This window comes from Amycolatopsis sp. NPDC043885 (assembly GCF_056435685.1).
This window is the reverse complement of record NZ_JBWKEA010000001.1, coordinates 1,026,722-1,139,095: the sequence shown is the minus strand read 5'-3', so window position 1 is coordinate 1,139,095 and position 112,374 is coordinate 1,026,722. Positions and strand designations below refer to the sequence as shown.

Annotated in this window: 114 protein-coding genes, 1 tRNA gene and 2 pseudogenes (1 of these 117 running past the window's edge); 72 read left to right on the top strand and 45 right to left on the bottom strand. The window is 69.1% G+C overall.

The features are described 5' to 3' along the window. Positions 1-961, bottom strand: partial view of a tetratricopeptide repeat protein gene (locus AC069I_RS05750; protein WP_478264918.1) — the 5' portion only. The gene continues 1,049 nt to the left of window position 1, outside the view; only the first 961 of its 2,010 coding nucleotides appear in the window; the start codon lies at positions 959-961; its stop codon lies beyond the left edge, outside the window. A gap of 293 nt (positions 962-1,254) precedes the next feature. After that, positions 1,255-1,392 (bottom strand): hypothetical protein, encoded by a 138-nt coding sequence (locus AC069I_RS05745; RefSeq protein ID WP_478264917.1) that lies wholly within the window; start codon positions 1,390-1,392, stop codon positions 1,255-1,257. 215 nt (positions 1,393-1,607) lie between these two features. On the opposite strand from AC069I_RS05745, the gene AC069I_RS05740 reads away from it, so the two are divergent. Further along, positions 1,608-1,772: a dihydrofolate reductase family protein gene (locus tag AC069I_RS05740; protein ID WP_478265160.1), complete on the top strand. Its 165-nt coding sequence runs from the start codon at positions 1,608-1,610 to the stop codon at positions 1,770-1,772. Between the two features lie 327 nt (positions 1,773-2,099). Here AC069I_RS05740 and AC069I_RS05735 read toward each other — a convergent pair whose 3' ends face one another. The 4 genes from AC069I_RS05735 to AC069I_RS05720 form a co-directional block, all read right to left on the bottom strand. Then, positions 2,100-3,131: a copper resistance D family protein gene (locus AC069I_RS05735; RefSeq protein ID WP_478264916.1), complete on the bottom strand. Its 1,032-nt coding sequence runs from the start codon at positions 3,129-3,131 to the stop codon at positions 2,100-2,102. Beyond that, complete coding sequence (locus AC069I_RS05730) at positions 3,128-3,688, bottom strand: copper resistance CopC family protein (protein ID WP_478231117.1); 561 nt, start codon at positions 3,686-3,688, stop codon at positions 3,128-3,130. The genes AC069I_RS05735 and AC069I_RS05730 overlap by 4 nt, the downstream gene beginning before the upstream one ends. Then, a complete protein-coding gene (locus AC069I_RS05725; RefSeq protein ID WP_478264915.1) occupies positions 3,689-4,465 on the bottom strand; it encodes a YcnI family copper-binding membrane protein in 777 nt (258 codons plus the stop codon). 69 nt (positions 4,466-4,534) lie between these two features. Beyond that, positions 4,535-5,023: a hypothetical protein gene (locus tag AC069I_RS05720; RefSeq protein WP_478265159.1), complete on the bottom strand. Its 489-nt coding sequence runs from the start codon at positions 5,021-5,023 to the stop codon at positions 4,535-4,537. A gap of 302 nt (positions 5,024-5,325) precedes the next feature. Here AC069I_RS05720 and AC069I_RS05715 point away from each other — a divergent pair, with 302 nt between their 5' ends. The 4 genes from AC069I_RS05715 to AC069I_RS05700 are packed head-to-tail and all read left to right on the top strand — an operon-like array spanning position 5,326 to position 8,881. Then, entirely contained in the window at positions 5,326-5,973 is a 648-nt protein-coding gene (locus AC069I_RS05715; protein WP_340686010.1) for an ABC transporter permease, read from the top strand. After that, on the top strand, positions 5,960-7,144 hold the full coding sequence (locus AC069I_RS05710) for an ABC transporter ATP-binding protein (protein ID WP_478223850.1): 1,185 nt from the start codon (positions 5,960-5,962) through the stop codon (positions 7,142-7,144). Before AC069I_RS05715 ends, AC069I_RS05710 begins: the two co-directional genes overlap by 14 nt. Next, entirely contained in the window at positions 7,141-7,920 is a 780-nt protein-coding gene (locus AC069I_RS05705) for an ABC transporter permease (protein ID WP_478264914.1), read from the top strand. The genes AC069I_RS05710 and AC069I_RS05705 overlap by 4 nt, the downstream gene beginning before the upstream one ends. Position 7,921: 1 nt before the next feature. Continuing rightward, on the top strand, positions 7,922-8,881 hold the full coding sequence (locus AC069I_RS05700; RefSeq protein WP_478223848.1) for a glycine betaine ABC transporter substrate-binding protein: 960 nt from the start codon (positions 7,922-7,924) through the stop codon (positions 8,879-8,881). A gap of 53 nt (positions 8,882-8,934) precedes the next feature. On the opposite strand, the gene AC069I_RS05695 is transcribed toward AC069I_RS05700, so the two are convergent. Beyond that, positions 8,935-9,399 carry a DUF6474 family protein gene (locus tag AC069I_RS05695; protein ID WP_125679227.1) on the bottom strand — a complete coding sequence of 155 codons (465 nt, stop codon included), beginning with the start codon at positions 9,397-9,399 and terminating at the stop codon, positions 8,935-8,937. A 90-nt stretch (positions 9,400-9,489) separates the two neighbouring features. Here AC069I_RS05695 and AC069I_RS05690 point away from each other — a divergent pair, with 90 nt between their 5' ends. The 3 genes from AC069I_RS05690 to AC069I_RS05680 all read left to right on the top strand — a co-directional run bounded on the left by AC069I_RS05690 (position 9,490) and on the right by AC069I_RS05680 (position 12,519). After that, positions 9,490-11,136 (top strand): TM0106 family RecB-like putative nuclease, encoded by a 1,647-nt coding sequence (locus AC069I_RS05690; protein WP_478264913.1) that lies wholly within the window; start codon positions 9,490-9,492, stop codon positions 11,134-11,136. Between the two features lie 81 nt (positions 11,137-11,217). Further along, positions 11,218-11,823, top strand: a complete 606-nt coding sequence (locus tag AC069I_RS05685; RefSeq protein ID WP_478223846.1) for a PadR family transcriptional regulator — start codon at positions 11,218-11,220, stop codon at positions 11,821-11,823. A gap of 120 nt (positions 11,824-11,943) precedes the next feature. Continuing rightward, on the top strand, positions 11,944-12,519 hold the full coding sequence (locus AC069I_RS05680; protein ID WP_478224437.1) for a class I SAM-dependent methyltransferase: 576 nt from the start codon (positions 11,944-11,946) through the stop codon (positions 12,517-12,519). 69 nt (positions 12,520-12,588) lie between these two features. On the opposite strand, the gene AC069I_RS05675 is transcribed toward AC069I_RS05680, so the two are convergent. After that, the gene (locus AC069I_RS05675) at positions 12,589-13,347 is read right to left on the bottom strand and encodes an SDR family NAD(P)-dependent oxidoreductase (protein WP_478264912.1); all 759 of its coding nucleotides are present in this window, start codon (positions 13,345-13,347) and stop codon (positions 12,589-12,591) included. Positions 13,348-13,506: 159 nt separating this feature from the next. Between AC069I_RS05675 and AC069I_RS05670 the strand changes: the two genes are divergently transcribed. Then, positions 13,507-14,817, top strand: coding sequence for a UDP-glucose dehydrogenase family protein (locus tag AC069I_RS05670; protein WP_478223844.1), 1,311 nt, complete (start codon positions 13,507-13,509; stop codon positions 14,815-14,817). A gap of 68 nt (positions 14,818-14,885) precedes the next feature. On the opposite strand, the gene AC069I_RS05665 is transcribed toward AC069I_RS05670, so the two are convergent. Further along, on the bottom strand, positions 14,886-15,464 hold the full coding sequence (locus AC069I_RS05665; protein WP_478264911.1) for a TetR/AcrR family transcriptional regulator: 579 nt from the start codon (positions 15,462-15,464) through the stop codon (positions 14,886-14,888). A 111-nt stretch (positions 15,465-15,575) separates the two neighbouring features. Between AC069I_RS05665 and AC069I_RS05660 the strand changes: the two genes are divergently transcribed. Genes AC069I_RS05660 through AC069I_RS05650 form a run of 3 tightly spaced genes read left to right on the top strand, consistent with a single transcriptional unit; the run spans position 15,576 to position 18,985 of the window. Then, a complete protein-coding gene (locus AC069I_RS05660) occupies positions 15,576-16,769 on the top strand; it encodes an FAD-dependent monooxygenase (protein ID WP_478264910.1) in 1,194 nt (397 codons plus the stop codon). A gap of 12 nt (positions 16,770-16,781) precedes the next feature. Next, positions 16,782-17,189: a hypothetical protein gene (locus AC069I_RS05655; RefSeq protein WP_478265158.1), complete on the top strand. Its 408-nt coding sequence runs from the start codon at positions 16,782-16,784 to the stop codon at positions 17,187-17,189. A gap of 32 nt (positions 17,190-17,221) precedes the next feature. After that, positions 17,222-18,985: a gamma-glutamyltransferase family protein gene (locus AC069I_RS05650; protein ID WP_478223840.1), complete on the top strand. Its 1,764-nt coding sequence runs from the start codon at positions 17,222-17,224 to the stop codon at positions 18,983-18,985. A gap of 58 nt (positions 18,986-19,043) precedes the next feature. On the opposite strand, the gene AC069I_RS05645 is transcribed toward AC069I_RS05650, so the two are convergent. The 3 genes and pseudogenes from AC069I_RS05645 to AC069I_RS05635 all read right to left on the bottom strand — a co-directional run. Continuing rightward, on the bottom strand, positions 19,044-19,928 hold the full coding sequence (locus AC069I_RS05645; protein ID WP_478223839.1) for a VOC family protein: 885 nt from the start codon (positions 19,926-19,928) through the stop codon (positions 19,044-19,046). Further along, on the bottom strand, positions 19,921-20,439 hold the full coding sequence (locus AC069I_RS05640) for an RNA polymerase sigma factor (RefSeq protein ID WP_478223838.1): 519 nt from the start codon (positions 20,437-20,439) through the stop codon (positions 19,921-19,923). Before AC069I_RS05640 ends, AC069I_RS05645 begins: the two co-directional genes overlap by 8 nt. A gap of 53 nt (positions 20,440-20,492) precedes the next feature. Further along, positions 20,493-20,807 (bottom strand): annotated as a pseudogene (locus AC069I_RS05635) (MFS transporter); the annotation flags it as partial. Positions 20,808-20,816: 9 nt separating this feature from the next. Between AC069I_RS05635 and AC069I_RS05630 the strand changes: the two are divergent. The 6 genes from AC069I_RS05630 (at position 20,817) to AC069I_RS05605 (ending at position 25,205) form a co-directional block, all read left to right on the top strand. Then, positions 20,817-21,077, top strand: a complete 261-nt coding sequence (locus AC069I_RS05630) for an MmyB family transcriptional regulator (protein ID WP_478223837.1) — start codon at positions 20,817-20,819, stop codon at positions 21,075-21,077. A gap of 64 nt (positions 21,078-21,141) precedes the next feature. After that, positions 21,142-21,990 carry a hypothetical protein gene (locus tag AC069I_RS05625; RefSeq protein WP_478223836.1) on the top strand — a complete coding sequence of 283 codons (849 nt, stop codon included), beginning with the start codon at positions 21,142-21,144 and terminating at the stop codon, positions 21,988-21,990. 58 nt (positions 21,991-22,048) lie between these two features. Next, the gene (locus AC069I_RS05620) at positions 22,049-23,173 is read left to right on the top strand and encodes a sensor histidine kinase (protein ID WP_478223835.1); all 1,125 of its coding nucleotides are present in this window, start codon (positions 22,049-22,051) and stop codon (positions 23,171-23,173) included. Beyond that, positions 23,170-23,838: a response regulator gene (locus tag AC069I_RS05615; RefSeq protein WP_478223834.1), complete on the top strand. Its 669-nt coding sequence runs from the start codon at positions 23,170-23,172 to the stop codon at positions 23,836-23,838. Before AC069I_RS05620 ends, AC069I_RS05615 begins: the two co-directional genes overlap by 4 nt. Positions 23,839-24,246: 408 nt before the next feature. Continuing rightward, complete coding sequence (locus AC069I_RS05610; RefSeq protein ID WP_478223833.1) at positions 24,247-24,474, top strand: hypothetical protein; 228 nt, start codon at positions 24,247-24,249, stop codon at positions 24,472-24,474. Continuing rightward, positions 24,474-25,205, top strand: a complete 732-nt coding sequence (locus tag AC069I_RS05605; RefSeq protein ID WP_478223832.1) for a Crp/Fnr family transcriptional regulator — start codon at positions 24,474-24,476, stop codon at positions 25,203-25,205. The genes AC069I_RS05610 and AC069I_RS05605 overlap by 1 nt, the downstream gene beginning before the upstream one ends. Positions 25,206-25,508: 303 nt before the next feature. On the opposite strand, the gene AC069I_RS05600 is transcribed toward AC069I_RS05605, so the two are convergent. The 6 genes from AC069I_RS05600 to AC069I_RS05575 all read right to left on the bottom strand — a co-directional run bounded on the left by AC069I_RS05600 (position 25,509) and on the right by AC069I_RS05575 (position 33,654). Then, complete coding sequence (locus tag AC069I_RS05600) at positions 25,509-27,290, bottom strand: glycosyltransferase family protein (RefSeq protein ID WP_478264909.1); 1,782 nt, start codon at positions 27,288-27,290, stop codon at positions 25,509-25,511. Further along, positions 27,287-27,874: a hypothetical protein gene (locus AC069I_RS05595; RefSeq protein ID WP_478223830.1), complete on the bottom strand. Its 588-nt coding sequence runs from the start codon at positions 27,872-27,874 to the stop codon at positions 27,287-27,289. Before AC069I_RS05595 ends, AC069I_RS05600 begins: the two co-directional genes overlap by 4 nt. Continuing rightward, complete coding sequence (locus AC069I_RS05590; RefSeq protein WP_478231132.1) at positions 27,867-29,789, bottom strand: glycosyltransferase family 4 protein; 1,923 nt, start codon at positions 29,787-29,789, stop codon at positions 27,867-27,869. Before AC069I_RS05590 ends, AC069I_RS05595 begins: the two co-directional genes overlap by 8 nt. Continuing rightward, positions 29,786-31,123, bottom strand: a complete 1,338-nt coding sequence (locus AC069I_RS05585) for an rRNA adenine N-6-methyltransferase family protein (RefSeq protein WP_478223828.1) — start codon at positions 31,121-31,123, stop codon at positions 29,786-29,788. Before AC069I_RS05585 ends, AC069I_RS05590 begins: the two co-directional genes overlap by 4 nt. A gap of 9 nt (positions 31,124-31,132) precedes the next feature. Beyond that, entirely contained in the window at positions 31,133-32,398 is a 1,266-nt protein-coding gene (locus tag AC069I_RS05580) for a flagellar basal body-associated FliL family protein (RefSeq protein ID WP_478223827.1), read from the bottom strand. A 146-nt stretch (positions 32,399-32,544) separates the two neighbouring features. Beyond that, complete coding sequence (locus AC069I_RS05575) at positions 32,545-33,654, bottom strand: flagellar basal body-associated FliL family protein (protein WP_478264908.1); 1,110 nt, start codon at positions 33,652-33,654, stop codon at positions 32,545-32,547. Positions 33,655-33,864: 210 nt separating this feature from the next. Here AC069I_RS05575 and AC069I_RS05570 point away from each other — a divergent pair, with 210 nt between their 5' ends. The 5 genes from AC069I_RS05570 (at position 33,865) to AC069I_RS05550 (ending at position 36,563) form a co-directional block, all read left to right on the top strand. Then, complete coding sequence (locus tag AC069I_RS05570; protein WP_478223825.1) at positions 33,865-34,371, top strand: hypothetical protein; 507 nt, start codon at positions 33,865-33,867, stop codon at positions 34,369-34,371. Between the two features lie 75 nt (positions 34,372-34,446). Beyond that, complete coding sequence (locus AC069I_RS05565) at positions 34,447-35,055, top strand: hypothetical protein (protein WP_478223824.1); 609 nt, start codon at positions 34,447-34,449, stop codon at positions 35,053-35,055. 187 nt (positions 35,056-35,242) lie between these two features. Beyond that, positions 35,243-35,791, top strand: coding sequence for a DUF2716 domain-containing protein (locus AC069I_RS05560; RefSeq protein WP_478223823.1), 549 nt, complete (start codon positions 35,243-35,245; stop codon positions 35,789-35,791). Between the two features lie 10 nt (positions 35,792-35,801). Then, on the top strand, positions 35,802-36,203 hold the full coding sequence (locus AC069I_RS05555) for an immunity 7 family protein (RefSeq protein WP_478264907.1): 402 nt from the start codon (positions 35,802-35,804) through the stop codon (positions 36,201-36,203). 66 nt (positions 36,204-36,269) lie between these two features. Then, a complete protein-coding gene (locus AC069I_RS05550) occupies positions 36,270-36,563 on the top strand; it encodes a YiaA/YiaB family inner membrane protein (RefSeq protein ID WP_478223821.1) in 294 nt (97 codons plus the stop codon). Here the strand turns inward: AC069I_RS05550 and AC069I_RS05545 are convergent. Together AC069I_RS05545 and AC069I_RS05540 are read right to left on the bottom strand one after the other, a co-directional pair. Further along, complete coding sequence (locus AC069I_RS05545) at positions 36,558-38,264, bottom strand: hypothetical protein (protein WP_478264906.1); 1,707 nt, start codon at positions 38,262-38,264, stop codon at positions 36,558-36,560. The two genes, AC069I_RS05550 and AC069I_RS05545, sit on opposite strands and share 6 nt — an antisense overlap. 292 nt (positions 38,265-38,556) lie before the next feature. Next, a tRNA-Gly gene (locus AC069I_RS05540) sits at positions 38,557-38,629 on the bottom strand. Positions 38,630-38,828: 199 nt separating this feature from the next. Between AC069I_RS05540 and AC069I_RS05535 the strand changes: the two genes are divergently transcribed. From AC069I_RS05535 to AC069I_RS05525, 3 genes are all read left to right on the top strand, one after another. After that, positions 38,829-40,391, top strand: a complete 1,563-nt coding sequence (locus tag AC069I_RS05535) for a sigma-70 family RNA polymerase sigma factor (protein ID WP_478264905.1) — start codon at positions 38,829-38,831, stop codon at positions 40,389-40,391. Positions 40,392-40,496: 105 nt separating this feature from the next. Continuing rightward, on the top strand, positions 40,497-40,937 hold the full coding sequence (locus tag AC069I_RS05530) for a DUF983 domain-containing protein (RefSeq protein WP_125679202.1): 441 nt from the start codon (positions 40,497-40,499) through the stop codon (positions 40,935-40,937). Positions 40,938-40,969: 32 nt separating this feature from the next. Continuing rightward, on the top strand, positions 40,970-41,833 hold the full coding sequence (locus AC069I_RS05525; protein ID WP_340685976.1) for an Fpg/Nei family DNA glycosylase: 864 nt from the start codon (positions 40,970-40,972) through the stop codon (positions 41,831-41,833). 76 nt (positions 41,834-41,909) lie between these two features. Here the strand turns inward: AC069I_RS05525 and AC069I_RS05520 are convergent, their stop codons facing one another. After that, positions 41,910-43,025, bottom strand: a complete 1,116-nt coding sequence (locus tag AC069I_RS05520) for a serine hydrolase domain-containing protein (RefSeq protein WP_478264904.1) — start codon at positions 43,023-43,025, stop codon at positions 41,910-41,912. A gap of 169 nt (positions 43,026-43,194) precedes the next feature. Here AC069I_RS05520 and AC069I_RS05515 point away from each other — a divergent pair, with 169 nt between their 5' ends. The 13 genes from AC069I_RS05515 to AC069I_RS05455 all read left to right on the top strand — a co-directional run bounded on the left by AC069I_RS05515 (position 43,195) and on the right by AC069I_RS05455 (position 54,978). After that, positions 43,195-44,490 carry a histidine kinase gene (locus tag AC069I_RS05515; protein ID WP_125679199.1) on the top strand — a complete coding sequence of 432 codons (1,296 nt, stop codon included), beginning with the start codon at positions 43,195-43,197 and terminating at the stop codon, positions 44,488-44,490. 19 nt (positions 44,491-44,509) lie between these two features. Further along, positions 44,510-45,355, top strand: coding sequence for a S49 family peptidase (locus tag AC069I_RS05510; protein ID WP_478223816.1), 846 nt, complete (start codon positions 44,510-44,512; stop codon positions 45,353-45,355). 186 nt (positions 45,356-45,541) lie between these two features. Then, complete coding sequence (locus tag AC069I_RS05505) at positions 45,542-46,939, top strand: glycoside hydrolase family 16 protein (protein WP_478231134.1); 1,398 nt, start codon at positions 45,542-45,544, stop codon at positions 46,937-46,939. A gap of 144 nt (positions 46,940-47,083) precedes the next feature. Continuing rightward, a complete protein-coding gene (locus AC069I_RS05500; RefSeq protein WP_478224436.1) occupies positions 47,084-47,920 on the top strand; it encodes a LytR/AlgR family response regulator transcription factor in 837 nt (278 codons plus the stop codon). Further along, entirely contained in the window at positions 47,917-48,435 is a 519-nt protein-coding gene (locus AC069I_RS05495; RefSeq protein WP_478264903.1) for a DUF485 domain-containing protein, read from the top strand. The genes AC069I_RS05500 and AC069I_RS05495 overlap by 4 nt, the downstream gene beginning before the upstream one ends. A gap of 31 nt (positions 48,436-48,466) precedes the next feature. Next, complete coding sequence (locus tag AC069I_RS05490) at positions 48,467-50,266, top strand: sodium/solute symporter (protein ID WP_478223814.1); 1,800 nt, start codon at positions 48,467-48,469, stop codon at positions 50,264-50,266. A 139-nt stretch (positions 50,267-50,405) separates the two neighbouring features. Beyond that, positions 50,406-50,750: a DUF485 domain-containing protein gene (locus AC069I_RS05485; protein WP_478264902.1), complete on the top strand. Its 345-nt coding sequence runs from the start codon at positions 50,406-50,408 to the stop codon at positions 50,748-50,750. Further along, the gene (locus AC069I_RS05480) at positions 50,747-52,378 is read left to right on the top strand and encodes a solute symporter family protein (RefSeq protein ID WP_478223813.1); all 1,632 of its coding nucleotides are present in this window, start codon (positions 50,747-50,749) and stop codon (positions 52,376-52,378) included. The genes AC069I_RS05485 and AC069I_RS05480 overlap by 4 nt, the downstream gene beginning before the upstream one ends. Before the next feature lie 47 nt (positions 52,379-52,425). Then, entirely contained in the window at positions 52,426-52,776 is a 351-nt protein-coding gene (locus AC069I_RS05475) for a rhodanese-like domain-containing protein (RefSeq protein ID WP_125679193.1), read from the top strand. Between the two features lie 35 nt (positions 52,777-52,811). Continuing rightward, the gene (locus tag AC069I_RS05470) at positions 52,812-53,738 is read left to right on the top strand and encodes a DUF4328 domain-containing protein (RefSeq protein WP_478223812.1); all 927 of its coding nucleotides are present in this window, start codon (positions 52,812-52,814) and stop codon (positions 53,736-53,738) included. A gap of 77 nt (positions 53,739-53,815) precedes the next feature. Continuing rightward, positions 53,816-54,115 carry a hypothetical protein gene (locus AC069I_RS05465; RefSeq protein WP_478223811.1) on the top strand — a complete coding sequence of 100 codons (300 nt, stop codon included), beginning with the start codon at positions 53,816-53,818 and terminating at the stop codon, positions 54,113-54,115. Between the two features lie 18 nt (positions 54,116-54,133). After that, positions 54,134-54,571: a type II toxin-antitoxin system VapC family toxin gene (locus AC069I_RS05460; protein ID WP_478223810.1), complete on the top strand. Its 438-nt coding sequence runs from the start codon at positions 54,134-54,136 to the stop codon at positions 54,569-54,571. A gap of 98 nt (positions 54,572-54,669) precedes the next feature. Next, the gene (locus AC069I_RS05455) at positions 54,670-54,978 is read left to right on the top strand and encodes an antibiotic biosynthesis monooxygenase family protein (protein WP_478223809.1); all 309 of its coding nucleotides are present in this window, start codon (positions 54,670-54,672) and stop codon (positions 54,976-54,978) included. 158 nt (positions 54,979-55,136) lie between these two features. On the opposite strand, the gene AC069I_RS05450 is transcribed toward AC069I_RS05455, so the two are convergent. Both AC069I_RS05450 and AC069I_RS05445 read right to left on the bottom strand, forming a co-directional pair. Beyond that, positions 55,137-56,306, bottom strand: coding sequence for a cytochrome P450 (locus tag AC069I_RS05450; protein WP_478223808.1), 1,170 nt, complete (start codon positions 56,304-56,306; stop codon positions 55,137-55,139). Between the two features lie 49 nt (positions 56,307-56,355). Continuing rightward, the gene (locus tag AC069I_RS05445; protein WP_340685965.1) at positions 56,356-56,568 is read right to left on the bottom strand and encodes a hypothetical protein; all 213 of its coding nucleotides are present in this window, start codon (positions 56,566-56,568) and stop codon (positions 56,356-56,358) included. Positions 56,569-56,858: 290 nt separating this feature from the next. On the opposite strand from AC069I_RS05445, the gene AC069I_RS05440 reads away from it, so the two are divergent. The 4 genes from AC069I_RS05440 to AC069I_RS05425 all read left to right on the top strand — a co-directional run bounded on the left by AC069I_RS05440 (position 56,859) and on the right by AC069I_RS05425 (position 59,702). After that, entirely contained in the window at positions 56,859-57,740 is an 882-nt protein-coding gene (locus AC069I_RS05440; protein WP_478223807.1) for a DUF5926 family protein, read from the top strand. Positions 57,741-57,812: 72 nt separating this feature from the next. Then, positions 57,813-58,166: a DUF952 domain-containing protein gene (locus tag AC069I_RS05435; RefSeq protein WP_340685963.1), complete on the top strand. Its 354-nt coding sequence runs from the start codon at positions 57,813-57,815 to the stop codon at positions 58,164-58,166. Positions 58,167-58,350: 184 nt separating this feature from the next. Then, a complete protein-coding gene (locus tag AC069I_RS05430) occupies positions 58,351-58,863 on the top strand; it encodes a SigE family RNA polymerase sigma factor (protein WP_478223806.1) in 513 nt (170 codons plus the stop codon). Next, complete coding sequence (locus tag AC069I_RS05425; RefSeq protein WP_478223805.1) at positions 58,860-59,702, top strand: hypothetical protein; 843 nt, start codon at positions 58,860-58,862, stop codon at positions 59,700-59,702. Before AC069I_RS05430 ends, AC069I_RS05425 begins: the two co-directional genes overlap by 4 nt. A 75-nt stretch (positions 59,703-59,777) precedes the next feature. Here AC069I_RS05425 and AC069I_RS05420 read toward each other — a convergent pair whose 3' ends face one another. The 3 genes from AC069I_RS05420 to AC069I_RS05410 form a co-directional block, all read right to left on the bottom strand. After that, positions 59,778-60,332, bottom strand: a complete 555-nt coding sequence (locus AC069I_RS05420; RefSeq protein WP_478223804.1) for a ferritin — start codon at positions 60,330-60,332, stop codon at positions 59,778-59,780. A gap of 157 nt (positions 60,333-60,489) precedes the next feature. Next, positions 60,490-61,701, bottom strand: a complete 1,212-nt coding sequence (locus tag AC069I_RS05415) for an arginine deiminase (RefSeq protein WP_478223803.1) — start codon at positions 61,699-61,701, stop codon at positions 60,490-60,492. Between the two features lie 13 nt (positions 61,702-61,714). Then, on the bottom strand, positions 61,715-62,512 hold the full coding sequence (locus tag AC069I_RS05410) for a CPBP family intramembrane glutamic endopeptidase (protein ID WP_478223802.1): 798 nt from the start codon (positions 62,510-62,512) through the stop codon (positions 61,715-61,717). Between the two features lie 23 nt (positions 62,513-62,535). Here AC069I_RS05410 and AC069I_RS05405 point away from each other — a divergent pair. Further along, a pseudogene (locus AC069I_RS05405) lies at positions 62,536-62,998 on the top strand (PPOX class F420-dependent oxidoreductase). Here the strand turns inward: AC069I_RS05405 and AC069I_RS05400 are convergent. Next, on the bottom strand, positions 62,995-63,786 hold the full coding sequence (locus AC069I_RS05400; RefSeq protein ID WP_478223801.1) for a DUF2470 domain-containing protein: 792 nt from the start codon (positions 63,784-63,786) through the stop codon (positions 62,995-62,997). The pseudogene AC069I_RS05405 and the gene AC069I_RS05400 sit on opposite strands and share 4 nt — an antisense overlap. Positions 63,787-63,880: 94 nt before the next feature. On the opposite strand from AC069I_RS05400, the gene AC069I_RS05395 reads away from it, so the two are divergent. After that, complete coding sequence (locus AC069I_RS05395) at positions 63,881-64,888, top strand: hypothetical protein (RefSeq protein ID WP_478264901.1); 1,008 nt, start codon at positions 63,881-63,883, stop codon at positions 64,886-64,888. A 2-nt stretch (positions 64,889-64,890) separates the two neighbouring features. On the opposite strand, the gene AC069I_RS05390 is transcribed toward AC069I_RS05395, so the two are convergent. From AC069I_RS05390 to AC069I_RS05380, 3 genes are all read right to left on the bottom strand, one after another. Further along, positions 64,891-65,631, bottom strand: a complete 741-nt coding sequence (locus AC069I_RS05390; protein WP_478264900.1) for a hypothetical protein — start codon at positions 65,629-65,631, stop codon at positions 64,891-64,893. 11 nt (positions 65,632-65,642) lie between these two features. Next, complete coding sequence (locus AC069I_RS05385; protein WP_478264899.1) at positions 65,643-67,460, bottom strand: substrate-binding and vWA domain-containing protein; 1,818 nt, start codon at positions 67,458-67,460, stop codon at positions 65,643-65,645. Positions 67,461-67,647: 187 nt separating this feature from the next. Then, positions 67,648-68,817 carry a homogentisate 1,2-dioxygenase domain-containing protein gene (locus AC069I_RS05380; protein ID WP_478264898.1) on the bottom strand — a complete coding sequence of 390 codons (1,170 nt, stop codon included), beginning with the start codon at positions 68,815-68,817 and terminating at the stop codon, positions 67,648-67,650. A gap of 85 nt (positions 68,818-68,902) precedes the next feature. Here AC069I_RS05380 and AC069I_RS05375 point away from each other — a divergent pair, with 85 nt between their 5' ends. Beyond that, the gene (locus tag AC069I_RS05375; RefSeq protein ID WP_478224435.1) at positions 68,903-69,757 is read left to right on the top strand and encodes a hypothetical protein; all 855 of its coding nucleotides are present in this window, start codon (positions 68,903-68,905) and stop codon (positions 69,755-69,757) included. Continuing rightward, the gene (locus tag AC069I_RS05370; RefSeq protein ID WP_340685952.1) at positions 69,754-70,395 is read left to right on the top strand and encodes an IclR family transcriptional regulator; all 642 of its coding nucleotides are present in this window, start codon (positions 69,754-69,756) and stop codon (positions 70,393-70,395) included. Before AC069I_RS05375 ends, AC069I_RS05370 begins: the two co-directional genes overlap by 4 nt. Before the next feature lie 157 nt (positions 70,396-70,552). Here the strand turns inward: AC069I_RS05370 and AC069I_RS05365 are convergent, their stop codons facing one another. Beyond that, positions 70,553-71,215 carry a DUF998 domain-containing protein gene (locus AC069I_RS05365; protein ID WP_478223796.1) on the bottom strand — a complete coding sequence of 221 codons (663 nt, stop codon included), beginning with the start codon at positions 71,213-71,215 and terminating at the stop codon, positions 70,553-70,555. A gap of 88 nt (positions 71,216-71,303) precedes the next feature. Continuing rightward, entirely contained in the window at positions 71,304-71,891 is a 588-nt protein-coding gene (locus AC069I_RS05360) for a TMEM165/GDT1 family protein (protein ID WP_478224434.1), read from the bottom strand. Between the two features lie 188 nt (positions 71,892-72,079). On the opposite strand from AC069I_RS05360, the gene AC069I_RS05355 reads away from it, so the two are divergent. From AC069I_RS05355 to AC069I_RS05315, 9 genes are all read left to right on the top strand, one after another. Beyond that, on the top strand, positions 72,080-73,033 hold the full coding sequence (locus AC069I_RS05355) for a S41 family peptidase (protein WP_478223795.1): 954 nt from the start codon (positions 72,080-72,082) through the stop codon (positions 73,031-73,033). Between the two features lie 81 nt (positions 73,034-73,114). Next, on the top strand, positions 73,115-74,626 hold the full coding sequence (locus AC069I_RS05350; RefSeq protein WP_478223794.1) for a cytochrome ubiquinol oxidase subunit I: 1,512 nt from the start codon (positions 73,115-73,117) through the stop codon (positions 74,624-74,626). Positions 74,627-74,926: 300 nt separating this feature from the next. Next, positions 74,927-75,934, top strand: a complete 1,008-nt coding sequence (gene cydB, locus AC069I_RS05345; RefSeq protein ID WP_478223793.1) for a cytochrome d ubiquinol oxidase subunit II — start codon at positions 74,927-74,929, stop codon at positions 75,932-75,934. Between the two features lie 44 nt (positions 75,935-75,978). Next, positions 75,979-79,182 (top strand): thiol reductant ABC exporter subunit CydD, encoded by a 3,204-nt coding sequence (cydD, locus tag AC069I_RS05340; RefSeq protein WP_478264897.1) that lies wholly within the window; start codon positions 75,979-75,981, stop codon positions 79,180-79,182. A gap of 14 nt (positions 79,183-79,196) precedes the next feature. Further along, entirely contained in the window at positions 79,197-80,342 is a 1,146-nt protein-coding gene (locus tag AC069I_RS05335) for a GAF domain-containing sensor histidine kinase (protein ID WP_340685946.1), read from the top strand. A gap of 134 nt (positions 80,343-80,476) precedes the next feature. After that, positions 80,477-81,091, top strand: a complete 615-nt coding sequence (locus AC069I_RS05330) for an excalibur calcium-binding domain-containing protein (protein ID WP_478223791.1) — start codon at positions 80,477-80,479, stop codon at positions 81,089-81,091. Next, positions 81,088-81,720 carry a class F sortase gene (locus AC069I_RS05325; protein ID WP_478264896.1) on the top strand — a complete coding sequence of 211 codons (633 nt, stop codon included), beginning with the start codon at positions 81,088-81,090 and terminating at the stop codon, positions 81,718-81,720. Before AC069I_RS05330 ends, AC069I_RS05325 begins: the two co-directional genes overlap by 4 nt. Before the next feature lie 9 nt (positions 81,721-81,729). Continuing rightward, positions 81,730-82,368 carry a histidine phosphatase family protein gene (locus tag AC069I_RS05320; protein WP_478264895.1) on the top strand — a complete coding sequence of 213 codons (639 nt, stop codon included), beginning with the start codon at positions 81,730-81,732 and terminating at the stop codon, positions 82,366-82,368. 36 nt (positions 82,369-82,404) lie between these two features. Next, positions 82,405-84,549 carry an AAA family ATPase gene (locus tag AC069I_RS05315; protein WP_478264894.1) on the top strand — a complete coding sequence of 715 codons (2,145 nt, stop codon included), beginning with the start codon at positions 82,405-82,407 and terminating at the stop codon, positions 84,547-84,549. On the opposite strand, the gene AC069I_RS05310 is transcribed toward AC069I_RS05315, so the two are convergent. The 4 genes from AC069I_RS05310 to AC069I_RS05295 form a co-directional block, all read right to left on the bottom strand. Beyond that, the gene (locus AC069I_RS05310; protein WP_478264893.1) at positions 84,530-86,062 is read right to left on the bottom strand and encodes a hypothetical protein; all 1,533 of its coding nucleotides are present in this window, start codon (positions 86,060-86,062) and stop codon (positions 84,530-84,532) included. The two genes, AC069I_RS05315 and AC069I_RS05310, sit on opposite strands and share 20 nt — an antisense overlap. A gap of 68 nt (positions 86,063-86,130) precedes the next feature. Beyond that, positions 86,131-86,757 carry a response regulator gene (locus AC069I_RS05305; protein WP_034309658.1) on the bottom strand — a complete coding sequence of 209 codons (627 nt, stop codon included), beginning with the start codon at positions 86,755-86,757 and terminating at the stop codon, positions 86,131-86,133. A 9-nt stretch (positions 86,758-86,766) separates the two neighbouring features. Beyond that, complete coding sequence (locus tag AC069I_RS05300; protein ID WP_478264892.1) at positions 86,767-89,289, bottom strand: M14 family zinc carboxypeptidase; 2,523 nt, start codon at positions 89,287-89,289, stop codon at positions 86,767-86,769. A gap of 69 nt (positions 89,290-89,358) precedes the next feature. Further along, on the bottom strand, positions 89,359-89,676 hold the full coding sequence (locus AC069I_RS05295) for a nucleotide pyrophosphohydrolase (RefSeq protein ID WP_478223785.1): 318 nt from the start codon (positions 89,674-89,676) through the stop codon (positions 89,359-89,361). Between the two features lie 151 nt (positions 89,677-89,827). Here AC069I_RS05295 and AC069I_RS05290 point away from each other — a divergent pair, with 151 nt between their 5' ends. The 5 genes from AC069I_RS05290 (at position 89,828) to AC069I_RS05270 (ending at position 94,535) form a co-directional block, all read left to right on the top strand. Beyond that, positions 89,828-90,721, top strand: a complete 894-nt coding sequence (locus AC069I_RS05290; protein ID WP_478264891.1) for a nitrate- and nitrite sensing domain-containing protein — start codon at positions 89,828-89,830, stop codon at positions 90,719-90,721. After that, on the top strand, positions 90,718-92,031 hold the full coding sequence (locus tag AC069I_RS05285; RefSeq protein WP_478264890.1) for a hypothetical protein: 1,314 nt from the start codon (positions 90,718-90,720) through the stop codon (positions 92,029-92,031). Before AC069I_RS05290 ends, AC069I_RS05285 begins: the two co-directional genes overlap by 4 nt. Before the next feature lie 166 nt (positions 92,032-92,197). Next, the gene (locus AC069I_RS05280) at positions 92,198-93,754 is read left to right on the top strand and encodes a DUF1841 family protein (protein WP_478264889.1); all 1,557 of its coding nucleotides are present in this window, start codon (positions 92,198-92,200) and stop codon (positions 93,752-93,754) included. 68 nt (positions 93,755-93,822) lie between these two features. Next, positions 93,823-94,122: a type II toxin-antitoxin system Phd/YefM family antitoxin gene (locus tag AC069I_RS05275; protein ID WP_478231156.1), complete on the top strand. Its 300-nt coding sequence runs from the start codon at positions 93,823-93,825 to the stop codon at positions 94,120-94,122. Next, positions 94,119-94,535: a PIN domain-containing protein gene (locus AC069I_RS05270; protein WP_478264888.1), complete on the top strand. Its 417-nt coding sequence runs from the start codon at positions 94,119-94,121 to the stop codon at positions 94,533-94,535. Before AC069I_RS05275 ends, AC069I_RS05270 begins: the two co-directional genes overlap by 4 nt. A 65-nt stretch (positions 94,536-94,600) precedes the next feature. Here the strand turns inward: AC069I_RS05270 and AC069I_RS05265 are convergent, their stop codons facing one another. From AC069I_RS05265 to AC069I_RS05255, 3 genes are all read right to left on the bottom strand, one after another. Further along, positions 94,601-94,771: a hypothetical protein gene (locus AC069I_RS05265; RefSeq protein ID WP_478223779.1), complete on the bottom strand. Its 171-nt coding sequence runs from the start codon at positions 94,769-94,771 to the stop codon at positions 94,601-94,603. 551 nt (positions 94,772-95,322) lie between these two features. After that, a complete protein-coding gene (coaA, locus tag AC069I_RS05260) occupies positions 95,323-96,255 on the bottom strand; it encodes a type I pantothenate kinase (protein ID WP_340685933.1) in 933 nt (310 codons plus the stop codon). A 157-nt stretch (positions 96,256-96,412) separates the two neighbouring features. Then, positions 96,413-97,054 (bottom strand): macro domain-containing protein, encoded by a 642-nt coding sequence (locus AC069I_RS05255; protein WP_478223778.1) that lies wholly within the window; start codon positions 97,052-97,054, stop codon positions 96,413-96,415. A 97-nt stretch (positions 97,055-97,151) separates the two neighbouring features. On the opposite strand from AC069I_RS05255, the gene pheA reads away from it, so the two are divergent. From pheA to AC069I_RS05240, 3 genes are all read left to right on the top strand, one after another. After that, on the top strand, positions 97,152-98,060 hold the full coding sequence (pheA, locus tag AC069I_RS05250; protein WP_478264887.1) for a prephenate dehydratase: 909 nt from the start codon (positions 97,152-97,154) through the stop codon (positions 98,058-98,060). After that, positions 98,057-98,677, top strand: coding sequence for a histidine phosphatase family protein (locus AC069I_RS05245; protein WP_478223776.1), 621 nt, complete (start codon positions 98,057-98,059; stop codon positions 98,675-98,677). Before pheA ends, AC069I_RS05245 begins: the two co-directional genes overlap by 4 nt. Before the next feature lie 155 nt (positions 98,678-98,832). Next, a complete protein-coding gene (locus tag AC069I_RS05240; RefSeq protein WP_478223775.1) occupies positions 98,833-99,483 on the top strand; it encodes a DUF4232 domain-containing protein in 651 nt (216 codons plus the stop codon). Here the strand turns inward: AC069I_RS05240 and AC069I_RS05235 are convergent. The 4 genes from AC069I_RS05235 to AC069I_RS05220 all read right to left on the bottom strand — a co-directional run bounded on the left by AC069I_RS05235 (position 99,480) and on the right by AC069I_RS05220 (position 102,799). Then, positions 99,480-99,917 (bottom strand): hypothetical protein, encoded by a 438-nt coding sequence (locus tag AC069I_RS05235; RefSeq protein ID WP_478223774.1) that lies wholly within the window; start codon positions 99,915-99,917, stop codon positions 99,480-99,482. The genes AC069I_RS05240 and AC069I_RS05235 overlap by 4 nt on opposite strands. Positions 99,918-99,978: 61 nt before the next feature. Further along, positions 99,979-101,238 carry an MFS transporter gene (locus AC069I_RS05230; protein WP_478223773.1) on the bottom strand — a complete coding sequence of 420 codons (1,260 nt, stop codon included), beginning with the start codon at positions 101,236-101,238 and terminating at the stop codon, positions 99,979-99,981. 225 nt (positions 101,239-101,463) lie between these two features. After that, positions 101,464-101,814: a metallopeptidase family protein gene (locus AC069I_RS05225; RefSeq protein WP_093936420.1), complete on the bottom strand. Its 351-nt coding sequence runs from the start codon at positions 101,812-101,814 to the stop codon at positions 101,464-101,466. Positions 101,815-101,818: 4 nt separating this feature from the next. Next, positions 101,819-102,799 carry a septum formation family protein gene (locus tag AC069I_RS05220; RefSeq protein WP_478264886.1) on the bottom strand — a complete coding sequence of 327 codons (981 nt, stop codon included), beginning with the start codon at positions 102,797-102,799 and terminating at the stop codon, positions 101,819-101,821. Positions 102,800-102,896: 97 nt separating this feature from the next. On the opposite strand from AC069I_RS05220, the gene AC069I_RS05215 reads away from it, so the two are divergent. The 4 genes from AC069I_RS05215 to AC069I_RS05200 are packed head-to-tail and all read left to right on the top strand — an operon-like array spanning position 102,897 to position 106,134. Then, positions 102,897-103,505, top strand: coding sequence for a hypothetical protein (locus AC069I_RS05215; protein ID WP_478223771.1), 609 nt, complete (start codon positions 102,897-102,899; stop codon positions 103,503-103,505). Then, positions 103,506-104,672 carry a glutathionylspermidine synthase family protein gene (locus AC069I_RS05210; RefSeq protein WP_465414631.1) on the top strand — a complete coding sequence of 389 codons (1,167 nt, stop codon included), beginning with the start codon at positions 103,506-103,508 and terminating at the stop codon, positions 104,670-104,672. Between the two features lie 48 nt (positions 104,673-104,720). Beyond that, on the top strand, positions 104,721-105,173 hold the full coding sequence (locus AC069I_RS05205) for a DUF350 domain-containing protein (protein WP_340685923.1): 453 nt from the start codon (positions 104,721-104,723) through the stop codon (positions 105,171-105,173). A 55-nt stretch (positions 105,174-105,228) separates the two neighbouring features. Then, the gene (locus tag AC069I_RS05200) at positions 105,229-106,134 is read left to right on the top strand and encodes a haloalkane dehalogenase (protein ID WP_478264885.1); all 906 of its coding nucleotides are present in this window, start codon (positions 105,229-105,231) and stop codon (positions 106,132-106,134) included. Between the two features lie 60 nt (positions 106,135-106,194). On the opposite strand, the gene AC069I_RS05195 is transcribed toward AC069I_RS05200, so the two are convergent. Beyond that, the gene (locus AC069I_RS05195; protein WP_478231165.1) at positions 106,195-107,478 is read right to left on the bottom strand and encodes an aspartate aminotransferase family protein; all 1,284 of its coding nucleotides are present in this window, start codon (positions 107,476-107,478) and stop codon (positions 106,195-106,197) included. A gap of 133 nt (positions 107,479-107,611) precedes the next feature. On the opposite strand from AC069I_RS05195, the gene serS reads away from it, so the two are divergent. Next, positions 107,612-108,880, top strand: coding sequence for a serine--tRNA ligase (gene serS, locus AC069I_RS05190; protein WP_478223768.1), 1,269 nt, complete (start codon positions 107,612-107,614; stop codon positions 108,878-108,880). A gap of 27 nt (positions 108,881-108,907) precedes the next feature. Beyond that, positions 108,908-109,900 carry a DUF3558 family protein gene (locus tag AC069I_RS05185; protein WP_478231166.1) on the top strand — a complete coding sequence of 331 codons (993 nt, stop codon included), beginning with the start codon at positions 108,908-108,910 and terminating at the stop codon, positions 109,898-109,900. Here AC069I_RS05185 and lhgO read toward each other — a convergent pair. Further along, positions 109,897-111,150 (bottom strand): L-2-hydroxyglutarate oxidase, encoded by a 1,254-nt coding sequence (lhgO, locus tag AC069I_RS05180; RefSeq protein ID WP_478265157.1) that lies wholly within the window; start codon positions 111,148-111,150, stop codon positions 109,897-109,899. The two genes, AC069I_RS05185 and lhgO, sit on opposite strands and share 4 nt — an antisense overlap. On the opposite strand from lhgO, the gene AC069I_RS05175 reads away from it, so the two are divergent. After that, positions 111,144-111,755 carry a TetR/AcrR family transcriptional regulator gene (locus AC069I_RS05175; protein WP_478264884.1) on the top strand — a complete coding sequence of 204 codons (612 nt, stop codon included), beginning with the start codon at positions 111,144-111,146 and terminating at the stop codon, positions 111,753-111,755. The genes lhgO and AC069I_RS05175 overlap by 7 nt on opposite strands. Beyond that, positions 111,752-112,240: a nuclear transport factor 2 family protein gene (locus AC069I_RS05170; RefSeq protein WP_478223765.1), complete on the top strand. Its 489-nt coding sequence runs from the start codon at positions 111,752-111,754 to the stop codon at positions 112,238-112,240. The genes AC069I_RS05175 and AC069I_RS05170 overlap by 4 nt, the downstream gene beginning before the upstream one ends. Positions 112,241-112,374: the final 134 nt, after the last annotated feature.

Sequence of the window (112,374 nt, the reverse complement as noted above, 5' to 3'; positions counted from 1 at the left end):
CGCGGTCGATCAGCAGGCCGACGTCGACGAGCTGGTCCAGCAGGTCTTCGGCGACCTCCTCGCGGACGGCGATCGACGCCGCGGCCACGCCGACGCCGAAGTCGGGTCCGGGATGCAGGCCGAGCGCCGCGTACAGCGCGGCCGCGTCCGAGGGGAGTTCGTCGTAGGAGAGGTTGAAGCTGGCTTCCACCGATTGCGCCTCTTTCGTCGAGAGCGTGGCCAGTCGACGATATTCCTTTCCCAGCTCGGTGGCGATCTTCTCCAGCGACATCTTCGGCCGCCCCGCGAGCTTGGCGCTGACCGTGGTGAGGGCGATCGGCAGGCCGCCGCACAGGTCGGCGATGGCCCGCGCCTGCGCGGCTTCGGCGCCGACCCGCTCCGCGCCGACCGCGCGGCCCAGCAGTTCGGCGCTGTGCGCGGAACCGAAGGGGGCCAGCTCGACCAGACGCGCGCGATGTTCGGTCTGGAGCCTGCCCAGACGGCGCCTCGACGTCACGATCACGAGGCTTTCGCCGCCGGCGGGCAGCAGCGGCAGCACCTGTTCGGTCGAACCCGCGTTGTCGAGCAGCACGAGCAACGGTCGTTCGGCGGTCGTCGTGCGGTAGAGGGCGGAGAGCTCCTCGACGTCCGCGGGCAGCCCTTCCGGCGGAACACCCAAAGCGCGGAGGAACCGGCCGAGCGCTTCGCTCGCGGAGAGCGGGCCGTTGGCGCTGAAGCCGCCGAGATCCGCCCAGAGGTGCCCGTCCGGGAACCGGTCGCCGAGGTGCCGGGCCCACGCGGTGGCCAGCGCCGTCTTCCCGATCCCGCCCTGGCCGCTGATCAGGTGCACCGCCGGCCCGTCGGTGTCGTCCTGGGACAGGAGTTCTTCGAGCAGCGCGAGCTCGGCCGTGCGGTTGGTGAAATGCGCGGGCGCGGGCGGGAGCTGACGCGGCCCCGAACTCACCTGCCTGGTGAGTTTCACCGCCGATCGCTGGCGCGGTACCTGTGGCGTGCTGACTTCACTTTCACCCGGCAACGGGCCGCCCATCTACATCCCCTCTTCGGGTTAACCCAGCGAACGCGTAGAGCATCCCGGCGTAGGTCCGACGAGAACAGCGAAATCGGTCAAATGCGGCCGGATGGAGCAAGGCGTGTAACAGCTCGCGAAAAGTCGCGCGGGTGATGTCGAGATCGGTCCGGCGGCTTCGTCCCCGGGGCGGACGCGGCCGGAGTGGCCGCGCGAACCGGAGGGACGGACATGCGCAAGCTCATCGTTCAGCAGTGGGTCACCGTCGACAACATCGCCGCGGAGGAGGACGGCGGCCTGAGCTTCGTGTCGGGCGAGCCCTTCTCCGAGAAGACCGAGCCGGCGTTCAAGGCGAGCGTGATGGGGCTCGTCGATTCGGTCGACACGATGATCCTGGGAGCGAACACCTACGCGATGTCCAAGGACTACTGGCCGCACGCCCAAGAGCAGGGCGAGTACGGCGAGAAGCTCAACAACCTCACCAAGTTCGTCGCGTCGTCCAAGCTGGACGACGCCCCCTTGGGGCGGTTTCCCCGCCGCGACCGTAACGCGCGACCCCGCCGCCACCGTCCGCGAGCTCAAGGAACAGCGCGGCAAGGACCTGTGGCTGTGGGGAAGCTCGACCCTCATGAGGTCGCTGCTGGACGCGGGACTCGTCGACGAGATCCGGCTGATGGTCTGCCCGGTGACTCGCGGCAAGGGGACGCGTGTCTTCCAGGACCGGCGGGAGCTGAAGCCGATCGAGGCCACCGCGTTCGAGAACTGAGGGGTGAGGCGAATACGGCGTGATCGGACCCCGGTCGTGCAGGCTGTGTCGGCCGGCTTCACTAGGGGATGAGGTGTCCTGGGTGGCGTGGTTTCGGACCGGCCGGTGGTCCGGCCTGCTCAGAGAGTCCACAAGGGACATCCCGCGCCGCTTGAATGCCCGATTTATTCTGATATGTACAGTTCGGCTTCGGGGTCGTGAGTGGCAAAGAGGGTTAGAACGATCATCGCCACTCACGACTCCTGGGCAAAGCACTCATATCGGGCGCGCGGGGCAGACTTGGTGTCCTTTGTGGACAGTTGAGGGTCGTGGCGAACCACAGGCGAACTAGGTGGTCGGCACGACAGGGGCTCGCGTGAGGACGACGGCGAAGCCGAACGCGAGCCCCATCACGGTCAGTTCGAGCGTCGCCCACGCGGCCAGCGCCGTCCGGTTGTGCCGGACGATCTGGGGCATCAGCTTCCAGCGCGTGTACGCGCCGAGGCCCGCGATCACGCCGGTGCACAACAGCTTCAGCAGCACCAGCTGCCCGTACGGCGTGGTGAAGACGCCTTCCCAGAAGCCGAGCGACGGGTTGAGCGAGATCTCGATCAACCCGTTGAACAGCCCGGTCGCCGCGCCGAGGATCAGGCACAGCGTCGCGAGTTTGGAGAACCGCGGCAGGGCGTGCGCCAGCAGGGTCCGGTTCCCGACGAGCAGCACCGCCATCGCGCCGAGCCCGCCGGTCCAGGCGACGGCGCTCATCACGTGCAGTTCCATCGAGATCATCGTGTAGTCGTGGTAGTTCCAGTTCGACGCGTGCCCGGTGACCGGCAGCGGCAGCAGCGCGAACAGGCCGAGCCCGACGCGGACCTCGGCGGGCACCTTCTCGCCGTGTTTCAGGGCGAGGACGCCGAGTCCCGCGTGCAGCAGGGCCAGCACCGCCACGATCAGCAGCGCCTTCCCGGCGCCGACGTCGGCGATGTAGCTGCCGACGTCCGACATCGACAGCGTGCTGGAACCCGGGCGGTACTCGGCGGTCTGCAGGATCAGCGCGACGAGCGCGGTGGTCGCCCAGACCAGCGCGGCCGCGACACTCGCGGGCCGCGCGATCCGCATGATCGGCTCGGAGAGCTTCGGCCGGTCGTAGCCGACCAGCACCGAAAGCAGCGCCAGCCCGATCGTGGCGACCGCCGAGATGTCCAGCAGCACCCGCACGATCGGGATCGAGACCGAGACCACCTCGCTGACCTGCGCGACCCCGGGGACCGGGGCGGTGGCCGTCAGCGCGACACCGATCAGGGCGCCGACGATACCCGCCGTCACCACGCAGAACAGGACGGCGACGCGGGCACGCGAGGTGGTCTCGGCCTGGGTCATGAGCCGCTCTTCTCCTTGTCCGCGCCGGTGCGCAGCGCGACGGTCAGTCCGACGGCGAGCAGCACGACGGCGCCCGCGATCCACACCCAGATCGGCACCCCGGACGAGCCTTCGCCGCCGGTCGCCGGGGCCGTCTCGGCCTGGCCCGCGTTGCTGCGCGCCGCGTCGGCGCTCGCCGGGGTCCCGGTGCCCGCGGCGGTGAGCGTGAACGGCACCTCGCCGGTCACGGCGTGCCCGTCCGCGGACAGGATCCGGTAGCCGATCTTGTACTCGCCCGCCGGGCCGAGCGGCCGCAGCGGCACGGTCACGACGCTGTCGCGGACCTCGACCTGGCCTTCGGCCCACTGGCCGCCGCCCGGTCCGATGACCGCGATCTGGTTGACGTTCGCGTTCTGGACGTACTGGTCGAACGTGAGCGTGATCTTCGCGGGCCCGGCGGCGATCGAAGCGCCCTTCGCCGGGTCCGAGGAGATCAGGACGTTGTGCGCCAGGGCCGGGGTGGCGGTGGCGAGCCACGCCACCCCGGTGATCGCCAGCGCGACGATCGCTTTACGCATTTACTTGGTTCCCTCGGTGTTGCTGGTGCCGGAAGCGGCGGTGGCGCGGCGGGCGCGCAGGGTGGCACCGGCGCCGACGCCGAGGCCGAGCGCGCCGACGACCAGTCCGGCGCCGCCGAGCCAGCGGGCGGTGTTGTCGGAAGAGGACGACGCGGCGTGCGACTCCTCGGACGTGGCCTTGGTGTCGGTGCCGTGGCCGCCACCGTGTCCGTCAGCGCTCTTCTCGGCGAGCTTCACCGTCGGCGCGGGGTGCTCGGGCTCCTCACCGGAGGCCGGGGTCGGCTGGTTCCACTTGACGACCTTGCCGTTCTCGTAGGTCTGGGTGGCGGGGAACTCGATCGCGTCGACGTTGGTCGGGAACTTACCCGCGCTGATCTGGAACTCCTGGAACTCGGTCGATCCGGCGGCGATCTTGGTGCCGGGCTCCGCGGTCCAGGAGACCTTGGTGACGGCCTCGGTGATCTGCGTGCCGGAGTCGGTGGTCACCGGGGCGGGCAGCTTGGACTTGACGACCTCGGCCTTCCAGCCGGGGAGCGGCTTGGCGCGCACGGAGCTGAGCGCGTACTCGGGCTTGAGGGTGATCTCGACCTTGACCGTCCCGGCGTCCTTCTCCTCGTTGGGGACGCGGAAGAAGATCGATCCGTAGCCGCCCTTCGACGGCTGGGGGCCGTAGACGTTGGCGGTGACGTGGGCCGAGGCGATCCCGGCCGAGAGCAGGCCGGTGATCCCGACGGTGGCGGCCAGGAAACCGGCGCGCTTGAAGACGTGCTTGGACACGAGAACTCCTGAACGTGAATGAGACGGCGGGTTCGGGGACCGCGCCGATTACGGGGGATGAGCTGGGGTTCAGGAGAACAGGGGTGGGCCGCGCCTGCCGTGGACGCGGCGGAGGTCCACGCGGACGAGGTGGCCGGGCCCGGCCGGACGGGCGAGCACCGGGGACGCCACCGCGGCGGGCACCGGGAGCGTGTTGAGGATGAAGGGGACCAGCGCGCGCAGGCAGGCGAGGACGCCGAGCAGCAGTCCGTCGGCCTTGGCCAGCAGCAACGCGGTGATCAGCGTGGCGACGACGTGCGCGACGGTCATCGCGAGGCCGCCCGAAAAGGGTGCGGGTTCGCCGTGCGGTTCGTGGCTGCTCAACGAGCTGAGCACGAGGTGCATCACGACCTGACCGGCGCCGAGGTCGACGATGGTGGCCAGCGGCCCGCGCGCCTTCTCGGCGAGCGCGGCGGCGTTCCAGCCGATCAGCACGGTGAGCAACAACGTCATCGCCGTATCGGGGAGATCGCCGTCCCCGATCATGTGCGCGGTCACGGCCAGCGCCGCGGAACTCACGCCGAGCAAGCCGCCACGCACAGCGCGTAACGCGCTTCGGTGATGGCTGCCTTTACTCACGGGTGAAGGGTATTCGACGTACGTCCGAGTGGTCGATCTCCTCCCGGCTGGTGAGCAGTGGGAAAGACACCGCCGGACCGGCGCGTGCGTTTGCCCATTTAGGCCGAATGGGGAAGGTTGACGGGATAAAAGGCGGTAAACAGGGGTTTGACCGCGCGGCTTTTGGGTAGTCAGGCTCCCGATACAGCTACTCCGAATGGGTGAGGAGTCTCACCCAGAGGCGGCGGGAGAACCAGCACGCGATGAACCTCTTCGAGTACATCTCGGATCGGTGGGACAGACTCGCCCTCCAAGGGCTCCTCCATGTCAGCGCGGTCGTGCAGTGCACGATCCTGGCCGCCGTCCTCGGCGTGGTGATCGGCGTCGCCGTCTACCGCAGCCCGATCGGGTCGGCCGTGGCCACGGCGCTGGCGAGCACGATCCTCACCGTCCCCTCCTTCGCCCTCCTGGGCCTGCTCATCCCCGTGTTCGGTCTCGGCGCGAACACCACAGTCATCGCCCTCGTGCTCTACGCGCTGCTGCCGATCGTGCGGAACACGATCGTCGGGCTGAGCGGCGTGGATCCGGCGGTCAGCGACGCGGCACGCGGGATCGGCATGAGCCGCTTCGGCGTGCTGACCAAGGTGGAGCTGCGGCTCGCCTGGCCCGCGATCCTCGCCGGTATGCGGGTCGCGACGCAGATGCTCATGGGCATCGCGGTCATCGCGGCCTACGCGAAGGGGCCGGGCCTCGGCTCGGAGGTCTTCTCCGGCCTCACCAACGCGGGGAGCACGAACTCCCTCAACCAGGCACTGACCGGGACGCTCGGGGTGGTCGTCCTCGCACTGGTCCTCGACGCCGTTTACGTCCTGATCAACCGTTTGACCGTCTCTAGGGGTGTCCGTGGCTGAGTCTCCTGAAACCGTATCCGGCGTCGAAATCGAGCTGGAGAACGTCACGAAGCGCTACCCCGGCACCCGTGAGCCCGCGGTCGACGACTTCTCGATGGTGGTGCCCGCCGGCAAGATCGTGGTCTTCGTCGGCCCGTCCGGCTGCGGCAAGACCACGACCATGCGGATGATCAACCGGCTGATCGAGCCGACGTCGGGCCGGATCACCATCGGCGGCGACGACGCGCTGAAGCTCGACGTCGACACCCTGCGCCGTCGCATCGGCTACGCGATCCAGCAGGCCGGGCTGTTCCCGCATTTCACCGTCGCGCAGAACATCGCCGTGGTGCCGGGGTTGCTCGGCTGGGACAAGAAGAAGGTCAACGACCGGGTCGAGGAGATGATGGACCTGGTCGGGCTGGACCCGGCCGATTTCCGTGACCGGTTCCCGCGTCAGCTGTCCGGTGGACAGCAGCAGCGCGTCGGCGTCGCGCGGGCGCTCGCGGCGGATCCGCCGGTGCTGCTGATGGACGAGCCGTTCGGCGCGGTCGACCCGATCACCCGCGGCAACCTGCAGGACGAACTGCTGCGGCTCCAGACCGACCTGAAGAAGACGATCGTCTTCGTCACCCACGACTTCGACGAGGCCGTGAAGCTCGGCGACAAGATCGCGGTGCTCGGCAACCAGTCGAAGATCCTCCAGTACGACACCCCGGACGCGATCCTCGCGAACCCGGCCGACGACACCGTCGCCGGCTTCGTCGGTGCCGGCGCCTCGCTGAAGCAGCTGACGCTGCTGCGGGTCCGTGACGTCGAGCTGAAGCAGGACGCGCTGACGGCGACGGTGAGCGAGTCGCCGTCCTCGGTCCGCGAGAAGCTGACTCAGCAGCGCAAGCATTTCGTGCTGGTGCTCGACCAGCGCCGCCGTCCGATGCGGTGGGTGCACGTCCGCGAGCTGACCAAGGCGACGTCGCTGTCGACCGCGGGCAAACCGCTGCGCGACTACGTCAGCCTCCAGTCGACCCTGCAGGACGCGCTCGAAGCCATGCTCGCCGAGGGTGGCAGCGTCCCGGTGACCGGCGCGCGCGGCGAGTACGCCGGGACGATCGAACTCGACACCGTCATCGCGACGATCCAGCAGCTGCGCGAGGAGCACTCCGACGACAGCCCGGCGGAAGGTGTGACCGCATGACGGCCACCGTCGATACCGGCTTCTCCACCGAGTCCTCGTCGAGAGGCGCCGAACGGGTCCGGCTGTTCGCCCAGCCCGCCGCGGTCCTGCTGATCGTCGCCGCGGTGCTGATCTGGGTCTTCGCCAGTGACCTCACCGCGACGGAGAAGGAAACGCTCAACGCCGCCGGGCTGCTGGCCGCGCTGCGCGACCACCTGGCGATGACCGTCGTGGTCACCGCGATCGTGGTCGCCGTGGCGGTGCCGCTCGGCGTGCTCGTCACGCGGCCGTGGGCGAAATGGGCGGCGCCGGTATTCCTGGCGGTCGCGAACATCGGCCAGGCCGCGCCCGCGCTCGGTGTGCTGGTGCTGTGGTTCATCGTCACCGGCGCCACCGGCGGGCTGTGGGTGGCGGCGCTGCCGCTGGCGTTCTATTCGCTGCTTCCGGTGCTGCGGAACACGATGGTCGGCCTGCAACAGGTGGAGCCGTCGCTGATCGACGCCGGCCGTGGCATCGGCATGTCGGCGTCCGGCGTGCTGTGGCGGGTGGAGTTCCCGCTGGCCATCCCGCTGATCCTGGCCGGTCTGCGGACCTCGCTGGTGCTGGCCGTCGGCACGGCGACCTTCGGCATGTTCGTGAACGCCGGTGGTTTCGGCCTGCTGATCGACACCGGTTACAAGCTCAACCTGACGAAGGTGCTGATCACCGGCTCGGTGCTCGCCGTCGCGCTGGCGCTGCTGGTCGACTGGCTCGGCGCGGTGGCGGAACAGTTCTTCGGACCGAAGGGACTGCGCTGACATGCGACTCAAGGCGATCTTCGGTGCGGTCCTGTTGTGCGGCACGCTTTCCGCGTGCGGGCTGGAGGTCAACACCGCGCTGCCGTACAAGATCGAACCCGGTTCGATCCAGCCCATCGAGTCGCTCAAGGGCGTCAAGGTGACGGTGGGCTCGAAGGACTTCACCGAGAACATCATCCTGGGCTACATGGCCGAGATGGCGCTTTCCGCGGCGGGCGCGGACGTCGTCGACCTGACCGACATCAAGGGCTCGAACTCGTCGCGGCAGGCGCTGCTCGCCGGCCAGACCGACGTCACGTGGGAGTACACCGGCACCGGCTGGATCAACTACCAGGGCAACGAACTCCCCGTCCCCGGCGGGGAACAAGCCCAGTACGAAGCCACGAAGGCGGCGGACGAGGCGAAGTTCGGCGTCACCTGGCTGAACTATTCGCCGCTCAACGACCAGTACGCCTTCGCGGTCACCGAGGCCTACGGAGCGGCGAACAATCTGAAGACGACGTCGGACCTGGCGGAGTTCCTGAAGCGGAAGCCCGATCAGAACGTGTTCTGCCTGGAGACCGAATTCACCAGCCGCCAGGACGGTTTCCCCGCCGCCGTGCGGGCGTACGGGTTCCAGAACCCGGTGATCAAGAACTTCGGCATCGGCACGATCTACTCGGCCGTGGCGAGCGGGACCTGCCCGATCGGCGAGATCTTCACGACCGACGGCCGGATCGCCGGGCTCAACCTTCGCGTCCTCGAAGACGACAAGAAGGCGTTCCCGCAGTACAACGCCGTGCCGACGCTGCGGACGGAATTCCTGAAGCAGCACCCGGAACTGCGGGGACCGCTCGAAGCCGTCGCCGCGGCCCTCGACAACGAGCAGATGATCGAGCTGTGCAAGCAGGTCGACGTCGACGGTCGTGACCAGGGCGAGGTCGCCTACGAGTGGATGAAGAAGAAGGGGTTCATCTCTTAGGCCTCGTGAGTGGCTAGGACGGTTCTAACCGTCCTAGCCACTCACGAGGCAGCTCAGATCCCCAGCCGGTGCAGCAGCTTTCCCTCCAGCTGGTCCAGCTCCCCGGCCACGGCCCGATGCGCCGCCTTCCGCCGCGCGGCGGGCATCCGCTCCGAAGCGCGAACGGTCGCCGAAAGCTGCTCCAGCGTCCCCTGGGTGTCCTTCGCGAAGGCCGCGTCGGCGTCGGTCGCCTTCGCCGACCTCTTCAGCTCCGCGAGCCCCTGCGTCAGCCCCGCGATCCGCGCGTGCAGCGCGGCACCGCGTCCGCTGTACTCGCCGAGCTGGTCGACGGCGACGCCGAGCTTCTTCGCTTGATAACGGTCGTATAGCTCTCGCGCGGCACCCGCCGCTCGAACGGCGTACGGCGCGATCACCGGCAGTACGGCCGGTCCGAGCACTTTGGCCACCGCGACGGCGTTCTTCGCCTTCTTCGGGGTAAACCTGCCTTCGCCCTCGACGGCTTTGGCCTTGCGCGCCATGGCACCTCCCACGCTGTGTCACAGACGAACTTACTGGTCCCCGATGTGGCGGGCATGTCGGCTTGCCGGACGCCTTCTAGAGTGTTGCCTGTGAGTAACGAGGTGCTACTGGACGCGGGAGCGGTGAGCCGCTGCCGGCGTCGCGTGCACCTGGAACACGATCCGGCGATGCGCGAGGTCCCGCTCGCCCCGCCCGACCCCGCCGCGCAGCAGCGGATCGCCGACGCGTCAGCGCATCGCGAGGCGATCGTGCGGCGCCTCATGGAGGCGACGGGACCCGACGCGACCTGGGTCAAGATCCCCCGGGACCTCCCGGCCGCCGAGCGCGTGCAGCTCACCGAAGAGGCCTTCGCCGCCGAAGCCCGCTACGTCTGGGGCGCGCTGCTCCCGGTGGATCGCGCCGGTCATCGGCGTGGTGGCTCCGAACTCCTGGTCCACACCGGTGACGGATACGTGCCGGTGCTGGTCGTGCGGCACCGCGTCACCGATCGCGGCGCGGGCGCGCCGACCACGGTGATGACCGACCTCGATCCGGCGAACCGGCTGCCCGATCCGGCGCGAAAGGTCCGCTCGCAGCCGCGGGACCAGATGCGGCTCGCGCACCTCTACCGGATGCTCGAAGCGCTCGGAAAGCACGAAGGGCACCGCGCCGTCGGCGGCGTCATCGGGCTCGACGCGGACGTCGTCGTCTGGCACGACCTGTCCGCGGCCACCTGGCCGGGCGGCCGAAGCGCGCTGACGGAGTACCAGAGCCGCTTCGTCGACAGGCTCGCCATCGCGAGCGCCGCCGCCGAGGGCGAGGAGCCGCTCGCCGAGCCGTCCCGCGTCCTCGAATGCCGGCGCTGCCCGTGGTGGCCGACGTGCGAGGTCGTGCTCACCGAAACCCGTGACGTCAGCCTGGTCGTCCGCGGCGAGGACGCGATGGAGCTCCGCCGCGCCGGGGTGTCCACAGTGGACAAGCTGGCCGCGCTCGATCCGGCCGACGAACCGCCGCCGATGAACTGGACCGGCGGCACGTTCGCCGACGCGATCATCCTCGCGCGCGCCTGGCTCGCCGATCTCACGATGGTGCGCAAGGTCGACCGCGTCGAGGTCCCGCGCGGTGACGTCGAGGTCGACGTCGACATGGAGAGCTTCGGCGATTCCGGCGCGTACCTGTGGGGTTCGCTGCTGACGGGCGCCGACATCGGGATGGAGCAGGGCTATCGCGCGTTCGCGACGTGGGAGCCGCTGCCGACCGCGGACGAGGCCCGGTCGTTCGCCGAGTTCTGGGCCTGGTTCACCGAAGTCCGCGAGCGCACGCTCGCCGCGGGCCTGACCTTCCGTGCCTACTGCTACAACGCGCTCGCCGAGAACCGCTGGCTTTTCGGCTCCGCCGACCGGTTCGGCGAGTACCCCGGCGTTCCGAAGAAGGCGGAGATCGCGTCCTTTGTGGACTCCGAGGAGTGGATCGATCTCTTTCGCAGCGTCACCGACCAGTTCCTCTGCTCGCAGGGCAAGGGGCTCAAGGTGATCGCGCCGGTCGCGGGATTCGCCTGGCGCGACCCGGAAGCGGGCGGCGAGGCGTCGATGAGGTGGTACCGCGACGCCGTCGGCATGGACGGCGGACTTTCGGACGCCGCCCAGCGGGAGCGCCTGCTGCGCTACAACGAGGACGACGTCCTGGCGACGCACGCGCTGCGGAACTGGATGACCGACCACGCGCAGACGTCCGTGCCGTACATGAACGACCTCTGAGCACCCGGTCGCCGGGAAACTTGCGAGCACGCGCGTCCCTGCGGATACTCGTAGACGAGTACTCGTCAACGAGGAGGCGTGTTGAAGCGGCGGAAGGTCGGGAATCTGCTGGCGCTGGCGATCCTGTCCACGCTGAACGAGCGGCCGATGCATCCGTACGAAATGGCCTCGATCCTGAAGAGCCGCGGCAAGGACCGCGACATGGGGATCAAATGGGGCTCGTTCTACACGGTCGTCGGCAACCTGCGGAAACACGGCTTCATCGAGGCCGCCGAGAGCGGTCGCGACGGTGCCCGCCCCGAGCGCACGGTGTACCGGATCACCGACGCCGGCCGTGACGAAATGCTCGACTGGCTGCGCGAACTGCTGGCCGGACTCGCGCCGGAGGAGCCCAAGTTCGTCGCCGGGCTGTCGGTGCTGGGCTGGCTCGGGCCGGACGAGGTGATCGCCCTGTTCCGCACCCGGCTGGCCGCACTGGACGAAGACATCGCCTCGACCCGGGCCGAACTGGCGCGGCTGCTGGAGGAGATCCCGCGGCTGGTGCTGCTCGAACTCGAATACCACCTGGCGATCCGAGTGGCGGAAGCCGAATGGGTCCGCTCGATCCTCGGGGAACTGACTTCCGGCTCGATGCCCGGTCTCGCCGAATGGCGGGCCCTGTCGGCCGAAAGGGGGAGCACCGGCTAGCCGAAAGAACCCCGGCGAGGTGTTGCAGCACCCCGCCGGGGCGACGATCCCGCAACCGGAACCCGGCCACGAGACGGCACTTCGCGGAACTACGCCCGGCAGCGCGGCACCGAACCGCAGATCGAACTCTGGCGGAAACAGGCCCGCGAACTCACGGCCGGCCTGCCGGAAGGCGCGAAGATCCTTGAGGTCGCCTTCGGCCCCGGCTACTTCGCCGTCGAGCTGGCGCGGCTCGGGTTTTCCGTCACCGGACTGGACGTCGCGCCGACGTTCGTGGAGATCGCGGGCGAGTACGCGCGGGCCGAAGGCGTCGAGGTTTCGTTCCGCGAGGGTGACGTCGCGGCGATGCCGTTCGACGACGAGACGTTCGACTTCGTCGTCTGCCAGGCCGCGTTCAAGAACTTCGTGTGGCCGGTGAAGTCGCTCGACGAGATGTACCGCGTGCTGCGCCCAGGCGGCACGGCGGTGGTGCAGGACATGAACCGGGACGCGACCGACGGCGACATCGTGCGTGAGGTCGCGAGCATGAAGCTCGGCAAACTGGCCGCTCTGGCGACCCGTCAGACACTCGGCCAACTGCGGCGGCGCGCTTACACGCCTGTCGATTTCAGCGGGCTGGTCGCCGAAACCGCGTTCCGGACGTGCGAGGTCACCACGGCCGGGATCGGCTTGGACGTCCGCCTCACCCGCCCCTGACGCGCTATGAAAGGTCCTTTCCTTGCAAATTTCGCAAGGAAAGGACCTTTCCTCTCACGCGGGGCAGGCTCAGCGAGGGGCCATGCGCAGCGAGCCGTCCATCCGGATGACCTCGCCGTTCAGGTAGTCGTGGTCGATCAGCGACAGCGCGAGCTGCGCGTACTCGTCCGGCCGCGCGAGCCGCTTCGGGAACGGAACGCCCTCGGCCAGCGAAGCGCGGAACTCCTCGCTCACCGTCGCCAGCATCGGGGTGTCGACGATGCCCGGCGCGATGGTCAGCACGCGGATGCCGTGCGACGCGAGGTCGCGCGCGGCGGGCAGGGTCATCCCGACGATGCCGCCCTTGGACGACGAGTACGCGACCTGCCCGATCTGGCCGTCGAAGGCGGCGACCGACGCGGTGTTGATGATGACGCCGCGCGCGTTGTCGGCCAGCGGCTCGGTCTTGGCGATGGCCTCGGCGGCCAGCGTCAGCACGTTGAAGGAGCCGACCAGGTTGATCTGGACGACCTTCGCGTACAGGGCGAGGTCGTGCGGGCCCTTCTTCGAAAGGATTCGCGCGGACGGCCCGATCCCGGCGCAGTTCACCACGGTCCGCAGCGGCACCCCGGACTCGGTGGCGGTCGCGACCGCCGCCCGCACCTGCTCCGGGTCGGTGACATCGGCCTCGACGTAGGTGACGTTCTCGACCTGCTCGGCGTTCGCGATGGCACCGGCGAGGTCCAGCGCGAAGACCCGCGCGCCCTTCGCGGCGAGCGCCTTCGCGGTCGCGCCGCCGAGCCCGGACGCGCCACCCGTGACGAGCGCCGCGGTATCGGTGATCTGCATGTTCTCCCTTTCGTCGACAACCGTTCATAGGTTAACGCTCGTTCGCATCGGGCCTGGGTGGGATGGCTCACTCCGGGTGCGCAGCATGTCGTGAGGAGTATTCGGACCTGAAGCATTCCGTTCGCTCGGAGGTCAACTCCGGCTGTCACCTTCAGCACCATGAGCGCTGCTCGGATCGTGGTGGTGGGGACGGGTTACGTCGGATTGACCACGGGAGCCTGCTTGGCCGGCCTGGGGCATCGAGTCACTTGCGTCGATGTCGACCAGGCGAAGGTCGCAAGGCTCTCCGCCGGACGGGTGGACATCCTGGAGCCGGGATTGTCCGAGCTGGTGTCGAGGGGGCTGACCAGCGGAAGACTCGAATTCGTGGTCGGCGCGCGCGACGCCGTTCGTGACGCGGAGGCCGTTTTCCTTTGTGTGCCGACGCCGATGGGCGCGGGCGGCTCGGCGGACCTGCGGGCCGTCGAGGCCGTGACCACCGAGATCGGCGACGTCATCCCGCCGGGGTGCGCGCTGGTCACCAAATCGACCGTTCCGGTGGGGACGTCGAAGCGCATCCAGGCGATGCTCGGTCGCACGGACGTGCCGGTCGTGTCGAACCCGGAGTTCCTGCGTGAGGGCACCGCGGTGGAGGACTTCCTCGGCCCCGACCGGATCGTCGTCGGTTCGGACGACGTCGCGGCCGCCCGCTGGGTCGGCGATCTCTACGCCGACCTCGCCGCCCCCGTCGTCGTCGCCGACGCGGCCAGCGCGGAACTGGTGAAGTACGCGGCGAACTGCTTCCTCGCGATGAAACTGTCCTATGTGAACTCGATCGCCGAACTGTGCGAACGCCTCGGCGCGGACATCGACCTGGTCACCGAGGGCATGGGCTACGACCGGCGCATCGGCCGCTCGTTCCTCAAGCCCGGCCCCGGCTGGGGCGGCTCGTGCCTGCCGAAGGACACCAGCGCGCTGGTCCGGGTCGCCGAGTCGGTGCAGTACGACTTCACGCTGCTCACCTCGGCGATCGAGGAGAACATCGCACAACGGGACCGGATCGTCGCGAAGATCGCCGGCGCCGTCGGCGGCACGCTGGCCGGTTCGCGGATCGGCGTCCTCGGGCTGGCGTTCAAAGCCGGGACGAACGACCTGCGCGACTCGCCCGCCCTCGCGGTCGCTTCGGTGCTGGGCGCGCTCGGCGCGGAACTGACCGCCTACGACCCCGCCGTCGGCGGCCACATCGACGGCATGACCGTCGTCGACGACCCGTACCAGGTCGCGAAGGCGGCCGACGCCGTCGTCGTGCTGACGGAATGGGACGAGTTCAAGCGGCTCGACTGGACGTACATGGCCGAGCAGATGGACGGCGACGCGGTCGTCGACACGCGCAATCTCCTGGACCCGCAACGGATCCTGGACGTCGGCCTGTCGTGGCAGGGCGTCGGGCGGCCGCGGGCGGCGCTGCGGCGGACGGTCGCCGTCTCCTGACCCACCTGCCCCGCCCGCTGGTGCAATGAAAGGTCCTTTCCTTGCAAATTTCGCAAGGAAAGGACCTTTCATTGCACCAGCGAGACGAGCTTGACCAGCCCGTCCACGACCTCCTCGGCCGTCGGACCGTTCTCCGGGTCGAGCATGTGCTGCAGCATCACGCCCGAGTTCAGGGCCGTGGCCACCGCGCCGATCCGCCGCTCGTCCGCCTCGGTGAGGGTGTCCTCGTCGATCCCGAGGATGCCCGCCGCCATTCCCCGGCGGCCTTCGCGTTGTGCGGCGGCGAGCTGCCTCCGCAGCTCAGGGTGATGCTCGGACTGCACGAACGCCTCGATCGAGGCGATCCACAGCTGCCGGTTGCGCCCGTAGGAGTCGATCATCGCGCGCCAGGACGCCGCGTACTGCTCCGAGGGCGACGCGTCGGGGTCGACGGCACTCCGCATCTCGATCTGGATCTCTCGGCCCCAGTCGTCCATCGCCTGGGAGAACGCCGTCAGCAGCAGGGCTTCGCGCGATCCGAAGTGGTAGCCGATCGCCGCGTGGCTGACCCCGGCCGCCGTCGCGATGTCCCGCACCGTCGTGCGTGACCAGCCCTTTTCCTTCAAGCACTGGATGGCGCCCGCCATCAGGTCCTCGCGATTACCCATGTCCGGATCCTAGACCACGCGGTTTATCCACTTGGTTTAACCAAATGGATTGACCAAGCGTGCAAATCTGCCGTACGGTCGCTCCCATCACCACGAACCCAGGGAGCAGCCATGACGACCACCGTTCTGATCTCCGGCGCCGGCATCGCGGGCCCGGCTCTCGCCTTCTGGCTGCGGAAGCGCGGTTTCGCGCCGACCGTCGTCGAACGCGCCCCGGCGCTGCGCGAAGGCGGCAGCGCGGTCGACTTCCGCGGCGAGCAGATGACCCTGCTCAAGCGCATGGGGATCCTTGAAGACATCCGCGCGAAGGAGACCGCGATGGGCGCGCAGGTCATCGTCGACACGCGAGGCAAGAAGGTCGCCGAGATGCCGTCCGTCTTCTTCAGCGGCGAAGTCGAGATCGAGCGCGGAGACCTGACGCGCATCCTCTACGACCACACGAAAGACGACGTCGAGTACGTCTTCGGCGACTGGATCACCGGGTTGGACGAGGTCGCGGACGGCGTCGACGTCGGCTTCGCCCACGGCGAGCCGCGCAGATTCGACCTGGTCGTCGGCGCGGACGGGCTGCACTCGGGCGTGCGGCGGCTGACGTTCGGCGACGAAGAGCGATTCCGCACCGACCTCGGCTTCCACACCGCGGGCTTCACCGTGCCGAACCACCTCGGCCTCGACCATCTCGGCCAGATCTGCAGCGTCCCCGGCCGGACGGTCATGGTCGCCGGCGGCCGCGATCGCTCGGCTCTCAATGTCAGCCTCGTCTTCGCGTCGGAGTCGCTGGAGGTGCGGCGACGCGACGTCGAGGCACAGAAGAAGGTCCTGACCGAGCGCTACGCCGACTTCGGCTGGGAAACCCCGACGTTGCTGGAAGGCCTTGGCGACGTCGACGCGCTGTATTTCGATTCACTCAGCCAGATCCATCTCGGCAAGTGGTCGCAGGGCCGGGTCGTGCTGCTCGGTGACGCGGCGTGGTGCGCGGGTCCCGGCGGTTCGGGCACCGGGCTCGCGATGATGGGCGCGTACATCCTGGCCGGGGAACTCGCCGCCGCGCAGGGTGATCACGAAGTCGCTTTCGCGCGCTACGAAGAGAAACTGCGCGGTCCGGTGAAGGTCTCGCAGAAGCAGGCCGCCGGGATCGGCACGTTCCTCGCGCCGAAGACCCGGTTCATGCTCGGCTACCGGAACTTCCTGTACCGGGTGCTGGGTTCGCGGCCGATGACCAAGGTGTTCACGTGGATCACGTCGCGGGCGGCGAACGCGGCGACGCTGGAAAACTATGACGCTCCGGTCGCCGCGCGGGGATAGTTTCGGTGGGTGATGGAGGAGAAGGAGTTCCGGAAGGCCTGTTACGAGGCGGCCCGGCTAACACGCGGCCAGGTCGTCCGGTTCGTGCCCTACGAAGCGTGCCGGAACTTCGTCACGGGCGAAATCGCTTATCCCCACCGGACTGCCGCCGTGTTGTGGACGCAGTCATGGCTCGACGGCGGCAGGCGGGAGATCCTCGGAATCGCCGAAGCACCCGTGTCTTACGGGCCCATGAGCTTCGTCGACGAGCCGGGGTTGCTGGCCGTTCTGGGAGGGCTTCTTCCCGCATTCCGGCTATACACCCGGGCCGAACTCGAGACGTCGATCGACCCCTCGGCGCCGCCCTGGGTGGAGTATCGCGAAGCCAAGTTCTGGCGGCCCGACAAGCTCGGTCTGGCCCTCTTCAATTTCTGGGACTGAAAAAGTAGTTAGCAAAGCGTAGTATCGGCTTCGTGTTCACGACCAGGCCGGAACTGGCCGGCACCCACGGCATGGTGGCATCGACGCACTGGCTGGCCTCGGCCACCGGTATGGCGGTGCTCGAAAACGGCGGCAACGCCTTCGACGCGGCGGTAGCGGCCGGGTTCGTCCTGCAGGTCGCCGAGCCGCATCTGTGCGGCCCGGCGGGTCAGGTCCCCGGCATCTTCGTCACCGCCGCGGATCGGACTCCACGTGCTCTCGCGGGTCAGGGGGTCTCGCCCGCGGCCGCGACACCCGAGTACTTCGCGGACCTCGGGCTCGACCTGATCCCCGGCAGCGGTTTGCTCCCCGCGACCGTCCCGGGCGCCTGGGACGGCTGGCTGCTGCTCCTGCGGGATCACGGCACGAAGTCGTTGCGTGACGTGCTCGGCTACGCGATCTCGTACGCGCGCAACGGGATTCCGCTGGTCAGCCGGGTCGGTGACACGATCCGCGCGGTGCAAGACCTCTTCACCGAGCATTGGCCGACGTCGGCGGCGCTCTGGTTGCCGGATGGCAAGCCCGCCGAAGGGCTGCACCGCAACCCGGCCCTCGCGGACACCTGGGAACGGCTGGTCGCCGAGGCCGAGTCGGTCAGTGGCCGGGAGGCACAGATCGACGCCGGACGCCGCGCGTGGTCGCGAGGTTTCGTCGCCGAGGCGATCGAAGCGTTCAGCCGCAAGGCTTTCCGCGACGATTCCGGGCGCGATCACGCCGGTCTGCTCACCGGCGAGGACATCGCGGGCTGGGAGGCGACGTACGAGGACGCGCTGCAGGTCGACTTCGGTGACTGGGGCCTGGTGAAGATGGGCGCCTGGACGCAGGGCCCGGCGTTGCTGCAGCAGGCGCGGTTGCTGGACGGGCTGCGCGACGAACTGTCCTATGTGGATGGTATTCCGACGGAACGCACGATCCACTTGGCCGTCGAGGCGACGAAGCTGGCGTTCGCGGATCGTGAGGCTTGGTACGGGGATTCGCCCGACGTGCCGATCGAGTTGCTGATCTCCCGCGAGTACGCGGACGCCCGCCGCGCGTTGATCACCGAAGAAGCGTCCGCCGAACTCCGGCCCGGTGGTCCCTCGCCGAGGCTGCCCGCGATCCTCGAAAAGCTGCGCGGACTGGAATCCGGCTCCGGTGCGACAGGGGAGCCGACGGTCGGGCCGCTGGGCGAGACTCGCGGCGACACCGTGCACATCGACGTCGTCGACGCGGCCGGGAACATGATCTCGGTGACGCCGTCGGGTGGCTGGTTGCAGTCGAGCCCGACGATCCCGGAACTCGGTTTCTGTCTCGACTCGCGTGGGCAGATGTTCTGGCTGGAACAGGGTTTGCCGAACTCGCTGGCACCTCGGAAGCGGCCGCGGATCACGCTTTCGCCGTCGATGGGCCTGCGTGACGGCGAGCCGGTGCTCGCGTTCGGGACCCCCGGCGGCGACCAGCAGGACCAGTGGCAGCTGTGTTTCTGGCTGGCGCACACGCTCGGCGGGCTGAACCTGCAGGAGTCGATCGACTCGCCCGCGTGGCATACGACCGCGTTCCCGAGTTCGTTCTATCCGCGCTCGTGGACGCCGCGGGAGCTGGTGGTCGAGTCGCGGCTCGGTCAGTCCACAATAGACGCTCTCGGCGCGCGCGGGCACGCCGTGGTCGACGCGGGACCTTGGGCGCTCGGGCGGCTTTCGGCCGTGTCGCGTTCCGGTGGTGTCTTGCGCGCCGCCGCGAACGCGCGCGGAATGCAGGGCTACGCCGCCGGCCGCTGACGCTCCCCAGCCTCGTGAGTGGTAAGGACGGTTAGAACCGTCCTTACCACTCACGAGGTCAGGAGCGCGGCTGTTCCCAGAGCCAGAATTCGATGCCCTGGTCGTCCACGCAGTCGGCGCTCAGGCCGTAGGGCTGCTGTTCGGTTTCGCCTGCCTGGCCGCCTTGGGCGCGGACACGGTCGAGGGCGGCGGCGAGATCGTCGACGGCGTACATGAGTTTCCAGCCCACCTGCCGTCCCGGGCCACCCCAGAGTCCGCCCTGCAGGCCGGAACCTTCGACGCCCCAGCCGCCTTCGACCCGCCCGGGCGAGAACTGCCAGCCCAGAACGGCTCCGTAGAACGCCTTCGCGCGTTCGTCGTCGGGCACCTGGAAAGTGAAGTAACCCGCTTCGCCGTGCCGGATCGGCGTAGTGCCCGAAGCGGGCCGAGGCGCAGCCTGCGCGACAAGCCACCGCTGGCCGTACGGGTCCTTGATCTCCCCGCTCAGCCCGTGGCCTTCGTCCGCGACGGGACGTCGCAGTTCCCCGCCCAGCTCCACGGCTCGGGCGGCCGAAGCATGCGCGTCCGCGACCTCGACCCGGATCAGCGGGCCACCGGCGGGCGCCACGACGATGCCCAGCTCGGGGAATTCCTCCGCGAACATCAGCACGCTGTCCCCGATGGCCAGTTCCGCGTGGCCGACCCGGCCGTCCTCCAGCACGATCGGATCGGACCGCCGCCGTGCCCCGAACACCTCGACATAGAAATCGAGCGCGGCGCGGGCGTCCGTCACCACGAGGTACGGCGTCAAAGAGCGGACTTCGGCATCGGTAGTGAGTGTTTCCGTCATATCGGCTCCGTTCAGGACGGCGCGACGAAGGTTGTCGCGCAGTTCGGCGGCGAAGAGCGGGTCAGGCTCGACAGGCTGCGAGGGCGCGCGAAGCGCGTCGAACGGATCAGGCATCGCGACCCTCCTTCTCCTGGTAAGCACGCCGGAACGCGGCACGGGCCCGCACGAGCAACGCCTCCGTGGCGTGCACCGTGCGCTCGAGATGCTCGGCGACCTCCGGGACCGGGAGGCCGTCGACGTAGCGAAGCGTCAACGCGGCTCGATGATGTGCCCCGAGCGACGCGAGCACCTCGCGCGCCAGAAGCGCGTCCAGCCGTTCGTCCCACGGATCGGTGTACTCCTCCTCGTGGACGAGCCGCAGCCCGCGTTCCTCACGTGCTTTGCGCCGCCAGTGATCGGCGAGCTTGTGCCGGGCGACGCCGATCAGCCACCCGGTGCTCACTGGAGGTGCGAACTCCTTGCGACAGGCCCTCACCGCGCCGAGGAACGTCTCGGACGTCAGCTCCTCGGCGAGGGTGCGATCACCGCACCGGGACAGCAGGTACCCGTAGACCTCCGGCAACGCCGTCTCGTACAGCGAAAGCAGCGCGAAGGCCGGGTCCCGATGCACCCGTGGTTCCGTCACATCCCCATCGTCGCTCGGGGAGCCACAACTCCGACGGGTGAACTCGAACTTTCTCAGCCCCGTGGATCCGGCAGCCGCCGGGCCACCGTGATCACCCCGACCGTCAGCACCGCCTGAATCCCGATGACCAGCACGAACGCGCCCTTCATCCCGAGCGGCCCGGCGCCGGCGGAAGCGAACAACGTTCCCAGCGTCGCCACGCCCAACGCCATCGCGGCCTGCTGTGACGTCGTCAGCATCCCGCTGCCGACCCCGGCGATCTCCGGCGGCACCTTCGACAGGACGATCCGGAACACCGTCGTCATCGCCAGTCCCTGACCGAGACCGCACAGCAGCATCCCCGGCACGAAATCGAGCACTCCCAGGTCCGCGCCGCGATGGCCGAACACATCGCCGAGCCGGCGTGGAAGAACCTGGTCAAACGCCTGCGACAGGAGTCCGAGCTCTTCGAACGGATGTGGAAGGAGCACGACGTCTCCACCGAACGGATCGTGCTCAAGCGCTACCTGCACCCGGACGTCGGCCTGCTGCGCTTCGAATTCTCGTACCCGTACCTCGGACGGCGTTCCGAGATCTCCCTGGCGACGTTGACCCCGGCGGACGAGGAAACCGCGGCGAAACTGCCCAGCTCCCTCTGAAGGGTGAGACGGACGAGGCTCGCGAGGGAGCCTTTCCGCGGCGCGCACGCCGACGCTGGTGAGCATGACCGTAGCGATGGCTCCCCCCAAGATCTCCAGTGCTCGCCTGATCGTCTGCTACGCCGCGATCCTGGGCACGCTCCCGTACCTGACCCTCAAGGCGTCCTGGGTCACCGGCGGCAGCCTCGGCCTGCGTGATCCGTCCTTTGTGGACTCCGACCTGATGATGTTCGCGAACCTGGTCACCGGCGGGATGGACGTCGTCGCGGTGATCCTCGCGCTGGCGTTCACCTACTCCTGGGGCCGCCGGATCCCCGCGCCGCTGGTCCTGTTCCCGATCTGGATCGGCACCGGGCTGCTCGCGCCGATCGTGCTGAACGTCCCGGTGATCGTCGCCGACCTGTCCACGGCGCACCTGACCGAAATGCCGCTGGAGAACTGGGTCTGGGCCGTCGTCTACGGCGGCTTCGCCTGGCAGGGCATCCTGCTGCTGACCGCGTTCGTGCTCTACGCCCGCGATCGCTGGTGGTTCGTCCTCACCGGCACCGTGAAGCCGGGCACGATCGGTGTGGCGGGCCTGCTCGGCATCGTCGCCGCGCTCGTCACGGCGATCGGCCACACGATCTGGGCGTTCGGGACCGGCGGTATCGCGGCCCGCGGCCAGGACGTCGTGATCGCGGTGCTCGGCGTCCTCGCCGCGATCGCGCTGGCGAACGTGTCGCGAGGACGGTTCTGGCCGCGGCTGGTGCTGGTGTGGACCGGCGCCGGGGCGATGGCCGGCACGGGGGCGTGGGCCTTGTTCAGCGCGTTCACCATGGGATCCACCGGGCGCGTGGCGGTGCTGGCCGTCCAGGTGATCGGCGGCGTGCTGATGATGATCTCGGTCCTGCGGCGTCTACCGCGGGCGGCGTAGCCGGGAAGCCGCTTTTCAACGGACGCGATCCGTCTCCGCCCCGGGTAGCTTTCGCTCTGTGCTGCTGAAAGAACGGTTTCCGTGGAGCCCCTGGGTGGGCCGCGTGCTGCGCGTGGTGCTTCCGCTGGGGTTCGTCCTCGGTGCCACGAGCGGCGCCTCACGCTGGCAGCCGGACTCGCCGCAGCTGACCACGTCCGGCGTGCTGTGGCTGGTCGCCATCGCGGTACCGCTGCTGATCGTCCACCGCTTCCCGATGACGATCTTCCTGCTCACCTCCGCGCTGACGCTCGGCTACTACGCGTCCGGCAACCCGGGCGGGCCGGCGATCTTGCTGCCGACCATCGCGCTGTTCCTGCTCACCAAGATTCGCGGGCCGGTCGTCGCCGGCGGCACCGGCGGAGCGCTCCTGGCGGCGTCGGGGATCGCGTTGTTCGTCCGGCACGGGTTCGCCGGCTTCGATCTGCGGACGGGGTTGGGCCTGGTCTGGGTGATCGCGGTCGTCGGGGTCGGGACGGCGGTGCGCAACGGGATGGCGGCCGCAAGGGCGCGCCGCGAGCAGGCCGACGAGCACCGGCACCGGATCGCCGAGCAGGAGCGGCTCACCATCGCCCGCGAGGTGCACGACGTCGTCGCGCACAGTCTCGCGATGATCAACGTCCAGGCCGGGGTCGCCGCGCACGTCGCCGACCGGCGGCCTGAACAGGCGAAAGAGGCGTTGCTGAACATCAAGGAGGCGAGCGCTTCGGCGCTGAAGGACCTTCGCGCCACGTTGGCCGTGCTGCGTTCCGGTGAGGACAAGGCGCCCGCGCCGAGCCTCGCCCAGGCCGACGAGCTGTTCGAGCACGCCCGCGCCGCCGGGCTGGAGGTCCGCGTCGATGGTGCGCCGGGAGAACTGCCCGCGCCCGTCGACGGCGCCGCGTACCGGATCCTGCAGGAATCGCTGACGAACGTGGTCCGTCACGCGCATCAGGCGCGGGGTGTCGACGTCAGATTCGAACGGAAGACCGGTGCGCTGACGCTGCTCGTCCGCGACGATGGCCGTGGCGCCGTCGATCCCGCGCCCGGTCACGGCCTGCGCGGGATGTCCGAACGGGCGGCCGCGCTGGGCGGCGCGCTCACGACGTCCGTGGTGGACGGCGGATTCCAGGTCCGCGCGGACCTGCCCATCGAGGGGGAACGATGACGATCCGGGTGGTTCTCGCCGACGACCAGGTGCTGGTCCGCGCCGGTTTCCGGGTTTTGCTGGAGACCGAGGACGGGTTCGAGGTCTGCGCCGAGGCGGGGGATGGCGAGCAGGCCGTCGCGGCCGCCGTCGACCACAACCCGGACATCGTCGTGATGGACGTCCGGATGCCCGGCGTCGACGGGCTCGAAGCGACGCGGCGGATCACCGCGAATCCCGAGCTGGCCGGGGTGAAGGTCCTGGTCCTGACCACGTTCGACGTCGACGAGTACGTCTACGAGGCGTTGCGCGCCGGCGCGAGCGGGTTCCTGCTGAAGGACACCGATCCGGTGGAGCTGCTGCGGGCGCTGAAGGTGGTCGCCGCGGGCGAGGCCCTGCTGGCGCCGACCGTGACCAGGCGGCTGATCGCGGAGTTCGTCGACCGGCCGGAGAACCGCCGCATCGACGTGAACGCCGTCCGCGAGATCACCGATCGCGAACGCGAGGTCCTCGGCCTGGTCGCCGGCGGTATGTCGAACGACGAGATCGCCGCGCATCTGGTGATCTCGACGGCGACCGCGCGCACGCACGTCAGCCGCATCATGACCAAGATCGGGGCGCGGGATCGGGCGCAGCTGGTGGTGCTGGCGTACGAGTCCGGCCTGGTCAGTCCTCGCCGGGGTTGAGGTTCCCCCAAAATGCTGACTTTGCCGGAAAAACTCCGCCGGTCACGTGGAGTCATCAAGAGTAACCCAACGCTGACGCTCCGTTAATTCCGCGTCTAGCTGGCTCGCCATCGAGCTTCGGACAGGACGTGCATCTGCACGTGCACTCTTGGTGACCCGGCCTCATCTCCGTCTCCACCAGGGGCGAGGGGAAGCGACGGGTCTACCCGAGACGACGACGCGAAAACAATACGCACGTACGGCAAACCCTGATTTCCTGACGAGTATAGAAGTATCGCGTGAGGCTGCTGCTCAAATCCGTGTACGGTGGGTGATTTTTTCTTCGGCCGTCGCGCGGAATGACGGTCACTTTCCGTCGCGAAATCGCTCCCTGGACGGGAGCGGCTCCCACTGTGTTGCTTTGTCGCAATGGCGCTGAGCATTAGTCTCCGGCTGAACGGCAAGGGGGATGTCACCTACCCGACACGATTCTCACTCGGCCGGGTCCAGAATTCGATTCACTTTTTCTCTCACGGGGAGTCACTATTGACGACAAAGACACCTGACCCGCTTCTGGTGGTCACCGCAGGCGTCGTCGTTCTCGCCTGCATCGTCTTCGCCGCGATCCTCTGTGCGTTCGCGGCGGTGGTCGGCTGATGGGCGGGGATTTCCTGGCCGCGGTCACCGAACGGCAGCGGCAGCGGCTGCTCGACCTCGGCAGGCACGTGGACCACACGGCTGGCTCGGCACTGCTCCATCAAGGCGATCCGGCGCCACCGGTGCTGATCCTGCGATCCGGCTTCGTCAAGGCGCTGCGTGCGGCCCAGAGCGACACGCCGCCGACGATCGTGGACCTGCTCGGTGCCGGTGACGTGCTCGGCGTCGAGGACTGCCTGGCCAGACGGCCGAGTCATCTCTCGTACGTGGCCACGAAACCGGTTCGTGCCCTGGAGATCCCGCGGAACGCCTTCCACGGCTTCCTCGACGACGATCGGGTGATGGCCCTGATCGCGGTGGACATGGCCGTCCGGTTGCGGCTGCGGAACGTCGCGCAGGGTTTCGCGACGGCCAAGGTCCGGAGCCGCCTGACCGCGTTCCTGACCAGATTGCAGGCGCTCTACGGGGTTCCCGGCGATGCGGGCGTCGTCATCGACGTGGGACTGAACCATACGGACATAGCCTCTGCGATCGGCGCTTCACCAGCGTCGGTCAATGCCGAGATGGCGAAACTGAAGAGCGAGGGCTACCTGAGTACCGGTTACAAGACGATCCACGTGAAAGAACGCCTGCGAGAGGACGGCCCTCCGCTTTTCCCTGCCGTCTCGTCCGCCCTCATCGGCCCACGGAAGATTCCGCAGCTACGGATGAGGCGGATAGCGATGGGGTGAACGGGACTTTCCTCGTGAGACCCTCGAGGAAAGTCCCGTTCCCCTCATTCACCGCGCCGCGGGGTGCGCGAAAACCGGGTCAACTGCGCTTCAGCTGAAGCGCGAGCCGTATGACGAACACGACGGCCAGCGCGGCGACCAGGGCGATCTCCCAGGCCATGGCGGCTCCTCTCGGCCGGCATCCGGACTCACCGATGCTCTGCCCATAAGGCGCATCAGCGGGGGAGGACGTTCATCGACACGGCCCAACTCACACTTTCGGGCTAACGCCGCGCCCACGACCGTTCATTGCACGGGAGGCACCTACAGAGCGCTTTCGACCGCCGCCCACACCCGATGCGGGTCGTGGTCCATCGGCCGCGAGTCCGGATCCGGCCGCTGCCGCCGCAACAGGACCTGCTGCACCAGCGCCGCCTGCCGGTCCGCCGCGGCCACTCGCCGCCAGAACAGGTGATCCTCCAGGCCTTCGAACAGCACCTCGGTGGTCCACCCGCCGAAGTCGTCGACGAGCGACCGCCGCACCAGATAGCCGCTGCCCAGGTACGGCAGCGTCCGCAGGCGCCGCTCCTCCGGCGGCAGCGCGCCGACCAGGCCTTCCACCGGATCCGCGATCGGGCAGTGCACGACGTCGGCGCTTTCCGAAGCGGCCAGCAGCCGCTCCAGGAGGAACTCCGAAGCACGCGTCCCGCCGTCGAGCACCAGCAGCCACGACGCCGTCGATCGCTCCAGCAGGGAGTTCCGGGTGAGCCCCCGGCCGAGCGGAGCGTCGTGCAGAAGGACGTCGTACGGGCGCGGGCGCGGCCACGGGTGCACGCCGTCCTCACCGACGAGCACCTGCTTCGGCGTCACGCTGGCGGTGAGCAGGTCGTTCACGAGTTCGTCCGGGTCGGCTTCGCCGGTCCGTCGCACGATCAGCACGTCCACGTCGGCGGTGGCAGGCAAGGAAGCCGCCGCGGGTTCCCAGCGTGGTGTGGCGACCCGTCGCGCGACCTCGACCTGCCGGATGATCTGCGCCGAAGCCACCAGGCCTTCGGGCGAGGCGGCGCCTTGCACCGAGCGGTCCCCGGCGAAGCGCGCATCGAACGGCGCGGTGTCGACCGCGAGCGCGTTCGCCGGGCTGCGCAGGGTCGACGCGAACCGCCGCATCGAGGCGAGGTCCGTCACCGGCGCCGCGGTGACCCCGCGGGCGAGCGACGAAGCCACGTCGATCAGCATCCGGGCCGACGGCCCCATGTCGAGGGAACGCACGAATTCGTACGCCGCGGCCCGGAGCCGTCGTTCACGTCCGGGTTCGGCGGCCAGCGCCGCCGCGACGGTGCCCAGCGACTCCGCTCGCGCGATCACCAGGTGTTCGCCGGGGACCAGGGGCTCGATGTCGGCCGAGGTCTCGCTGATCACGACACAGCCGTTGGTCATCGCTTCGAGCGTGCGGACCCACTCCAGCGTCTGCTTCTGCTCCCGGTGCAGGTTCAGCAGGAACCGCGACCGCGCGAGATGCTCGAACTTCGCCTTGCCGGGCAGGAAGTCGACGCGGGCGGCGGTCATCGGCTCGTGCGGCGGGGTCAGCAGCCGCGTCCGCAGGCCTTCGAGGTCCCGTGCGTACGAGCCGAGCAGTGCCGACCGGCGGCGTTCGGCCGTGCCCAGGTACGTCACGTCGAGGTCGCGAGGGCTGTCGAGGTCGCCGCCCCACAGATCCCACAGCGGGGTGTAGCCGAGCTGGAAATGCTCGACCTCCACCCCGCGCCGTCGCAGTTCCACGGTGGCGTCGACGTGGATGTCGACCGCGGCGCCCAGCGCGCGGACGAGCGACACGGTGCGTTCGAACGTCGAGGTGCCGGGATGCTCCACACAGAACCCGATGGTCCGCCGGACCTGTTCGGCGTCGGGGAAGTCGGTGTCCGGGCAGATGACGAAGTACTCGTGCGGGACGACCACGTAGACGGTGTCCGGCCCCGCCTCGGGGTACTTGCCGACGGCGGTCCGAGCCCGCCCGCCCGCCGTACGCACCGCGTCGGCGACCACTTCGAGCAGTTCCTCCATGAAGGACGAGCCACCCTCGGCGGACACGAAACAGAGATCGGTCACGGCCGGTTCATCCTCCTGCGCACCAGCCGCAGTGGCGCGGTGACCCGCCAGCTGAGCGTCCGTCGCGTCGCGTCGAGCTCGTTCGCCATCTCGGCGGCCACCCGTTCCGCGGTCAGCATGCGCTGCCGGTCGGCGGACGGTTCGCCACCGGGCAGGATGTCCGCCTCGACGACCCCCGCGGACAGCACGAGTTCGGCGTCCAGCAAGGCGAGCCGGAGCCTGTCGCGCTCTTCGCGGGCCGACAGGAGCTCGGCGCGCATCGAATCACGCTGCTGCCTGGCGAAAAGCACGTCGCCCTCCAACGCCGTCGTCCTGGCGTTCGCGACGTCGAGCTCTTCCCGCAGCGCGGCCGCTCGCTCCTGCACCGCGGCCGCTCGCTCCTCCATTTCGGCGAGCTCCGCGCGCAGCGAACTCATCGCCGTGACATCGACGCTCACCGCGCGCAGTTCCTCCTCCGTGCCGGTCAGCTTCGCCTTCAATCTGTCCTGTTCGGCGGTGAACATCTGCCGTTCGGCCCGCAGCCGGGTCAGTTCGGCCTGCACACGGCCGGGCAGACCGGTGAACTCGGAGTTTTCGTCAGGCACGGTCGCCCCCCGCACTGTGGCGCCCGCTGAGGGCGAGATCGGTCAGGATTTCGGAGTATTCGCGTGCGTAGCCCGCCGGATCGAGCCACGGCAGGAGCTTCTCGTACGCGGCTTCCGCCATTTCGCGTCGCCGGGCAGGAGGTGTGCCGAGCGCCCGGAGCAACGTCGCCGTCAAGGCGTCGACGTCGTTGGTTTCGAACAGCCAGCCGGATTCCCCGTCCACGAGCATTTCCCTGGCGCCGAACACGTCGGTCGCCGCGACCGGGACCCCGCAGCTGACGGCTTCGAGGATCGACCGCGGCAGCGATTCGACGTCCGAATTGTTGACGAAGAGGTCGGCCGCGTGGAGCCAGCGCATCGGATCCGGCTGGATCGGCACCAGATCGACGGCCTTCCCGAGCCCGGTCCGCTCGACCGTCCGCCGCATGGCCAGCCCGTACGGGGTCGGGTGCAGGCCGATGATGCTGAGCTTCACTTCGGGGTGGACGCGGCGGATCCGGCGCATCGCGGAGAGCAGCGGGGCCTGGCCCTTGCGCGATTCCGTGATCCCGACGTTCACCAGCACCACGTCGTCCGGCGAGTAACCGAGGTCCGAGCGTGCCCGGCGGCGGGTCTCGGCCGGAGTCCGCCCACCCAGTGTCCACATAGGAGTCCCGTAGCGGACCGTCCGGCACCGTTCCGGCTTGCTGTAGGGAAGGAACATCTCCCGCGTCGAGTCGGCCACGAACAGCAGCATGTCGGTCTCGGCGAGGGTGGACTCCCAGCGCCGCCGAACCGCGGACGGCGGTTTGTTCGGGCCCCAGTTGTGAAAAGCGAAGGTGGGCAAGGAGAAACTCTCGTGGATCACCCACGCGGTCGGGAGCCCGGCGCGTTTGGCCGCGTCCGCGGCGGGGAAACCGCCGAGGGTGTTGACCAGCGCGACGCCCGCTCCGGACAGCTTGGCGAACCGGGCCAGCTCGGCGACGTGCCCTTCGTACTCGGGGACCGAAGACGTGCGGTAGTGCGTCGTGACGTGCACCGGCACACCGAGTTCGCGGCATTCCGCCCGCAGCGGGCCGTCCACCGCGGTCACCAGGTCGACTCGCCAGCCATGGTCGCGGACGAGCCTGCCGAGCAGTTCCTGCAGCCACAGCTGCCCGCCGCCGACGGCGAGGCTGTGCGTGAAGATCAGTGCGTGCCGTGGATCCGACGGCACCGTGGTCCTGGCCAGTACGCGAGCGGTTTCCGCGGTCAGTTCGTCGGCGAGCGCTGCTTCGTCAGGATCCGCTTCGGCGTGCCGAAGCGTGAAGGTGTGGCGAGGGGAGACGTGTTCGCCGATCCCTTCGGTGCGGAACCGGACCCGGAGCGACAGCGTCCGCTCGGTGCCCTCGGGCAGGTCGACCGGGACCCACGCCTCGAACCCGCTCACCTCGGCGTCCACGAAACCGGGCAGCACCGGGTGCACGTCCTCGCGGGGAAGGCGGGTGCGGGCGCGCACGGTGCCGCCGCCTTCGACCTGTACTTCGATCAAGCTCGGCGCCCGCCCTTGCAGCAGCGCCCAGCCGGACACGTACACGACTTGGGCGTCGGTGACCTGACCCGACGGCGGCGTGGTGATCTCACCGATCCACAACGGTTCCTCACCGGGCAGCGTTCCGATGTGGACGGTCGCCGTGGACAGGACACGCTGGCCGGGGCCGTAGACGACCACATCGTGCCGCCCGACGGGAAGCCATCCGTGCGGCACCGCCCGCCAGCCGAACGCGCCTTCGGGGGCGTCCGGGCAGTCGTCCGGGACGACGGTCGTGGACACCCTGCCGAAGCTCACGGACATCTCGCCGGCGCCGCCGACGCCGGTGGTCCAGCCGCGGAGCTCGTATCGATGCCCGACCGGCCGGCCCGGGGTCACGATGCCGGCGGTGTAGAGGCTCGTCATGGCTTCGCTTCCTTGTTCTCGTCGCTGAGGCGACCGTACCCGGCGGCGTGGATCGTTCTCTCCAGCCGCGCGTGCCAGATGTCCGAGATCGCCGCGCGGATCTCGGCGGTGCCGTGCGCGGCGCCGCACGACCCGATCGTGGCGAAGTCGATCTCGCGCTCGACCGCACTGTCCACAAAGGAGGGATCGAGTCCCACGAGCACGCCGAGCCAGCCTGCCAGCTCACGCGTGGTCCCGCCGTCGGCCGCTCCGCGCCAGCCCGCCGAGGCGAGTTTGTCGGCCAGCACCAGCACTCCGCGTTCGGTCACCTCGGCGACGCCCGCGCCGGTGTGCCGCCATTCGAGGTCGATCGGGCGGAGGTCTTCGCCGTCGACGACGACGTTGTGCGGTACGAGATCCCACAGCGCCCGCACGCCCCGTTCCGCCTCGGTCCGCAGCAGTTCGCGCCAGGCGGGCAGGAGGTCACCCGCTCGTTCCGGGGCGGCCAGCAGAACTTCGAGGATCGTGGCGGCGTCGTACACCGGATCCGTCCACGGGCCGACGGAGATCCCGGCGACGGTCGTCGGCGGACGCAGCGGCACCCGCCGTACCTCGGCCCCGTCCGCCGTCCGGACGACGTCGGCCCGGGTGCAGGCGAACGCGGCGCGGTCGGTGGTGTTGAAGTAGGTCGCGAGCCGGTCCGGCGGCCACAGCGCGTCCGCGCCGGGACCGGCCAGGAGCAGCAGACCACTGGCGGGCTCGTCCACGATCGCCGCGGCCAGCCGTGGCGTTTCGGCGTCGAGCCGCGCCGACCGCACCGATCGGGCGATCTCGTGTCCTGGCGAGCAGAGGAGCTCCTGGACGACGTCCAGCCCGGCGGCCGCGAGCGTGCCCACGACCGCGCGCGAGCGCGTCGTCACCACCACGGCGCCGTGCGGCGGCAGCCGTCGGCGGACGGAATCGAGCAGGCCCCTGGTCGCATACGGCTGGGCGACGAGCACCACGTCGTACTCGACATCGCTCGAAAACCTCGCCGGATCGACGGTGAAGACCTCGACCGTGCCCAGTTCACCGGTCCGCGACCGGACCGCTTCCGCGCAGTCCTCGTCCGGTTCGATCGCGTGCACGACCTCGGCCCGCTCGCCGAGGTACCTCGTCAGCGCCCCGAGACCGGCGCCGATTTCGAGCACCCTGGCGTTCCCGGGCAGGGTGAGTGCCCGGAGCACGTTCGCCGCACCGTGGTCGAGCGGCGCGTGGCAGGCGAGGTCCTGGCCGGCGAAGTGCAGCTCGTCGCTGAGGGAATCCAGGTCCTCGGCGAGCGAAAGGACCGTCGAGAGCAGCCTGCCGACCCCCATCTGCCCCACTCAGTTCGTGGCGGGGAAGTTTTCCAGCAGGCCCTGCTTCACCGCACGCTGGTAGGTGCCGCTCAAGGCAGCCTCGCCAGGACCGCCGCCGAGCGGGTTCTGGACGACGTCCACCCGGATGATGTTGTTGCCGGAGACCCAGGTGCCGCGGTAGTCGCCGCTGTCGCCCTCGACCTTCTTGTGGAAGTTCACCTTGGTCGGGATGCCGGGCAGCACGGTGTCGGTGATGTGCACGAACCCGTGGCTGGTCTGGTACTGCCGGAGCTTGCTCACCAGGTCCTGCGCGCCACCGGGGTTGTTCATCGGGATGATCGTGATCGAGATCTTGGCCTTCTGCGGCCCGGTCTCGTCCGGCTGCTTCTCCGAGCCCCGGTAGATGACCTCCTTGACCCCTTCGGCCGTGACGAGGTCGATCTCGCCCTGCTCCATCCCGGTGATCGACGCGGCTTCGCCGACCTTGATCACGCCGCTCTTGGGGTCCGGGGTCCCCGACTGCTCGGGGATCCTCTCCAGCAGTTTCTCCTGGGGAGTGAGCACCTTCGTGGACGAAGGCGGCGGAGCCTGCGACTGGCTCTGGGGAGGCGTGTTCGGGTCGGTCGCCTGCGGGTCACCATCGCCGGAGAAGAGGAAGTATCCGCCGACGCCGAGACCGCCCAGCACGAGTACGGCGACGATCGCGATGACGGCGATCTTCCCGCCCTTGCCGCGGGGCTTGTCGTCGAAGAGTTCGGGGCCCTGCTTGACCCATTCCGTGCTGCCGACCGGCGAGATCGGCGGGAAGTCCGAGCCGCCCCAAGGCGGTGCGGCGTCCGCTTCGGGCGCGTTCCAGCCCTGCTGCGGCTGCTGCTGGTAGCCGTGTTGCTGGGGGAAGCCACCCGCGGGCGACGGCTGACCCTGCTGGGGGAAGCCACCGGGGGGTGAAGCCACCGGAGGGACCACCTGGGTGCGGTTCGGGTCGGCGGGCTGCTGGGCCTGCTGTTGCTGCCAGGCCGGGACGACCTGCGTGCGCTCGGCGCCGTCACCCTGCGGCTGGTTCACCGGCGCGATGATCTGTGTCGAATCGGCCGAGGGCTGGCCGGGCTGCTGCTGAGGCTGACCCTGCGGCCCGGCGGGCGGCTGCGGGGTGCCGGGCTGCTGTGGCGCGTCGCCATAGGCCACGGCCGAGGACAGCACCTGGTCGCGGCGGATGCGGTAGTCGTCCGCCGAGAGGCGGCCGGATGCGAGCTCCTCGTCCAGATTCCGCAGCTCTTCCTGCCAGGACACCACCAGCCCCCTTTTCGTTGATGGCCGGGCTCGCGGAGAGCGCCCGGTCGTCGCGTTGTCACCACAGCGGTGACCTCGCACATTCTGCACTGCCGGGCACCATGGTGTTCTCGCGGGTCGAATCGTGATCTGCCCGCGATCTGGGCGATTCAGCCCGCCGGGAGCACGTCCCCCAGCGCGGTGGCCGTCTTCGCCAGACGCTCGTCGAGCGCCTTCGAATCGCCGCCGAGCGGCTGGGACACCCACGCCGTCACGGCCATCGTCCCGGACGTGTACCCGAGACCGCTGAGCTGGCCGTTCTTGTTGGCGCCGACGAGCGCGAGCTGATCACCGACGCGCTGTTCGCGCATTCCGGCGTTGATCGAGTTCTGCCGGAAGTACTTGACGATCGCGTCCGCGTCCTTCGCGTCGTTCGCGGGGATCACCAGGACGAGATAGCCGTTCACGCCTTCGGAAGACCCCTTGTAGGTCACCGACGTGACCCCTTTGGTCCGCAGGAATTCGGCCGCCGCCTGGGAATAGAGCTTCAGCTCGGCGCCTTTGGCGACCGACATCGTGGAGTTGTCCTTGGACGGCGTTCCCGGCAACGCGGGGAGCCGGTCCTCCAGCGGCGTCTGCGCGCTGTCCGGTCGTTCACTCGGTGCGAGCCCGGACAGCCCGCCCGGCGGCTGGGCGGTTTCGGGCGGTGACGCGGCGGTGTTCGAAGGCGACGAGCCGAGCCACAGGGTCCCGCCGATGATCAGTGCCAGCACGAGGAGCACTCCGGCGCCGAGGAAGAGCCACGTCGGCTTCTTCTTGCCGACGACGGCGTAATCGTCGGTGGGAGCACTGTGGCGGGGGCCTGGCTCCGGCGTCAGCGGCGGGAGCGGCAGGCCCTGCTCGACGGTGGCGGGGCCGCGCCGGAGCCGCTGCGGCGGTTCCGCGCGGAGATAGACCGTCGGATTGATGTCGGCGGGCGAAGGCGCCGTGGTCTTGTGGTGCGCGATCCGGGGGATTTCCCGCTTCGGCGGAGACGGCGGCTCGGCCGCCGATTCTGGAAAAGGGGCTGGGACGGTCCGCGGTTCCGCCGGGCGGACGGCGGGGTTGGTGCTGTGCCACGGTCCGGCCGGATGACGCAACGGCGAGGCGACCGGCGACGGCATCGCACCCCCCGACGCCTCCGCGAGGAGCTCGTCGCGCCGCTTGCGGTGTTCGGTGTGCCCGATACGGCCTGAGGCCAGCTCGACATCCAGCTGCCGAAGCTCGTCCTGCCAGCTCATATAGCCCCCTGCCGCCGGGTGTGGGCAGCCAGTGTCGCATGACCCGGACGGGTGGTTGATATTGGTCTTTCCCATTCTTGCGTCCGTTTCGGCGCAGGTCCAGCAGGGTCCGGAGGCGACGGCGCGGGTCCATCGTGGTGATGCTCTTTCGGCTGGTCAGCGGCGATCGGGCGGTCCCGCCGGTACGGTGGCGGACGTGGGAAGTGCCGGGTGACGGAAATCGACGCGTGTCGCGGCGCGCTGCGCGAGCTGGCCATCGGCAGGCTCGCCGGACGTGACGTCCGCACCTCCCATCTGGTCGAGGCCGGTCTGGACGCGATCGTCGCCGGACTCGATACCCCGTCCCTCGCCTTGCTCGCCGGGCTCGAATCCTCCGCCGAAGCCGCCGTCGACAAGGCTTTCGGCCAGGTCGTCGACGAGCTCGGCCTCGAACTGCCCGCCGATCCGACGGCCGCCCGCTGGCTGCTGATCCACGGCTGGCTCACCGCGATGGTCGAAGGCCGCCTCTCGCCCGCGGCAGGCGGCGCGCTGGTCAGCGAGGTCGGCGAGCTGCTCGGGTCGCCGCCGTCGTTGCGCGGGATCGCGCGGTGGTCGGCGATGCTCGACGGCTGGATCCCGACCGACCTCACCCCGCGGGACGTCTGCGAGGTGCCGATCCTCGAGGAGTCGGCCGAGCTGCTCGAAGGGCCTTGGCCTCCTCCGCCGCGTCACCCGTAAAGCCCCGTTTTCTGTCGTACATGTGTTCTAAAATGGTCGTTGTCCAGCAGGAACAGCGGCGAAAGGCAGACACGGATGGCCTACATCACCCTGCCCACGTTCGTGGGGTACAGCACGAGCTCGGGTCCCTCGCGTTCCTCGTTCGTCCGGCGCTGGCGCCGTCAGTACGAGGACCCGGCCCGGGGCGGGTTCAATTTCTACCTCCGTGCCGCGAACGCGATCCGTGCCGGGCGGATCTCCGGTGGGGATCGCGAGGTACTGCGGGCACTGGTCGAGAACGCGGACGAGCGCACGCGGCCGCACTACACCGAGATCGCCGACGGCTGGCTGCGCTACGTCGGGCGGCGTGACCTGCGGCTGGCGGAGGTCGGCCGGTCGCGATGGCGGCTCGGCTCGCTCGAAGTGGGGATCAACCCTCATCTCGGCCTGCGCAAGGGAGACGGGCCGGTGTACGTGACCTGGCTCTATTTCAAGGAGGAGCCATTGAGCCGGGACGCCGCGCAAATGGTGCTGTGGTTGCTCGAGCAGACCATGGACGAGTTGCGGCCGGGCGGGCGGCCGCTGGTGATCGACGTCCGGCGCTCGAAGGAGTTCGCGTTGTCGCCGCGCGATCGCGACAAGGTGCGGCCATGGGTGCGGAGTGAGGCCTCGGCCTTCATGAGTCTTTGGGAGGCGGCCGCGTGAGCGAACGACGGCGAGCCCACGTTCGGTGGGCTCGCCGTTCACGCACCGTCATTCTCACGGTTCCGGCGACGGCGCAAGACACCTGATCAGGTGACAGTTTCGCGGAGAATGCCCACGAGCTGGACAACTTGGGCCCTGAACACGAAGCTTTCCCAGTCTTAACCGGCCGAACCACCGAGGGTCGCTCGTGAACAACGCTTGGGAAGCCATCTCCAGGGTCGTAGATGAGCCCGCCTGGTACTGGGTCTACGACAAGCTCGCGTTCTGGCCGAGCACCTACGCGCACGCCTGGCCCGGTTTCCGTGAACCCGCTCCGTCCGTCGCGTGGGATCTCGCGCCAGGAGGTCTCGACCGTTCGTCACCGGAATTCCGGCTCGGCCCGTACGCCGTCGAGCAGAACGACGTCGCCCGTGTCGCGCTCGCGGCGTTGAAGGACTGCGTCGCCGAGGACGAGTGGGTCTGGGTGCTGCATTGGCAGCACCAGTCGTACCGCTTCTATCCGCATCGGCACGCCGCGCTCGACCCGTGGCCGGTTTCGGTGTTCCCGCGCACGGACTACCACATGTTCCTGGCGAACGACTTCCGCTTCGGCACGCTCGGGCACCCGTGGGAGCGGACGTTGTGCGTGTACGGCGAGAAGCTCGTGCCCGCCTTCGAGAAGCACGGCGAACAGATTTTCAAGAACGTGCTGCGGCGCGACGGGGCACCGGCCGTGATGGCGGGCGGACCTGCCTAAACTCAGGCGGGTGTTCGAATACCACGGGTGGGTGACCATCCAAGCGAGCCCTTCCGGTGACGACGACGCCGCGCTGATCGAGCGCATCGTCGAGCGGGTGCACCGAGCCGTCCGCGACTTCGGCGACGCCGACCTGCTCGACCTCCGCTGGGCCGCCGGGGTGCCGGTGCTGCACCTTGGCGGCATGGACAAGCACGGCACCGCGATCGCGCCCGAGCTGGTGGACCTGTTCACCCGCGTCGGCGATCTCGCGCCGGGCTCCTACGGTCTCCTCCACGTCTGGGACGACCAGGATCCCGACCACGACAACGAGTTCAAGGTGTACCGGATGGCCCGCGGCCTGGTCTCCGAACGCGGCGACGACCACCTGTCACCGGTCGCGCCGACCGTGATGGACGGCTACGAGATCTGAATCGCAACCCTTCTTGAGCAGCCGTACTCAAGACATCGCGGGGTGCTCGGCGCGACCTTGGTACGCATGACGAAAACCTCCGCAGTGCCTCCCACCACCGTCGCGTTCTTCGTCCAGGCCGCGTGTTCGTTCGGGCTGGCGCTGATCGCGGTCGTCATCGGCATCTGGTACCTGCCGGTCGACGGCTGGGTCCGCGGCTTCCTCGCCCTCGGCATGCTCTTCCTGACGACCTCGGCGTTCACCCTCGCCAAATGCATTCGTGACCGGCAGGACGAGAACACCGTCGTCAGCAGAGTCGACCAGGCTCGCGTCGACAAACTCCTCGCCGAGCACGACCCCTTCAAAACGCCCGCGCTATGAGCCGGCCGGGGCTCCGGGGGCCAGCCGGTAGAGGCGGCCTTCCCGGCTCGCGAACACGAGACCGTCCTTCAGGCCCGGCCGCGCCACCGCTTCCCAGCCGGCGCGGCCGGTGATGGTGCCGAACTCCGTCGCGACGTCGCGACGTGGCAACCCCACCGCACCGCCACCGACGACCGTGCCCGCCGCGTCGGTGACCAGTACGCAGTCGGGCTGTTCGCCGCCGAGGAAGGCCCAGCCGGTGAGAGTGGTGTCGCCGGTGACCGCGGGGCTTTCGATGAATCCGGCGGTCCGCTCGTCGTTCGGCGCGCCGGTGATCACCGGCGTCGCGGCCACGTCGATCCGCGATCCGAGTTCCGGCCCGCCCGCACCACATCCGAGGGTGAAGTCGGGGGTGAAGGGGTAGACGCCCAGAAGCTGGTACTTCGGAAGGAACTCCGGGTAGGCGTTCATCTTCTTGACGACCGACGCGGCGCCGGTCTGCATGGCGACCGCGAGGACGGGCTGAGTCGGATAGTCCTTCCGGAGGAGGTACGCACTCGATGATCCGACGGCGTAGGTGCCGAGCCCGACGACGAGCGCGATCGGGACGAGGTAGCGCTGGACGCGCCCTTGTGCCCGGACGGCCAGCAGGACGAGGAGCGCGCCGACGGCGAGCAGGCCGATGATCGCGTAGCGGGCCGAGAGGCCCTCGATGTTGCTGTACCGTCCACGCCCGAGCCCGATCAGCACTGCCGCCAGCGCCATGTGGAGGCCGAGGCCGACCCAGCCCGAATCGTTCACCTGATCCGTCTGTTCGGGCGCCGTCCCGCGTCGTTTGACCGCGTCGGTGACGGCCAGCCCGATGGCCACGAGCATGGCGACACCGCAGACCATGGCGGTGTCGGCCGTGGAGGCCGCCCAGGTGCGGCCGAGGACGGTCACGACCGAGCCGAAGTAGGTGTCCGCGCCCAGGATGGCGGGTGGCGAGCCTGCCTCGTTACTGGTCGCGAGGCGCCACAAGACGAGGACGCCGAGGCCCAGAACCAGGGGAAGGAGCACCTTCCACGGCCTGTCCCGGCGAAGCCACGCGATCAGGCCGAGCGCGATCCAGACCGGGAAGGCGGCGCCGTGGCCGAGGCTGGCGACGACGGCGAGGATCGTGGCGGGGACGGTGTGGCCGCGATGGGCGAACGCGATGGCCGCGACGGCCGGGGCGATACCGGCGAACCACTGGATGCCCATCCAGCCCGCGCCGTAGTAGTCAGTCCCGGCGGAAGAGAAGACCAGCAGGGAAAGCGCGGTCAGGACGGCGAGCCGGGGAAGGCCGGTGAGCTTCTCGGGGAGCATGCGCCAGAGCGCGAGGTAGGTGGCCAGTGCCAGCACGAACGTGGCGATGCCGAGGGCCGCGTTGGAACCGGCGAAGAGTTTCGCGTCGGCCCAGAAGAGCATCGCGACGATGACGACCGGGTGTTCGTTGTACAGCTCGGTGAAGGTCGCCGGGTCGAGCGAGCCGTTCGCGTCGGTGGTGATGCCGATGACGCGCCAGAAGTCCCAGTAGTTCATCCGGGGTGACCTGACGGCCTCGGCGAGCGCGAGCACGATCGGGGCGAGCAGGAGGAGCCACAGCGCCACGGCGCCGGGGCGGGGCAACCGGGCAGCTCGCGGACGGTCGGCGGCGGGCTCGACGGTGGCGGTGTCGCCGCTCGACGTGCGCTCGCTCATGCTTGTTCCCCCATGCTCGAAGATCCGGTCCACAAAGTACCGAACCCCCAGGTGAGGGCCTCCGCCAGCGGGTCGACATATGCACAAATCCGAATTACTACGGTCGTGTGACCCCACTCACCGAACCTGTAGCAGTTAGTGACCATCAGAACGAGTGAACGAGACGCGCCCGACAACCGACTCGCCAACGCGAGCTATAGGGAACGCGGGGTTCCGAGGGCTCGAGCCCCCGGGAATCATGGTGAGCAAGTCATGGTCCAGGCGTTCCCTGGACACACCGTGCCCACTTGCGAGCGGATGACGGGATTCGAACCCGCGACCCTCACCTTGGCAAGGTGATGCGCTACCAGCTGCGCTACATCCGCATGTCACTCAGCGCTTCAACACTCGTTTGAAGCAGTGTGGACACACCATACACAGACCGTCTGTAGCCGTTCGCACCCACCCCTCCAGGTGCTTCGGTGTCACACCTGGCGTACAAGGGGTGACGACGGCTGCATACCTCCGTATGGTGTCCCCATTCGACCGAATGGTGAGTCCTTCGGGGAGGAGGTGCCTGGCCGGATGACCGAGCAGGGCACGGTGCCGCTTCAGGCGGCCTCGGAATCCGACGAGCAGGCATTGCTCCAGCGTCTCCGTGATGGGGAGGACGCCGCCTTCGGGGAGCTTTTCGAACTTCACGCCGCCGCCGTGCGCCGGCTGGCCCGCAGTCTGGCCGCCGACCGGTCGGAGGCGGAGGACATCACGGCCGAGACCTTCTTCCGGGTGCTTCAGGCGTTGCGCCGGGGCGCCGGGCCGCGGGACTACGTCCGGGCGTATCTGCTGACGGTGGCTCGCCGGGTCTCGTGGGAGTGGCACGGCGCGCGTCGTGACGTGCCGGTGAGCGACGACGAGCTGACCTTCCGGGCCGGGGCGGGCGCGGACACGCATGCCCGCACGGCCGAACATTCGCTGATCACGACGGCGTTCACGAGTCTGCCGGAGCGGTGGCGTTCGGTGTTGTGGCAGACCGAGGTCGAAGGCGAGCAGCCGTCGATGGTCGCGCCGCATTTCGGGTTGAGCGCGAACGCGACGGCGGCGCTGGCCCGGCGGGCGCGGCAGGGGCTGCGGGCGGCGTACCTCCAAGCGCATCTGTCGGTGAACCGCGGGCCGGATTCGTGCCGGGCCGTGGTGGAGAAGCTGGGCGGGTTCACCGCGGGCAGTGTCACCGGGGCCGAAGCCCGCCGGATCAAGACCCACCTGATCGGGTGCCAGTCCTGCCGGGCGACGCACGACGAGCTGCGTGACGTCTGTTCCTCGCTGCGGGCGCACGCCGGTGTCGTCGCCTTGCTGGTGCCGGCGGCCGCCGGTGCCCACGCGAGCGGGGCGTTGTCCGGGCTCGCCGCGTCGGTCAAGGGACTTCTGCTCGGGTCGAAGGTGAAGGTCGGCCTGGCGGTGGCGTCGACGGCCGCCGCGGGCGCGGTCGGGATCGTCGCCGGTCCGGCCGTGTTCGGCACCGACGTGACGCATACCGTCGGCCTGTCCGGGGGCGGCCAGCCGGAGCTGGCGTTGCTACCGGCGCAGGTGGCACCGCCCGCCCAAGGTAAGCCGGTGGAGCTCCCGCCCCAGCGGATCGCCGAGGACCGGATGCACGGCAAGAGCGATCGGCCCGCCGTGACCGGGCGGGGCCAGGCCGCGGAACTCGGAGTGTCCGACCTGCCGAGCCTGCCGGGTGTGGGCACGTCGCGGAAGGACCTCGGCGGCGGTGATAACGGTGCGGTCGGCGATGGCGGTGCTGATAACGGCGTGCGGCCGCCGGACGAGCAAAATCCGGCGCAGGAGACCGCGCCGCGGAACGAGGTCCCGGAACCGGGCACCGGCACGAACCAGACCACCTCGAAACGGGACGACATCCCTCCCGGGGAATCGCTGAGCCCGACGTCCACGACGACCTCCCGTGACGAGACGGAGCCGTCGAGCACGCCGGAGTCGACGACTGACCCGGAAGGGTCCACTTCGCCGGAGACGGGCACGCCCGAGAGTGAGACCGGGACCCCGTCCGGCGATCCGTCGGAAGACGAGCCGAGCCCGGTGAAACCGACTTCCCACTATCCGGAACCGGGTGTCGACTACCCGACGTGCCCATAACGCCCGAGCGGGCATATCGCCCTCGAACTCTCGCGAATCCGGCTCCCGTCACGGTACGGTGGAGCTCGCTCACGACGAGCGAGCGGCCGCGCGGGAGGCGACTGAATGAACCGGCTGGTGCACGGCGAGGACGGCCGTGACTGGGTGGTCCGAGCCCAGATGGAATGGCGTGCTCCCGCGACAGCGGACGATTTCGAGCACGATGTGGCGGGCAGCTACGGCCCGGGTATCGCGATGATCGCCGTGACGGCGCTGCTCGCGATCGTGCTCATCATGTGGACCCCCGCCGACGTGAGAATCCCGTCGTGGGTTCCGCTGGCGCTCTTGCTGGTCGCGTTGTTCTTCCCGTTGCGGTGGATCCTGCGCCGCCCGTGGACCGTGGTCGCCGAGACCGAGGGCGACCTGGCGGGCGACAGGCCCTCGGAGCGCTGGGTCGGCACCATCCGCGGCATGTTCACCGTGCGCGGCGAGGTCTCGAAGATCACGAAGACCATCCAGAAGCACTCGCTGCCGGATTTCGACGGCCCCTTGCACCCGGTGGAGTAGTCGCGGCGGCCTGAACGCGCGAGACTGGGGCCATGCCCGAGTTACCCGAGGTCGAAGCGCTCGCCCACCACCTGCGTGAACACGCGGTGGGCAAGACGATCTTCCGTGTCGACGTGGCGTCCCTCAGTGTGCTGAAGACGGCGACCCCGCCGTGGACGGAGCTGCACGGCCGCGAGGTCACCGGTGCCGGCCGCTTCGGCAAGCACCTCGATCTCGTCGCCGGTGATCTCCACCTGGTCGTCCACCTGGCCCGGGCGGGCTGGCTGCGCTGGTCCGACGCGTTGGCGCCGGCACCGCTCAAACCCGGCAAGGGGCCGATCTCGCTGCGCGTCCACCTCGACGCGGCCGCCGGTCCGGGCTTCGATCTCACGGAGGCCGGGACGAAGAAGGGGCTGGCCGTCTGGATCGTGCGTGATCCGGAGAAGGAGGTCGCGAGTATCGCGCGGCTCGGGCCGGACGCGCTCTCGCTGGACCGCACGGGGCTCGAGAAGTTGTTCGCCGGACGCACCGAACGGTTGAAGACGGCGCTCACCGATCAGTCTCTGATCGCCGGGATCGGCAACGCCTACTCCGACGAGATCATGCACATGGCGAAGCTTTCTCCCTACGCCACAACCGGAAAGCTGTCCGAAGGGGCGCTCGACGGGCTCTTCGAAGCCATCAGCGAAGTGCTGACCAGTGCGGTGACGCGGTCGGTCGGCCAGTCCGCGGCCCGGCTCAAGGGCGAAAAACGGTCCGGGTTGCGGGTGCACGCGCGCACCGGGCTGCCGTGCCCGGTCTGCGGCGACACGATCCGCGAGATCTCGTTCGCGGACAAGTCCTTCCAGTACTGCCCGACCTGCCAGACCGGCGGGAAACCCTTGGCCGACCGGCGGATGTCGCGCCTGCTCAAGTGACCCGTCACTGCCGCGTTTAGTCCTCTGGATGCGGTACTTGCGCATGCAAGTACCGCATCCAGAGGACTAAACGCGGTCAGCAGAGGGCGGCCATCACCGCGGGCATCGGCGGCTTCGGCACCCGCTGCCCGCCGTGCACGTCCGCGGCGAGGTCGTACACGTTCAGCGCCAGCACGATCTGCTTCGAGCCGTCCTCGGTGCTCATCGAGACGCTGTAGAACCCCGGTCCCGCACCGGTGTTGCCCCAGACCGTCTTCTTGCCACCGGCGCAAGGCAGGTTGAGCGTCTCGACGCCGGCGCCGTACGCACCCAGCTCGCTGTACGGCACCAGCCGCTTGAGTTCGGCCTGTTGTGCGGGTTCCAAAAGCCGTCCTGTCAGCAACGCGCGATGGAACGTCGCGAGCTCGTCGACGGTCGACACCATCGCGCCCGCGGTCCAGTCGTACGACGGGCTGAACACGGTCATGTCCTTCCCCCGCATGTCGTACCCGTGCAGGTGCGGACCTCGCAGGAACGGCGACCACAGCGGGAAATACGTCCGGCCGAGCTCGAGCGGGTCGAGGATCCGCCGCTGGATCTCCTCGCGGACGTCGTTGCGGGTGATTTTCTCGATCACCTTGCCCAGCAACAGATATCCGGTGTTCGAGTACTCCACCCCGGTGCCCGGCGCGAACGAGGGCGGGTCGGCGAGCGCCCGCCGGATCACCTCCGACGGCGTGATGACGTGCGCCCGGTTCCCCTGGACGAGGTACGGGTCGAAGAAATGCGGATCCAGGGGGTCGTGCACGCCGGAGGTGTGGTTCAGCAGCGTGCGCAGCGTGATCTTCTCCGGCTCGTAGCCAGGTCCGCGTACGACACCGGGCAGCCTTCGCTCCACCGGATCGTCGAGGGAAAGCGAGCCTTCGTCCGCCAGTTGCAGCACCACCGTGGCGACGAACGCCTTGGTGTTGCTGGCGATCCGGAACCGGTGATGCGGCCCCGCGGGTTCGCGCGTCGCCTGGTTCGCGTATCCGGCGCCGAAGCGTGAGACCGCCTCACCGGTCCGGACCTGGACGACCGCTCCCGGGAAACCCCCTTCGCCGACCAGATCGCCGACGGCCGCGCGCACCGGATCCCCGGCCGCGGCCGCCGTCCCGCTCGCCAGCAGGACCCCCGCCAGCACCCCCGCCGCGAGTTTCCCCGATCCGTGCATTGTGTTCCTCCCCCGGAAGCGATTGCCTGCGCACAGTCTTCCCGGCGCGACGGGGAGTGACCATGGGGACAACGCCCCGGTCTTGGGTAGGGTCGGCCCCACCCTCAGTTGTCACAACTCAACGGAAAGTGGGGAGCAGACCTTGCACCCGGTTGGTCGAGCGCAGAGCATGGACGCCGTGTCCGGGCTCGAGATCGCGCAGATCATCCCTTGGGGTGTGGCGCTGCTGCTCGCGATCCTCGTCGTCGTCCTCCTGATCAAGCTGAGGCGTCCCGCGAGCATCGTGGAGAACGCGGTGCTGCAGGCCGTCCACCGCATGTCGAAGGCGACACCGGATCTCCGCGAGGGGCTCGACGAGCAGGTCGCCGACAAGATCACCAGCCAGCTGCTGGAGATGCTCGACTGCGTCGCCGTCGGCATCACCGACAGCGAAGGCACGCTGCTGTCCTGGGACGGCGAGGCCAACGACCACTACGTCGATCTCGTCGACGCCATCGGCAACGCGATCCGCAAGCACCGCCGCGAGGTCGTCGCGCACGACAAGATGCCGTGCAACCACCGAGGCACCTGCCGGATGCGGACCGCGGTGATCGTGCCGCTGATCGTCGAGGGCGAGACCGAGGCGGCGCTGCTGGTCGTCGGGCGCACGCGCGGGCGGCTGGTGCAGATGGCCGACGCGGTCGCGCAGTTCGTCTGCACCCAGTTCGAGCTGGCGCGGCTGGACGAATCGAAGAACCAGCTCCAGCAGGCGGAGATCAAGGCGCTGCGCGCGCAGATCTCCCCGCACTTCGTCTACAACGCGCTCAACACCATCTCGTCGCTGATCCGGACAGACCCGGAGGAGGCGCGAGAGCTGCTTCAGGACTTCGCGGACTTCACGCGCTACTCGTTCCGGACGTCGGGCATGTTCACGTCGCTCGCCGAGGAACTGCGGAACATCGACCGGTACCTGACCATCGAGAACGCCCGCTTCGGCGGACGGCTCGAAGTGCGGATGAAGATCGCGCCCGAGGTGCTCTCGGTGGTCGTGCCGTTCCTGATCATCCAGCCGCTGGTGGAGAACGCCGTCAAACACGGCCTCGCGTCGAAGCCGTCCGGCGGCTGCGTCACGGTGATCGCCGAGGACTACGGCGCCGAAGCGCTGATCAGCGTCGAGGACGACGGCATCGGCATGGAGCCCGCCAAGCTCGCGGACCTCCGCAGCCAGCACCGCACGGGTGCGCACGTCGGCCTCGGCAACATCAACCAGCGGATGCAGCAGGTGTTCGGCCGCGACTACGCGCTCATGGTCGAGACGGCGCCCGGCGCCGGCATGAAGGTGACCCTGCGGGTGCCGAAGTTCATGCCCGGCGTGCGGCCGAATCTGCCGGACTTCTCCGCCGACAGCGCGACCGTCCCGCCTCAGGGCGGTCCGAACGAGTCCAGCGGGGTGAGCGGTTCGCGCAGCGGCGTGCTGCCGTCGTGAACGTCGGTAACCTGGCGGTATGAGCGTTGCGGACAAGCTGACCTCCCGTCTCCCGATGATCGGCGATCGAGGTGAACGCAAGGACGTCGTCGCCGTGGTGAAGCTGCACGGGGTGATCACGCCGACCCCGTCACCCCTGGCCAGGGGGTCGATCAACCTCGCCGCCGTCGAATCGGCGCTGACGCGCGCGTTCGGGCACGAGCGGTTGAAGGCCGTCGCGCTGCAGATCAACTCGCCGGGTGGCGCGCCGACGCAGTCGGGTCTGGTCGCCGAGCGGATCCGTCAGCTCGCCGACGAGAAGAACGTGCCGGTCCTGGCCTTCGCCGAGGACGTCGCCGCGTCCGGCGGGTACTGGCTGGCCTGCGCCGCCGACGAGATCTACGCGCACCGGACGTCGATGGTCGGCTCCATCGGCGTGATCAGCGGCGGGTTCGGGTTCACCGGCCTGCTGGAGCGGTTCGGCATCGAGCGGCGGCTGCACACCGCGGGCGCGAACAAGTCCCGGCTCGACCCGTTCAGCCCGGAGAAGCCGGAAGACATCGAGTGGCTGAAGAAGATGCACGGCCAGCTCCACGAACTGTTCGTCGACTGGGTCACCGAACGTCGTGGTGACCGGCTTTCCGGCTCCGAGGACCTGTTCACCGGGGACGTCTGGCTGGGTGCCCGTGCGGTCGAGCTCGGCCTGATCGACGGCGTCGGCAGCCTTCGTCAGGTGATCACGGAGCGGTACCCGGACGCCGAGATCGCGATCGCCGAACCGAAGAAGCCGCTGCTGGCGCGGCTCGGTATCGGCGCGCCCGCCGCGGCGAGCGCGCTTCTGGACGCCGTTCAGTCCAAGGCCGCCTGGAGCCGCTTCGGCCTCTGACCCGCGTGCAATGAAAGGTCCTTTCCTTGCGAAATTTGCGAGGAAAGGACCTTTCCTCTCGTTCGGGGGTGGCAGGGATTCACCCGAACGGTGGTAGGCGTAAGTGGTTCAGACCAGGTCTCATATCGGACATACCGCTTTGTTGTGAACGGCAACAAACCTCGACAGCGTTGACGAGGAGGTCCGATGTCCGTTACTTCTCCCCGAACGAGCCGCTGGAAGATCGCGCTCGCCGCCACCGCCGGCGCGGCTCTGATCACGGTCCCCCTGACCTTGCCCGCGTCCGCCGCAGTCCCGCCGCCCCCGGCCGGCTGGACCACCGTGTTCACCGACGACTTCACCGGCGCCGCGGGTTCGCTCCCGTCGAGCGCGAACTGGATCATCGACACCGGCCACGGCTACCCCGGCGGCCCGGGCAACTGGGGCACCGGCGAGATCCAGAACTACACGGCGAACCCCGCGAACCTCGCCCAGGACGGCTCCGGGAACCTGCGGATCACGCCGCTGCGTGACGGCGCGGGCAACTGGACCTCGGCGCGGATCGAAACGCAGCGCACGAACTTCAAACCACCCGCCGGCGGCGCGCTGCGGATCGAAGGCCGCATCCAGATGCCGAACGTCACCGGCGCCGCGGCGCTCGGCTACTGGCCCGCGTTCTGGGCGCTGGGCTCGCCGTATCGCGGCAACTACTGGAACTGGCCCGCCGTCGGCGAGTTCGACATCATGGAGAACGTCAACGGGATCAACACGGTCTGGGGCGTGCTGCACTGCGGCGTCAACCCCGGCGGTCCCTGCAACGAGACCACCGGACTGGTCGGCAGCCGCACTTGCCCCGGCGCGAGCTGTCAGAGCGCGTTCCACACCTACACCTTCGAATGGGACACGAGCGTCAGCCCCAACGTGTTCCGCTGGCTGGTGGACGGCCAGCAGTTCCATTCGGTCAGCCAGAACCAGGTCGACGCCACGACGTGGGCCAACATGACGAACCACGCCGGCTACTTCGTGCTGCTGAACGTCGCCATCGGCGGCGCGTTCCCGAACAACAACTCCGGCACCACCACGCCGGGGCCGGGGATCGTGCCGGGACACCCGATGCTCGTCGACTACGTCACCGTCCTGACCCGCGGCGGCGGCACGACCCCCACGACCACCACGGGAAGTCCCGGCGGCGGTGGCAGCGCGTACGGCACGATCCAGGCGGAGTCGTACGGCCAGGCGGCCGGGATCGCCAAACAGGCCACGTCCGATTCCGGCGGTGGGCAGAACATCGGCCCCGCGGGCAACGGTGACTGGGCGTTGTATCCGGGCATCGACTTCGGGACGCGAACGGCCGGGCAGTTCCAGGCGCGCGTCGCGTCCGGAGCGGCGGGCGGCGTCAGCGGACTCGTCGAAGTCCGGCTCGACAGCCGCTCCAACCCGCCCGTCGGCAGCTTCGCCGTCGCGAACACCGGCGGCTGGCAGAGCTGGCGGACCATCCCGGCGAATATCAGCGGCGTCACCGGCGAACACGACGTCTACCTGACCTTCACGAGCGGACAGCCCGCCGATTTCGTGAGCGTCAACTGGTTCACCTTCACACCGTGAAGGGATAGATGTGGCACGGCGAGGCGGTTCGTGTCACCGGAAAAGATGACGGCACCGGTCACCCCAGGCGCGGGGGTGCCGGTGCCGTCCTTTTCGTTCGACTTTCGTGAAGCGGGCTGGACAAGGAACGCGGCAATGGGCAGGATGCGTCTCACTGTGAGTGCTCACGATGACACCCGGAAGCTCATCGTCCTGGCGGTGGACGACGAGCCCAAAGGGCTAGACGAACTCGTCCACTGTCTCCGCAACAGCCCGCGCGTCGCCCTGGTCTACCCGGCGATCGACGCTTCGGAGGCGCTGCGCCTGCTGTCCGCGGACGACCCGAGGCTGGCCGACCGCAAGGCCCGCGGGCTGCCGATCGTGGACGCGGTGTTCGCCGACATCGACATGCCCGGTCTGTCCGGCATGGAGATGTCGCGGGTGTTCGCCGCGCTGCGCCCGTCGCCGGCGCTGGTGTTCGTGACAGGACACGCGGAAGAGGCCGTCAACGCCTTCGACCTCGGCGCGCTCGACTACGTGCTCAAGCCGTACCAGCAGGATCGTCTCGACCGCGCCATCACGCGCGTGATGGACAAACTCGCCGCCAACGCCGCGCCGAAGTACGGCCCGGAAGGCGGGCTGGGACAGGTCAAGAACGACGACGAGGTCATCCCCGTGGAGCTCGCGGGCACCACGAAGCTCATCCCGCGGTCTTCGGTCCGCTGGGTCGAGGCCCAGGGCGACTATGCCCGGTTGTTCACCACCGACGGCAGCCACCTGGTCCGCATCCCGCTCGCCCAGCTCGAAGAACGCTGGGAGAAGGCGGGTTTCGTCCGCATCCACCGGTCGTTCCTGGTCTCGCTGCCGCTGATCACCGAACTGCGCATGGGGCAGGGCGGCTATCAGGTCGTGATCGGTAACGAGGAGAAGGTGCTGCCGGTGAGCCGCCGCCACACGCGCGCCCTCAAGGACAGGCTGGTCGGCGCCAACCGGTCGACGTGACCGACGACTACTACCGCCGCGTCAACGGCGTCCGCGAACCGGACCCGACGCTCGGCAAGAGCAGGAAACCGGCGGTGCCCGAGGGCGCCGCCGTCGAACCCGTTCCCGGCGCGCCGTCCGGTCCGAAGCACGAGCAGGCCAAACCCGAACATCACGCGAAACCCAAGCGGCAGCGGGTGATCCTCGCCGACCCGCGGCAGGCCACCAGCACCCTGCGGGCCAGGGTCGAACTCGAAGAACAGACCAGCTGGGGAAAACTCCTGGTCCGGGATCTGGTGAAGATCCAGTTGCGGACGGCCTCCCTGCTGGCGCTGCTGGTGATGGTCACCCTGTGTTCGCTTCCGGTGCTCTTCTATCTGATCCCGTCATTCGGCAGCGTGACCGTCGTCGGTATCCCGGTGCCCTGGCTGATCCTCGGCGTGGCGCCTTTCCCGTTCCTGTTCGGCATCGGCCTCTGGTACAACCGGCTCGCCGAACGGCATGAACGCGACTTCGTCGACATGATCGAGAACTGACCGCGGAGCTGCACATGCGAGGATCCACACCGTGCAGCTGAATCCGTGGGCCATGGCCGGCATCGTGCTGGTAGCGGTCCTGACCTTCTACCTCGGACATCGCTCCTCGAGGTCGGCCGTCAGCACGCACGATTTCCTCGTCGCCCGGCGCACCGTGCGGTCCCGGCGCAACGCGGCCGCGATCTCCGGTGAGTACCTGTCCGCCGCGTCGTTCATGGGCGTCGCCGGCATCGTGCTCAAGGACGGCGCCGACGCCCTGTGGTTCCCGATCGGCTTCACCGCGGGCTATCTCGCGCTCATGCTGTTCGTCGCCGCGCCGCTGCGGCGGTCCGGCGCGTACACGCTGCCGGACTTCGTCGAGATGCGGCTGGGTTCGACGATGCTGCGCCGGGTCTCGACGGCGTTCGTGGTGTTCATCGGGATCCTCTACATGGTCCCGCAGCTGCAGGGCGCGGGCCTGACGCTCGCGACCATCCTGCCCGTGCCCGCGTGGGCCGGCGCGATCCTGGTGACCTGTGTCGTCGGGTTCAACGTGATCGCGGGCGGGATGCGCGCCATCACCGTCGTCCAGGCCTTCCAGTACTGGCTGAAACTGTTCGCCATCGCGGTGCCGACGTTCATCCTGTGCATCGTGTTCCTCGGTTCCGGTGGGCCGGGCAGCGCGCGTCCGCTGGGGCAGCCCGCCCCGCCGACGTTCCCGGAGAACACCACGGTTTCGGTGCAGGCCGACGTCACGCTGAAGGTCACGTCGGTGACCGTGCTCGAGGCGTACGGACAGGTGGAAGGCGCGCGTGCCAACGGTTTCGCGGTGTGGGCGCCGGAGGCCGGGCACAAGGTCGAGAAGGGCACGACGCTGAAGTTCACCGCCGGCACCCCGGTGCCGGTGGTCAGCGACGCGCCCACGTCCAACGGCGACTGGCTCCGGCCGGGGTCGGGCAGTCTCACCGATCTGCTGCAGGTCTATTCGCTGATCCTCGCGACCTTCCTCGGCACCATGGGCCTGCCGCACGTCCTGGTCCGCTTCTACACCAACCCCGATGGGAAGGCCGCGCGCCGCACGACGGTGCACGTCCTGCTGCTGCTCGGGCTGTTCTACCTGTTCCCGACGCTGCTGGGTGCGCTCTCGCGGATGTACGTCCCGGAACTGCTGGTGACCGGCAAGACCGACGCCGCCGTCCTGCTGCTGCCGTCCGCCGTTCTCCCCGGGCTCTGGGGTCAGATCCTCGGCGCGGTGACGGCGGCAGGCGCCTTCGCCGCGTTCCTGTCGAGTTCTTCCGGGCTGCTGGTGAGCGTGTCCGGGGTGGTGTCCACCGACGTCCTGCCCGGCCGCGTTCGCGATTTCCGGGTGGCGACGGCGATCGTCGCGGCCATCCCGTTCGGGCTGGCTCTTCTGCTGCCCGCGGACGATCTGTCGCTTTCGGTCGGGATGTCGTTCGCGCTGGCCGCGTCGACGTTCAGCCCGCTGCTGCTGCTCGGGGTCTGGTGGCGCAAGCTCAGCTGGCCCGGCGCGCTGGCCGGGATGCTCGTCGGCGGCGGGCTGGTGCTGACCGCGCTGGTGGTCAACATCGTCAGCAAGTACAGCGGTGGCTGGGCGCCGTGGTTCTCGAACCAGCCCGCGCTGATCACCGTGCCGGCGGCGTTCCTGACCACCTACGTGGTGAGCCGGGCGACCGGATACGGGCGGCCGGACGACGTCCACGGCGTCATGCTGCGGCTGCACGCGCCCGATCCGCTCGGGTTCATGCGTGATCGTGCGGTCGCGCGGTTCGGGCAGGCCGAAGAGAAGACAGAGAAGCCACGGACCACCGGCAAAGGCCGCCACCGGAAGTAAATCACTCTTTCGAGTCGCGAGCGTCTACGCAGAGTCGTACCGTTCACTCAAATGGATCGCTCCTTTCCTGCCCTAAGAGGGGCATGATCTTTCGTGGCAACGAAGTCATCGAATGGTCGCGGCAGACGGGAGGTCCGATGTGAGCGATACCGATCAAGGTCTCGGGTCCGATCCGGAATCCGACTGGGAAAAGATGCAGGCGAGCCCCGAATTCGCCGAGTTGCGACGAAGGCTCCGGGTATTCGTTTTCCCGGTCTCGGCCCTGTTCCTCCTCTGGTATCTGCTCTACGTGCTCCTCGCCGACTACGCGACCGAGTTCATGAGCACCAAGCTCTTCGGCAACATCACCGTCGGCCTGGTCTTCGGCCTGCTGCAGTTCGTGTCCACCTTCGTGATCACCGGCCTCTACGTCCGGTACGCGAACCGGAAACTCGATCCGCTCGCCGACAAGATCCGGCACGAGGTCGAAGGGGCCGAACGGTGAATACGCTGGCAGCGGGCGTACAGGGGAGCAATCCGGCGCTCAACATCACCATTTTCGCGATCTTCGTCGCGATCACGCTCGTGATCGTTTTCCGGGCGAGCCGGAATACGAAGACCGCGTCCGACTACTACGCCGCGGGCCGCGCGTTCACCGGTCCGCAGAACGGTATCGCGATCTCGGGCGACTATCTGTCCGCGGCGTCGTTCCTGGGTATCGCCGGTGCGATCGCGATCAACGGTTACGACGGTTTCCTCTACTCGATCGGGTTCCTCGTCGCGTGGCTGGTGGCGTTGCTGCTGGTCGCGGAACTGCTGCGCAACACCGGCAAGTTCACCATGGGCGACGTGCTGGCGTTCCGGATGAAGCAGCGCCCGGTCCGCGCGGCGGCCGCGATCTCCACGCTGGCCGTCTCGTTCTTCTACCTGCTCGCGCAGATGGCGGGGGCGGGCGGCCTGGTGAACCTGTTGCTCGGCATCGAAGGGAATCTCGGCCAGGACCTGGTGATCGCCGTCGTCGGCGTGATCATGATCCTGTACGTGCTGATCGGCGGGATGAAGGGCACCACCTGGGTCCAGATCATCAAGGCCGTCCTGCTCATCGCGGGCACGTTCGCGATGACGTTGTGGGTGCTCGGGAAGTACGGCTTCAACCTGTCCAGCCTGTTCCAGGCCGCCGTCGACAAGGGCGGGCAGACCGGGGAAGCGCTGCTCGGGCCGGGCAAGCAGTACGGCAAGACCGGCACGACGAAGCTCGACTTCCTGTCGCTGGGTATCGCGCTGGTGCTCGGTACCGCGGGCCTGCCGCACGTGCTCATGCGCTTCTACACGGTGCCGACCGCGAAGGACGCGCGCCGTTCGGTGGTCTGGGCGATCGCGCTGATCGGCATCTTCTACCTGTTCACGCTCGTACTCGGCTACGGGGCGGGCGCGCTCGTCGGCCCGGACGTGATCGCGAAGGCGCCGGGGACGACCAACTCGGCGGCCCCGCTGCTGGCGCTCGAACTGGGCGGCCCGATCCTGCTCGGGTTCATCGCGGCGGTGGCGTTCGCGACGATCCTCGCGGTCGTCGCGGGCCTGACGATCACGGCGTCGGCGTCGTTCGCGCACGACGTCTACGCCAACGTGCTCAAGAAGGGCAAGACCGCCCCGGACAGCGAGGTCCGCGTCGCGCGGATCACCGCGCTGGTGATCGGGGCGGTCGCGATCGTCGGCGGGATCCTCGCGAAAAACCAGAACGTGGCGTTCCTCGTGGCGCTCGCGTTCGCGGTGGCGGCGTCGGCGAACCTGCCGACGATCCTGTACTCGCTGTTCTGGAAGCGGTTCAACACCCAGGGCGCGCTGTGGAGCATCTACGGCGGTCTGAGCGTGTGCGTCGTCCTGATCGTCTTCTCGCCGGCGGTCTCGGGTAAGCCCATCGACCCGAAGACCGGGAAGAGCGCCTCGATGATCCAAGGCGTCGACTTCCACTGGTTCCCGCTGGACAACCCGGGCATCGTCTCGATCCCGGTCGCCTTCTTCCTCGGCTGGCTCGGCACCGTGCTGTCCAAGGAACACAACCAGAAGAAGTACGCCGAGATGGAGGTCCGGTCGCTCACCGGCGCCGGTGCGGAAAAGGCCGTCCGGCATTGAGTGCCTCTTCACGCGCGCGCAACGGGACGGGATGCGAGGATGGGACTGTGGTGAGCCCTGCTGACATCCCGACCGTCGCCGTCCGTGACCTGCCGAAGGACGGTGTCGCGCTGCTCGACGTCCGCGAGGACGACGAGTGGGCCGCCGGGCATGCCCCGGGTGCCAAGCACATCCCGATGGGTGAGCTGCCCGCGCGCGTCGCCGAACTCGACGACCTGCCCGACGACCAGCCGGTCTACGTGATCTGCCGCAGCGGCGGCCGGTCCGCGCGCGCCGCCGCGTGGCTCAACGCGAGCGGCTGGGACGCGGTGAACGTCGCCGGCGGGATGGGCTCCTGGAAGCAGGAGGGGCGCCCGATGGTCGGCGACCATCCCGGCGTCGAACCCGAAGTGCTGTAACCGTGCAGCCAGGCCACTACCCGCCGAGAGCACCGATGCCGCCGGTGCGCCCCGCGCCGATGCGGCAGCCGACGCGTCATCGCGTCCGCTGGGTCGCGTCGCCGCCGCCCGGCGCCTTGTCGCAGCGGCGCAATCCGGTGGCCGAGCGCTACTCCGGTCCGCCGTCCTATCCGGTCCCACCGCGTTGGGGCTTCCCGAACCTGGTCTGGCGGCGGCCGACCGCGGTCCCCGGGACGGCCTCCGGCGAGGTCACCGCTGGGGAACGGCTGCGGGTGATCACGCGAAGCCTCCTGCCGGTGCTGTGGACCTTCGCCGCTCTCGCCGTCGTCGCCTCGGCCGCCGAAATCTGGCGCTACGTCCTGCTCGTGCAGAGCCGCGACTCCGCGTTGTCGACGTCCGTCGTCTCGGTGTCCGACAGCTTCGTGATCACCGCCGGCCTGCTCACGACGATCCTTTCGCTGCTGCCGTCGGGGCTCACCGTGTGGTGGCTGCTCGTGGCCAGGCACGCCGCCGCGGACGCCCGCGGCGAGGGGCCGCCGAGGCGGCAGTGGCACGTGCTGGCGTTCGTGCTGGTGCCGGTGGTGAACCTGGTCATGGTGCTGCCGATCGTCGCCGAACTCGAACACGCCGTCCTGCGCCGGACACGGGACACCCGGCCGAAGCCGTCGCGGCTCGTGCTGATCTGGTGGGGCGTCTGGATGCTGAACTGGGTGCTGCTCGGGCTCGTCATCGTCTGGCGGTTCCGTGACGGCGTCCAGGCCTTGGCCGACGGGGTCGTCCTGGTCGCGCTGACCGACCTGGCCGCGGCAGGGCTGGCGGTGGTGACGGCGCTGCTCGTGAAGCGCATGTCGGACCTGCTCGCGCCTGTGGCGGAGAAGCGCCTTCGGCTGCTTCGCGTGCTGAAGGTGGAGGGGGCGCCGGATCCGGACCGGCGGGAGCGCCCGGCCTCTTCAGTGCGCTGACGCAACTTCTCCACTGAACGTTTGAATGCGGGATCTCCGCACTCCGCTGGAAGTGGATCGGTCTGTAACATGGGGGTATGAGCAGCGAGCAGCAGGAGTGTGATCTGCCCGCCGGGGAGACCGGCCGGGCGAGGTCTGCTGTGCTCGGTCTGTACAAACCGTCCGCCCCCAGACCGAAGATCGCGCGGCCTGCCGCTGAGCGATTTTACCCTGGCGTGAAAACAGGCCTCACCGCTCATGGAATCCGCAGGCCTGAGCCAGCCAAGGACGAGCCGTCGAAGCCGTATGCGCCGCCGTCCTTTTTGGGGATGTTCGATCTTCCTGCGGACGCGTCCGAAAGCGTGAAGGCCGTGGTGCGCGGCCAGGATGTCGCCTGAGGCGCACCAGGTAATCCGATGGCGCGCCCGATAGTGGTGGATGCTGGCCCGCTCATCGCCATGGTCAGCCGAAAAGATGATCATCATCTGGCCGTGGTGTCGTGGCTGGAGACCGCGGCCACGCGTGATCTGCTGGTGCCGTCGCTGGTGTTGACCGAGGTATGTCACTACATAGAGAAGTACCTCGGCGGTGAAGCCGAGGCGGCGTTCATCGAAGGGCTCATGCGCTCGCCTCAGTTCGCCGTCTACCACCCCATGGACGACGATTTCCGGCGGATGGCCGTGCTGATGCGCCAGTACTCGGATTGGCCGCTCGGCCTGGCCGACGCCGCGGTCGTGGCCACGGCGGAACGGTTGAAGACGGTAGAGGTGGCGACGGTTGACCGCCGGCATTTCGAGCACATCAAGCCGGTGCACGTTTCCCACTTCACGCTCTATCCCGAAACCGCGCGCTGACCTGCCGAAAGAGAGCAAGGGACCTTTGCTGCCGTCGCCGCCGGGGTGAGCCAGGTCACCGTTGACCTCCAGTTCGCTGGAGGTTCGAGACTGTGCTCATGAGCGACGACGGCGTCACCTTCATCAATGTCTTCGAGATCCCCGCGGACCGTGTGGACGAGTTCGTCGAGACGTGGCGAGAGCGCGCGAAGCTGATGCGGGACGCGCCCGGTTTCCGCGACGCCAAGCTCCATCGGGCTCTGCTGCCCGATTCACGCTTCCAGCTGGTCAACGTCACGCACTACGACAGCAAGGAAGCCTGGGAGGCGGCAGGCAAGAACCAGGTGTTCCAGGCGTCGACCGAACGCGCGGCGGAGGTCGCGACGCCCAACGCCGCGCTCTACGAAGTGGTCGTCGAGTACTCCTAGGCCGTGTCCTGCAAGTCTGCCCGCGGTCTTCGCGCCCAGGCGTCCCCTGACGGCACGGGCGGCTCAGCCGAGTACAACCCGGTACGAGGCCGAACCGCCCGCACCGCCAGGAACCACCTGGATCACGAAGCCCATCGGACAGACTTACAGGACACGGCCTAGCCCGTGGTGACCCGGAGCGAGCGCAGCCCCCGGATCACGAATTCGGGCCGCCGCTCCGGGGTTTCGGCGAGTTCCAGTCCCGGCAGCTTCGAGGCGAGGGAGCTCAGCGCGGCCGCGATCTCCACGCGCGCGAGCGGGGCGCCGACGCAGTAGTGGATGCCCATGCCGAAGCCGAGGTGCGCGTTCGGTGTGCGGCCGATGTCGAGGATGTCGGGCCGGTCGAAGACCTTCGGGTCCCGTGCGGCGGCGCCGAGGAGCGCGCCGATCTTCTCGCCCTCGGCCACCGGGAATCCGGCGATCTCGACGTCGGCGGTCGCGGTTCGCTCGAAGAGCTGGAGCGGCGCGTCGAAGCGGATCAGCTCCTCGACGCACGGGTCCAGCAGATCCGGGGAGTCCAGCAGCCGCTCCCACTGGTCGCGGTGGGTCAGCAGCGCGTTGACGCCGTTCCCGATGACGTTCACCGTCGCCTCGTGCCCGGCCATCAGGAGCAGGACGGCGGTCGCGACCAGTTCGTCCTCGGTGAGCTCACTGCGCAGAAGATCGCTGACGATGTCGTCGCCGGGGGAGTTCGCGCGCTGCTTCGCGACGCCACGCAGGTATTCGACGAACTCCGAGGCCGCGGCTTCGGCGGCGTCGCGCTTCTCCTCGGCGAGCCCGTATTCGTACATCTTCACGATGTGGTTCGAAAGGGTGACCATGCGCGGGCCGTCCTCGACCGGGACGCCCAGGAGTTCCGCGATGACCGCGACCGGCAGCGGCTGCGCGAGATGCGCCAGCAGGTCGGCCGAGCCGGTTTCGGCGATCTCGGCGGCGAGCCCGTCGACCATGCCGTCCGCGAGCTCGGCGACCATCGGCCGCAGCCGCTGGACGTGCCCGCGCCCGAACGCGCCCGCGATCACCCGCCGCAGCCGCGTGTGGGCGGGCGGCTCGTTCTCCAGCAGCGAGTTGCGGTGCAGCAGGTTGAACGACGCGAACCGCTCCACCGGCAGCGCGTCCTGCCAGATGCGGCCGAGCCCGCGATGCCGCAGGACGGCGGCCGACGCCGCGTGCGACACCGCCACGGCGATGCCGAGGCCGTCGTGGCGGTGGACTTCGCCGCGCTCGCGGAGGTCGGCGAAATACGGGTACGGATTCGCGAGGAAGGCCGGGTCGGCGAGGTCGAACACGTGCCGACTGTAACCCGCGCCGGGGTGGCCGCCCCGGCGCGGCAGAGAGCTACAGATGCAGCCAAAGCCCCAGGTGCAGGTGCAGGCCGTGATGGTGATGCCCGTGGTGATGGCCGCCGCACAGCAGCAGGCAATGACGGGCCTGGTCCGCTCTGCCGGGCTCCGGCGCGGCCGAAGCCGTGCCTGCCGCGGGCCCGGCCAGCATCAGTCCGAGTGCCACGGGAACCGCGGCCAAGGCGGCCCGGCGCTTCGAGGTGCTCATCTGTGATCCCTTCTCCGCACTACGGCGCCGGAATGGCGCCGTGATCGAGTATTCGGTGCGGTACGGGGGAAACGGCAGGCTGATCACCCGCGATTCGATCGTCCGGATGATGACAACCGTTTTCAGTCACGTTTCCGTGGTACCCGGATGGCCGCTGAAACCCACCGATCCGGTCGATCCGGTGGTCGGCCGGGTGTCGTCCGCGCCGCCTTCGTCACCAACCCCGGGGGCCTTACGAGACGCGTGCCTTCCCGCGATAGCGTTCCGAACCGAGCTTTGAGGAGGCTGACGTGGGCAAGGGTTCGCGCAAGAAGGGTCCCAAGACGACCTCGGATCGCAAGCCGAAGGTGCGCGACGTCTTCGTCGGCCAGCCCTTCGAGGGGCTCGCGGCGGAGACCGAGCTGATCGCGCTGCGCGAGTTCGTCCCGTCGGCGACGGCGGCGCTCACGCTGGGCTCCGGCGAGAAGGTCACGCTCGGCACGGTGCTGCCGATGGCGGCGGCCGCGTTCGTCCGGTCCGACGGCGAGCGCTACGTCGGGATGCAGGTGCAGACCCGGTCCTCGGACATCAGCCGCGACCTCGGCCGCGCGCTCCAGTGGGTGCTGGACGCCAAGGAGGGTGACGTCCTGTCCGTGCCGGATACCACGACGCCGCCCACCGCCGACGAGAAGGCCCGTCTCCAGGACCTGCTCGACGTGAACGCCGAACTCGACGTCACGCTCTACAACGACTTCGCCTGGTGGCTCCCCGAAGACGCTGACGCCGGCGGCGACGTCGCGCTGTCCCTCGAGCGCGCGAACGCGGCGATCATGCCGACCGAACGCCTCGGCGCGGGCGCGTACTGGGTGCTCGCCGGCGAGAAGGCGCACCTGCGCTGGGTCCGCCCGGAACCGGAGAACCTGCTGCTGCAAGCGCTTGCGCGGCTGTCGGCGGCCGGCGAGCTGAGCCTCGGCGAAGGTTCCCGCTACGCCGGTTCGTTCCGCGCGCACGGGCTGCTCGTCCCGGTGTGGGATCTCGACCCCGAGGCTCACGCCCGCGAGTGGGCCGACGCGAAGGAACAGCTCGGCGTCCGCCTCGAGGCCGCGCTGAAGTCGCTCGACAACGAGCCGCTCAACGCCGCCGAACGGCGCTCGCGCGACGGCCTGATCGGCCGCCAGCTCACCATCCGCTGATCCCTTCCCGCGCGTTTCGTCCTCTGAATGCGGGCTCCGCATCCAGAGGACGAAATGCGCGAGGATGGGTGCGTGATCCTCCATATCTGCCCCAAGGCCGACTGGGCCGCGGTGCCCGAAGGCGGCGTCTACACTGCCGCGTCGCTCGGCTCCGACGGCTTCATCCACTGCTCGGACCCGGGAACGGCGCATATCCCGGCCAACGCCGTGTTCCCCGGCCGCACCGATCTGGTGCTGCTGGAAATCGACCCGGCGCTCGTCGGCGCGCCCGTCGTCTGGGAGGACGGCGACCCGCCGCATCCGGCAGGCCTCCAGTTCCCCCACGTGTACGGGCCGATACCGCGTAACGCCGTGGTGGCCGTCCACGAATTCCCTGTTCAGGGGGACGGTACGTTCAGAATTCCCGGCTCCGTGTCGAGGCGTTGAGCAGGCGTCCCTCGAACTGGTTCGCGGCAAGAGACAACCTGTGGGGGCGGTCATGCGTTTCGGGAGAGGTGAGCCAGGCGAACCTGGCCGGATGACCCCGGGAGGAGGCGATACGGTGACCGCTGCCGCGACGGTCATACCGGGGACGGACGTCTGGGGGGCCGGCGAGAGCCGGAGGAGTGACGTGCCGGGTGAACTCATCGACTTCGGCGACTTCGTGAGGGCCAGCCTCCCGGGTCTGCTGAGGTACGGCCACGCCCTCACCGGAAATCCGCACGACGCCGCCGACCTGGTCCAGACCGTGCTGGAGAAGATCGGTTCCCGCTGGTCGTACGTCCAGCACAAGACCGGCGACCCGATGGCCTACGTCCGCCGTTCGATGGCCAACGCGCATATCAGCCGCTGGCGCCGGACCAAACGCGAGAACCTGGTCGCCGACCTGCCGGACACCAAGCCGTACAGCCCCGCCGACCCGTTCGAGCACGAGCCGTTGTGGCAGGCGTTACGCGCGCTGCCGCCCAGGCAACGCGCGGTGATGGTCCTGCGTTACTACGAAGGCCTGTCCGAAGCCGAGATCGCGGATTCGCTCGGGGTCAGCCAGGGCACCGTCAAAAGCCAGGCGAGCAAGGCGATCGCGTCGCTGCGCACGAAGCTCGCCCTGATCGAGCCCAAGGACGAAGGGAGGGAAGCGGGATGAACATGTCCGAAGAGGACGTGCAGCGGAAGCTGCGTGACCTGTTCTCTGATGAGCGGCTGGGCGTGGGACCCACGCTGAATCCCGAGACGATCGTCGCGGGCGCCCGCCGTCGCCGTCGCCGCCGTCAGCTGATGCAGACGACGAGTGGGATGGCCGCCGCGGTGGTCCTGCTGGCCGGTGGGGTCACGGTCTTCACGATCCACGACAAGGACAACGGCGCGGCCTTCCCCGGAGGCGATCAGCTCACCATGGGGGCGGCCCCGTCGAGCCTGGCGCGGCCTGGGCCGGGGAGTTCGGCACCGCCGGTCTCCTCCCCGGCGGCGTCGCCGAACCCGTCGGCCGCGTCACCGCCGTCGACGGCCCCCGACGGGCCGGTCAAGCCGCCGAAGAGCACCGCCGCCACGAACCCGCCGACACCGCGCAAGGTGACCACCGGCGCGCTGCTGACCCCGGCCGGCTTCGGCAAGCTCCGGCTCGGGATGAGCGAGGAGGAGGCGGAAGCCGCCGTCGGTCCGCTGCGCGCGAAGGATTGGCGGCAAGACTGCGTCTACGGTTACGTGGAAGGAACCGCCGTTCCGGGACCGACTTCGGTGTCGCTGACCGAGGCGGACGGGATCACCGTCATCAACCCGGCCGGGGCGGTGCACACCCCCGAGGGGATCGGGGTCGGTTCGAGCGAAGCGGACATTCTCGCCGCCTACCCCGGCGGCACCAAGAACGGCAGCGCCTACTTCGCGCCGATCAGTTCGGTGAGCGCGTACCGGATCGCGCTGGCCAACGACGGGTCGGCCCTCGGCATCCTGCTGACCCGTATCGAGCAGGGCTGTCAGTTCAGCTGACGGGATGAAGAAAACCCGGGCTTCTCCAAGGGGGAGAGCCCGGGTTTTCCCGTGGTGGGAGCGTTGGCCGGTGCGTCAGAGCGCGCCGCCGGCGACCGGGGGCATCCCCGAGTCGGCGCCGCCGTCCCCGACGGATTCGCGGTGCAGGTGGTTCTCCACCTCGAACAGGTTGCCGTTCGCGCGCTTGACGATGTTGAGCAGCGTGGACATCTGGGAGATCTCCTCGACCTGCTCCTTGAGGAACCACTGCGTGAACTGCTCGCCGATGTAGTCCTCTTCGGCGCGGGCGGCCTTGGCCAGCTGCTGGATGTCGGTCGCGACGTCCTTCTCCTGCTGCAGCGCGAGCTCGATCAGTTCACGGACGTCGGAGAAGTCGTTGCGCACGTCGCCGGTGCCGGGGATCTCCACATGGTGGTCGGTGTCCAGCATGTACTGGACCAGCGCCATCGCGTGGTTCCGCTCCTCGACGGACTGCTTGTAGAAGTGCTTCGCGAGCTGTGGCAGGTCCTCGGCGTCGAACCAGACCGCCAGCGCGATGTACTGCTGGGAGGCGTTGAACTCGTTGTGGATCTGCGCCTGCAGCAGTTCGTAGAACTTCGAGCGCGGTTGCTTCTTCTTGGTGAGGGCCATGTGTTCGACGATACGTCATCCGCATATTCGATTTCCACTTTTCTCTGGTGATGTACCCCCTATTAGGTTAGTATTCCCAATACTAGGTTCACCTCAATTAAGTAAGCCTTCCCTAATCAATTGAAATCGATTAGGGAAGGCTTACTTAATTTCTCTGTCAGATGCTTTCGCGCCGGATGGGGCACGACATGCAACGCGGCCCGCCGCGGCCGGAGCCCAGCTCGGAGCCGGTGATGGCCAGTACCTCGATACCGGCTTCCGCCAAGCGCGCGTTGGTTTCCACATTACGTTCGTACCCGACGACCACGCCGGGCGCGAGGGCGAGGGTGTTGTTTCCGTCGTCCCATTGCTCGCGTTCGGCGGTGACCGGATCGAGGCCGGTGTCGATGACCCGGAGCCGGTCGATTCCCATTGCTTCGGCGGCCGCGGTGAGGAATGGGGCCGGGCCTTCCACCTTCACGGAACCGTCGCCGGTGGGCCGCATCGTGAACGCGGTCAGTGAATCGCGGGAAAGCGGATACATGACGACGGCGTCGGCGTCGACCATCGTGCAGACGGTGTCCAGATGCATGGTCGCGCGGGTCTGCTGGATGGGGACGGCGAGCACGGTGTGCGCGATCCCGTCGGCGAACACCGACCGCGCCAGCGACTCCGCGCCCGCCGCCGTCGTCCGCTCGCCGACGCCGATGGCCAGCACACCCGGCGAGAGCAGCATGACGTCGCCGCCCTCGATCGGTGCCGAATGCGCGCCGTACGCGCGGGACGCGTGGCGGAACCACGGGTGGTAGGCGTAGATGAGGTCCAGCACCGCGGTCTCGCGGACCCTGGCGGGCATGGTCAGCGAGGAGACCGCGACCCGGTCGCCGATCCACGCCGACGAGTCACGGGTGAACAGCAGGTTCGGCAGCGGATCGACGGCGAAGTCGTTCGGGTGGTTCATCAGCCGGACCAGCGAGGCGCCCTCGGCGGCGGGCAGTTCCTCGAAGGTCATACCCGCCATCAGGACCTCGGCCAGTGTCGCCGGGGTGACGCTCGACAGATGGGAGCGGAGCGAATCGGCGAGGTCGGGCCCCAGCCGCCGCTCGTCGACGGCCGCGTGCACGCCCGCCGCGTGGGCGCGGGTGTCCGCGAGCGCCGTGCGCAGCGCGTCGGCCAGCAGCAGCACCTCGACGCCGCGGCCGCGCAGCACCTCGGCGAACGCGTCGTGCTCCTCCTGCGCGCGGTCCACCCAGGGGATGGAATCGAACAGGAGCTGGTCGTTGTTGCGAGGCGTGAGCCTTTTGAGCTCGTTGCCGGGCCTGTGCAGCAGCACCGCACGCAGGGGGCCGACTTCGCTGTCAACTCGGGGTGGAGTCGTCTCGTCAATCACGGTTTCACACTAGCTAGGGAAGCCAGGAAACTCGCCCTTTGAGCAGCGCGTATCCGACGAAGGAAACGAAATCCAGCGCGGTGTGCGCGGCGATCAGCGGCCACAGCCGGTTCGTCTTCTGCCACAGCCTGCCGAACACCAGGCCCATCACGACATTGCCGACGAAACCGCCGAAACCTTGATACAGGTGATACGACCCGCGAAGCACCGAAGACGCGACCAGCGAGGTGTTCTCGCGCCAGCCGAGCTGCCGCAGCCTGGTCAGCAGGTACGCGACGACGAGCACTTCTTCGGCGAACGCGTTGCCGAAGGCCGACAACGTCAGCGTGATCGGACGCCACCACGTCTCGCTCAAAGTGGACGGTTGCACCGACAGGCTGAACCCGAGGCCGTAGGACAGGAAGTACAGCCCCAGCCCCGGAATCCCGATCGCCGCGGCGAGCAGCAGCCCGTGGGCGACATCGCGGCCCGGCCGCTGTTTGTCGAGGCCGATCTCCGCGAGCTTCATCCCGCCGCGCCACAACAGGTACAGCCCGAGCGCGCCCCAGCCGACCAGCTGGCCGGCGCTCAGCAGCTGCTTGAGCAGGTCGACCAGGCTCAGTGTCGCCTGGGGAACGTTCAGCTGGGCCTGTTGCTGCGCCAGCGGCACCGGCTGCAGCAGCGAGTCCACAAGGGACAGCAGACTGCGCAGCCCGGACAGGCCGAGGGTGATGCCGAAGACGACGGCCAGTTCGATGACGATCGCGCGGCGGCGCGCCGGATCTTCCACGAATTCCGGCAGCGCCGGGCGTTCGGGACGCAGCCAGCTCATCGGCCGCACGTTACCGTCGGGTCATGCCAAGGAGCATCGCGACCAACGAAACTCCTCGACCGCGCCGCGCTCGTCGACTTCCTGTCCACCCGTCACCGCGCCATCCTGATGACCACCAAGGCCGACGGCGGCTCCCAGCTTTCCCCGGTGACCTGCGGTGTCGACGCCGAAGGTCGGCTGGTCATCTCCACGTACCCGAAGCGCGCGAAGGTCGTCAACATCCGGCGCGAGCCGAAGGTGTCCGCCTGCGTCCTCTCCGACGAGTGGAACGACCGGTGGGTCCAGCTGAACGGCACCGCCGAGGTGCTCGACCTGCCCGATTCGATCGAGCCGCTGGTCGACTACTTCCGCGCGATCTCCGGTGAGCACCCCGACTGGGACGAGTACCGCGAAGCGATGGTCAAGCAGGGCAAGAGCATCATCCGCGTCACCATCGAGTCGTGGGGTCCGATTGCCAAGGGCGGTTTCCCGGCAGAGCTGGCCTAACCCTGCGGAAAGTACGGGCAGCCGACGAGACGGCGGATCTCGCCGCTCAGCTGCTGCGGACCTTCGACCGGACGCGAGAACGCGAGCCGGACGTCGTGGTCGCCGGAGTCGGCCTCGACCCGCAGCCGCAGCCCGTAGCGGTCCAGCCCGAGCGGCCGGATCCACCCGCCGCGCAGTTCGGCGGGCACGTGTTTGGCGAGCTGCTGGACGACGTCGGCGTGGTCGGTCTCCAGATGCCGCAGCCAGTCGGCCTCGTAGTCGTGGAACGGATCCGGCGGCGCGGCGCTGAACATGTGCGGCCGGAGCGAATGCGTGCCCTCGGCGTCGGCGAGGACCAGTGACGCCGGGGTCAGCCGCAGCAGCGTCAGGCCGTGCCCGACGTCCAGGAGCCGCTCGTCCGGCCGGGTCTCGGCGATCGAGACCGCGCGGGCCCGCGCCGAAACCTCGGAGAGCGGGCGGAGCCAGCCCGTGATCCACAGCAGCCCGCGGATGGGTTCCCGCAGGTCGACCGGCGCCTGATCGGTCAGTTCGACCATCACCGCGAGCTCGCCGCGCTGGGCCTCGTGCGCGCGTTTCACCAGGTGGTGCTCGTCCGGCAGCAGGATGCTGACGCTGCCGCTCGTGTGCACGTGGTGCAGTTCGGGGATGACACGGCCGTACTGTCCTGGCTGGTCACGCTGCTCCGCGGTCGGCATCAGCGTCGCCGGCCCGTTGCGGGTCGCGATCGTCTTCGCGCGTTCGGCGGGGTTCGGCGCCGGCGGGCGGCGGATGGACGTCGGTGTGGTCACGGCTCACCTCCTGGTTAGGTGAGCCTAACCTGATCTGGCCACCGAGTGGAAGTAGCCTGGATCACGTCTCACCGCATCCGTATACGTTGACCAGGTGGAAACCCACGGAATCCGGGTGCTCGAACCACCCGAAGGGATTCCGGCGACGAACATGCCGGTCCTGGTGGACCTGCTCGACCGCAACACCGTCACCGCCGGGACGATGGCCATCGCGACCGGACTGCTCGTGGCGCTGGGCGTCGTGCTCGCGGTGTCCGGGGGACACGGGATCGCCGCGCCCCTGGCCCTTCTGGTCTTCATGACACCGTCTTCGGTGTACTTCGGCTACTCCGCCCTTGCCGGATCCTCCTCGATGCGGAAGCTCACCGGCAAGCCGTTCCGCCTGGTGAACGGGCTGGACGGCGCCGTCGTCGCCGGTGCACGGGTGAGCGTTCCCCTGGACGGGCGGTGGCTCGTCGTGCGGTTACCCGCTCCGCTCCGGGCGCAACTCGCGGCCCAGCGACGGCTCTGGGTGCTCGGCCCGTTCGTCGTGCTGCCCGGTGTCGTCGTCCCGCGCCGCGGTGCGTTCCGCGACACCGCGGTGAAGGGCTCGATCCCGTTCGCCGCGGAGCCGGTGTCGCCGGGCCGGATGCTCGCGACCCAGCGGCGTTTTCTCGCGGCGTACTACTTCATCACTGTCGCGATGCTGCTCGTCGCGAGCGCGTTCGGCTTCTGGACGGCGGTCGACTATCCGCGGCGGGACAGCGTCGTGGTGAAGGTGACGTGGTTCTTCGGCTACGGCTGCGCGGTGGGCGCCCTCGGGCTCGCGATCGTCGCGGTGATGCTGCTCAGGAAGCTGCCCGAGCCGCGGTGGACCGAACTCGCCGTCGTGCCCGGGCCTGCCTCGGTCAACCAGTTCGGCATGGTCACCGTGAAGGGCAGGACCGTCCTGCCCGACGGACGCGAGGTCGGCGTCACCGCCGGTGGTTCGGATCCGTCGCTGGCCGCGAACATCGCCGCGACCGGACGGCTGTGGGTGCTCGGCGTGCCCGCGGCCGGGAAGACGGCGAAGGCCGGAGTGCCCGGTCACGCGGTTTTCGGACCGGTCCGATTCGGCCGGTGACGTCAGCCGAGCGAGCGCCGGGTCGCCTCCTCGGTCTCCACGACACCTCGCCGGATCCCTTCCAGTTGTTCGCTCAGCTCGCCGATGGTCGTCGTGTCGAGCAGCGAATCCCCGGTGGCGGCGGACAATTCGGCCGCCCTGGCGACCAGGCCGTCGAGTCCGAGCGCGCCGGATCGCAGCTGTGCCAGCAGTTTCCGCTGCGCGCTCGAAAGCCGCGCGTGCACGTCCTCCTGTGCTTGCACGGCTTCGAGCGACTGGGTCAGGTCGCCGCGGATGTCGTCGTCGGCGGTCTTCAAATCCTTCCGCAGCCTGGCTTTTTCGGCCGACACCGCGCCGAGGTCCACGCGCGCCAGCGCCTTCCCGGTGGCGGACGTGCGGGCGGCCAGGCGCCGGAGGGTGTCGACGGTTTCCCGCACCACCGGTTCCATGTCGGCCACCCGGCCGGCGAGCGGTCCGGTGTCGAGCGAAGCGGAAATCGACCGGAACCCGTCGGCCGCGGCCTCCGCGCGCCGCAGCCAATCCGCCTCCGGGGAACCGGGCTTGACTTCGGGGAATGGCCGTTCTTCGGGCTCTGGCAAGGGTTTCGGCCGCGTGGCGGCGGCGACTCCGGCGCGGGCGGCCAGCACGGTCACGCCGACGCCGAGCGCGGCGAGCACCGGCAGCTGCACGGCCCAGGCCGCCCCCGCCGACGTCGCCGCGAGGAGCAGTCCCCACGGCTCACCGAGTTCACGGACGAAACGCATAACCGAGGATCTCAGAAATTCGAGATCACGGCGGTGAAGACCTGGTCGATCGAGTCCGGTTCGGACGAGTCGTACCCGACCCCCTGGGTGGTCTCGGCGATCTCCTTGAGCACGTCCAGATCGGCGTCGGACCCGTACGCGATGGTGAACAGCCGCACCGCTTCGCCGCCGCCCTCGGCCCGCAGCCGTCCGACGAGGTTCGGCAGATCGATACCGCCGGGATCCTCGTTCCGGCCGTCGGTGAGCACGACGACCGCGTTGATCGCGTTCGGATCCAGCCGCTGCTTCATGAACTCGTACGCGGCGAGCGACGAATCGTAGAGCCCCGTGCCGTTCTGCGGGGTCAGCCCGTTCAGCCGCGACGCCAGCTCCTGCCTGCCCGGTTCACCGCCGATCGGCGACACCGGCCGCAGCTCCACGAAGTCCTTGTCGCCGTCGAGTTTCGTCGAGAACATCCACAGCCCGACCTTGTCCGCGTCGCTGAACTGCGGCAACGACGCCACGGCCGCCTGTTTCGCGAGATCCATCTTGTTCTTCCCGGTCCCGCCGACGCCGTCGCCCATCGACCCGGAGACGTCGACGACCAGCAGCACGTTCGCCTTCTTCCGCAGGTCCTTCCACGACTTCAGCACCTCGGTCAGCACCGGCGGGCTCGGCGGGCGGATGAGGTTGAGCTTCGAATCCGGCTCGGCGCCGTTCTCCTTCGTTGTCTGCGAACCGGGCTTGCCGTCGAACGTGCGGAAGCCGATGTCACTGAACTTCTGCTGCGCTTCGGCGCCGCGCAGATGCGCGAGGAAGTCCGCCGCGACCTGCTTGTGGAGATCGTCGGCCCAGTTCAGCACGGTGAACGGGTGATCGGAGTTGAGCGTGCCGTCGCTCGGATAGATCCCCACGAGCGGCACCTTCGGCGGCGCGTGCTGCCCGCGTTTCGCCGGGTCGTTGGTGGGATTGCCCTGGTTGTAGCCGACGAGCGAGTTCTCCTCGACCGTGACCGCCGAGATGTACGACATCGCGGCGCCGCGGTCGTCGGCCTTCTGCAGGTTCGTCAGGAACGTCAGCGTGTTGTCGCCGTAGTGGACGATGGCCTGCTCGACGTTCTGCACGAACGTCCGCGCCTCCGGCTTCGCGAGCGCGTTCGCGGTGAGGTCGGAAGACGTGCCCGTCGCCGCGTAGTAGGCGCCGATGGTGGCGTTGAGGCCGGAGGTCGAGATGTTCGGATTCGTCTTGCCCAGCCGGAACTTCCCCCATTCCGGGTGGCCGTATTTCGCCCAGCCCTGCGGATCCGTGGCCAGCGCGGCGAGATCCTTCCAGCCGATGCCCTTGCCCGGCCAGCCGAGCGCCTCGGCCATCGGTTTCGGCATCGCGACGACCAGCGGCGCGTTCGCGACCGATTCCGGGTCGCCCTCGGGCACCAGCGCGGGGTGGTCGGAGCCGGTGAGGTTCTGGCGCAACAGGTTCACCCAGCCCGACGCGGCGGGTGTCCAGACGTCCGGGCGCGGGCCGTCCACCGCCTCGTTCCAGCCGCGGGACAGCGCCTGCATCGCGGTGCCGGACGATTTCGACCGCACGAGCACGTCGACGCAGCGTCCGGCCACCGTGCGGCCGCTGTAGCCCTTGGCGATCTCGGCGACCACGCCCGCCTTCTCCGGCGACGACGACACCTGCAGCTTGACGGCGTCACCGGTGGTGCACTTCGCCTCGACGGCCTCTTCGCCGGAGTCGCTCGTGATCGCGCGCAAACCGATGATCAACCCGATCGCGACCACCGCGGCGGCCACGAACGCCAGCACCTTGCGGCCGCCGCGGGACTGCCCTGGATTCACGACCATGGAGAACCTCCCGGTGAGAAACACCGATTATCCGGAGGTTTCGCCTTGCCAGGCTTGGCGTTGCCGAACCGTTGCGGCCGTGGCGGTACTTATCCCGCCACGTTCCCGCATTTAGTCCTCTGAATGCGTGAGCGCCTGCTCGCGCCGGCCTTCGAATACCGCATTCAGAGGACTAAATGCATGGGCACTAAGCGCCGGGGCCCCGGCCGGACCAGGTCCACGCGTAGCCGGGGTCTTCCGACGCGTCGGCCGCCTCACCGAGGTCCAGCGGCGCGAAGGTGTCCACCATGACCGCGGTCTCGTCGAAGAACTGCGCCCCGATCGACGCTTCCGCCGCCCCGGGCTGCGGCCCGTGCGTGAAGCCGGACGGGTGCAGCGAAAGCGAGCCGACCCCGATCCCGGAGCCCTTGCGCGCCTCGTAGTTCCCGCGCACGTAGAACATCAGCTCGTCCGAGTCGACGTTCGCGTGGTTGTACGGCACCGGGATCGACTCGGGGTGGTAGTCGACCTTGCGCGGGCAGAACGAGCAGACCACGAAGTTCGGGCCCTCGAACGTCTGGTGCACGGGCGGCGGCTGGTGCACGCGGCCGGTGATCGGCTCGAAGTCGTCGATGTTGAACGCCCATGGGTACAGGCAGCCGTCCCAGCCGACGACGTCGAACGGGTGGGTCGCGTAGGTGTAGCGCGTCAGCCCGGCGCGGTGCCGCACGAGGACCTCGACGTCGGTGCCGTCCACGACCAGCGGCTCGGACGGGCCGCGGATGTCGCGTTCGCAGTACGGCGAGTGCTCCAGGAACTGGCCCTTCGCCGACAGGTACCGCTTCGGCGGGCCGATGTGGCCGCGCGCCTCGATGGTCAGCAGTTTGACCTCATCGTGCGGGAGCACACGGTAGGTGCACGACGTCGGGATGACGAGATAGTCGCCGTCCCCGACCTCCAGGGAGCCGTAGATCGTCTCGACGGTCGCGCCGCCGCCCTGGACGTAGAACAGTTCGTCGCCCGCGGCGTTGCGGTACAGCGGCGACGGCTTGGTCGCGTGGACGAAGCCGATGGTGACGTCGGCGTTGCCGAACAGCCGCCGCCGGTCGGTGACCGCGTCGGCGTCGCCGAACTTGAGGTCCTGGGTCTTGAACGCGCGGGGCTTGAGCGGGTGGTTCGGGGTGATGGGGCCGCGCTCGTCCTCGATCGCGACCGCGTCGACGATCGCGGTGGGCAGCCCGCGGTGGTACAGCAGCGCCGAGTCCGCCGAGAAGCCCTCGACACCCATCAGTTCCTCGGCGTACAGGCCCCCGTCGGGCTTGCGGAACGCCGTGTGGCGCTTGTGCGGGATCTCGCCTACCTGCCGGTAGTAAGGCATCGGAATCTCCCCGGAACGTGTCCGTTGTGCGAACGATTTTGTCCTGATGTCGTACGCTACTAGCGTGTCAGTCGTGTCAAGCGCTGTGGAACTCACGCCACCCGGCCCCCGAGGAATCCCTCCCCTGTTCGCGCGGCTCGTCGACGACTCGGCGTTGTTCCCGCCCGGCGAGGCGTCCATGCCCGAAGCGCTGCGAGCGCACTTCGTGTCGAGGGCCGGTGAGCACTCCGGCGTCCTCGGTGTGTTCCTGTGCCAGGCGTCGCGGCTGCCCGAGCTCATCACGGAACTCATCAAGATCAAACCCAAGGAACCGCTGCCGCTGTCGCTCATCATCGACACCGGCCTCGGCGGCGTCCCGAAGGCGATCTCGATCGTCGAATCGCGCAGCGAGATCCTCAGTCTGCGCATGGTGGAGATGCCGGCGCCGTCGGACGTCGACGAGGTCTGGCTGGAGCGGGTCTCCGAGTTCGTGCCCGAGGACGTCATCCGCGTGGTCGAGCCGCGGCGCGGCGTCGGCTGGCTGGACGGCGTGCGGAAGGTGATCGAGCACGGCAGCTGGCCGAAGATCCGCTGCGGCGGCAAAGCGGGTGAGAACTTCCCCAGCGTCGACGAGGTCGCGGACTTCCTCGCGGTCGTCAGCGGCTCGACAGGGGCGTCGTTCAAGGCGACGAACAGCCTGCACCGCGCCGTCCGGCACACCGAGGAGTCGAGCGGCTTCACCCACCACGGGTTCCTGAACCTGATCGTGGCGTCCGCGCGCTGCCTTTCGGGCGGTGACGTGCGCGCGGCCCTCGAATCGACCGACGGCGCCGCGCTGGCCGCCGAGGCCAAGGGGATGTCGGACGAGGCGGCGAAGGCCGTTCGCGGGCTCTTCGCCTCGTACGCGGCGGCCTCGTTCGACGAGCCGGTCGCCGACCTCGGGGAACTCGGGTTGCTGTGACTCGTGAAGGGTCGCTGACCCTGGACCGGGGGCTCGCGCTGCTCCAAGCGGTCGCGGACGCCGGTGGCGAGGCGGCGACGATCTCCGAACTCGCCGTCGCCATCGGCGCGAGCCGGGCCGCCGTCTACCGGCTGCTCGTCCCGCTGTCCGAACGCGGACTGGTGTGGCGTGACGGCAACAAGGTACGGCTGGGGGTCGGCCTGCTCCGGCTCGCCGGACAGGTCCTCCCGCAGCTCCGCGAGGCCGCGAGGCCGGTCCTGCGTGAGCTGGCGGAGAAGGTCGGCGCGACCGCGCACCTGTCGGTCGCGCAGGGAGACCAGGCGCAGGCCGTCGCGGTCGTCGAACCGTCCTGGACGAGCTTCCACGTCGCCTACCGCGTCGGTACCCGGCATCCGCTGTCCGCCGGCGCCGCGGGCAAGGCGATCACGCTGCGTCCCGGCGGCGGCGAGGGCTGGGTCACCTCGTCGGGTGAGCTGGAAGCGGGTGCCTCCGGGGTCGCCGCACCCGTGCGGGGGGTGCCGGGCTTGAAGGCCAGCCTGGGTGTCGTGTCCCTGGAGCCGCTGGACGCGTCCGTGGTGGGTCCGGCGGTCGTGGCGGCCGCCGTCCGGCTGGCCGAGGTGCTGAAACAGCCCGAGTAGCGCTCAGTGTCTGTTGGTGAAACCCGCGTCCGCGATCGACGTCGGCAGGGCGCTGCCTGGTCATCCAGGTCACGATGAAGCGAACAGGGCACCCTGCCACCGCGATAGCCGGGGCCTTCGGCCGGGGCGGGTACGTCTCAGCTCCGCCAACAGGCTCTCAGCGGTGGCTGAGCAGCGGGCGGACCATGGTCGCCAGCAGCGTGAGGTCGACCGCGAACAGCAGCCGCTCGAACAGGCCGAGCGTGACCTCCTGATGCGACGGGCCGGTGAGCATCGTCCAGACGAATCCGCCTAGCACGATCACCACCGCGGCGAAGCTGGCCACCGAAAGCCGCCGGATCGTCGTGCGGCGCGGCTCCCACGGGCATCGTGCCCGGCCGGGGCGGGTCAGCACCCAGGCGGCGGCGGGGAGCGCCAGGAAGGCCGCCAGCGCCGCGTAGTTGTGGATCTGCCCGGCCAGTGACCGGGCCTGGCCCTCGGGGTCGACGGGGACGAGCGCGAGGACGAACAGCCCGGCGCACCACACACCGAGGAGGACGAGGACGGACTCGTAGCCGCGCCGGTGCGCTTTCGCGATCCCGCCGAGCAGGGCGAGCGAGCCGAACCCCAGCGCCAGGCACATCGCGCCGAACAGCGGGGCCGCCGTCGAACCGGGCGAGAGGTAGCCGTAGACGTACTCGGACAGCGTCTGCCAGATCGGGCTGACCTGGCTGGACAGCCTCAGGTGCAGGTCGATCGAGATGGCGACCGCGACGGCCATGCCGAAGACCGCGAGCCTGCCGTGCACAGGGGAAACGGCGAGTGTCTTCGGCGAGGTCACGACCGGTTTCTCCAGGCACGTCGGGGCGGGTGTTCACCTTTTCGTTCCCGAAAGGTTACCCGGCGAACCTGTGAAGACCCCGTGCGCCTCAGAACGCCAGCTGGGCCAGCGCGAACAGCGAGAACCCGGCGAAGACGAATCCCGCCACGCGCTGGATGAGCTTGGGACGGATCCGGCTGCGGACCTTCGCGCCGATGAAGACGGCGAGCCCGGCGACGGCGACAAGCGCGACGAAGGAGCCGAGGGCGACCGCGAACGGGTTGCCGAAGCGAGCCGTGAGGCTGGCTGTCGCGAGCTGGGAGGCGTCGCCCCATTCGGCGGCGAACAGCACGCCGAACGACGTCAGCGCGGAGCGGAAGAAGGTCGCGGGGCTCGGCCCGGAGCGCGACGCGTCCTCTCCGCCGTCCTTGCCGGTACTGAACCCTTCACGAAGGAGCATGAACGCGCCGATTCCGAACATCGCGGCGACGATCACGGTCACCAGTGTCTCCGGCAGCAAAGTGAGCACGCTGCCGAAGGTGGCGGCGATCGCGGATTGCACGGCGAATGCGGCGGTGACCCCGACGAATACCGGCCACGCGCGGAAACGGGTGGTGAGAACCAGGGTGGCGACGAGGGTCTTGTCCGGTAGCTCCACGGCCATTACCAGGCCAAACGCGCTGATCAGCGCCAGCATCGAGCTCGACATGACAGTGCTTCACCCCTTTCACTGCAACGATAAAGGGGTGTTTCAGATAAAGGCAAGCTGATGGCTTTTCCGAATCGCATGGGATGTGCGGGCGAATTGTATTTCATGGCTGGGCTGAATTGAGTTTTCGGCAAACCGAATTCTTTTTTCCGGCTCCGCTGGTAGCGTCCGGGCGCATGGACGAGAGAGCGCGGATCGAAGACGTGTGCAAACGGCTGAAGGAGCACTATGTGTTCCCCGACGTCGCCGAGAAGCTGACGGTGCTCCTGCGGGCGAGGCTGAGTGACGGCGCGTACGCGGGCCTCGACGATCAAGCGTTCGCCGTCGCGGTCACCCAGGACCTGCAGTCGGTCAACGGGGACAAACACCTGCGGCTGCGGCATCACGTCGACCCGTTGCCCGAGGTGGACGGGGAGTCGTTCGATCCCGAGCAGTATCGGCGCGAGGCGGAGCTGAACGGCCATGGCATCGCGTCGGCGCGGCGGCTGGCCGGGAACGTCGGCTACCTGGAGACCAAGCTGCTCTACGGGCCGGATATCGCCGGCGAGGCGCTGGCCGCGGCGATGACGCTGCTCGCGACCACCGACGCGCTGATCGTCGACGTCCGGGAGAACCGGGGCGGGGATCCGATGGCGGTCGCGCTGCTGATCAGCTATCTGGTCGGCGAGCCGACGCATTTCAACAGTATCTATCTGCGCGACGGCGACGTGACCAACCAGTTCTGGACGCTGCCGTACGTACCGGGCCGCAAGTTCGGCGCGGACAAGCCGGTGTGGGTGCTGACCGGGCCGACGACGTTCTCCGGCGCCGAGGATCTGAGCTACTCCTTGCAGCAACTGGGGCGGGCGAAGACGGTGGGCGCGGTCACCGGCGGCGGGGCGAACCCGCGGCGACAGTACAAAGTGGACACCCATTTGGACGTCACCGTCCCGGGTGGACGGGCCGTGAACCCGGTCACGGGGACCAACTGGGAAGGCGTCGGCGTTCAGCCCGACATCGCCGTCGACGTCGAGGCCGCTTTCGACACGGCGTACGCGTTGGCGCTGGAACACGTGCTGACGCTGGGGGATTCGGGTGTGCGGCGGCAGGTCGCCGACGAGGCGAGGCTCACACTCGCCGGCCTCGGCTGACCAGGGCGCGGGACCTACGTCCCGGCGAGATCGGGACCACTTGAACTGGCGGGCTCATCGGGCGTTGAGCAGGCTTGAGGCGTGGAAGTTCTCGATCTCGCTCGGTGGCAGTTCGGCATCACCACCGTCTACCACTTCCTGATGGTCCCGCTGACCATCGGGCTTTCGGTCCTGGTCGCCGGGATGCAGACGGCCTGGGTCCGCACGGGTGATCAGCGGTACCTGAAGATGACCAAGTTCTGGGGAAAACTCCTGCTGGTCAACTTCGCGATGGGCGTGGTCACCGGCATCGTGCAGGAGTTCCAGTTCGGGATGAACTGGAGCGCGTACTCGCGATTCGTCGGTGACGTGTTCGGCGCGCCGCTGGCGATGGAGGGGCTTGTCGCGTTCTTCGTCGAGTCGACCTTCCTGGGGCTGTGGATCTTCGGCTGGGACAAACTGCCGAAGAAGGTCCACCTGGCGTGCGCGTGGGCGTACTCGCTGGCGACGGTGGCGTCCGCGTACTTCATCCTGGCGGCGAACTCGTGGATGCAGCATCCGGTCGGGGTCGAGTTCGTCGACGGGAAGCCGACGATGAACTCGATCTGGGCGGTGCTGACGAACAACACCGCGCTGGCCGCGATCCCGCACACGCTCGCGGGCGCCTTCTCGGTGGCCGCGGCGTTCCTGGTCGGTGTCGCGGGCTGGCAGCTGTGGCGCAAGCGTTCGGAGGACGACGAGCACCGCGCGGTGTGGCGTTCGTCGTTGCGTCTCGGCGGCTGGACCGGCGTGGTGGCGTTCGCGGTGCTGGCGATCACCGGCGACCTGCAGGGCAAGCTGATGTTCGAGCAGCAGCCGATGAAGATGGCGTCGGCGGAAGCGTTGTGCCACACGGAGAAACCGGCGAGCTTCTCGATCATCGCGATCGGCGACGTGCGGAACGCCAACTGCGAGGACGTCAAGACGTTCAATGTGCCCGCCCTGCTTTCGTTCTTGGCGCACAACGACTTCTCGACCGAGGTCAAGGGCGTTGAGAACCTGGTGACCGAATACCAGGCGAAGTACGGCACGAACTACCCGGACGACCCGCAGCTCGGTTCGCTCGCGGGCAAGCCGATCGACTACGTGCCCAACCTGCCGGTGACCTACTGGGGTTTCCGCGCGATGATCGGCTTCGGCGCGATCTCGGCCGGGATCGGGGTGCTCGCGCTGTGGCTGACCCGGCGTGGGCGGATCCCGGGGCAGCGGTGGTTCCCGTGGCTCGTGCTCGGCGGGATCGCGACCCCGTTCATCGGCAACAGCGCCGGCTGGATCTTCACCGAGATGGGCCGTCAGCCGTTCGTGGTGGTGCCGAACCCGACCGGTGTCGACGGGGTGTGGATGTTCACCGCGCAGGCGGTCTCGAAGTTGTCCACAGGCGAGGTCTGGACGTCGCTGATCGCTCTGACGACCGTCTACGCGGTACTCGGCGTGGTCGAGGTCTACCTGATGCGGAAGTACGTCCGCGGCGGCGTCGACGCGGTCATGCCACCCAAGAAACCGGCCTCGACCAGCGAAAACAGCGACTCGAAAGGCGGTGACGGCGATGACGACGCGCTGGCCTTCGCCTACTGATCGCCTCTTTACGTCACCTACCCAGCCCCCCGCCCTTCCCGGGGGACGGCCCCGCACCCAGCGTATCGGGGGTATCGCTCAGGCGGGTTACCCACAGCCGATCTGTGGACAACTTGAGCGGTTGTGGATAACTCAGGGCGACCGGGGCTTGAGGGGGCTGCTCGGGCGGGCTCGGGCGGTCACGAGGCGTTGTGAAAGCCACTTTCGCAACGTCCCGGCGCGGGAAGCGGCTCAGCGCCGAGCGAAGGCTGTCGAAGCAGTGCAAGCACTCGAAGTGAACGAAGCAAGCAGGAGTGCCCGATGACCCTCGAAACGATCTGGTTCTGCGTCATCGCCCTGTTCTGGCTCGGCTACCTCTTCCTCGAAGGCTTCGACTTCGGCGTCGGCATGCTCATGCCGGTCCTCGCGAAGGACAACACCGAGCGCCGCGTCATGGTCAACACGATCGGCCCGGTCTGGGACGGCAACGAGGTCTGGCTGATCGTCGCCGGCGGCGCGATGTTCGCCGCGTTCCCCGGCTGGTACGCGTCACTGTTCTCGGCCGCGTATCTCCCGCTCCTGGTGGTCCTGCTCGCCCTCATCGGCCGCGGCGTCGCGTTCGAATACCGCGGCAAGGTCGACTCCGATCGCTGGCGCCGCAACTGGGACCGCGTCATCGGCATCGGCTCGTGGATCCCGCCGTTCGGCGTCGGCCTCCTCCTCGCGACCACCGTCCTCGGTCTCCCGCTCGACGCCGACGGCGACCGCGTCGGCGGCCCGTTCGCCGCACTCAGCGTCGAAACGCTGCTCGGCGCGATCGCGGTCGTCGGGTTCTCGCTGGTCCACGGCGCCGCGTTCCTCGCGCTCAAGACCGAAGGCGACCTCCGCCACCGGGCGCGGAACCTGGCCACCCGCCTGCTCCCGGTCGCGCTGATGCCGTTGCTCGCGTTCCTCATCCTCGTGCAGCTGCGCTCGGGCGACCTGTGGACGCTGCTCCTCATCGGCGTCGCGGTCCTCGCCGCGGTGCTCGCGTGGTTCAAGATCCGCGCCGGCCGCGAGGGGCAGGCGTTCGCCGCGCTCGGCGGGGTCATCGCGGCGTCCGCCGTCGCGATCTTCGTCGCCCTGTACCCGAACGTCCTGCCGTCCACTGTGGACCCGGCGAACACGTTGACGATCGCGGGCGAGGCGTCGAGCCCGTACACCTTGACCGTGATGACCTGGGTCGCGCTGTTCGGCGCTCCCGCCGTCCTGATCTACCAAGGCTGGACGTACTGGGTGTTCCGCAAGCGCATCGGCACCCGGCACATCCCACCGGTCCACGCGCCATGACCGAACTTCCCGGCCGCGACACCCTTTCCGCCACGGAGTCCACAATGGACCCAGCGCGACCGGGGAAGGGTCCGCTCGGCGCGCTGGCTCCACTTTCGAGTGCGGCGCGCCGGGCGTTGATCCTCAGCGGGACCCTGTCCTTCGTCAACGCGGTCTTGCTGGTGGGACAGGCGTTCCTGCTGGCCGATGTCCTCTCCGCGGTCGTCCGCGGAACACCGGGGGACCGCACCGCCCAGCTGGCCGTGCTGCTCGCACTCGTCGCCGGGCGCGCGCTGACCGGCTGGGCGGTGCGGATCGTTTCCGTTCGCGCGGCCGCCCGCGCGAAAGAGGAGCTGCGTGCCAAAGCCCTCGACCACGCCTTGAAACTCGGCCCGGAATGGATCGCGCGCCGCGGTCACGGCGAGCTGACGTCGTTGACCACCAAGGGACTCGACGCGCTCGACGCCTACTTCACCCAGTATCTCCCGGCATTGGTGACCGCCGCGATCGTGCCGCTCGCCGCCGGTGCCGCGATCCTGGTCGCCGACTGGCCGTCGGCCGTGCTCGTCGTGATCACCGTGCCGCTGGTTCCGCTGTTCGCCATCTTGATCGGCAAGCACACCGCCGAGCGGGTCACCGAAGCCGCCGACGCCGAACAACGACTGTCGGGGCATCTGCTCGAACTCGTCCGTGCACTGCCGATCCTCAGCGCGTTCCGCCGCGCCGGGGCGCAGGCCGAGACGGTCCGGAAGATCTCCGAACGTCATCGCCGCACAACGCTCAAGACGTTGAAGGTCGCCTTCGCGTCGGCGTTCGCGCTGGAACTGATCGCGACGCTTTCGGTCGCGCTGGTCGCGGTCGTCATCGGTGTCCGCCTGGTCTCCGGCGAACTGTCGCTGGCCATCGGGCTCGGCGTGCTGATCCTCGTACCGGAGTGCTACCAGCCGCTGCGAGCGGTCGGTGCCGCGTTCCACGCCAGCGAGGACGGCGTCGAGGCCGTCCGCCGCGTCGCGGATGTGCTCTCGGAATCCTTGCCGGACAACGGTTCCGAGACACCCGCCCAGGGCGAGATCGACGTCCGCGGACTGCGTGTCGCCAGGCGGGGAGGATTCGCGCCCGACGGCGAGACGTTCAGCGTCCGGCCCGGCGAGATCACCTGGTTGCGCGCGCCCAGCGGCGGCGGCAAATCGACGACGCTCGCCGCACTGCTCGGCTTCGTGCAGGCGCACGACGGGTCGATCACTGTCGGCGGTACCGACCTCGCCGACGCCGATCTGGAGCGGTGGCGGGAGAACGTCGCCTGGGTGCCGCAGTCGCCGGTGTTCGGCGGGGGCACGGTCCGCGAGGAGGCCGGCGGCGAAGACGTCCTCGGCGAACTCGGGCTCGCCGGCCTCGCCGAGCGGCCGGTTTCGAAGCTGTCGCAAGGACAACGGCAGCGTGTCGCGGTGGCGCGGGCGCTGACGCGGGTCCGGTCGGGCGCGTGGCTGCTCCTGCTCGACGAACCCACCGCCCACCTCGACGAGGCCAACGCCGCACTCGTCATGACCGCGGTCCGCGAAGCCGTCGACGAGGGTGCCGCCGCGATCATCGCCGCCCACGAGCGCACCTCCGGTGTCGACATGTCGGCCAATGCGATACCTGAAGCCGGAGTCGTGGAAGAAACGCGGGCGATCCGGCCGCTGCCCTGGCGCGACCTGCTGAACCCCAGGTTTTTCGGCGGCGCGTTGCTCGGCGCCGCCGCGTTGCTCGCCGGGGTCGCGCTGACCGCGCTTTCGGGTTGGCTGATCGCCAAAGCGTCGCAACAGCCGCCGATCCTGACCCTGACGGTGCTGATCGTCGGCGTGCGGACGTTCGGTCTCGGCCGCGCGGGGCTGCGTTACCTCGAACGGCTGGTCACGCACGACGCCGCGTTCCGGATCGCCGGAAGCCTGCGCGTCCGGCTGTGGGATTCGCTGGTGCGGCTCGGCCCGGCACGAGCGCTTCGGGCCGGCGAGGAGCAGCGGCGGCTCGTCGGCGACACCGACACCGTGCGCGACCTGCTTCCGCGCGTGATCACGCCGCTGATCGTGGTCGCGCTGGTGGCCGTCGGCGCCGTCGCGGTCCAGGCCGTCGTGCTGCCCGAAGCCGGTCTCGCGCTGGCCGCGGCCGTGCTGGTCAGTGCGTTCGCGCCGCTGCTCGCGCTCCGGGCGGAACGCCGCGCGACCAGCGCGCTGGCCGCCGGACGGCGTTCGGTGGCGGCGCAGGTGCTGAGCCTGTTCGAAGCCGCCGCCGAACTGATCGCGTACGGGGCCGACAAAGAGCGACGTCGCCGAATCGCCACCACCGACGCCGCGCTGACCGCCGAAGCCCGGCGACAGGCCTTCGGCGCCGGAGCGGCCGACGCCCTGATCATCCTGGCGACGGGGGCCGCCACCGTCGTGAGCACCGGGTTCGCGGTGAGCGCCGTCGCCGCAGGCGCGCTGAACCCGGTACTCGCGCCCGTGGTCGCCCTGGTGCCGCTCGCGCTGGCGGAGGTCCTCTCCCTTCTTCCGCCCGCCGCGCAGCACTGGGACACCCTTCGCCAGGCCCGTCTGCGCCTCGCCGCGTGCAATGAAGGCGTCCTTCATAGCAAAATTTGCAATGAAGGGGCCTTTCATAGCACCGGCGGGGTGCGGATCCGGAACGCCGACCTCGGCTGGCCCGGCACCGAGCGCCCGGTCCTCACCGGGGTCGACCTCGACATCGCGCCCGGGACGCACGTCGCCGTCGTCGGCCCGAGCGGCGCCGGGAAGTCGACGCTCGTCGCGGCCCTGCTCGGCTTCCTCAAGCCGAGCAAGGGTGACGTCGCCGTTCCCGAGAACGTCGCCTGGGCGCCGCAGGAACCGATGCTCGTCTCGACCACGGTCGCCGAGAACCTGCGTCTCGCTCAGCCGGCGGCGTCCGAGGCCGACTTGCGGAAAGCCTTGTACGAAGCCGTTCTCGAGGACGTCGAGCTCACGACGATGCTCGATAGCGCCGGCGCCGGGCTCTCGGGTGGACAGGCGCAGCGGGTCGCGCTGGCGCGGGCCGTTCTCGGTGCCGCCCGGGCCGATCTCGTGCTGCTGGACGAGCCCACCGCCCACCTCGACGAACCGACCGCGCGCAGCGTCCGCGAACGGCTCGGCGAGGCACTCGCCGGGAAGACCGTCGTCCACGTCACGCACAACGCCGCCGAAGCCGACAGCGCGGACGTGATCCTGGAGGTTCGGGAGGGCCGGGTCACAGCGCGAACAAGGGCCGGAGCGGTCTAATGTCGATAGCGCTCATGGATCCCACGCTTGCCGCGCGCGCACTGTCCGCCGCCACCGAGATCACCGGCACCGCCCTGTCCGGCGAAGACCCGGGCGACGTGCTGGAGACCGTTGTCGCCCGCGCCGTCGAACTGGCCGAGGCCGACCTCGGTCTCGTCATGGTGCGCGCGGACGACGGCCAGGTGGTCGCCGAGGCCGCGCACGGGGACACCACCCAAGGCCTCCGGGGGCTGGCCTTCTCCGCCGATTCCGCCGCGGGCCAGGTCGCCAGGGGCGGGAAACCGGTGGTCAGCGAGGACTTCACCGTCGATCCCCGCACGGCGCCGTTCGTACCGCCGGAGCTCCAGGGCTTCGGGCCTTTCGCCGCGTCGGCGTTCGGCGCGGGCGGGCGCGTCCTCGGCGCGCTCACCGTGTACCGCCGCCACGGCGGGGAACCGTTCTCCGCCAGCACGGTCGAGGTGCTCACGGCGTTCGCCGCGCAGGCGGGTGTGGTGCTGGCGCTGGCGGAAGGCGCCAACGCCCGCCACCGCGTGACCCTCTACCAAGAGCGCGAACGCATCGCGCGTGAACTGCACGACGTCATCGTGCAGCGTCTCTACGGCGCCGGGATGCAGCTCGACCGCGTCCGCAAGAACATGCGGAAACGCTTCGCGCAGGCCGATGGCGCACGGCTGTCCGAGGCGATCGACCAGCTCGACCAGACCATCGAAGAGATCCGCGGCACCGTGCGCGCCCTGCGCAGCCCGGAGCCCGCGAACCAGTCGGTCACCGCCACCGACCTCGCCGAGTCCGCGCGGGGTGAGGTGCGCATCGCGGGTGAGCTGCTCGGCTACCCGCCGACCCTCGAACTGTCGGGCGAACTGGCCGACATCCCCGCCGAACAGGCGGACCACATCCGCGCCGCCCTGCGCGAAGCATTGTCCAATGTGGTCAGGCACTCCGGGGCGAGCGAGACCCGCGTGACGCTCAGCCGCGACGCGGAAGGCGTCAAACTCCGGGTGCGGGACAACGGATCCGGTGTTCCGCAGGGGGTGGCCAAACGCGGCCTCCGGCATCTCGCCGAACGCGCGACGACGTCCGGTGGGCGCTTTTCGATCAATTCTTCCCCGAGCCTGGGGACCTTGGTCGCTTTCGACGTTCCACTCGATCAAACCGTGTGAAATTAACGGGTCTTTGCCGCTCGTTGGAGTGACAATTCGCGAATTCTGATTAATCAGTAACAGCTGGGGCCGGTGCGCGACTGTAAGTGTATCGAACGCGCTCAAAGCGCGAATTCCGAGTGAAAGGACTCCCCATGTCCTCGATTCGTCGCGCCCTCGGCGCGGCCGCCATTCTCGCCGGATTCTCCTTGTTCGGACCCGCTTCCGTGGCGTTCGCGCTGGCGGAAGCGCCCGCGATCGCCGACCTCAACTGCCGTGACTTCCAGTATCAGGAAGACGCTCAGGCCGAACTCGAGAAAGATCGGTCCGATCCGCACAACCTGGACGACGACAACGACGGAATCGCCTGTGAAACGCGGCCCAAGCGTGGAACGGCGCCGACCAAAACGACCACGCCCACTCCGCCGCCGAGCACCACTGAAACGCGGGCACCGCGATCCACCGACAAGGATTGCGCCGATTTCCCCTCGCAGGCCGCCGCACAGGCCGAGCTCAAGAAGAACCCGCGAGACCCGCACAAGCTCGACGGTGACCACGACGGGTACGCCTGCGAATCCCGGTTCGGCGAACCCGCGAAATCGGGTCAGGTCAAGGTCAAACCCGTCGGCGGCGTCGCGACCGGCGGGGGCCCGGTCGAAACCAACGGCGGTTTCCCGGAGGTCGCCACGGTCGCGCTGACCGGCGCGGCGCTGCTGACCGCGACGGCCGCGGGCGCGTCACTGATGCTCCGGCGGCGTGCCGAGCGATGACCGGATCTTTCTGGCGCCGATGGCCGTTTCCGATGGTCATCGGCACCCTCATCGGGATGGTGTGCGCGGCCGTGCTGACCGCGTGCGCCGTCCCGCCGCCGGGCAAGGTCGCGTCGCCCGCACCACCCACCACGGTGGCCTCGGCGATGTTTTCGGCCGTGGAAGCGCCACCGCTCGCGCCCGCACGGCCGTCGAGGCTCGAGATCCCGGCTATCGGGGTCAGTACCGGCGAGATCATCGACCTCGGCCTCGCCGGTGACGGCACCCTGGAGGTGCCGCACGACGCGATCACCACCGGCTGGTTCACCGGCGGCCCGGCACCCGGTGAGATCGGGCCCGCAGTCCTCGCCGGGCACGTCGACTACAAGAAGGTCCCCGGCGTCTTCGTCCGGCTCAAGGAACTCAAGGTCGGCGACGAAGCCCTGGTCCACCGTGAGGACGGGATCACCGCGGTGTTCACCGTGTACGCCGTCGAACGGCATCCGAAGTCGTCTTTCCCCACGGAGAAGGTCTACGGCGATACGACCGGGCCTGAACTGCGCTTGATCACCTGCGGCGGTGATTTCGACTCCTCGACCGGCAACTACCTCGACAACGTCGTGGCCTTCGCGAAGCTGACCCGCGTTTAGATTCTCCGGATGCGCACCGTCTACGTCGTCACGCATCCGGAGGCCACGCACCACGTCGATCGCCTGGTGGGCGGGTGGTTCGACGCCGAACTCACTCCTCCCGGAGAACGCGCGGCCGCCGCCGTCGCCGAGTCGCTGCGGGCGAAGGTGCCGGAACAGGTGGAGCTGTACTCCTCGGATCTGCGCCGCACCGCCCGGACGGCCGAGTTGATCGGTGAACGGCTCGGCGTGACCCCGATCCTGGACCGGCGGCTGCGCGAGAAGTCGTACGGGGAAGCCGGTGGCAGGCCGCAGGAGTGGCTGGACAGCCGGTTCGTCCCGCCTCCCGCCGTCGGGGACCGGCTGGGACACGACGAAGGAATCCCGGGCGCCGAAACCAAAGGAGCGATGGCCGCGAGGGTGTACGCGGCCATGGAGTCGATCCTGGAAAGCCGTTGCGAACACCAGATCGTCGTCACGCACGGTGGTGCGCTCACCTTCGTGATCGCCGCGTGGATCCGGATGCCGCTCGAGTCGGCCGGGTACGTCGACTTCCGCGGTTCACCCGGGAGCGTCACGGTGCTGCGTGAGGACGACTACTTCCACAACCGGCAGGTCGTGACGCTCGCCGGGATCGGCCATCTCCCGATCGGGGAGACCGATCGTTGATAGCCTCGGTACCAGCCGTGACGAGGGGAACACGCCGTGTGGGAAGCCGTTCTGGGTGAGGCCGTGAAAGCGCTGGCGGTCGGCGCCGGCGGCGGGGTGAAGGACCTGGTGGCCAAGCGGCTCGCCCGCCGCCGCACCGCACAGGACGTCGAGGCGCTGCTCGCGGATCCCGGCGGCGCCGAGCGGGCGGTCCGGGAACTGGTCGAAACCGATCCCGAATTCGCCGAGCGGTTGCAGGAGATCCTCGCGGGAGACGGCACCGGTGTTCGCGATGTGCCGGGCGCGCCCGCGCATTTCGTCGACCGGGACAGGGAACGGCGAAGCGCCTCGGGGCCGGGCGTCCACGTCATCACCGGTCCGCGCGGGGCCGGGAAGAGCGCGCTCGTGTACCGGCTCGCGGACGACCTCCGCGACCGGTACCCCGATCAGGTCTATGTCGACCTCTCGGACTATCGCGACGGCACCGTGCTGCGCCGCTCGGAGGTGGCGACCAGGGTCCTGCGCGCGCTCGGGGTCGAGACGAATCTGGTGACCACGAACACCGCCGAGCTGTGGGCCCAGTACCGGTCGGTCACCGCCCGGCGCCGGTTCCTCCTGGCACTGGACAACGCCGAAGTGGCCACGGACATCCGCGAACTGATCCCCTCGTCACCGTCGAGCCTGGTGCTGGTGACCGCCATCCGCCAGGACGACGATCTGCTGGCCGGCAACGTCGCTCCGCCGATCGAACTGGACTCCCTCGAACGGGACTTCGCGCTCGAACTCCTCGGCAAGGCGTCGGATCGGGCGGCCATCGAGGCGGAACGCGACTCCGCCGCCGAACTCGCCGCGCTGTGCGACCACATGCCGTTCGCCCTGGTGCAGGCCGGCGTCCGGATCCGCAAACGCCTGCGGCGCGGCCCCGGCGCGGTCGCCTCGGTACTGGCCGATTTCCGGCGGACCGGGGTGCTCGGCGGAGTCGACGTCATCGCGATGGCGTTCGAGCAGTCGTTCGCCGAGCTGTCCACCGACGCCGCGGAACTCTGCGAGGTGCTGGCGGCCCATCCCGGCCCCGACTTCACGACGGCGTCGGCGACCGCGGTCTTCGGCGAACCCGCCGAAGACGCGCTCGACGAACTCGCGGACGCCGGGTTCCTGGCGCCCACGGGCACTCCCCGGCAGCGGCTGTTCAACCTGATCCGCGAGGGGGCGCGCCGGCGCGGGAGCCGGGACGTCGTGACCGATCGCGCGTTGGTCTTCTTCCGCGACCAGGCCGTCGCCGCGGACCACCTCACCAGCCCGGACCGCCTGCGCCGCTACGCGCCGATTTCCGTGCCCACCCCGGATTTCGAGCGGAAGGCGCCGCTCGACTGGGTCGAGGACGCCCGGGAAACCTATGGCGCACTGGCGTATCAGGCCTTCGAGCGGGAACGGGACGTCGAACTCGGGCAAATCTGCGGCGCGCTGGAAGTGCTCATGCTCAACCGTGGGCACCACCGGCTCTTCGCCCACATCAACCACTGGGGCCTGCTCGCGGCGAGGCGGCATGGCGATCCGGCCCTGACCACGAGGATCCTCAGCCAGCAAGGCCGTACTTTCTTCCTGCTGCACGATTTCGACCGTGCTCAGCCGCTGCTGGAGGAGGCTCTCGAAACGGTCCGGACCCTGGACGACCCGGCGCTGGAGTCGTCCGTGCAGGAGTTCTGCGGCCGGTTCCACGAAGAGAAAGGGCTCCTCCCGGCCGCCGCGGACTTCCTCCGGCGAGCCGTGACGCTGGACCGCGCGATGGCCGTAGCGGGCCGCCGGTCACTCGGCATCCACAGCCGCATGCTGGCGAACGTACTGCTGAAAGCCGGTGCGTACGAACACGTCTGGGCGTTGCTCGCCGAATCCGCACGGCAGTTCCCCGCGTCCGACAGCCGGAACCTCGGCCGGGTGTCGATGGTGCGGGCCAAGTACCTCCGGACGATCGGCCACTACGACGACGCCGAACGCGAATTGCTCGAGGCGTGGCGGCTGGTGTCCGGTGCGACGCAGTACACGGCCGAGTTCGAGGAGGAGTTCGGCAGGCTTTTCGCGGCTCGGGGGGACCACGGCCGGGCGCACACGCACTTCCAGCGTGCCTGGCAGACGTACTTCGACGCGGGGCATCCGCGGGAGGCCGAGTTCCGTTCGGTCTTGGCTAACACCGGGCGACGGTGACCGGCTGCCCGTTGACCGCGTGCGTCCCTTCCACGTCCGCGTGGGAGACGAGCAGAAGGTAGAGATGACTCGCCAGCAGTGTCGGATCCGTTTCCGCTGACAGCAGGAAATCGCCGCGATCCCGGATCCGCGCGAGACAGCCGCCGGGGGCGGGAGCGGCGACGAGCCGGGCGAGCGGCCAGTGGGTGAGCAGCTCGTCGAACCGGCCCGGGTCCTCGGCGAACACGATGGCCGCACCGTCCAGGTCACGCAGGGTCGCTTGATCGGCGTGGGCGAGAACATGCCGGTGACGCAGGCCTTCCGGCCGGGTGGACGCGGGAAACCGGACCACTTTCCCGGTTTGGTCCCATCCGGCGGCGAGCGCGGCCACCGGATGGGTCACCGGTGCCGGAGCGGGCACGGGCGGGAAGACGGGACGGGGATCCGGCCGCTTCAGATCGAGGAGGTCGTAGAGCACTTCGCCCAGCCGCGGACCGCTCGCGGCGTCCTCGACGGCTTGGTCGATGATCGGCCGGTAGCGATCCGGCACATGGTTCGCGATGGTCGCGTCGATCTGCTCGCGCAACCCCGTTTCCGCCACTTCGGCCGTGGCCCGCGTCAGCATCGCGAGGGGCGAGTCGTCCACCGTCGTGATCGCGGCGGACGGGGCGAGGAGGACGGGTTTGCCCGCCGCGGCGGCGTACAACGCGGCGGAACCCTGATCGGAGAGCACGCAATCCGCCGCCAGCAGCGCGGCTTGCCAGCCGTGGTCCGGGGGAATGAGCGTGAGCCCCGCGGCGAGTTCCGGGCGCAGCCACGACTCCAGCTGCCACGGGCCGTGCGCCGCCCATACCCCGGGATGCAGGGTGAGGACGATCTGGTAGTCGTCGAGCGGCAGTTCGGTCAGGAGCCGGTGGGGCAGGTGCGGATACCTGGCGTAGAGCGAATGCCTGCCCCAGGTCGACGCGATCGCGACGACCTTCCGGTTCCCGGCGCCGAGCGCCGCGCGGTAGGCCGCCACCCGGTGCCTGCTCGCCATCATCCGGTCGTGACAGGGATCGCCGACGACGACCGCCCGGTCCAGCGCCTCCGGGCAAGCCGATTTCAGCTGTTCCCGTTGCACGGAGTGCGAAAGCGCGATCGCCGCCGGGATCACCCGGTCGTGGTGCAGGAGCCGATCCGGGTCCATCCCCGACGTGACTCGTCCGCCCGGGTAGTACTTCTGGTAACCGATCCCGTGCGGCACCAGCAGAATCGGCCCGTTCAGCTCGTGAAGGGCGTCGTTCTCGCTCGCCGCGAGGATGAGGTCGAAGGTGTTCTTCGCGGCCTGTTCCCACGGGGTGACGGCGACACGCAGGGCCCGCAGCGCGTCACTCACCCCGGCCGAAAGGATCCCCGGCCGGGCCTCGTCGAAGGTGAAGGTCGTCTGGATCCGGAGATCGGCACTCGTCAGGGTCAGGATGTCCTGAAGCCGGTTCAACGTCGTCAACGTCCGGACGACCACGAGGAGCTGTCGTTCGGGAGCGTTGGTCAACCAGGAGCGGAATCCCGGGTCAACCGGGACCTTCGGCCAAAACGACGGGGGGGATGCTTTTTCGCGCACTACCTGTCCCGGCGCGCGATCCACGCCGCGGCCTGCGTGCGGCGCTGCATGCCCAGCTTCGCGAGGACCGACGTCACGTAGTTCTTCACCGTCTTCTCGGCGAGGAACAGGCGTTCCGCGATCTCGCGGTTGGACATGCCCTGCCCGATCAGCTCCAGCACCTCGCGCTCGCGTTCGGTGAGGGAACCGAGTTCGTCCTCGGGCGGATGCCGCAGCTTGTCGAGCACCCGTGCCGTCGACAGCGGGTCGAGCAGCGACCGGCCGGCCGCGACCTCGCGGACCGCGTTGACGACGTCCTGGCCGCGGACCTGTTTCAGCAGGTAACCGGCCGCGCCCGCCATGATCGCGCCGACCATGGCCTCCTCGTCGTCGAACGCGGTCAGCATCAGGCACTGCGGCGGGTTCGGCTTCGAGCGCAGCTCGCGGCAGAGCGCGATGCCGTCGCCGTCGCCGAGCCGCACGTCGACCACCGCGACGTCCGGCTCGACGTGCATCGCCACGGCCAGGGCCTCGTCGACCCCGCTCGCTTCGGCGACGACCTCGATGTCGGGCTCGTCGGTGAGGAGGTCACGCAGGCCGCGCCTCACCACCTCGTGGTCGTCGATGAGCAGCACCTGGATCGGCATACCCCCACGTTACTTCGCGGCGGCCCAGTAAATCGCCTTGGCCACTTGCGAGTACAAGCCCTTCGGGTGATCGCGGAACAGCGGTTCGGTGCCGAACAGCACCGCCCGCCCGCCGAGTCCCGAGGTCCCGGACACGACCGCGGCCTGTCCCGCCGCCTGCAGCGGCCCGCCCGTCCCGTCGTCCTGTGTCCGCCAATGGCCCGCGACCAGCGGATTCCCGCTCGCGTAGCGTTGCTCGACACTGACCGAGGAGCCGAGATCGGTGAACCAGAACGGTCCGTAGACGAACGAGTCCGGCAGCGCGCCGCTCCCCACCGGGCCGGTCCCGTTGACCACCGAGACGACGCCGTTCCCGTCCTCCCAGCCCGCGACCGGACGCGCTTCGAGAAGTCCCACGTCGGTGTTGAACCGCGCGCCCGTGGCACCGCGGGTGACCACGCCGCCGCGAGTGAGGAAGGCACGCAGAGCGTCCTTCGCGGCCGGATTGAGATCGGTGTAGCGCAGTCCTGATGAGACGAACAGCAGGTCCACCCTGGACCAGTCGAAGCCGGCGTTGAGCACCGCCGCGGACACCGGTCGCACGTCGAAGCCCATGTCCCGCAGCGCTTTCAGCTCGTCCGGTCCGACGGCGGCCGCGATGGTCTTGCGGGTCAACGGTGTCGCCGTCCCGCGTGCTTCGGTGAACCGGACGCCGTAGCGGTCCGCCACCTCGGCGGCCGCCGGGCGGGCCGACGCGGGGACGATGATCGTGCCGTCGTCCGCACGTCCCAGCGCGAGGCCCCGGTTCAGCAGGTCGTTGACGGCGCTGACGTCCTTGCCGTCGACGAGCTTCAGCGCGAGGTCACGGCCGGGCGCGGCGTCGATGCCGCCGGTCGGCGACGCCGCGACGACGTCGTGCGCCCGGATGTCGAGCCTGCCTTGCTTCACGATGTCGACCGACGCGCCCCACAGCAGGCGGTGGCTCCAGCCGGAGATGTCGTACATGACCGGCACCTTCGCCGAGATGTCGCTGCCCTGCTCCAGCATCACGTTCGCCAGGCCGCGTTTCGGCTGGTGCATGTCGACCACGTACGAACCGGCCGGATACCGGCGCCCGGCCAGCGAGAACGGGCGATCCGCCTGCCGCACGCGGACGTCGTTGGCCACCAGGTGGTCGACGAGACGCGAAGCGGCGACGGCCGAACGCTGGTCCGCGCCGGAGGGGATGACGTACGCGCGCGGGAACTCCGTGCGGTAGCGGTCTTCCGGCCCGAAACCGGGCACGAATCCGTCGGGGATCTCACGCTGCGCCTCGCCCGCCGTGCCGCGGCGGAACATCTCGATCTGGTTCGCGATGAGCTCACCGCGATTGCGGTCGACGTACCGCAGCGTGCTGCCGATGGTGGCTTCGACGACCTCGGTGTTGATCACCGCGCGCCGCTGGAGCTCCGCCACCGGCCGCGTTTCGTAGTCGGCGTTGTTGACCCGCATCGGGATCTCGATCGTGAAGGACACCGCGCCGTGGTACATCGCGTACTGGGCGGTGTAGATCGGCGCCCAGCCGTCCCAGCTGCCGGGTTCGTAGTCGCGGAACGGGATCTCGGGTTTCGCCGTTTCCGGCCGTCCGAGCGCCTTGACCGCCTGCTCCATGCCGAGCCCGTTGGCGTACCCGTGCTTGATGTAGAGGTCGAAGTCGTAGTTCTGGCCGTGCGGCGGGGTGGTCGGTTCGATGAGCGTGTTCGCGACGTAGCCGTGTTCGTCCAGCATCATCAGCGGCTGCTTGCCGATGGCGATCCCGCGCATGGCCCGCACTTCCGGCTGCGACGCGGTGACGAAGTCGCGGTTCGGGTCGAACCCCTGCGACGTCTGCCGCGTACCGGCGACGCGACCGTCCGGATTGGCCGTGACGTTGAAGTAGAAACGGTTCCGTTTCAGCAGTTCGGCCGTCGTGCGATCGGTCGACGTCGCCAGCTTCTCGATGACGCGGAGCGCGCCGTCGGTGCCTTCCCATTCGTTGCCGTGGATGTTGTTGTTGATCCACACCGGCGCCTTGTAGCCGTGGCGCAGGAACGGGTCGCGCGCGGCGCGGGCCGGGTCGTTCTCGATCAGCGAGCGCCAAGCGTCCTGCCGCCGCGTCTCGGCGGGACTCTCCGGCGCGGTGAGCGTCACCAGGTAGAGGTCCCGGCCGAGGCCCGACTGTCCGGCGATCTCGACCGAGATCCGGTCGCTGCGCGCCTGCAACGCGTTCAGTTTCGGCGCGATCGCGTGATACGGCGCGAGCCCGAGCTTGATCGACTTGTCGGCCGTGTTCTCCGGGTACACGCGCAGCTGGGTCTTGCGCGGATAGCCGGAACGGTCGCCCGCGAGGTTCTCGCCCGCCGCGGCCCGCGCGACGCCCATCGGCTGATCGGTCGCGGCGACTTCATTGCGTTCCGGCCCGTTGCCGGGGTCCCGATGCGGTGCGGTCGGTGGCGGCGCCGCGTACGCCGGCGCGGCGACCGCGCTCAGGGACAACACGAGGGCCAGGAACACGGTGCGGGCCGAACGCGACAAGGGGCCACCTCCAGGGACGTCGGCACAGTGTTTCCGCCGAACGAACGCCCCACAAGACCCGAAAGGCGGCTAACCGGGCGCCGGGAAGCGGATTTCGTTCCGGTCGATCTTGGCGTTCGCCGCCTCGATCAGGTCCACACCGAGGCTGTTCGCGAGCTGGAGGAGGTACAGCGTGACGTCGGCGATCTCGTCGACGACGTTGTGTGCCAGTTCAGGGTCGGAGCGCCACTTCGCGGACTCCTCCGGGGTGAGCCACTGGAACAGCGAAGTCAGCTCGCCGACTTCGCCGGACAGCGCCATGACCAGGTTCTTCGGTGTGTGGAACGGTTCCCAGTCCCGTGCCGCGGCGAAGTCGCGGAGACGCTGGTTGAGGTCGTCGAGTGTCACGTGCCGTGCCTACCAGATCGTCACGGTGCGCTAACGGCCGTATGGCGGACGAGCGTTGACGTGCAAAGTGCAACTTGCATAACGTCGGCCGGCGTCGGGAGACCGATCCGGAAGGAAAGCCTTGACGTATCAGCGAAGCCTTCGGTCTCGCATGCTCTCCATCGCGTTCGTGCCGAGCGCGGCCTTGGTGCTCGTCGCGTTGTTCATCGGCGGTTTCCTCGTCCAGCAGGCCATCGAGGACCGCGACGACGCCGAGAACGGAGCGGTCACCCTCGCCGGGGCGAGCCGGGTGATCGCGTCGCTGCAGCGGGAGCGGGCGTTCGCGTTGAAGGCGCCGGGCAGCCGCTCCGCCACCTACACCGCGTACGCCGATCGCATCGACACCTCGCTTTCCTCCCTGCGCGAGATCGCCCGGGCCGCCCCTGACGCCGAGGTCGGCTACCAGCAGACGATCGCCGTCGAACTGCTCACCGCCGTCGAAGGCATGGACCGCAGCGATTCCCTCGCGGTCGCCGGGATCGACGACGCGGGGCGGCGCGACTACGCCGCCGCCGTGGGCGCCTACCGGTCCAGGCTCGACGCGATCGCCGGAAAACTCACGGAAAGTAGCCGGAAGACCTACCGGGATCTCGTCGGGAGCGAGGACTGGGGCCGGTTCCGCGCGGTCGAATCCGCGTTGAGCGCGGCCACACCGCCGCCTGTCGGCCAGGACGCCTGGCGGGTCGCGGCCGGCGTCGTCGGCCGGACCCTCGGCGACCTCACCGCGCGCCAGATCGAGTATTCGGCGCAGCTCGCGATCGACGGCGGGCGCCGGGTGCTGAGCGGCGCCCTCGCCGCCGCCGCGGCGATTTCGCTGCTCGCGGCGGTGGTGATGGCGATCGTCATGCAGCTCGCCCGCCGGCTGCCGATCCCGGCCGTCCGCTGCCCTTCGCGCCTCGAAGCGACGCCGCTGACCTGGTCACACCTGGTGAGCGATTACGCCGAAAAGAGCACGCTGTTGGCCCACACGAGTCGGCGAAGCGGTCGGGCAGACTTGTCCGGGTGAGTTCCCCGACGGATCTGCGCCCCTACCTGCGTACCTTGGACGCGGAAACGCTGGCGGACCTGCTGCACGCCCAAGCCGAGCGTGACCCTGTGTTACGGCAGGCCCTGGAGAACCGTTTCGCCACCCAGGGGAGTGATGTCGCCGAGGCGCACCGCCTCCTCGACACCGCCGTGCTGGCGGGCAACGTCGAGTACGCCGCGAAGGTCGGCTCCGTCCTCGACACGCTACAGCGGCTTCTCGACGCCGGCAGCCGGGCGGATCTCGCTCCGCTCGCCCGCCGGACCGTGGACGACATCAGCGAGATGCTGGAGCAGATCGACGACGCCTCGGGCGAGGTCGCGGACCGGCTGGACCGGGCCGTCGAGCTGTACGCGCGGGCCTGCGTGGCGCACCCGCCGGATCCGGAGAGCCTGGCCGCCTGGATCCTCGAAGTGGAGTTCGACGGCCCCGGCTGGCCCGTCATCGAGCTGGCCGACTTCGCCTCCGCGTTGGGGGACAAGGGAATCGCGCGGATAAAGTCCACTGTGGATGGTGTGTTGGCGGAGCATCCGTCCGGGGCGAAACGCGAGACCGCCGAGCGGCTGCGCGAGGAGCTGGCGGAGGTGTCCGGCGACGTCGACGCGCTCGTCGCGATCCTCGCCGCCAAGCCGCCGCGGGTGGACGTCAGTCTCAAGATCGTGCGCGTGCTGCGCGCGGCGGGGCGGCACAGCGAGGCCATCGCGCATGCGGCGCGGGCGCTCACGCACGACAAGAAGGAGGAGGCGCCTCCGCTGGAGGAAGAGCCGGTTCCCTTGTCGCGTAAGGACTTCGACGAGAACCCCACGGCCGCGACGTACCTCGCGCTGCGCGCGGAGTCGCTGGAAACCGGGCGCTGGGTCGCGCAGCGGAAGACCGCGCTGGCCCGGTTGCGTGAACTCGCCGCCGGGAGCACGGAGGCCGCCGACGAACTCGTCCGCGCGTTGCTCGGCGAGGACCGCGCCGACGAGGCATGGCGGGCGGCCGTGCGCTTCGAGGCGTCTTTGCCGGTGCGTGTCGAACTCGCGGATTCCCGTTCCGTCGCCCATCCGGCCGAAACCATTCCCGTATACCGGGACCATGTCGAAGAATTGATCACGCGGAAGGATCCGAACGCCTACCGCGAGGCGGCCCGGCAACTGCGCAAACTGCGCACGGCGCACAAAAAGGCCGGTACGGCTGAAGAATTCAGCTCGTACCTCGGCACATTGGTGGAAATACACAAACGCAAGACCCGGCTGATCGCCGAGGTCAAAGCGGCGAGAATCGCGATTCCCAAACCGGTCAGGGCGTAACCGCGCCCGTCGCCTGTCGTTATTCGCAGTGAACCGAGGAAACCCGGCGAAGAGGGTGAAGTCGCGGTGGTCGGTGAACCGGTGTCCGCCCGCGTCCGGGACTCCGTGTTCCGCGCCCGCGACCACCGCGACGAGCCCGGCCGGGTCCGCGTGAAAACATGTCGCCATGAGTCCGGTCAGCCGTGCGCGCAAGAAGGCAGCCCAGCCCTCCACTCCGAGTGTGAAGGGCCTCTTCAAGGACGTCCTCCGGGACTTCTCGACCCTTGGTGCCGAACCCGAGGTGCTCGACGTCGAGCTGCTGACCTCCGAGGTGCTCGGCCAGTGGTGGGAGATCGAGCTCGAAGAGGACGAAACGCCGCTGGGCCTGGAGCTCATCGCGTTCGCCGAGCGGAAGATCACCCCCGCCGCGGCCGCGCTGCTCGCCGGGCTGAAGGTCTTCGCCGAGACCGAGGAGGAACGCGAGGCGGCCGCTTCGGCGCTGAACACCGTGCTGGGCCGCGGGATCCCGGAGCCGGAATGGGTGGCGGAGCTGGCCGCGGTGACCATCGGGGAGTGCTGGCGGACCGGTGACGTCTTCGGCGACGAGTCCTCCCTCCTGTGCGTCTTCTCCCGCGGCGGTGCCGAGCACGGTTTGCTCGCGCTGGTCGACTTCACCGAGGGCGGCCGGATCCGCGACGTCGTCGTGGTCGACAAGCCGCAGGACGTGCTGGCCGAGATGCGGCAGCAGGCCGCCGACGACCCGGAGCTGGTCACGCTGGAGCGGGTGCTGCCCGAGCGTGCCCACCAGCTGCTCGCGGACGGGCTGGCCGCGACGGACGTCGTCGAAGAGCCCGACGTCAGCGAGGACTACGCGCGGTTCCACGCGCTCGCGCTGGCGTGGATCCGGGCGCTGCCCGCTCCCGAGCCGTCGCCCGAGATCACCGAATGGCCCGAGCAGGTCCGCGAAGAGGTCGTGGCCGACTTCATCGGGTCCGGACTCGTCGAGGACACGGAGGCGACGCGGTTCTACGCGCGCTTGCTCGTCGACTACGGCTGTGAGACCGAGCCGGGCAGCCCGCTGCGGGTCGGCCCCGAGAAGCTCGCCCGGTTCCTCGAATCACTGCTGGACGGCGAGTTCGAGATCGACGAGGCCCACGAAGACGCGCTGGAGCCCGCCCTGCTCGGCTGGGTCACCTGGGCCGCCGACCGCGCCGGACTCCCCGAGGCCGCGCGTGTCGCGCTGCTGGAGAGCGCGACCGAGTTCCTGGAGGAATTCGCGCAGGACGAGGATTCCGCGCTCGACGTCTACTTCGACGGCTCCGAGGGGATCGAAGACCCGGCGGACCTCGCGGAAGCCCTGGCGCGCCGGATGTTCGCCGTCCCGACGGTCTACGCGGAGATCGGTGACGAGGAGCTGGAGCTCGAACCCGCCGACCCCGAACAGCGCCGCCTGCTGGTGATCGGCGAGCACCCCGAATACCACGAGGCGCTGGCCGAGGAGACCTTCGACGGCGAACCGCGGATGCGGCTCGCGCTCAAGACCACGATCGTCGACCAGCTCTGGGCCGACGAGCCCGCCGAGGTCTGGCAGGCCGTGCGGCGGCTGAGCGAGACCGGGCAGGAGCGCGAGGAGATCTTCGACCGCCTCATCGACGCGCTGTCCGCCCAGCTCACCGAGGCGGGCGAGCACGAGATGGACTACGACATCGACGACTATCGGAAGGCGCTCGGCGAGCTCGCCTGACACCCGTTTTCCCCGGTCACACCCCTCCAGCCCTTGCCAACCCCCCTAGTTCTGTCTAGTCTGTCTAGATGGAAGCAGCAACCTGGCAAGTGCAGGACGCCAAGCAGCGGCTGAGCGAGCTGCTGCGCCGAGCCGCGTCCGATGGGCCGCAGTTCGTCACGAAACATGGGGAGGAGGTGGCCGTGGTGCTGGACATCGTGGATTACCGCAGGTTGACCGGAAGTGGCGAAGCCGTCGATTTCAAGCTCGTGCTCTCCGGGGAGCAGCATCATCCCGAGTACGGGGAGGCGCTGGCCGACGTGCTGGAGGAGATCGCCGCCGAACGAGCGGAAGACCTGCCGAGGGATGCCGTGGAGGTGAGCGGGTGAGCTTTCTGCTGGACACGAACATCGTGTCCGAGGCTCGGCGCCGCACGCCGAACCCGGGTTTCGCCCGGTGGTGGGGAGGGGTGTCGTCGAGCAGGCTCTATCTGAGCGCGCTGACGGTGGGGGAAATCGAGAGGGGGATAACGAAACTCAGGTATCGAGGGGAGCGGGACAGGGAGCGTGCGGAGGCGCTGGCCGATTGGCTGGCCGGGCTCACCGCGCAGTTCTCGGAACGGATCCTTCCGGTGACCGCCGAAATCGCGGCCGAATGGGGCAGGCAGTACGCGCCGCGGAAGGTGCCGTCGATCGACGGGCTGATCGCCGCGACCGCCCGGGTCCACGAGCTGACCCTGGTCACCAGGAACCTCGCCGACATGGCCGGGCTCGGCGCGCAGGTGCACAATCCGTTCGATTGAGCCGAGCTCCGCGGGGATCAAGACGTCCGGACGCCTTGATCGGCCGGAGTTCAGCTCACCGGGGTTCAGCCCAGCGGTGCCGCGGGAGTGCCCTTGCTCTCCGTGACTTGTGGCTTCTTCCGGCGACGGTCACCGCGGGCGTCGTCGAAGTCGACGACGAAGGCGCCGGCGGCCATGGCCACCAGGAGTGCGAGTCCGAGAATCGAGCCGACCCAGGTCAGGATGGTCGAGAACATCGTGAGCCTCCTCCCTGCTCAAGGTCCTTTCGAGACCTCGTGAACCCTTGACACAAGGGTCGCCTCGGGGGGCTGTAGCCGGTATCGGCCAACCGGTTACACGTGCTGTGCGTGGATCGGCCGATCGGCCGAGGAAAGCCACCGGCCGACAGCGGTGCGCGACCGGCGGGCACCACCGGCTCTCCCGTGGTGCGAAGGCTGGTCCTTGTGAGGGAACAGCCGGAAGCCTCCCGCGTGATCGGCCTACGGCGAAGTGATCTTGGCCGTCGTCGTGAACGTTCGCCGTGAGTAGAGAATCCGTGGGTGCCCGGTTACGCGGCGTTGTGGTCTCGAAGACGTGACACTCGTGATCAGAGCCGGAACTCGCGTACTGGGCGCCGGACTCTGGTGTGCGGAGTCCGATCACGCGAGTTCCGCCTTCGATCACGTGAGTTACGCCTTCGATCACGTGAGTTACGGGTCCGATCACGTGAGTTACGCCTTCGATCACGTGAGTTACGGGTCCGATCACGTGAGTTACGCCTTCGATCACGTGAGTTGCGGCTCCGGCCTCAGAGCTTGCGCAGCCGGACCCGGTTGATCGCGTGGTCGGCGTCCTTGCGGAGGACGAGGGTCGCCCGGGGCCGCGTCGGTTTGATGTTCTCCATCAGGTTCGGCTCGTTGATCGTGCGCCACAGGTGGCGTGCCTCGGCACGGGCCTCGTCGTCCGGGAGGCCGGCGAAGTGGTGGAAGTGCGACGCGGGGTCCGCGAAAGCGGTGTGCCGCAGCTTGAGGAAGCGCTCGATGTACCAGCGTTCGATGTCGGTCGTCGGCGCGTCCACGTAGATCGAGAAGTCGAACAGATCGGAGACAGTGAGCCGAGGGCCGGGCTGAAGGACGTTCAACCCTTCGAGGATCAGGATGTCGGGCCGCTGAACGACCTGCTCCTCGTCGGGAAGGATGTCGTAGGCGAGGTGCGAGTACACCGGAGCGCTGACCCGGTCCGCCCCGGACTTCACCTCGGTGACGAACCGCAGCAGCGCCCGCCGGTCGTAGCTTTCCGGGAAACCTTTGCGGTGCATGATCCCGCGCCGCACCAGTTCCGCACGCGGGTAGAGGAAGCCGTCGGTGGTGACCAGGTCGACCCTGGGGTGATCCGGCCAGCGGGCGAGCAGGGTGCGCAGGATGCGCGCGGTGGTCGACTTGCCGACGGCGACACTGCCCGCGATCCCGATGATGTACGGCACCTTGGTGCCCCGACTGTCTTCACCGAGAAAGGTGGTGGTGGCCTCGTACAACCGTTGCCGGGCGGCGACCTGGAGATTGATCAGCCGGGAGAGCGGCAGATAGACCTCGGCGACCTCGGCCAGGTCGACCTGTTCGCCGAGACCGCGCAGCCGCAGCAGTTCCGCGGCGGTCAGCGGCAGAGGAGTCGACCTACGCAACTCGCGCCACTGCTCACGGTGCAGCTCGACGTAGGGACTGAGCTCACGGACCCGCGGCATCGCACACTCCTCGCCCGTCGCCTGCGCTGGCGCCGTACAAAACCGTGTTGACGAGTTCTCGGCGGGTGAACGTGCCTCGAACCGGATGAAGCCGCTTTAACGGTAGGGCTTACGGCTCGTGAACGCGCTGCGATGTGATGTACCCCGCTTCAGGGCGTTACCATCCGTTACGGGTACGGCCCGGCGTGAAGACCTCGTTCCACGCGGCGGCGACCTGCCGTGCGCAGGACGCGGGCGCGACCTCGCCGAAGCCGGTACCGAGTCCGGGCATCGCGATCGTGTGCACGAGATCACGGACCCGGCCCTGGTCGAGCCTGCCGTCGCGCCACTGCTGGAACACCGCCCTGGCGGCCAGGTACGGATGCACGGTGTCACGCGGGAGGCGTTCGCCGGGTTCCCGCGTCGTCGGCGCGCTGATCAGCCAGGCGGGCTCGGCCTCGCCGGTGGGCACGATAACCGCTTCGCCGATCGGGAGCTCCCCGCCGTGGTAGGCGAGCACGGCGCTGCGCACGTTCTGCTCGACCTCGGGATAGGCGCGGGCGTACACGGCGTCGATGCCGCCGCGCATCCAGCCGTAGGAGTTCGCGGGGCTGACGACGGCCTGCGCGACGACGTCGAGCACGGACCCGCGGTGCACGAAGACCCGGCCGTCCACAGTGTCCGCGACGGTCGTCCAGGCTTGTGCGAGCAGGTCATCGACGGCGCAGAGCACCAGCTCCGGAGTGGGGCGGTCCGACGGGGGAGCGAAGGAGGAGCCGGTGTCCTCGTGGCCGGTGCGCGTGCCCGGTTCGGCGGTCACGCCCTAAGCATGGCAAAAAAAGCCACCCGGCGTAACCGGTGCGCGTACCGGCTGTCCGAGTGAAAGTCGCCATCCGCGCCGTGCGTAATCTGGCGGGGTGTCACGGATCGCTTACTTCGGCCCCCAGGGAACCTTCACCGAACAGGCCGCGCGCCGGCTCGCCCCCGGGGAGGAGCTGATCCCGGCGGAGACCATCCCGGCGGCGCTGGCCGCGGTGCGCTCGGGCGCGGCCGACGCCGCGTGTGTCCCGATCGAGAACTCCGTGGAGGGCGCGGTCACCGCCACCCTCGACAGCCTGAGCGAGGCCGAGCCGGTCGTCGCGGTGGCGGAGGTGCTGCTGCCGGTCCACTTCAGCGTGCTGACCCGGCCGGGCACCACCGAGATCCGCACCGTGGCCAGCCATCCGCACGCGCTCGCCCAGGTCCGCCACTGGGTCGAGGCGAATCTGCCGGGTGCGCGCCCGGTCGCCACGTCGTCCACGGCGGCGGCCGCGGTCGCGGTCGACGCGGGCGAGTTCGACGCCGCCGTCACCGCGCCGGTCGCCGTCGAGCACTACCCGCTGGAGGTGCGGGCCACCGAGGTCGCCGACGTCCGCGACGCCAAGACCCGGTTCATCCTCGTCCGCACGCCCGGTGAGCTGCCGGAGCCGACCGGGGCGGACCGCACGTCGATCGTCGCCGCCGCGACGAACCGGACCGGCGCCTTGGCGGAACTGCTCACCGAGCTGGCGGTCCGCGGGATCAATCTCACCAAGCTGGACGCCCGCCCGACCAGGAACAACTTCGGCGAGTACCGCTTCTTCATCGACTTCGAGGGACATGTGGCAGAGCCCCGGATCGGCGACGCGCTGGCCGCGTTGCGCCGCCGGTGCCGGAACGTGCGGTTCCTCGGCTCCCACCCGCGCGCGGACAACGGCACGACCGAGATCGAGCCGGGCGCCGCCAACGAGGATTTCACCGACGCGATCGCCTGGGTCGAGTCGGTACGGAAGGGAGCACAGGCGTGAAACTTCTCCTCGTCCGCCACGGCCAGACCGACGGCAACGTGCGGGGCGCGCTCGACACGGCGCTGCCGGGGCCACCGCTCACCGAGCTGGGCCGCGAGCAGGCCCAGGACCTCGCGAAGCGGCTGGACGGCGAGCCGATCGTCGCGGTCTACGCCTCGCAGGCGATCCGCGCCCAGCAGACCGCCGCGCCGCTGGCGGCGAAACTCGGCTTGGACGTCCAGGTCCTCGACGGCGTGCACGAGGTCGCGGCGGGCGACCTCGAAGGCAAGACGGACAAGGACTCGATCACGACCTACATGAGCGTCGTGCGCCGGTGGACGCTCGGCGAGCTCGACCCGCCGATCCCCGGCGGCGAGACCGGTGCGCAGGTCCGCGCCCGCGTGCTCGACGCGGTCGCCCGGCTGCGTGCCAAGCACGAGCAGGCCGACCCCGACGGCACGGTGGTGCTGGTGAGCCACGGCGGCGCGATCCGGCTGGGCGGCGAATGGCTCGCCGGGAACGTGACCGCCGAGGTCGCCAACCAGGGGCTCGTGCCGAACACCGGGATCGTCGAGCTCGTCGCGACCCCCACCGGCTGGAGCTGTCTAACCTGGGCGGAGGCCCCCGTCGAACCCTGATCAGGGACGTTTGCCTCCGCGCCCGCCGGGGAATACACCCCACAAGATCGATTAACACCTTGTGGGGAATTAACCGGTGGAGCGCAACCCCCACGGCGGACAACACGTCTACTGGACGGTGGGTCACCCGGCAGCGTCGGACTACAGGGAGGCGAATGACCATGGTTCGTTCGAAACTGATCTCCATCGGCGGTCTCGTCGCGGGTACCGCCGGGCTTCTGCTGCTCAGCGCCTGCGGTGCGGAGACCGCGCCCGTCGCGCAGAACACGTCCGCGTCGCCGTCCGGTTCGGCGCCGGACACCTCCGCCGCGCCCAGCGCGAGCTCTTCGAGCCCGGCGCCTGCCCCGCAGCCCGTCCAGCCGCCCGCGCAGGCGCCGAAGAACGACGGGCTGTGCAAGGCCGGCGACGTCAAACTGTCCGTCAAGGACAGTGACGCCGCCGCGGGCACGGTGTACCGCAAGCTCGTCATCACCAACGCGAGCGGACACCCGTGCACCGTCCAGGGCTTCCCGGGCATCTCGTACGTGACCGGCGCCGACGGCCACCAGGTCGGTGAGGCCGCGTACCGCGACGGCGCCAAGGGTGGCCCGGTCCAGCTCGCCAATGGGGAGAGCGCGATCGCCGACGTCGGTTTCGTGAACGTCCGCAACTACGACGAGGCGGTCTGCAAGCCCACCGAGACCCGAGGGCTGCGGGTGTACCTGCCGCAGGAGACGGCGTCGAACTTCGTGCCGGTGCAGGGACTCGGCTGCGCCGGGAAGATTCCTGGCAATCAGCTGACCGTCAAGACCGTCCACAAGGGCTAGAGCTGGGCGCAGAGCTGTTCGGCCTGCGCCAGATGCCGCTGTCCCGAAATCTGGTTGAAGTGCAGGCTGAACACCATCCGGCTGACCCCGTCGATATGTTCGGCCAGCGGCCGGTAGGTGTCCTTGGCGGCGGCCGCCGCGGCGGAGAGTTCGCGTGCGGCCGTCATCCGGTGCAGGACTTCGGGGGCGAGGACGGCCACGGTCCGTTCGCCGGGTGCGGAGTCGGTGGTGTCCGGGATCGTGCCGATCCTCGCCAGCGCCGAGCAAGCGTGCTTCGCGTCTTCGAGCGCCCCCGCGTTGACGCCCGAGAGCGCCCACAGCATGCCGATCACGCCACCGCCGATCACGAAACCGGCGACGGCGGTCAGTACTTGCGGCCGTCTCGAAGGTTCTGTCGTCCCCACGCCGGCCTCCGGCACCAGTGTCTGCTGCATCGCGGACCTCCCCGTCACCCGTGGCGGTGATGGGCTATTTCAGCACCAAAGGCCTTTGTTTTCACCGGTCTCGGTGGAGAACCCGCTCCTCCGTGGCCGATTCGTCATCGAAGGTTCCTTGCCGTAACGAGACGAACGCGAAACCGGCTACTCCGAACAGCAGCAGCCCGGACGTGAGGAACGTCCTGGCCGGGGAACCGAGGGCGTGGGTGAGGACGCCGCCGAGCAGGGCGCCCACCGGGATCGCACCCCAGACGACGGTGCGCCACACGCCGAGGACCCGGCCGAGCAGGTCGCCGGGGACGAGCGTGTGCCGCGCCGTCCCGAGCACGATGTTCACCGCGACCACGGCGGCCGCGAACAGGCCGAACAGTGCCGCACCCGCCACCGGCGAGCTCGTCAGGCCCATCCCGGTGAACGCCGCGCCGCAGCAGGCCGTGCCCCCGACGAGCACCGCGCGCCGGCTGGTCGCCTTCACCAACCGAGGGGCGAGGGCCGCGCCGAGCAGGCCGCCGATGCCGCCGACTAACGCGAAGAGCCCAAAGGCCGCTTCGCTGAGACGCAGGTACTCGATCGCGTAGAGCACCAGCTGCGCCTGCGCGAGTTCGCTGACCAGGCTGATCAGCCCGGCGATGACGACCAGCCGCAGCACCAGCCTGCTGTGCTTCAGCCAGCGGAAACCCTCCGCCAGTTCGGTGCGGAGGCCGGCGGGCGCGTTGCCGGTGGCTCTCGGCCGATAGCTCCCGGCGAGTCCGATCAACACGGCGGCCGCGATCGCGAAGCCCACCGAGTTGAGCAGGAACGGGAACGTCGCGAAGAGCGCGAAGGTGGCGCTGCCGACCGGCCCGCCCAGGAAGGTCTGCCCCACGATCTCGCACGCCTGGAGCTTGCTGTTCGCGCTGTCGAGTGATCCCTTGCCGACGACCGCCGGGATGAGCACGTTCGCGGCGCTGTCGGCGACCACCTCCGCGAAGCCGATGAGCAGGGCGGCGGCGTAGACCAGCCAGATCGTCACTCCGCCCGCCGCGACCAGGGCGGCCGTCCCGCCGACGACGACCGCGCGGACGCTGTTCGCGAGGATCATCGCCCGCCGCCGGTCGATGCGGTCGAGCAGCGCGCCCGCCGGGAGCGCGAACAGCAGCCACGGCAGGAACTGGGTCGCCGAGAGGCCGGCGATGAGCAGCGGATCACGGGTCAGGGTGACCGCGAGCAGCGGGAACGCGACCTTGCCGATCCCGTCGCCGAGGTTCGACGCCGCGCTGGACGCGAGCAACCAGCGCAACCGCCGGTCACTCCTCCCTCGTGTCGCCGACTCGGTCATGGACCGCCTCCCCCAGGCATTCGCCGGCGCAGGCCGGCGACAACGTGTCGAAAAGTTTAGCGGGGGCTGTCGCCCAAAGTGGCTGGGTTGTTACGCCCAGTTAAAAATCCGGAGTACCCTTGGTGCTCCACGCACGAAAATCACCGACCATGCCGCCTTCGGCACGGAATCCACTGTGCACGTGTCGGGGGAGCAAGGGACCTTTGCTCTCGTCCGTCCGGCGGCTCAGCCCCACCCGAGTTCGTGCAAGCGCGCGTCGTCGATGCCGAAATGGTGGCCGACCTCGTGGACGACCGTGATCAGCACCTCCTCGACGACGTCCTCCTCGGTGTCGCACATCTCCAGCAGCGGACGCCGGTAGATCGAGATCCGGTCCGGCAGCACCCCGCCGTACTCGTGGGTCCGCTCGGTCAGCGCGACCCCGTGGTACAGGCCGAGGATCGTGGGCGACTCCTCGTTGAACTCCTCCACGAGTACCACGACGTTGTCCATGGCGTCCGCGAATTCGGGCGGGAGCTCGTCCAGTGCCTCCGAAACCAGCTCCTCGAACCGCTGCTGGGTCATCTCGACGGGCACGCGATCACCCTCCGGTCTTCGGGGCCGAAGACGACGACGGCGGCGGGGTCTCGCCGGTGCCGACCTTGACGCTCCCGGTGACCGGCGCCAGCCCCTTGTTCTCCGGCAGGACCGCCGCCACCTTGCAGTTCACCAGCGTCGACCCGGCGTCCCAGCTCTCCTGCTCGCGGACGTCCCAGCTGAGGATGAGCTTCTTCGCCGCCAGGTCCGCGTTGCCGGTGTACTCCTGCGCGGCCGTCGAGCACTCGGTGTCCAGCCAGGTGTTCTGCTGCTCCTGCGACGGGTAGCCGTCCTTGAACTTCGTCTTGAGATCGAGCGTCGCGATGATCTCGTACGAATGCGTCTGCGCGCAGTCGATGGGGTCGCCGAAGCTGTTGTTGAGCAGCGCGAGGCAGGTGCCCGGCTCCCAGACGGCGGACTGGTCCTGTTCCTTCGCCGGCCCCTTGGTCGGCTGGAGCTTGCCGCCCTGGCCCGCCCACTGCAGACCGCACCGCAGCTGCCGGTCGCCGTCGGCCCACTGCGCGGGCGTCGGCCGGAGCAGGTTCATGCTCAGCTTGCCGTAGGGATCGAGGTTGCGGCCGAGATACGGCTTGACGTCGACAGTGCACTGTGACCTGGAGATCTCCTGCCACTGCTCCAGGTTCGGGCTCGGCGCCCCCGGCGGGTACTGCGCGCCGATGTCGACGATGCTGGTGACCTCGAACAGGTGGGCCTCGGCGCACGGCACGCGCCGCGCGTCGGTGGCGTCCGGATTGTTCCAGGTCAGACAGGTGCCCGGAGGAGATTGAAACGCCTCGGCCGCGGCGGGCGACAGTTTGGGGGCGCCGCCGCCCGCACCGCCCTCCGGGCCCACGTTCCACGAAAACGCCACACTCAGCGAAAGCGCGATGATCGCGCCCGCGAACACACCGGCCATGACGAGCCGGGTGCGCAGGGTGCTCAGCGCGTTTCGCGGATCACGGAACCGCTCGGCCTGTTGAGACATCCACTCCATGATGCCCGCGCCGCACGTAAGGTGCGCGTACCGGGTGGTTAGTGTTGAGGTACGGATACTTGGCGGGCCGTCGATTACGGAGCTTTTGATGACGCAGGATGACAACCAGGGGGCACAGCCGCCTCAGGAGCCACCGAAGCGCGGCAGCATGCGGTTTCAGGACGAGACGACGCGGGTGCGGCAGCCGTCGCTGGCCGAGCAGCGGGCACGGCAGCAGGCGCTGGCCGAGCAGGAGCGCCAGGAGGTGCTCGCGGCCGAAGCCGCCCGCGCCGCCGAGAAGAAGTCTTCGACCAAGAAGAAGATCCTGATCGGCACCGGCGTGACCGTCGGCCTGGTCGGCTTGGTCGCGACGTTCTACACGGTCGCGAAGCCGGAGAACGTCACGGCCGTCTGCGCTGCCAAAGACACGGAGATCATCGGCGACGACCGGAACTGCGACGAGAACTACGTCCGGTCGCAGGGCGGTTACGTCAGTGGCGGGTTCTTCTTCATCCCCATCGGCGGTTTCGGTGGGCCGATGCAGAGCTACCGCTACAACTACGGCGGGACCGGGCAGATCGGGCAGCGCGTCTCCGGCGGCTCGTACACCGCGCCGTCGGGCGCGAACATCAGCACCAAATCGGGCAAGTCCGTCCAGCGCGGCGGGTTCGGCATCAGCGGCAAGAGCGGCGGCAGCGGCAAGAGCGGGGGCTCGTAGGTGTACCGGGATTCCAAGCCGCCCCGGCGGGACTGGCAGAACATCGTCGAAGAGCAGGGGCTGGTCTTCGGCACGCCCGCCCGCGACGGCTCCGGCAAGTCCCGGCCGTACTGGGACGAGTCGGTCCACTACGTCTTCGACATGGACGAGATCCTGTCCGTCGAGGCTGACGTCGAACTCCTGCACTCGATGTGCCTCGAAGCCGTCGACAACGTGATCACCACCGAGCAGTACCACCGCTTCGGCATCCCCGAGTGGGTCTGGCCGCATATCGCCGAGTCGTGGAAACGGCAGGATCCGCACGTCTACGGCCGCTTCGACCTGCGCTACGACGGCAAGAGCCCGGCGAAGCTGCTCGAGTACAACGCCGACACCCCGACCTCGCTGCTCGAGGCCGCGGTCCTGCAGTGGCACTGGAAGACCACGGTCTTCCCCGAGGACGACCAGTGGAACTCGATCCACGAGAAGCTGGTCGAGCGCTGGGGCGAGCTCGCCGACAAACTGCCGTCGAACGAACTGCACTTCACCTGGTCGTCGGCCGATCCGTCCGGTGAGGACCACGTGACGACGGCGTACCTGCAGGAGACCGCGGCCGAGGCCGGGCTCGACACCGTCGGCCTGTCGATCGAGGAGATCGGCTGGGACCCGGTGCTCAAACGGTTCGTCGACCTCGAAGAGGCGCAGATGGCGACCGTGGTGAAGCTCTACCCGTGGGAATGGGTGGTCGACGAGGAGTTCGGCCGCTTCGCCGTCGAGACCATGCCGCGCACGCTGTGGGTCGAGCCGCTGTGGAAGATGATCCTCTCCAACAAGACGCTGCTCGCGATCCTGTGGGAGAACTACCCGGGGCATCCGAACCTGCTGCCCGCCTTCGCCGACGACCCCGGTCTGCTGACCGAGTACGTCCGCAAGCCGAAACTCGGCCGCGAGGGCGCGAACGTGCAGATCGTCGCCACCGGGTACGAGACGCAGACCGACGGTGTCTACGGCGCGGAAGGGTTCGTCTACCAGGCGTTCGACCCGCTCCCGGAGTTCCAGGGCTACCGGCCCGCGCTCGGCGCGTGGATCGTCGGGGACCAGGCCGCCGGCCTCGGCATCCGCGAGACCGCGGGTCTCGTCACCGACGACGGTGCGGCGTTCGTCCCGCACCGCATCGTCGAGTCGTGATAGAAGCAACCGCACAAACCTGACATTCCTGACTCCTGGAGAACCCCTGTGACCACCACCCTTGCGCTGTCCGACACGTTCGGCTCCGACCTCGTGCGAGGGATCGGCGCGATCCTGTTGTACGGCGTCGTCGGCCTGCTGATGATGTTCGCCGGGTTCTGGGCGATCGACTGGACCACGCCCGGCAAGCTCGCCCAGCTGGTCACCCGCGGCCTGCCGAACGCGGTCATCGTCACCGCGTCGGGCCTGCTGTCGATGGCGTTCATCATCGTCGTGGCGATCGCGAACTCCGCCAGCGACCTGACCGAGGGGCTCATCACCTCGCTGGTCTACGGCCTGCTCGGCATCATCGTGCAGGTGCTCGCCGTCCGGCTGCTGGAGTGGGCGACCCGGATCGACGTCCGCTCGACGATCGAGAGCGAGAAGTTCGCCCCGGCCAGCATCGTCGTCGCGGCCGCGCACCTCGCCCTCGGCCTGGTCGTGGCCGTCGCCATCTCGTGATTTCCTGACGCACTGAAACCGGCATGGGCGCACGATTCCCACTAACGTGGGAGTCGTGCGCCTTTTAAGGACACCGGACGACCGGTTCTCGGACCTGCCCGATTTCGACTTCGAACCGCGCTACGCGGAGCTCGTCGACCTTCACGGCGGCGTGATCAGAGTGGGGTACGTGGAGGCCGGACCCGAGGACGGGCCGCCCGTTCTCCTGCTGCACGGCGAGCCCACCTGGTCCTACCTCTACCGCAAGGTCATCCCGGTGCTCGCCGACGCCGGGCTGCGCGCCATCGCGCCCGACCTGGTCGGCTTCGGCCGATCCGACAAACCCGGCGACATGGTCGACCACACCTACCAGCGGCACGTCGAGTGGATGCGCGCGTTCGCCTTCGACGTCCTCGACCTGACCGACGTCACCCTGGTCGGCCAGGACTGGGGCGGCCTGATCGGCCTGCGGCTGGTCGCCGAAAACCCCGACCGCTTCGCGCGGGTCGTCGCGGCCAACACCGGCCTCCCCACCGGCGACACCGACATGCCCGAACTCTGGCACAAGTTCCGCGACGCCATGGAGAACGCCCAGGTCATCGACGTCGGGCGGTTCGTCCAGTCCGGCTGTCAGACCAAGCTGTCCGAGGAGGTCCGCGCCGCCTACGACGCGCCCTTCCCGAACGAGATGTACAAGGCCGCGCCGCGCGCGATGCCGTCCCTGGTGCCGATCACTCCGGGCGATCCGGCCTCGGCCGCCAACCGGGCCGCGCTGAAGGTGCTTTCGGAGCTGGACAAGCCGTTCCTGGTCTCGTTCTCCGACGGCGACCCGATCACCGCGCCGTGGGGCCTCGAACTGCGGGGTTCGATGCGCGGCGCCCGCGAACTCGAGCATCCGACGATCACCGGCGCCGGTCACTTCCTGCAGGAGGACGCCGGTGGGCGGCTGGGCGAGGTCATCGCCCGTTTCGTCCGCTCCTGAACGCTAGGAAGGGACCTTTCCTTGCAAAATCTGCAAGGAAAGGTCCCTTCCTAGCGTTTGTCAGGAGATGGCGGCCAGTGCGTCGGTGATGATCCCGAGGCCTTCGGCGGCCTCTTCGGCGGTGAGCGTCATCGGCGGCGCGATCCGCAGCACGTTGCCGTGCAGCCCGCCCTTGCCGATCAGCAGCCCGCGTGCCTTGGTCTCCTCCATCATCCGCGCCGCGGCCTCCGGGTTCGGCGTCATACCGCCCGGCTCGACCAGCTCGACACCGATCATCAGGCCCTTGCCGCGCACGTCCCCGATCAGCGGGTTCCCCGTCGCGCGCAGGCCGTCGAGCAGTTCGTTGCCGCGGGCCAGCGCGTTGGCCTGGAGGTCGTGGTCGGCGATGTGGTCGAGTACGGCGGCCGCGCCCGCCATCGCGACCGGGTTGCCCCCGAAGGTCGAGATCGAGTTCGCGGTGAGGCAGTCGACGAGGTCGCCGCGCGCCACGAGCCCGCCGATCGCGAGACCGTTGCCGAGGCCCTTCGCGAAGGTCATCGCGTCGGGGACGACGTCGTGCGCCTGGATCCCCCAGTAGTGTTCCCCGGTCCGTCCCCAGCCGGTCTGGACCTCGTCGGAGATGAACAGGATTCCGTACTGGTCGAGGACCTCCTTCATCGCCTTGAACAGGCCGTCCGGCGGTGAGCTGAAGCCGCCGACGCCCTGAATCGGCTCGGCGATCATGCACGCGACGTCGCCCGATGTGCCCGTCTCCAGGACGTCGACCAGGTCCGCGACGCAAGCGTCGATGTACTCCGTGTCCGAAAGCGCCCGGAACGGGCTGCGGTACCGGTAGCCGCCGTGCACGTAGCTCACCTTCACCGGGCTGAGCGACGACGCCGACCAGCCGCGGTTGCCGGTGATGCCGACCGTCGCGAACGACCGGCCGTGGTACGAGTTCCGCATCGCCAGCACCTGATTGCTGCGCCGGTACTGGGTGGCGAGCATGAGCGCGGTGTCGTTGGCCTCGGTCCCGGAGTTGGTGAAGAACACCTTCGCGTCGGGGATGCCGGAGAGCTTCGCGATACGTTCGGCCAGTTCGACCTGTGACCGGATCAGGTACAGCGTCGACGTGTGCAGGATGCCGGTGTCGAGCTGCTTGCGCACGGCGTCGCTGATCGCCGAGACGTCGTAGCCCATCGAATTCGTCAGGATGCCCGCGAAGAAGTCGAGGTAGGTGCGCCCGGTCGAGTCGATGACCCGGCGGTCCTGCGCGTGCACGATCTCGATCGGCTCGTCGTAGTAGAGCGCCAGCCACGACGGCAGTACCGCCTTGTGCCGCGCCAGCAGGTCCGCATCGGTCATCGGGTTTCTCCGTCCGCAGCAGGGAGATCTCAGTATGGGGACGGCCCGAAACGGGCGGCAACGATCAGACTGTCGGGTTATCCGCGTGGACCCGCACATTTTGTGCGGCTCGCACGGACTACTCTCAGCACTCGTGATTGACCCCAGGACTCTGCGCGATGACCCGGACGTCGTGCGCGCTTCGCAGCGCGCCCGTGGCGAGGACGAAGGAGTGGTCGACAAGCTGCTCTCCCTCGACTCCCGCCGCCGCTCGTCCATCGCCGCCGCCGACAAGCTGCGCGCCGAGCAGAAGTCGCTGGGCAAGCTCATCCCCAAGGCACAGGGTGACGAGCGGGCCGAGCTGCTCGCCAAGGCGAAGGACCTCGCCGCCCAGGTCAAGACGGCCGAGATCGAGCAGACCGAGGCGTCGGAGGAGTTCGAGCAGCTGCACCGCCTGGTGCCGAACCTCGTCCACCCCGAGGCACCCGAAGGCGGCGAGGACGACTACGTCGTGCTCAAGCACGTCGGCGAGCCGAACAAGTTCGACTTCAAGCCGAAGGACCACCTCGAACTCTGCGAGGGCCTCGGCGCGCTCGACATGGAGCGCGGCGCGAAGGTCTCGGGCTCGCGGTTCTACTTCCTCACCGGCATCGGCGCCCAGCTGCAGCTCGGCCTGCTGAACATGGCGATCGCGCAGGCGACCGCGAACGGGTTCACCCCGATGATCACCCCGACCCTGGTCCGGCCGGAGATCATGGCGGGCACCGGCTTCCTGGGCGCGCACTCGTCGGAGGTCTACCGCCTGCGCGACGACGACCTGTACCTCGTCGGCACCTCCGAGGTCCCGCTCGCCGGCTACCACGCCGACGAGATCCTCGATCTGAACGACGGCCCGAAGCGCTACGCGGGCTGGTCGTCCTGCTACCGCCGCGAGGCCGGGTCGTACGGCAAGGACACCCGCGGCATCATCCGCGTCCACCAGTTCGACAAGGTCGAGATGTTCGTCTACACGCGTCCCGAGGACGCCGAAGCCGAGCACGCGCGCCTGCTGGACTGGGAAGAGCAGATGCTCGCCAAGATCGAGGTCCCCTACCGGGTGATCGACACCGCCACCGGCGACCTCGGCACGTCCGCGTACCGGAAGTTCGACTGCGAGGCGTGGGTGCCGTCGCAGGAGACCTACCGCGAGCTGACCTCGACGTCGAACTGCACGACCTTCCAGGCCCGCCGCCTCGGCATCCGCTACCGCGACGACGACGGCCGCCCGCAGACCGTCGCCACGCTGAACGGCACGCTCGCCACCACCAGGTGGATCGTCGCGATCCTGGAGAACCACCAGCTCGAAGACGGTTCCGTCCGGGTGCCGGAGGCGCTCCGCCCCTTCCTCGGCGGAACCGAGGTGCTCACGCCGACATCCAAGTAGCGGTCGGCGGTGAGGGGAAGAGGACGCATGCGGTATCGGAATTCGCTCGCGATCGGGCTGGCGGTGCTGACGCTCGGCGGCTGCACGTCGGTCATCGGCGGTACGGCTTCGCCGGTGCCGGGGCAGGGGCCGGTCATCACGAAGGCCGAGCCGTGCAAATTGCTCTCGCAGGAGCAGGCGGAAGCCATCGGGGTCACCTTTCCCGGCAAGGAACGTCCGGCGGACAAGGCACGGAAGATCCCCGGGACGTGCCGGTACCCGGAGTTGGAGGACGCGCCCGACGGGGTCGCGCTGGAGGTGTCGCAGAGCTTCGACCTCTCGCTGGTCGACTACGTCAGCGGTGCTCTTCCCGGGGAGAAGTTCGGCATCGGCGGGTTCACCTGGACCCGGTACGCGTCCATCTTCGGCCCGAGCCACTGCTCGCTGATGACCGAACTCGATCCGAAGACCTTCGTCGAGATCACGAGCCAGGCCCCCGGCGAAGACGTCACCAAGGCCTGTGACCTGGCGAAGGCCGCGGCTCCCGCGGTCGCGTCCCACCTGCCTGGCGGACAGCCGAGCCCGCCGCTCACCGCGCCTCCCGGCCAGAAGCCGATCGAGGCTTCCGGACCGCTCGTGACCGTCGATCCGTGCTCCCTGCTCAAACCGGACCAGGTGACGCCGTTCAACCTTCAGGCCGCGCGGCCGATGAACGGTTCGTCGAGGGATCCGAAGAACGGCTGCCAGTGGGACGACAACGACGGTGACGAGGGCAAGAAGGCCCTCGACCTGTGGCTCTACACGGCGACGAAACTCGAGGACGTCCCCGGTCTCGACGGCACCCCGGTCGAGCAGATGGTGGCGGGCAAGAAGTGGTTCGTCTACTCGAGCCCGGACAGCCCGATCTGCGTCGCGATGCTACCGGTCACGGAGACCTCCTCGGTCAAGATCGACACCGGTGACCTCAGCGACAACGCCAAGGCCTGCGAAATCCCGCAAGCCGTGATGCCGCTGGTGACCGGGAACATGCCCGCCTTCTAGACCAGTTCGTCGGAGATGTGCTTCGCGATCTCCAGCGCGCTGGTCGCCGCCGGTGAGGGCGCGTTGAGGACGTGCACCTGGTCGCGCGCGGTCTCGATCAGGAAGTCGTCGACGAGCGCGCCGTCCGGGCGCAGCGCCTGCGCGCGGACCCCGGAGCCGTGTCGCACGATGTCGTCCTCGGTGACGGCGGGTACGAGCCGCGCGAGGCTTGCGGCGAAGCGGCGGCGCGAGAACGACCGGCGGACCTCGTCGAGCCCGGTCGGGTACGCGTACTTGCGTGCGAGCCGCCAGACGCCGGGGAAGCGGGCGACTTCGGCGAGGTCCTTCGCCGAGATGTCGCGCCAGGTGTAGCCTTCGCGGCGAAGCGCGAGCACGGCGTTCGGGCCGGCGTGCACGCTGCCGTCGAGCATGCGGGTCAGGTGCACGCCGAGGAACGGCAGCGACGCGTCCGGGACCGGGTAGATCAGGCCGCGCACCAGATGACGGCGTTCCGGCTTCAGCTCGTAGTACTCGCCGCGGAACGGCACGATCCGCGCACTCGGCGTCAGCCCGGCGAGCCGCGCGACGCGGTCGGCGTGCAGGCCCGCGCAGTTGACGAGGGCGTCCGCGTGGATCACGTCGTCACCGGTCGCCACCTCGACACCGCCGGAGCGGCCAGGGCGGATCCCCAGCGCGGGAGTGCCGAGACGCAGGTCGGCGTCGGATTCGTCGAGCAGCCGCACCAGGGCGGCGCAGACGGCGGGGAAGTCGATGATGCCGGTGGACTCCACGCGCAGCGCGGCGACGCACGAGACCTCGGGTTCGTACTCGCGGGCTTCGCTCGGGGTGATCAGTTTGGCCGGGACACCGTTCGCCTCGGCGCGTTCGGCGAGCACCTTCAGTGCCGGAAGCTCCGCTTCGGAGGTGGCGACGACGAGTTTGCCGCAGACCTCGACCGGCACCCCGTACTGCCGCGCGAAGTCCACAATGGACCGGTTGCCCGCGCTCGCCATCCTGGCCTTGAACGAACCCGGCTTGTAGTAGAGCCCCGCGTGCACGACGTTCGAGTTGTGCCCGGTCTGGTGGGCCGCCCAGTGGTCCTCCTTCTCGAGCACCGTGACGTCCAGACCTCGTTTGGTCAGCTCCCAGGCGGTGGCGAGCCCGACGATCCCGCCTCCGATGACTACGACTGTGCGCACGATCGACCAGGTTACCCGGAGCGCTACCTGACAGCTGTCAGGTTCGGTGGTAGCGTACCTGACCGATGTCAGGTAAACGGCTGAGCAGGGAAGAACGCCGGGAGCGGATCCTCGCCGCGGCGGCGCGGGTGTTCGCCGCGTCCGGCTACGACGCGGCCGGGATGCGCGAGGTCGCGACGGCCGCCGGTATCAGCACGCCCGTGCTCTACGACCACTTCCGGTCCAAGGCCGCGCTGTACGCCGGGCTCCTGGAGTCCGAAGTGGACAGTCTGCTGGCCGGCTGGGCGGACCTGCCCACGTCGGGCACCGCCGAGGAGCTCCTGCGAGGCCGGGTGGCGGCGATCTTCGCCTGGATGGAGACGAACGAACGCGGCTGGCGGATGATCTTCGCCGAGACGCCGTCCGACGAGGCGGTCGCCGAGGTGCACCGGCGCGGACAGGCCAGGGCCACGGGGCAGCTGACCGAGGTGTTCGCCCGCGTCCCCGGCCTGGCGCTGACCGCGGACCTGCCGCGCGACCGCGCGAACGAAGCGCTCGCCGAAGCGGCGAAGAGCGCACTGAACGCCATCGCCACCTGGTGGTGGAGCAACCGCGACATCCCGCGGGAACAGGTCGTCGCGCTCACGGCGGATCTGTTGTGGCGCGGGCTGGGGAACCTGATCCAGGAGGACGCATGAGCACCGAAACCGCCGAGCGGTACCGCCGGGCCCTCGAAACCCGAGACGTCGAACTCGCGCTGAGCGCCTTCGCGCCGGACGCCGTCGTGCGCTCGCCGTTGACGAGCCGCGTCCGGTTCACCGGGCACGCGGAACTCAGGCCGCTGCTGGAGGTCGCGTACTCGCATCTGCGCGACGTCCGGTTCCACACCGACACCGGCGACGAGGCCACGCGGGTCGTCGTCTACACCGCGCGCATCGGCGGCGAGGAGATCGAAGAGGCGGCGGTGCTGAAGCTCGGCGAAGACGGGCTCATCGCCGAAGTGACGCTGTTCGTGCGGCCGCTGCCGGGGCTCGTCGCGCTCATGGACGCCTTCGGCCCGGACATCGCGCGCCGCAACGGCCGCACGTTCGCGGCCCGGCTGCTGAAGGTGGCCGCGAAACCCTTGCTGGCCATGGTCCGGTCGGGCGACAAACGCGCGGTCCCGTTGGCCGGGCCCCGCTGACGAGAGCCGGCCTGGTCCCTGAGTGTCCACAAGGGACACTTTTCGCTGACTTAATGTCTGATTGATTCCGGGATGGGCGATTTCACGAGGGGGTCGTGAGTGGCGTTTCGGGTTAGAACCCGAAACGCCACTCC

What these genes read in the sequence shown, in the direction of transcription:
- AC069I_RS05700 (WP_478223848.1), top strand. Translation starts at nt 7,922, where the DNA reads ATGCGACTCAAGGCGATCTTCGGTGCGGTCCTGTTGTGCGGCACGCTT.
- AC069I_RS05305 (WP_034309658.1), bottom strand. Translation starts at nt 86,757, where the DNA reads ATGCCGATCCAGGTGCTGCTCATCGACGACCACGAGGTGGTGAGGCGC.
- AC069I_RS05235 (WP_478223774.1), bottom strand. Translation starts at nt 99,917, where the DNA reads ATGCAGCAGACACTGGTGCCGGAGGCCGGCGTGGGGACGACAGAACCT.
- AC069I_RS05410 (WP_478223802.1), bottom strand. Translation starts at nt 62,512, where the DNA reads ATGAGCTGGCTGCGTCCCGAACGCCCGGCGCTGCCGGAATTCGTGGAA.
- AC069I_RS05655 (WP_478265158.1), top strand. Translation starts at nt 16,782, where the DNA reads ATGGAGGAGAAGGAGTTCCGGAAGGCCTGTTACGAGGCGGCCCGGCTA.
- AC069I_RS05215 (WP_478223771.1), top strand. Translation starts at nt 102,897, where the DNA reads ATGACGCAGGATGACAACCAGGGGGCACAGCCGCCTCAGGAGCCACCG.
- AC069I_RS05230 (WP_478223773.1), bottom strand. Translation starts at nt 101,238, where the DNA reads ATGACCGAGTCGGCGACACGAGGGAGGAGTGACCGGCGGTTGCGCTGG.
- AC069I_RS05705 (WP_478264914.1), top strand. Translation starts at nt 7,141, where the DNA reads ATGACGGCCACCGTCGATACCGGCTTCTCCACCGAGTCCTCGTCGAGA.
- AC069I_RS05420 (WP_478223804.1), bottom strand. Translation starts at nt 60,332, where the DNA reads ATGGCCCTCACCAAGAAGAAGCAACCGCGCTCGAAGTTCTACGAACTG.
- AC069I_RS05510 (WP_478223816.1), top strand. Translation starts at nt 44,510, where the DNA reads ATGAGCGTTGCGGACAAGCTGACCTCCCGTCTCCCGATGATCGGCGAT.
- AC069I_RS05425 (WP_478223805.1), top strand. Translation starts at nt 58,860, where the DNA reads ATGAACATGTCCGAAGAGGACGTGCAGCGGAAGCTGCGTGACCTGTTC.
- AC069I_RS05735 (WP_478264916.1), bottom strand. Translation starts at nt 3,131, where the DNA reads ATGACCCAGGCCGAGACCACCTCGCGTGCCCGCGTCGCCGTCCTGTTC.
- AC069I_RS05290 (WP_478264891.1), top strand. Translation starts at nt 89,828, where the DNA reads ATGCTCTCCATCGCGTTCGTGCCGAGCGCGGCCTTGGTGCTCGTCGCG.
- AC069I_RS05360 (WP_478224434.1), bottom strand. Translation starts at nt 71,891, where the DNA reads ATGCTGGCGCTGATCAGCGCGTTTGGCCTGGTAATGGCCGTGGAGCTA.
- AC069I_RS05195 (WP_478231165.1), bottom strand. Translation starts at nt 107,478, where the DNA reads ATGACCGATGCGGACCTGCTGGCGCGGCACAAGGCGGTACTGCCGTCG.
- AC069I_RS05715 (WP_340686010.1), top strand. Translation starts at nt 5,326, where the DNA reads ATGAACCTCTTCGAGTACATCTCGGATCGGTGGGACAGACTCGCCCTC.
- AC069I_RS05320 (WP_478264895.1), top strand. Translation starts at nt 81,730, where the DNA reads ATGCGCACCGTCTACGTCGTCACGCATCCGGAGGCCACGCACCACGTC.
- AC069I_RS05675 (WP_478264912.1), bottom strand. Translation starts at nt 13,347, where the DNA reads ATGCAGATCACCGATACCGCGGCGCTCGTCACGGGTGGCGCGTCCGGG.
- AC069I_RS05695 (WP_125679227.1), bottom strand. Translation starts at nt 9,399, where the DNA reads ATGGCGCGCAAGGCCAAAGCCGTCGAGGGCGAAGGCAGGTTTACCCCG.
- AC069I_RS05565 (WP_478223824.1), top strand. Translation starts at nt 34,447, where the DNA reads ATGGCCTACATCACCCTGCCCACGTTCGTGGGGTACAGCACGAGCTCG.
- cydD (WP_478264897.1), top strand. Translation starts at nt 75,979, where the DNA reads ATGGACCCAGCGCGACCGGGGAAGGGTCCGCTCGGCGCGCTGGCTCCA.
- AC069I_RS05390 (WP_478264900.1), bottom strand. Translation starts at nt 65,631, where the DNA reads ATGCGTTTCGTCCGTGAACTCGGTGAGCCGTGGGGACTGCTCCTCGCG.
- AC069I_RS05220 (WP_478264886.1), bottom strand. Translation starts at nt 102,799, where the DNA reads ATGTCTCAACAGGCCGAGCGGTTCCGTGATCCGCGAAACGCGCTGAGC.
- AC069I_RS05585 (WP_478223828.1), bottom strand. Translation starts at nt 31,123, where the DNA reads ATGGGGGTCGGCAGGCTGCTCTCGACGGTCCTTTCGCTCGCCGAGGAC.
- AC069I_RS05460 (WP_478223810.1), top strand. Translation starts at nt 54,134, where the DNA reads ATGGCGCGCCCGATAGTGGTGGATGCTGGCCCGCTCATCGCCATGGTC.
- AC069I_RS05275 (WP_478231156.1), top strand. Translation starts at nt 93,823, where the DNA reads ATGGAAGCAGCAACCTGGCAAGTGCAGGACGCCAAGCAGCGGCTGAGC.
- AC069I_RS05175 (WP_478264884.1), top strand. Translation starts at nt 111,144, where the DNA reads ATGTCAGGTAAACGGCTGAGCAGGGAAGAACGCCGGGAGCGGATCCTC.
- AC069I_RS05550 (WP_478223821.1), top strand. Translation starts at nt 36,270, where the DNA reads ATGACGAAAACCTCCGCAGTGCCTCCCACCACCGTCGCGTTCTTCGTC.
- cydB (WP_478223793.1), top strand. Translation starts at nt 74,927, where the DNA reads ATGACCCTCGAAACGATCTGGTTCTGCGTCATCGCCCTGTTCTGGCTC.
- AC069I_RS05280 (WP_478264889.1), top strand. Translation starts at nt 92,198, where the DNA reads ATGAGTCCGGTCAGCCGTGCGCGCAAGAAGGCAGCCCAGCCCTCCACT.
- AC069I_RS05470 (WP_478223812.1), top strand. Translation starts at nt 52,812, where the DNA reads ATGCCGCCGGTGCGCCCCGCGCCGATGCGGCAGCCGACGCGTCATCGC.
- coaA (WP_340685933.1), bottom strand. Translation starts at nt 96,255, where the DNA reads ATGCCGCGGGTCCGTGAGCTCAGTCCCTACGTCGAGCTGCACCGTGAG.
- AC069I_RS05500 (WP_478224436.1), top strand. Translation starts at nt 47,084, where the DNA reads ATGCGTCTCACTGTGAGTGCTCACGATGACACCCGGAAGCTCATCGTC.
- AC069I_RS05625 (WP_478223836.1), top strand. Translation starts at nt 21,142, where the DNA reads ATGACCGTAGCGATGGCTCCCCCCAAGATCTCCAGTGCTCGCCTGATC.
- AC069I_RS05645 (WP_478223839.1), bottom strand. Translation starts at nt 19,928, where the DNA reads ATGCCTGATCCGTTCGACGCGCTTCGCGCGCCCTCGCAGCCTGTCGAG.
- AC069I_RS05170 (WP_478223765.1), top strand. Translation starts at nt 111,752, where the DNA reads ATGAGCACCGAAACCGCCGAGCGGTACCGCCGGGCCCTCGAAACCCGA.
- AC069I_RS05515 (WP_125679199.1), top strand. Translation starts at nt 43,195, where the DNA reads ATGGACGCCGTGTCCGGGCTCGAGATCGCGCAGATCATCCCTTGGGGT.
- AC069I_RS05545 (WP_478264906.1), bottom strand. Translation starts at nt 38,264, where the DNA reads ATGAGCGAGCGCACGTCGAGCGGCGACACCGCCACCGTCGAGCCCGCC.
- AC069I_RS05380 (WP_478264898.1), bottom strand. Translation starts at nt 68,817, where the DNA reads ATGCCTTACTACCGGCAGGTAGGCGAGATCCCGCACAAGCGCCACACG.
- AC069I_RS05730 (WP_478231117.1), bottom strand. Translation starts at nt 3,688, where the DNA reads ATGCGTAAAGCGATCGTCGCGCTGGCGATCACCGGGGTGGCGTGGCTC.
- AC069I_RS05535 (WP_478264905.1), top strand. Translation starts at nt 38,829, where the DNA reads ATGACCGAGCAGGGCACGGTGCCGCTTCAGGCGGCCTCGGAATCCGAC.
- AC069I_RS05615 (WP_478223834.1), top strand. Translation starts at nt 23,170, where the DNA reads ATGACGATCCGGGTGGTTCTCGCCGACGACCAGGTGCTGGTCCGCGCC.
- AC069I_RS05325 (WP_478264896.1), top strand. Translation starts at nt 81,088, where the DNA reads ATGACCGGATCTTTCTGGCGCCGATGGCCGTTTCCGATGGTCATCGGC.
- AC069I_RS05335 (WP_340685946.1), top strand. Translation starts at nt 79,197, where the DNA reads ATGGATCCCACGCTTGCCGCGCGCGCACTGTCCGCCGCCACCGAGATC.
- AC069I_RS05610 (WP_478223833.1), top strand. Translation starts at nt 24,247, where the DNA reads ATGGCGCTGAGCATTAGTCTCCGGCTGAACGGCAAGGGGGATGTCACC.
- AC069I_RS05385 (WP_478264899.1), bottom strand. Translation starts at nt 67,460, where the DNA reads ATGGTCGTGAATCCAGGGCAGTCCCGCGGCGGCCGCAAGGTGCTGGCG.
- AC069I_RS05185 (WP_478231166.1), top strand. Translation starts at nt 108,908, where the DNA reads ATGCGGTATCGGAATTCGCTCGCGATCGGGCTGGCGGTGCTGACGCTC.
- AC069I_RS05505 (WP_478231134.1), top strand. Translation starts at nt 45,542, where the DNA reads ATGTCCGTTACTTCTCCCCGAACGAGCCGCTGGAAGATCGCGCTCGCC.
- AC069I_RS05665 (WP_478264911.1), bottom strand. Translation starts at nt 15,464, where the DNA reads ATGGGTAATCGCGAGGACCTGATGGCGGGCGCCATCCAGTGCTTGAAG.
- AC069I_RS05455 (WP_478223809.1), top strand. Translation starts at nt 54,670, where the DNA reads ATGAGCGACGACGGCGTCACCTTCATCAATGTCTTCGAGATCCCCGCG.
- AC069I_RS05330 (WP_478223791.1), top strand. Translation starts at nt 80,477, where the DNA reads ATGTCCTCGATTCGTCGCGCCCTCGGCGCGGCCGCCATTCTCGCCGGA.
- AC069I_RS05265 (WP_478223779.1), bottom strand. Translation starts at nt 94,771, where the DNA reads ATGTTCTCGACCATCCTGACCTGGGTCGGCTCGATTCTCGGACTCGCA.
- AC069I_RS05605 (WP_478223832.1), top strand. Translation starts at nt 24,474, where the DNA reads ATGGGCGGGGATTTCCTGGCCGCGGTCACCGAACGGCAGCGGCAGCGG.
- AC069I_RS05445 (WP_340685965.1), bottom strand. Translation starts at nt 56,568, where the DNA reads ATGAGCACCTCGAAGCGCCGGGCCGCCTTGGCCGCGGTTCCCGTGGCA.
- AC069I_RS05355 (WP_478223795.1), top strand. Translation starts at nt 72,080, where the DNA reads ATGGACGAGAGAGCGCGGATCGAAGACGTGTGCAAACGGCTGAAGGAG.
- AC069I_RS05525 (WP_340685976.1), top strand. Translation starts at nt 40,970, where the DNA reads ATGCCCGAGTTACCCGAGGTCGAAGCGCTCGCCCACCACCTGCGTGAA.
- AC069I_RS05670 (WP_478223844.1), top strand. Translation starts at nt 13,507, where the DNA reads ATGAGCGCTGCTCGGATCGTGGTGGTGGGGACGGGTTACGTCGGATTG.
- AC069I_RS05630 (WP_478223837.1), top strand. Translation starts at nt 20,817, where the DNA reads ATGGCCGAACACATCGCCGAGCCGGCGTGGAAGAACCTGGTCAAACGC.
- AC069I_RS05530 (WP_125679202.1), top strand. Translation starts at nt 40,497, where the DNA reads ATGAACCGGCTGGTGCACGGCGAGGACGGCCGTGACTGGGTGGTCCGA.
- AC069I_RS05465 (WP_478223811.1), top strand. Translation starts at nt 53,816, where the DNA reads ATGAGCAGCGAGCAGCAGGAGTGTGATCTGCCCGCCGGGGAGACCGGC.
- AC069I_RS05575 (WP_478264908.1), bottom strand. Translation starts at nt 33,654, where the DNA reads ATGAGCTGGCAGGACGAGCTTCGGCAGCTGGATGTCGAGCTGGCCTCA.
- AC069I_RS05240 (WP_478223775.1), top strand. Translation starts at nt 98,833, where the DNA reads ATGACCATGGTTCGTTCGAAACTGATCTCCATCGGCGGTCTCGTCGCG.
- AC069I_RS05660 (WP_478264910.1), top strand. Translation starts at nt 15,576, where the DNA reads ATGACGACCACCGTTCTGATCTCCGGCGCCGGCATCGCGGGCCCGGCT.
- AC069I_RS05520 (WP_478264904.1), bottom strand. Translation starts at nt 43,025, where the DNA reads ATGCACGGATCGGGGAAACTCGCGGCGGGGGTGCTGGCGGGGGTCCTG.
- AC069I_RS05590 (WP_478231132.1), bottom strand. Translation starts at nt 29,789, where the DNA reads ATGACGAGCCTCTACACCGCCGGCATCGTGACCCCGGGCCGGCCGGTC.